The organism is Nocardioides sp. zg-DK7169 (genome assembly GCF_013155365.1).
Classification (GTDB): Bacteria; Actinomycetota; Actinomycetes; order Propionibacteriales; family Nocardioidaceae; genus Nocardioides.
Map to the genome: position 1 here is coordinate 111,023 of NZ_JABJRA010000007.1, position 113,809 is coordinate 224,831.

Annotated in this window: 102 protein-coding genes and 2 tRNA genes (2 of these 104 cut by a window edge); 49 read left to right on the forward strand and 55 right to left on the reverse strand. The window is 72.7% G+C overall.

Annotated features, from left to right (window positions below):
* The 3 genes in view from HOQ23_RS12885 to HOQ23_RS12895 are tightly spaced (each overlapping or abutting the next) and all read left to right on the forward strand, a layout consistent with a single transcriptional unit that may run on beyond the window.
* On the forward strand, window positions 1–388 hold the final stretch of the coding sequence (locus HOQ23_RS12885; RefSeq protein WP_172215013.1) for an SDR family oxidoreductase. It extends 419 nt beyond the left edge of the window; 388 of the gene's 807 nt are visible here — the last part of the coding sequence; its start codon lies beyond the left edge, outside the window; the stop codon is at window positions 386–388.
* Window positions 388–1,098 carry a hypothetical protein gene (locus tag HOQ23_RS12890; protein ID WP_172215014.1) on the forward strand — a complete coding sequence of 237 codons (711 nt, stop codon included), beginning with the start codon at window positions 388–390 and terminating at the stop codon, window positions 1,096–1,098. The genes HOQ23_RS12885 and HOQ23_RS12890 overlap by 1 nt, the downstream gene beginning before the upstream one ends.
* Window positions 1,095–1,844 carry a hypothetical protein gene (locus HOQ23_RS12895; RefSeq protein WP_216654190.1) on the forward strand — a complete coding sequence of 250 codons (750 nt, stop codon included), beginning with the start codon at window positions 1,095–1,097 and terminating at the stop codon, window positions 1,842–1,844. The genes HOQ23_RS12890 and HOQ23_RS12895 overlap by 4 nt, the downstream gene beginning before the upstream one ends.
* A 109-nt stretch (window positions 1,845–1,953) precedes the next feature.
* Here the strand turns inward: HOQ23_RS12895 and HOQ23_RS12900 are convergent, their stop codons facing one another.
* Both HOQ23_RS12900 and HOQ23_RS12905 read right to left on the reverse strand, forming a co-directional pair.
* The gene (locus HOQ23_RS12900) at window positions 1,954–2,112 is read right to left on the reverse strand and encodes a hypothetical protein (RefSeq protein ID WP_172215015.1); all 159 of its coding nucleotides are present in this window, start codon (window positions 2,110–2,112) and stop codon (window positions 1,954–1,956) included.
* A 55-nt stretch (window positions 2,113–2,167) separates the two neighbouring features.
* A complete protein-coding gene (locus HOQ23_RS12905) occupies window positions 2,168–2,830 on the reverse strand; it encodes a class E sortase (protein ID WP_172215016.1) in 663 nt (220 codons plus the stop codon).
* A gap of 81 nt (window positions 2,831–2,911) precedes the next feature.
* On the opposite strand from HOQ23_RS12905, the gene HOQ23_RS12910 reads away from it, so the two are divergent.
* The 6 genes from HOQ23_RS12910 to HOQ23_RS12935 all read left to right on the forward strand — a co-directional run bounded on the left by HOQ23_RS12910 (window position 2,912) and on the right by HOQ23_RS12935 (window position 12,373).
* Entirely contained in the window at window positions 2,912–5,326 is a 2,415-nt protein-coding gene (locus tag HOQ23_RS12910) for a hypothetical protein (protein WP_172215017.1), read from the forward strand.
* Window positions 5,327–5,375: 49 nt separating this feature from the next.
* Window positions 5,376–6,746, forward strand: a complete 1,371-nt coding sequence (locus tag HOQ23_RS12915) for an ABC transporter substrate-binding protein (protein ID WP_172215018.1) — start codon at window positions 5,376–5,378, stop codon at window positions 6,744–6,746.
* On the forward strand, window positions 6,743–7,480 hold the full coding sequence (locus tag HOQ23_RS12920; RefSeq protein WP_153322377.1) for an ABC transporter ATP-binding protein: 738 nt from the start codon (window positions 6,743–6,745) through the stop codon (window positions 7,478–7,480). Before HOQ23_RS12915 ends, HOQ23_RS12920 begins: the two co-directional genes overlap by 4 nt.
* Window positions 7,477–10,389: a branched-chain amino acid ABC transporter permease/ATP-binding protein gene (locus tag HOQ23_RS12925; RefSeq protein ID WP_172215019.1), complete on the forward strand. Its 2,913-nt coding sequence runs from the start codon at window positions 7,477–7,479 to the stop codon at window positions 10,387–10,389. The genes HOQ23_RS12920 and HOQ23_RS12925 overlap by 4 nt, the downstream gene beginning before the upstream one ends.
* Window positions 10,390–10,469: 80 nt before the next feature.
* A complete protein-coding gene (locus HOQ23_RS12930) occupies window positions 10,470–11,102 on the forward strand; it encodes a neocarzinostatin apoprotein domain-containing protein (protein WP_253945508.1) in 633 nt (210 codons plus the stop codon).
* Window positions 11,099–12,373 carry a hypothetical protein gene (locus HOQ23_RS12935; protein ID WP_172214909.1) on the forward strand — a complete coding sequence of 425 codons (1,275 nt, stop codon included), beginning with the start codon at window positions 11,099–11,101 and terminating at the stop codon, window positions 12,371–12,373. Before HOQ23_RS12930 ends, HOQ23_RS12935 begins: the two co-directional genes overlap by 4 nt.
* Window positions 12,374–12,863: 490 nt before the next feature.
* Here HOQ23_RS12935 and HOQ23_RS12940 read toward each other — a convergent pair whose 3' ends face one another.
* Together HOQ23_RS12940 and HOQ23_RS12945 are read right to left on the reverse strand one after the other, a co-directional pair.
* Complete coding sequence (locus HOQ23_RS12940; protein WP_172215021.1) at window positions 12,864–13,736, reverse strand: NAD(P)-dependent oxidoreductase; 873 nt, start codon at window positions 13,734–13,736, stop codon at window positions 12,864–12,866.
* Entirely contained in the window at window positions 13,733–14,560 is an 828-nt protein-coding gene (locus HOQ23_RS12945) for a hypothetical protein (RefSeq protein WP_172215022.1), read from the reverse strand. The genes HOQ23_RS12940 and HOQ23_RS12945 overlap by 4 nt, the downstream gene beginning before the upstream one ends.
* Before the next feature lie 48 nt (window positions 14,561–14,608).
* On the opposite strand from HOQ23_RS12945, the gene HOQ23_RS12950 reads away from it, so the two are divergent.
* From HOQ23_RS12950 to HOQ23_RS13035, 18 genes are all read left to right on the forward strand, one after another.
* Entirely contained in the window at window positions 14,609–14,929 is a 321-nt protein-coding gene (locus tag HOQ23_RS12950) for an antibiotic biosynthesis monooxygenase (RefSeq protein ID WP_172215023.1), read from the forward strand.
* Window positions 14,926–15,648, forward strand: a complete 723-nt coding sequence (locus tag HOQ23_RS12955; protein WP_172215024.1) for an alpha/beta fold hydrolase — start codon at window positions 14,926–14,928, stop codon at window positions 15,646–15,648. Before HOQ23_RS12950 ends, HOQ23_RS12955 begins: the two co-directional genes overlap by 4 nt.
* 10 nt (window positions 15,649–15,658) lie before the next feature.
* On the forward strand, window positions 15,659–16,399 hold the full coding sequence (locus HOQ23_RS12960) for a FadR/GntR family transcriptional regulator (protein WP_172215025.1): 741 nt from the start codon (window positions 15,659–15,661) through the stop codon (window positions 16,397–16,399).
* 93 nt (window positions 16,400–16,492) lie between these two features.
* Window positions 16,493–17,029 (forward strand): MaoC family dehydratase, encoded by a 537-nt coding sequence (locus HOQ23_RS12965; protein WP_153322387.1) that lies wholly within the window; start codon window positions 16,493–16,495, stop codon window positions 17,027–17,029.
* 2 nt (window positions 17,030–17,031) lie between these two features.
* Complete coding sequence (locus HOQ23_RS12970) at window positions 17,032–18,066, forward strand: LLM class flavin-dependent oxidoreductase (RefSeq protein ID WP_172215026.1); 1,035 nt, start codon at window positions 17,032–17,034, stop codon at window positions 18,064–18,066.
* Complete coding sequence (locus tag HOQ23_RS12975; RefSeq protein ID WP_172215027.1) at window positions 18,063–19,283, forward strand: CoA transferase; 1,221 nt, start codon at window positions 18,063–18,065, stop codon at window positions 19,281–19,283. The genes HOQ23_RS12970 and HOQ23_RS12975 overlap by 4 nt, the downstream gene beginning before the upstream one ends.
* Window positions 19,283–20,710 (forward strand): MmgE/PrpD family protein, encoded by a 1,428-nt coding sequence (locus tag HOQ23_RS12980; protein WP_172215028.1) that lies wholly within the window; start codon window positions 19,283–19,285, stop codon window positions 20,708–20,710. The genes HOQ23_RS12975 and HOQ23_RS12980 overlap by 1 nt, the downstream gene beginning before the upstream one ends.
* A complete protein-coding gene (locus HOQ23_RS12985) occupies window positions 20,707–21,936 on the forward strand; it encodes a RidA family protein (RefSeq protein WP_172215029.1) in 1,230 nt (409 codons plus the stop codon). Before HOQ23_RS12980 ends, HOQ23_RS12985 begins: the two co-directional genes overlap by 4 nt.
* On the forward strand, window positions 21,933–22,454 hold the full coding sequence (locus tag HOQ23_RS12990) for a MaoC family dehydratase N-terminal domain-containing protein (RefSeq protein WP_172215030.1): 522 nt from the start codon (window positions 21,933–21,935) through the stop codon (window positions 22,452–22,454). Before HOQ23_RS12985 ends, HOQ23_RS12990 begins: the two co-directional genes overlap by 4 nt.
* A complete protein-coding gene (locus HOQ23_RS12995; RefSeq protein WP_172215031.1) occupies window positions 22,451–22,933 on the forward strand; it encodes a MaoC/PaaZ C-terminal domain-containing protein in 483 nt (160 codons plus the stop codon). The genes HOQ23_RS12990 and HOQ23_RS12995 overlap by 4 nt, the downstream gene beginning before the upstream one ends.
* Complete coding sequence (locus HOQ23_RS13000) at window positions 22,930–24,090, forward strand: acetyl-CoA acetyltransferase (RefSeq protein ID WP_172215032.1); 1,161 nt, start codon at window positions 22,930–22,932, stop codon at window positions 24,088–24,090. Before HOQ23_RS12995 ends, HOQ23_RS13000 begins: the two co-directional genes overlap by 4 nt.
* A complete protein-coding gene (locus HOQ23_RS13005; protein WP_253945476.1) occupies window positions 24,087–24,554 on the forward strand; it encodes a Zn-ribbon domain-containing OB-fold protein in 468 nt (155 codons plus the stop codon). The genes HOQ23_RS13000 and HOQ23_RS13005 overlap by 4 nt, the downstream gene beginning before the upstream one ends.
* Window positions 24,554–25,714, forward strand: a complete 1,161-nt coding sequence (locus HOQ23_RS13010) for an acyl-CoA dehydrogenase family protein (protein WP_172215033.1) — start codon at window positions 24,554–24,556, stop codon at window positions 25,712–25,714. The genes HOQ23_RS13005 and HOQ23_RS13010 overlap by 1 nt, the downstream gene beginning before the upstream one ends.
* Window positions 25,707–26,546, forward strand: a complete 840-nt coding sequence (locus tag HOQ23_RS13015; RefSeq protein ID WP_172215034.1) for a CoA ester lyase — start codon at window positions 25,707–25,709, stop codon at window positions 26,544–26,546. Before HOQ23_RS13010 ends, HOQ23_RS13015 begins: the two co-directional genes overlap by 8 nt.
* Before the next feature lie 41 nt (window positions 26,547–26,587).
* Entirely contained in the window at window positions 26,588–27,514 is a 927-nt protein-coding gene (locus HOQ23_RS13020) for a hypothetical protein (RefSeq protein ID WP_172215035.1), read from the forward strand.
* Between the two features lie 309 nt (window positions 27,515–27,823).
* Entirely contained in the window at window positions 27,824–29,062 is a 1,239-nt protein-coding gene (locus HOQ23_RS13025; protein ID WP_216654191.1) for a glycine betaine/L-proline ABC transporter ATP-binding protein, read from the forward strand.
* Window positions 29,059–29,976, forward strand: coding sequence for a proline/glycine betaine ABC transporter permease (locus HOQ23_RS13030; RefSeq protein WP_172215037.1), 918 nt, complete (start codon window positions 29,059–29,061; stop codon window positions 29,974–29,976). Before HOQ23_RS13025 ends, HOQ23_RS13030 begins: the two co-directional genes overlap by 4 nt.
* A gap of 104 nt (window positions 29,977–30,080) precedes the next feature.
* Entirely contained in the window at window positions 30,081–30,956 is an 876-nt protein-coding gene (locus tag HOQ23_RS13035) for a glycine betaine ABC transporter substrate-binding protein (RefSeq protein ID WP_253945477.1), read from the forward strand.
* Between the two features lie 105 nt (window positions 30,957–31,061).
* On the opposite strand, the gene HOQ23_RS13040 is transcribed toward HOQ23_RS13035, so the two are convergent.
* Window positions 31,062–32,336, reverse strand: a complete 1,275-nt coding sequence (locus tag HOQ23_RS13040) for a uracil-xanthine permease family protein (protein WP_172215039.1) — start codon at window positions 32,334–32,336, stop codon at window positions 31,062–31,064.
* A 225-nt stretch (window positions 32,337–32,561) separates the two neighbouring features.
* On the opposite strand from HOQ23_RS13040, the gene HOQ23_RS13045 reads away from it, so the two are divergent.
* The 4 genes from HOQ23_RS13045 (at window position 32,562) to HOQ23_RS13060 (ending at window position 37,613) form a co-directional block, all read left to right on the forward strand.
* Window positions 32,562–33,830 carry an HNH endonuclease signature motif containing protein gene (locus HOQ23_RS13045; RefSeq protein WP_172215040.1) on the forward strand — a complete coding sequence of 423 codons (1,269 nt, stop codon included), beginning with the start codon at window positions 32,562–32,564 and terminating at the stop codon, window positions 33,828–33,830.
* Window positions 33,831–33,967: 137 nt separating this feature from the next.
* Complete coding sequence (locus tag HOQ23_RS13050; RefSeq protein WP_172215041.1) at window positions 33,968–35,677, forward strand: MFS transporter; 1,710 nt, start codon at window positions 33,968–33,970, stop codon at window positions 35,675–35,677.
* A gap of 126 nt (window positions 35,678–35,803) precedes the next feature.
* Window positions 35,804–37,108 carry an HNH endonuclease signature motif containing protein gene (locus tag HOQ23_RS13055; RefSeq protein WP_172215042.1) on the forward strand — a complete coding sequence of 435 codons (1,305 nt, stop codon included), beginning with the start codon at window positions 35,804–35,806 and terminating at the stop codon, window positions 37,106–37,108.
* Between the two features lie 334 nt (window positions 37,109–37,442).
* Entirely contained in the window at window positions 37,443–37,613 is a 171-nt protein-coding gene (locus HOQ23_RS13060; RefSeq protein WP_172215043.1) for a hypothetical protein, read from the forward strand.
* A gap of 790 nt (window positions 37,614–38,403) precedes the next feature.
* Here HOQ23_RS13060 and HOQ23_RS20565 read toward each other — a convergent pair.
* The 11 genes from HOQ23_RS20565 to HOQ23_RS13115 form a co-directional block, all read right to left on the reverse strand.
* Complete coding sequence (locus tag HOQ23_RS20565) at window positions 38,404–38,526, reverse strand: PIG-L family deacetylase (protein WP_216654192.1); 123 nt, start codon at window positions 38,524–38,526, stop codon at window positions 38,404–38,406.
* A gap of 10 nt (window positions 38,527–38,536) precedes the next feature.
* Window positions 38,537–39,532, reverse strand: a complete 996-nt coding sequence (locus HOQ23_RS13070; RefSeq protein WP_172215044.1) for a methionine synthase — start codon at window positions 39,530–39,532, stop codon at window positions 38,537–38,539.
* Entirely contained in the window at window positions 39,529–40,641 is a 1,113-nt protein-coding gene (mnmA, locus tag HOQ23_RS13075) for a tRNA 2-thiouridine(34) synthase MnmA (RefSeq protein ID WP_172215045.1), read from the reverse strand. Before mnmA ends, HOQ23_RS13070 begins: the two co-directional genes overlap by 4 nt.
* Window positions 40,642–40,660: 19 nt before the next feature.
* A complete protein-coding gene (locus HOQ23_RS13080; protein ID WP_172215046.1) occupies window positions 40,661–41,830 on the reverse strand; it encodes a cysteine desulfurase family protein in 1,170 nt (389 codons plus the stop codon).
* A gap of 64 nt (window positions 41,831–41,894) precedes the next feature.
* Window positions 41,895–42,362, reverse strand: coding sequence for a hypothetical protein (locus HOQ23_RS13085; RefSeq protein WP_172215047.1), 468 nt, complete (start codon window positions 42,360–42,362; stop codon window positions 41,895–41,897).
* Between the two features lie 40 nt (window positions 42,363–42,402).
* Window positions 42,403–43,542 (reverse strand): glutamate 5-kinase, encoded by a 1,140-nt coding sequence (proB, locus tag HOQ23_RS13090; RefSeq protein ID WP_367650487.1) that lies wholly within the window; start codon window positions 43,540–43,542, stop codon window positions 42,403–42,405.
* A gap of 2 nt (window positions 43,543–43,544) precedes the next feature.
* Window positions 43,545–45,089, reverse strand: a complete 1,545-nt coding sequence (gene obgE, locus HOQ23_RS13095) for a GTPase ObgE (protein WP_172215049.1) — start codon at window positions 45,087–45,089, stop codon at window positions 43,545–43,547.
* Between the two features lie 198 nt (window positions 45,090–45,287).
* The gene (gene rpmA / locus HOQ23_RS13100) at window positions 45,288–45,542 is read right to left on the reverse strand and encodes a 50S ribosomal protein L27 (protein ID WP_172215050.1); all 255 of its coding nucleotides are present in this window, start codon (window positions 45,540–45,542) and stop codon (window positions 45,288–45,290) included.
* 45 nt (window positions 45,543–45,587) lie between these two features.
* Entirely contained in the window at window positions 45,588–45,896 is a 309-nt protein-coding gene (gene rplU / locus HOQ23_RS13105; RefSeq protein ID WP_153322528.1) for a 50S ribosomal protein L21, read from the reverse strand.
* A gap of 306 nt (window positions 45,897–46,202) precedes the next feature.
* Entirely contained in the window at window positions 46,203–49,598 is a 3,396-nt protein-coding gene (locus tag HOQ23_RS13110; protein WP_172215051.1) for an Rne/Rng family ribonuclease, read from the reverse strand.
* A 382-nt stretch (window positions 49,599–49,980) separates the two neighbouring features.
* Window positions 49,981–50,697, reverse strand: coding sequence for a TIGR03936 family radical SAM-associated protein (locus HOQ23_RS13115; RefSeq protein WP_367650488.1), 717 nt, complete (start codon window positions 50,695–50,697; stop codon window positions 49,981–49,983).
* 198 nt (window positions 50,698–50,895) lie between these two features.
* Here HOQ23_RS13115 and HOQ23_RS13120 point away from each other — a divergent pair, with 198 nt between their 5' ends.
* Both HOQ23_RS13120 and HOQ23_RS13125 read left to right on the forward strand, forming a co-directional pair.
* Entirely contained in the window at window positions 50,896–52,092 is a 1,197-nt protein-coding gene (locus HOQ23_RS13120) for an MFS transporter (protein WP_367650489.1), read from the forward strand.
* Window positions 52,093–52,101: 9 nt separating this feature from the next.
* Window positions 52,102–52,923 carry a DUF4190 domain-containing protein gene (locus tag HOQ23_RS13125; RefSeq protein ID WP_172215053.1) on the forward strand — a complete coding sequence of 274 codons (822 nt, stop codon included), beginning with the start codon at window positions 52,102–52,104 and terminating at the stop codon, window positions 52,921–52,923.
* 94 nt (window positions 52,924–53,017) lie between these two features.
* Here the strand turns inward: HOQ23_RS13125 and HOQ23_RS13130 are convergent, their stop codons facing one another.
* A complete protein-coding gene (locus HOQ23_RS13130; protein ID WP_172215054.1) occupies window positions 53,018–54,991 on the reverse strand; it encodes a TIGR03960 family B12-binding radical SAM protein in 1,974 nt (657 codons plus the stop codon).
* 117 nt (window positions 54,992–55,108) lie between these two features.
* On the opposite strand from HOQ23_RS13130, the gene HOQ23_RS13135 reads away from it, so the two are divergent.
* Window positions 55,109–56,230 (forward strand): calcium:proton antiporter, encoded by a 1,122-nt coding sequence (locus HOQ23_RS13135; protein ID WP_172215055.1) that lies wholly within the window; start codon window positions 55,109–55,111, stop codon window positions 56,228–56,230.
* A gap of 63 nt (window positions 56,231–56,293) precedes the next feature.
* Here HOQ23_RS13135 and rodA read toward each other — a convergent pair whose 3' ends face one another.
* The 7 genes from rodA to HOQ23_RS13170 all read right to left on the reverse strand — a co-directional run bounded on the left by rodA (window position 56,294) and on the right by HOQ23_RS13170 (window position 63,326).
* Window positions 56,294–57,526 (reverse strand): rod shape-determining protein RodA, encoded by a 1,233-nt coding sequence (gene rodA / locus HOQ23_RS13140; RefSeq protein ID WP_367650490.1) that lies wholly within the window; start codon window positions 57,524–57,526, stop codon window positions 56,294–56,296.
* The gene (gene mrdA / locus HOQ23_RS13145; RefSeq protein WP_172215056.1) at window positions 57,523–59,664 is read right to left on the reverse strand and encodes a penicillin-binding protein 2; all 2,142 of its coding nucleotides are present in this window, start codon (window positions 59,662–59,664) and stop codon (window positions 57,523–57,525) included. The genes rodA and mrdA overlap by 4 nt, the downstream gene beginning before the upstream one ends.
* 31 nt (window positions 59,665–59,695) lie before the next feature.
* Complete coding sequence (gene mreD, locus HOQ23_RS13150) at window positions 59,696–60,208, reverse strand: rod shape-determining protein MreD (RefSeq protein WP_172215057.1); 513 nt, start codon at window positions 60,206–60,208, stop codon at window positions 59,696–59,698.
* Complete coding sequence (gene mreC, locus HOQ23_RS13155) at window positions 60,205–61,146, reverse strand: rod shape-determining protein MreC (RefSeq protein ID WP_172215058.1); 942 nt, start codon at window positions 61,144–61,146, stop codon at window positions 60,205–60,207. The genes mreD and mreC overlap by 4 nt, the downstream gene beginning before the upstream one ends.
* The gene (locus HOQ23_RS13160; protein ID WP_172215059.1) at window positions 61,146–62,174 is read right to left on the reverse strand and encodes a rod shape-determining protein; all 1,029 of its coding nucleotides are present in this window, start codon (window positions 62,172–62,174) and stop codon (window positions 61,146–61,148) included. The genes mreC and HOQ23_RS13160 overlap by 1 nt, the downstream gene beginning before the upstream one ends.
* A 194-nt stretch (window positions 62,175–62,368) precedes the next feature.
* Window positions 62,369–62,776: a nucleoside-diphosphate kinase gene (gene ndk, locus HOQ23_RS13165; RefSeq protein ID WP_172215060.1), complete on the reverse strand. Its 408-nt coding sequence runs from the start codon at window positions 62,774–62,776 to the stop codon at window positions 62,369–62,371.
* A gap of 40 nt (window positions 62,777–62,816) precedes the next feature.
* Window positions 62,817–63,326, reverse strand: coding sequence for a pyridoxamine 5'-phosphate oxidase family protein (locus tag HOQ23_RS13170; RefSeq protein WP_172215061.1), 510 nt, complete (start codon window positions 63,324–63,326; stop codon window positions 62,817–62,819).
* Window positions 63,327–63,438: 112 nt separating this feature from the next.
* Between HOQ23_RS13170 and HOQ23_RS13175 the strand changes: the two genes are divergently transcribed.
* Window positions 63,439–64,788, forward strand: a complete 1,350-nt coding sequence (locus HOQ23_RS13175) for a PLP-dependent aminotransferase family protein (RefSeq protein ID WP_172215062.1) — start codon at window positions 63,439–63,441, stop codon at window positions 64,786–64,788.
* Between the two features lie 39 nt (window positions 64,789–64,827).
* Here the strand turns inward: HOQ23_RS13175 and HOQ23_RS13180 are convergent, their stop codons facing one another.
* Both HOQ23_RS13180 and HOQ23_RS13185 read right to left on the reverse strand, forming a co-directional pair.
* A complete protein-coding gene (locus HOQ23_RS13180) occupies window positions 64,828–65,262 on the reverse strand; it encodes a DUF4233 domain-containing protein (protein ID WP_367650491.1) in 435 nt (144 codons plus the stop codon).
* Window positions 65,259–66,629 (reverse strand): folylpolyglutamate synthase/dihydrofolate synthase family protein, encoded by a 1,371-nt coding sequence (locus HOQ23_RS13185; RefSeq protein WP_172215063.1) that lies wholly within the window; start codon window positions 66,627–66,629, stop codon window positions 65,259–65,261. Before HOQ23_RS13185 ends, HOQ23_RS13180 begins: the two co-directional genes overlap by 4 nt.
* A 141-nt stretch (window positions 66,630–66,770) precedes the next feature.
* On the opposite strand from HOQ23_RS13185, the gene HOQ23_RS13190 reads away from it, so the two are divergent.
* Both HOQ23_RS13190 and HOQ23_RS13195 read left to right on the forward strand, forming a co-directional pair.
* A complete protein-coding gene (locus HOQ23_RS13190; RefSeq protein WP_172215064.1) occupies window positions 66,771–67,868 on the forward strand; it encodes an NAD(P)-dependent alcohol dehydrogenase in 1,098 nt (365 codons plus the stop codon).
* 76 nt (window positions 67,869–67,944) lie between these two features.
* The gene (locus tag HOQ23_RS13195; RefSeq protein ID WP_172215065.1) at window positions 67,945–68,742 is read left to right on the forward strand and encodes a flavodoxin family protein; all 798 of its coding nucleotides are present in this window, start codon (window positions 67,945–67,947) and stop codon (window positions 68,740–68,742) included.
* On the opposite strand, the gene HOQ23_RS13200 is transcribed toward HOQ23_RS13195, so the two are convergent.
* Window positions 68,730–69,641 carry a GNAT family N-acetyltransferase gene (locus HOQ23_RS13200; RefSeq protein ID WP_216654194.1) on the reverse strand — a complete coding sequence of 304 codons (912 nt, stop codon included), beginning with the start codon at window positions 69,639–69,641 and terminating at the stop codon, window positions 68,730–68,732. The genes HOQ23_RS13195 and HOQ23_RS13200 overlap by 13 nt on opposite strands.
* 77 nt (window positions 69,642–69,718) lie before the next feature.
* On the opposite strand from HOQ23_RS13200, the gene valS reads away from it, so the two are divergent.
* Entirely contained in the window at window positions 69,719–72,340 is a 2,622-nt protein-coding gene (valS, locus tag HOQ23_RS13205) for a valine--tRNA ligase (protein ID WP_172215066.1), read from the forward strand.
* 56 nt (window positions 72,341–72,396) lie between these two features.
* On the opposite strand, the gene HOQ23_RS13210 is transcribed toward valS, so the two are convergent.
* The 9 genes from HOQ23_RS13210 to HOQ23_RS13250 all read right to left on the reverse strand — a co-directional run bounded on the left by HOQ23_RS13210 (window position 72,397) and on the right by HOQ23_RS13250 (window position 79,787).
* The gene (locus HOQ23_RS13210; protein ID WP_172215067.1) at window positions 72,397–73,023 is read right to left on the reverse strand and encodes a hypothetical protein; all 627 of its coding nucleotides are present in this window, start codon (window positions 73,021–73,023) and stop codon (window positions 72,397–72,399) included.
* Between the two features lie 115 nt (window positions 73,024–73,138).
* Complete coding sequence (gene clpX, locus HOQ23_RS13215; protein WP_172215068.1) at window positions 73,139–74,419, reverse strand: ATP-dependent Clp protease ATP-binding subunit ClpX; 1,281 nt, start codon at window positions 74,417–74,419, stop codon at window positions 73,139–73,141.
* A 101-nt stretch (window positions 74,420–74,520) separates the two neighbouring features.
* Complete coding sequence (locus HOQ23_RS13220; protein ID WP_301539785.1) at window positions 74,521–75,177, reverse strand: ATP-dependent Clp protease proteolytic subunit; 657 nt, start codon at window positions 75,175–75,177, stop codon at window positions 74,521–74,523.
* Between the two features lie 4 nt (window positions 75,178–75,181).
* Window positions 75,182–75,787, reverse strand: a complete 606-nt coding sequence (locus HOQ23_RS13225) for an ATP-dependent Clp protease proteolytic subunit (protein ID WP_172215139.1) — start codon at window positions 75,785–75,787, stop codon at window positions 75,182–75,184.
* Between the two features lie 232 nt (window positions 75,788–76,019).
* Entirely contained in the window at window positions 76,020–77,432 is a 1,413-nt protein-coding gene (gene tig / locus HOQ23_RS13230; protein WP_172215069.1) for a trigger factor, read from the reverse strand.
* A 69-nt stretch (window positions 77,433–77,501) separates the two neighbouring features.
* Window positions 77,502–77,574 (reverse strand) — tRNA-Pro (locus HOQ23_RS13235).
* Window positions 77,575–77,619: 45 nt separating this feature from the next.
* Window positions 77,620–77,693 (reverse strand) — tRNA-Gly (locus HOQ23_RS13240).
* A 112-nt stretch (window positions 77,694–77,805) separates the two neighbouring features.
* Window positions 77,806–78,903, reverse strand: a complete 1,098-nt coding sequence (locus HOQ23_RS13245) for a PP2C family protein-serine/threonine phosphatase (RefSeq protein WP_172215070.1) — start codon at window positions 78,901–78,903, stop codon at window positions 77,806–77,808.
* Between the two features lie 29 nt (window positions 78,904–78,932).
* A complete protein-coding gene (locus tag HOQ23_RS13250; protein WP_172215071.1) occupies window positions 78,933–79,787 on the reverse strand; it encodes an Fpg/Nei family DNA glycosylase in 855 nt (284 codons plus the stop codon).
* Window positions 79,788–79,847: 60 nt separating this feature from the next.
* Between HOQ23_RS13250 and HOQ23_RS13255 the strand changes: the two genes are divergently transcribed.
* A complete protein-coding gene (locus HOQ23_RS13255; RefSeq protein WP_172215072.1) occupies window positions 79,848–81,002 on the forward strand; it encodes a hypothetical protein in 1,155 nt (384 codons plus the stop codon).
* A gap of 9 nt (window positions 81,003–81,011) precedes the next feature.
* Here the strand turns inward: HOQ23_RS13255 and HOQ23_RS13260 are convergent, their stop codons facing one another.
* The 6 genes from HOQ23_RS13260 to metG all read right to left on the reverse strand — a co-directional run bounded on the left by HOQ23_RS13260 (window position 81,012) and on the right by metG (window position 86,658).
* The gene (locus HOQ23_RS13260) at window positions 81,012–81,527 is read right to left on the reverse strand and encodes a ribose-5-phosphate isomerase (protein WP_172215073.1); all 516 of its coding nucleotides are present in this window, start codon (window positions 81,525–81,527) and stop codon (window positions 81,012–81,014) included.
* A gap of 17 nt (window positions 81,528–81,544) precedes the next feature.
* Window positions 81,545–82,432 (reverse strand): alpha/beta hydrolase, encoded by an 888-nt coding sequence (locus HOQ23_RS13265; protein WP_172215074.1) that lies wholly within the window; start codon window positions 82,430–82,432, stop codon window positions 81,545–81,547.
* 4 nt (window positions 82,433–82,436) lie between these two features.
* A complete protein-coding gene (locus tag HOQ23_RS13270) occupies window positions 82,437–83,006 on the reverse strand; it encodes a hypothetical protein (RefSeq protein WP_172215075.1) in 570 nt (189 codons plus the stop codon).
* Window positions 83,007–83,042: 36 nt separating this feature from the next.
* Window positions 83,043–84,197, reverse strand: coding sequence for a hypothetical protein (locus HOQ23_RS13275; RefSeq protein ID WP_172215076.1), 1,155 nt, complete (start codon window positions 84,195–84,197; stop codon window positions 83,043–83,045).
* On the reverse strand, window positions 84,190–84,726 hold the full coding sequence (locus tag HOQ23_RS13280; protein WP_172215077.1) for a SigE family RNA polymerase sigma factor: 537 nt from the start codon (window positions 84,724–84,726) through the stop codon (window positions 84,190–84,192). Before HOQ23_RS13280 ends, HOQ23_RS13275 begins: the two co-directional genes overlap by 8 nt.
* Window positions 84,727–84,861: 135 nt before the next feature.
* The gene (gene metG / locus HOQ23_RS13285; RefSeq protein WP_172215078.1) at window positions 84,862–86,658 is read right to left on the reverse strand and encodes a methionine--tRNA ligase; all 1,797 of its coding nucleotides are present in this window, start codon (window positions 86,656–86,658) and stop codon (window positions 84,862–84,864) included.
* A 60-nt stretch (window positions 86,659–86,718) separates the two neighbouring features.
* Between metG and HOQ23_RS13290 the strand changes: the two genes are divergently transcribed.
* The gene (locus HOQ23_RS13290; protein ID WP_172215079.1) at window positions 86,719–87,393 is read left to right on the forward strand and encodes a GPP34 family phosphoprotein; all 675 of its coding nucleotides are present in this window, start codon (window positions 86,719–86,721) and stop codon (window positions 87,391–87,393) included.
* Between the two features lie 54 nt (window positions 87,394–87,447).
* Here HOQ23_RS13290 and HOQ23_RS13295 read toward each other — a convergent pair whose 3' ends face one another.
* The 3 genes from HOQ23_RS13295 to HOQ23_RS13305 form a co-directional block, all read right to left on the reverse strand.
* Window positions 87,448–88,641, reverse strand: a complete 1,194-nt coding sequence (locus HOQ23_RS13295) for an N-acetylmuramoyl-L-alanine amidase (RefSeq protein WP_172215080.1) — start codon at window positions 88,639–88,641, stop codon at window positions 87,448–87,450.
* A 61-nt stretch (window positions 88,642–88,702) separates the two neighbouring features.
* The gene (locus HOQ23_RS13300; protein ID WP_172215081.1) at window positions 88,703–89,332 is read right to left on the reverse strand and encodes a DsbA family protein; all 630 of its coding nucleotides are present in this window, start codon (window positions 89,330–89,332) and stop codon (window positions 88,703–88,705) included.
* Window positions 89,333–89,407: 75 nt separating this feature from the next.
* Entirely contained in the window at window positions 89,408–91,078 is a 1,671-nt protein-coding gene (locus tag HOQ23_RS13305) for a CHAP domain-containing protein (protein ID WP_172215082.1), read from the reverse strand.
* Window positions 91,079–91,234: 156 nt separating this feature from the next.
* Here HOQ23_RS13305 and pepN point away from each other — a divergent pair, with 156 nt between their 5' ends.
* A complete protein-coding gene (gene pepN / locus HOQ23_RS13310; RefSeq protein ID WP_172215083.1) occupies window positions 91,235–93,796 on the forward strand; it encodes an aminopeptidase N in 2,562 nt (853 codons plus the stop codon).
* 106 nt (window positions 93,797–93,902) lie between these two features.
* Here pepN and HOQ23_RS13315 read toward each other — a convergent pair whose 3' ends face one another.
* Window positions 93,903–94,289 carry a DUF5130 family protein gene (locus HOQ23_RS13315; protein WP_172215084.1) on the reverse strand — a complete coding sequence of 129 codons (387 nt, stop codon included), beginning with the start codon at window positions 94,287–94,289 and terminating at the stop codon, window positions 93,903–93,905.
* Window positions 94,276–94,644 carry a hypothetical protein gene (locus HOQ23_RS13320; protein ID WP_172215085.1) on the reverse strand — a complete coding sequence of 123 codons (369 nt, stop codon included), beginning with the start codon at window positions 94,642–94,644 and terminating at the stop codon, window positions 94,276–94,278. The genes HOQ23_RS13315 and HOQ23_RS13320 overlap by 14 nt, the downstream gene beginning before the upstream one ends.
* 179 nt (window positions 94,645–94,823) lie before the next feature.
* Between HOQ23_RS13320 and HOQ23_RS13325 the strand changes: the two genes are divergently transcribed.
* Window positions 94,824–95,939 (forward strand): mechanosensitive ion channel family protein, encoded by a 1,116-nt coding sequence (locus HOQ23_RS13325; protein ID WP_253945478.1) that lies wholly within the window; start codon window positions 94,824–94,826, stop codon window positions 95,937–95,939.
* A gap of 90 nt (window positions 95,940–96,029) precedes the next feature.
* Here the strand turns inward: HOQ23_RS13325 and HOQ23_RS13330 are convergent, their stop codons facing one another.
* Window positions 96,030–96,455, reverse strand: a complete 426-nt coding sequence (locus HOQ23_RS13330) for an OsmC family peroxiredoxin (RefSeq protein ID WP_172215086.1) — start codon at window positions 96,453–96,455, stop codon at window positions 96,030–96,032.
* 89 nt (window positions 96,456–96,544) lie between these two features.
* Here HOQ23_RS13330 and HOQ23_RS13335 point away from each other — a divergent pair, with 89 nt between their 5' ends.
* A complete protein-coding gene (locus HOQ23_RS13335) occupies window positions 96,545–96,928 on the forward strand; it encodes a globin (protein ID WP_172215087.1) in 384 nt (127 codons plus the stop codon).
* Window positions 96,929–96,947: 19 nt separating this feature from the next.
* Here the strand turns inward: HOQ23_RS13335 and HOQ23_RS13340 are convergent, their stop codons facing one another.
* The gene (locus HOQ23_RS13340) at window positions 96,948–97,826 is read right to left on the reverse strand and encodes an acyl-CoA thioesterase (RefSeq protein ID WP_367650492.1); all 879 of its coding nucleotides are present in this window, start codon (window positions 97,824–97,826) and stop codon (window positions 96,948–96,950) included.
* A 160-nt stretch (window positions 97,827–97,986) separates the two neighbouring features.
* Here HOQ23_RS13340 and HOQ23_RS13345 point away from each other — a divergent pair, with 160 nt between their 5' ends.
* Together HOQ23_RS13345 and HOQ23_RS13350 are read left to right on the forward strand one after the other, a co-directional pair.
* A complete protein-coding gene (locus tag HOQ23_RS13345) occupies window positions 97,987–99,201 on the forward strand; it encodes an acetyl-CoA C-acetyltransferase (protein WP_172215088.1) in 1,215 nt (404 codons plus the stop codon).
* A gap of 77 nt (window positions 99,202–99,278) precedes the next feature.
* A complete protein-coding gene (locus HOQ23_RS13350; protein WP_367650493.1) occupies window positions 99,279–99,767 on the forward strand; it encodes a MarR family winged helix-turn-helix transcriptional regulator in 489 nt (162 codons plus the stop codon).
* A gap of 110 nt (window positions 99,768–99,877) precedes the next feature.
* Here the strand turns inward: HOQ23_RS13350 and ettA are convergent, their stop codons facing one another.
* From ettA to HOQ23_RS13375, 5 genes are all read right to left on the reverse strand, one after another.
* Complete coding sequence (gene ettA / locus HOQ23_RS13355) at window positions 99,878–101,560, reverse strand: energy-dependent translational throttle protein EttA (protein ID WP_172215089.1); 1,683 nt, start codon at window positions 101,558–101,560, stop codon at window positions 99,878–99,880.
* Window positions 101,561–101,636: 76 nt separating this feature from the next.
* Window positions 101,637–102,092, reverse strand: coding sequence for a single-stranded DNA-binding protein (locus HOQ23_RS13360; RefSeq protein ID WP_172215090.1), 456 nt, complete (start codon window positions 102,090–102,092; stop codon window positions 101,637–101,639).
* 135 nt (window positions 102,093–102,227) lie between these two features.
* Window positions 102,228–103,895 carry a YfjP family GTPase gene (locus tag HOQ23_RS13365; RefSeq protein ID WP_172215091.1) on the reverse strand — a complete coding sequence of 556 codons (1,668 nt, stop codon included), beginning with the start codon at window positions 103,893–103,895 and terminating at the stop codon, window positions 102,228–102,230.
* Window positions 103,896–103,999: 104 nt separating this feature from the next.
* Entirely contained in the window at window positions 104,000–105,739 is a 1,740-nt protein-coding gene (locus tag HOQ23_RS13370; protein WP_253945479.1) for a dynamin family protein, read from the reverse strand.
* The gene (locus tag HOQ23_RS13375) at window positions 105,736–106,857 is read right to left on the reverse strand and encodes a PrsW family intramembrane metalloprotease (RefSeq protein WP_172215092.1); all 1,122 of its coding nucleotides are present in this window, start codon (window positions 106,855–106,857) and stop codon (window positions 105,736–105,738) included. Before HOQ23_RS13375 ends, HOQ23_RS13370 begins: the two co-directional genes overlap by 4 nt.
* A 59-nt stretch (window positions 106,858–106,916) precedes the next feature.
* Here HOQ23_RS13375 and HOQ23_RS13380 point away from each other — a divergent pair, with 59 nt between their 5' ends.
* Entirely contained in the window at window positions 106,917–108,341 is a 1,425-nt protein-coding gene (locus HOQ23_RS13380) for an aminopeptidase P family protein (RefSeq protein WP_367650494.1), read from the forward strand.
* A 92-nt stretch (window positions 108,342–108,433) separates the two neighbouring features.
* Entirely contained in the window at window positions 108,434–109,726 is a 1,293-nt protein-coding gene (locus tag HOQ23_RS13385; RefSeq protein ID WP_172215093.1) for an HNH endonuclease signature motif containing protein, read from the forward strand.
* A 139-nt stretch (window positions 109,727–109,865) separates the two neighbouring features.
* On the opposite strand, the gene HOQ23_RS13390 is transcribed toward HOQ23_RS13385, so the two are convergent.
* Window positions 109,866–111,707, reverse strand: a complete 1,842-nt coding sequence (locus tag HOQ23_RS13390) for a glycoside hydrolase family 2 TIM barrel-domain containing protein (RefSeq protein ID WP_216654196.1) — start codon at window positions 111,705–111,707, stop codon at window positions 109,866–109,868.
* A gap of 535 nt (window positions 111,708–112,242) precedes the next feature.
* On the opposite strand from HOQ23_RS13390, the gene HOQ23_RS13395 reads away from it, so the two are divergent.
* Window positions 112,243–113,790 (forward strand): ABC transporter substrate-binding protein, encoded by a 1,548-nt coding sequence (locus HOQ23_RS13395; protein WP_172215094.1) that lies wholly within the window; start codon window positions 112,243–112,245, stop codon window positions 113,788–113,790.
* Window positions 113,787–113,809: the beginning of an ABC transporter permease gene (locus HOQ23_RS13400; protein WP_172215095.1), read on the forward strand. It continues 958 nt past the right edge of the window; only the first 23 of its 981 coding nucleotides appear in the window; its start codon is at window positions 113,787–113,789; its stop codon lies beyond the right edge, outside the window. The genes HOQ23_RS13395 and HOQ23_RS13400 overlap by 4 nt, the downstream gene beginning before the upstream one ends.

A 113,809-nucleotide genomic window follows, 5' to 3' on the forward strand; every position in this document is an offset into this window, starting at 1 on the left:
CATGGAGGGCTTCGGCTCCGACGGGCGCATCCAGGCCGGCATCGGCATCTACGGCGCCTCCAAGCGCGCAGTGCGCTACCTGACCGAGGCGCTGGTCAAGGAGCACAAGGAGAGCCCGGTCAAGATCGGCTTCCTCTCCCCGGGGATCGTCGTGACCGACCTGCTCATCGGCGACTACGAGGGCAAGCCCGAGGCGTTCGCGAAGGCCAAGAAGGTCTTCAACATCCTCGGCGACACCGTCGAGACGGTCACGCCCTACCTGGCCGAGAAGGTGCTCGCCGCGCAGAAGAACGGCGCGCGCGTGGAGTGGCTGACCAACGCCAAGGCGGCGCGGCGGTTCATGACCGCCGGCTTCCGCAAGCGCGACCTCTTCGCCGAGGCCGGCTGATGGACCTGGCGCGCGGCGTCGACGTCTGCGCCGAGTACGGCGTGGCGCTGGCCGTGGAGGACTTCGTCCCCTGCGTGCTCGCGCTCTCGGCGCTCGTGATCCTGGCCCAGGCCGTGCGTCGCCGGGTCCCGGCGGCCTATCCGGTCGCCCTCATCGGCGGCCTGGTGGTCTCGGCCGGCGGCTTCGGCAAGGCCACCTGGAAGCTGCTGGTGGCCACCGGCTGCTGGGAGCACCCGTGGCTGGAGGCGCTGCTCTTCCCGTGCCTGGCCTTCGGCTTCTCGGCCGTCGCCTGGGCCGTGCTCAGCGCGGTCAAGGGACGCGAGGTCGCCCCGCTGTGGTTCGTGCTCTTCCCGCTGGCCGCCGGCGTCGGCGCCGCGTGGATGAGCATCTCGGCGGGGGAGTACACGAACTGGCCGCTGCTGATCGCGGCCGCCGTGGGCGCCACGTTCCTGGGCGTCACGCTCGCCGCGACGGCGTTCCGCGCGGGCAAGGCGTCGGTCGGCGTCCTCTTCGTGGTCTACACCCTCGGCACCAACATCCTGCCGCCCCTGGCGGCGCAGCCCGAGCAGTCCGCCGAGCTGCAGTGGGCCGAGCAGCTGACCAACTCCGCGGTCCAGCTCTGCTTCCTGCTCGGGGCGCTGTGGCTGCGCGAACACATGACGAGCAAGGCGGCCGCCGAGGCCGCCGCGAAGACAGGAGTGCCCGCGTGAGCGTGGACCGACTCGGATGGCGCCGCAAGTTCGGCGTCATCGCCCCGAGCACCAACACGATCGTCCAGCCCGAGTTCGACATGATGCGGGTCCCCGGCGTGACCTCGCACTACGGGCGGATCTTCATCCCCGACGGCCGCATCGCGACCGACGAGGGCATGGAGAACCTCTTGGTGCAGATCCGCGCCAACATGGACGCCTGCGTCGAGAGCCTGATGACCATGCAGCCCGACTACATGGTCATGGGCATGAGCGCGGAGACGTTCTGGGACGGCGTCGAGGGCAACCGCGCCTTCGTCAAGCAGATCCAGGACCTCACCGGCGGCCTCGGGGTGGCCACCGGCGCCGAGGGCTGCGAGCGCGCGCTGAAGCTCTTCGGCGCCCGCAAGATCGCCGTCGTCACGCCGTACACCCCGATCGGCGACGCCAACGTGCGCAAGTTCTTCACCGAGCTCGGCTTCGAGGTCGGCCAGATCAAGGGCCTGTGCGTCAACAGCGCCGTCGAGATCGCCCACGTCACCGAGAAGACGCTGCGCGAGTCGCTGATCGAGATCAACGACTCCGACGTCGACGCGATCGTGCAGTGCGGCACCAACCTGTGCATGACCGAGCTCGCCGACGAGGCCGAGCGCTGGCTGGACAAGCCGGTGATCGCGATCAACGCCGCCACCTGGTGGATGGCGCTGCGCGACAACGGCATCGAGGACCAGCTGCACGGCTACGGCACGCTGCTGCGCGAGCACTGAGCCGTTCGACGCCGAAGGGCCCGCCCCGACCAGCCGGTCGGTGCGGGCCCTTCGTCGTGTCGCTCGTCGTGGTCGTGTCCGGGGGCGCGTCCCGGGCCGGGGGCCCCGCTCAGCCGCCGACGGTGACGTCGTCGAAGGGCAGCAGCGGCTCGACGGCGGGGAAGACGAGGGTCATCAGGACGATCAGCACGAGCGCCACGAGGACCAGCGCCTCGAGCAGCTTGAGCCAGGTCGGGCCGGGCAGGAGGCGCCACAGCGCTGCGTACATCGGTTCTCCTCGGAGGTGGGGCGGAGGGCGGGGAGGTGCGGGGGAGGCGGGACGCTCAGGCCAGGTCCGGCGGCGGGCCGGCCTCGGCGGCGTATCGCTCGACGAGCTCGGCGCCCAGGACCAGCCGCTCGCTGGAGCCCCAGCGCGGGTGGCAGGTCACCAGGGTCATGGTGCGTGCGGTCGGCTTGGCGCCCGGGAAGCCCGCGACCGGCTCGACGACCTCCACGGCGCTCGGGCTGACGATCCGGCTCCAGGTGACCTCGTAGACCAGCCACTTCCCGACCGTCTCCACGACGATCCGGTCGCCCTCGCCCACGCGGTCGAGGTTCGCGAACGGCTCGCCGTGCGTGGCGCGGTGCCCGGCGACGGCGAAGTTGCCGATCTGGCCGGGCAGCGCCGTACCGGGGAAGTGGCCCGGGCCGCGGGCCAGGTCGGAGTCGGTGACGCCCTCGACGACCACCCACTCCCAGTCGTCGCCCAGGGCGGGGATGTGCAGCACGCCGAAGCCCTCGCCGGCCCGTGGCTTCGCCGCCGGGTCCTGCTGGGCGCTCTCCTTGTCCAGCGACCGGAAGTCGTCCATCAGGCCGCGCTGGGCGGCCTGGGTCTGCTGATTGGTCCAGACCAACAGGTAGAAGGCGAAGGCCAGGAGGACGAGCCCCGCGGTCACCGCGAGCTCGGCAACGGCACGAATTCCTGTGGAGATCACGGTTCGTAGCATCGCTGACACCTCAAATAATATATCATCGCCAAATCGCGGAATCCGTCGCAGGGACCGTCGAACCGAGGAGACGCTACGGCTATGAGGACGAGTGCACGAGCACTGGGGGCGGTCCTCGCCTCCGGCCTGGTCGCATCGATGGCACTCGTGGGTGCCGGCAGCTCCGGAGCGGCCGACATCGCAGCCCCGGCAGCCGCGGCGGAGCCGGCCGCGTTGGTGGGCGGGTGCTGGACCTACACCCCGCGTCCCCTGAGCGACCCTGCCGCCCCGTCCGGTACGCCGCTCGAGGGCGAGCCCCTCGACCTGGCCGACCCGCCGCTCCTGGACCTCTCCACCGCGCTCGAGGCCTGGTCGCTCCCGGCGCCGGACCCGGAGGCGGAGCCGCTGGTCCACACGCTCAGCACCGCCGGCGACACGGCGGTCGGCGGGACCCGCACCTTCACCCTCGACCTCGCCGGGGGACCGGTCCTCAGTGACGTGCCGACCTCGGGCACCGCGACCTTCCACTTCGCCGTCGACGGCGCCGACGTCACGCCCGTCCAGGTCCCCTTCGAGATCGGTGCCGGCGAGGCGCTCCCGCAGACCCTCGTGGAGGGCAGCTTCGAGATCGCCGAGCCCGGCGCCCACCAGGTGGCGCTGCGCGGGGCGTTCTTCGACATGCCCCTGATCGCGCGCCGCGTCGCGTGCAACGGCCAGGTCGAGGGCGTCCCGGGCGGCACCAACCCGGCCACGGTCCCGCTCGACACCAACCTGGTCACCGACTTCGCCGCACTGGCCGCCCCCGCGGCGGCCGTCGCGGGCATCGAGGGCCAGCGGGTCCTGGACGCCGCGCGCTCCGGCGACACCGTCCGGGTCGCGGTCACCGGCCTGGCCTCCAGCGCCGACGCCACCCTCGCGCTGTGCGACGCCGCGGCGCTCTGCCTGCCACCCGCCACCTTCCGCACCGAGGCCGACGGCTCCGGGCTCGGGCAGGTGCGGGTACCGCGGGAGATCGCGGCGGGGGACTGGACCGTGCGCGTCTCCGACGCCGTCCGGGCCGTCGACCTGCCGCTCGCCGTGCTGCCCGCCCCCGCGATCACGCTGGCCGAGGACCGGGGCGAGAAGGAGGTCGAGGTCACCGTCGAGGGCGCGGGCTGGAACCCCGGCGCCCCCGTCGAGGTGCGCGGCTACGCCGGGCCCCGGCTGCTCGACGCCGCGGCCACCTCGGACCGCCGTACCGTCGTGCGCGCCGACGAGACCGGGGCCTTCACCGCGACCTTCGCCGCGACCGACCGGAGCACGAAGCGGATCGGCGCGGTGCAGCAGCGCCGCGACCGGCCGGCGCTGCGTGCCGGAGCCGTCTTCGGCGGCTTCGCGACCGTCGGCCCGCCGCCGCCCGTGGACCCGCCCGGGACCTCGCCCCCGTCGGTCCCCGCGGACCCGCCCGCCTCGGTCACGCCGGTCACGCCGGTCACCCCGGTCGCGCCCGCGCTGCCGACGGTCCCGTCGCTCGAGGACCCGCCCCTGAACATCCCGGCTCCCTTCGGCGGCAAGGTGCAGGACTTCGACCCGCCGGCGGTGACCCCCGACCCGGAGCCCGTCGAGACCACCCTGGCCATCGGGCAGGTCCGCCTCGAGGGGTCCGCCAGCTTCGGCGAGCTCTTCGGCGCCGCGCCCGAGCGCACCCTCACCTTCGTGGTGCAGAACCTCGGCGACGTCGCGGTGGAGGACCCCGAGGTGCGCCTCGTGGTCAGCAAGACCGACGACGTCGAGCCCGCGCCGGTCCAGGCCGGCATCGGCACCCTCGGGCCCGGCGACCAGGCGACCGTGGAGATCCCGATCGCGCTTCCGACCGCGGCCTTCGGCACCTACCACGTGCGCGGCGGCGTCGGGGACGCCGAGCTGACCAGCTTCGACCTGGAGTGGAGCAGCTATCCCTGGGGGCTGTTCGTGCTCAACGCCCTCGGCCTCGTGCTGCTCGGCTGGGGCGTACGCCGTCGCCTCGCCGCCCGCGGGATCGCGCTCTCCGCCCTGCTGCCGGCCGCGGCGCTGTCGCTGCCGGTGATGGCGCGTCGTCCCGCTCCGGCCGACGGCCCGCTCGGAGACGCCGTCGTCGACCTCGCGGCCCTGCAGAAGTGGTGGGACCTGCGTGACAACGGTCAGCGACCGCCCGCGCCCCGCCCCCGCATCCTGGGCGGCACGCCGGTGCCCCTGATGGCCACCGCCCCGGCCGCTGCAGGTGGCGGGCCGGACAGCGGGCCCGACGGGCCGGCCAACGACTCGATCGTCGACCTCGCGGCGGCTGCGGCGTGGTGGGAGCACCGCAGCAACGGCGAGCCGCAGCCGCGCCGGCGTCTGCTCGCCGTGGTCGGGGAGCCCGCGCCCCGCGCGGTCGGGCCGGTCGCCGTCCTGGACCCCGAGGCGGAGGCGGCGGACGCCGCGATCGTCGACCTCAAGGCCGCGGACGAGTGGTGGTCGCGGCAGGAACAGCGCCGGAAGGGTTACGGCCGTGGTTAATATCCTATATTCTTTGCGCATGACCCGCCGCCCGGATGAAGGAGCCCGCGTGACGCGCTCGAGAGCCAAGACCCCCTGGTGGCGCGACCGCTCGGCGGTGATCCGCACGACTGCCGTCGCGGCCTCCGCGTGCCTCGCGCTCGCCGGCTGCGGCGCGCTCATGCCCGGCGGCAACACGGGAGGTGGCGGCCTCGCAGTGGCCGCCGGACCCGGCCCCGGCGTCAGCGACGACTCGGTCAAGGTGGTCTTCGTGGCCGTCGACCTCGACGCGATCCAGAAGCTGACCGGCTTCGTCACCGCTCCGGTGGGCGACCAGGAGGCGCAGATCCAGGCCCTGGAGGACTGGGTCAACGACAACGGCGGCCTCGGCGGCAAGAAGCTCGACGCGGTGTTCCGCCTCTACGACGGACAGAACGACTCCCCGGCGACGGAGGAGCAGCTCTGCAACCAGGTCACCCAGGACGACAAGGCCTTCGCCGTCGTGCTGACCGGCCAGTTCCAGTCCAACGCCCGCCCCTGCTACGCCCAGCGCGAGACGCTGATGCTGGACGCGACGCTCTACGCCAGCGACACGGCGTACTACGAGGAGCTGGCGCCGTACCTGTGGTCGCCCAGCTTCCCCGAGTACGACTCCTTCATCCGCGCCTACGTCGCGGCCACGGAGAAGCAGGGCTTCTTCGAGGGCCAGAAGTCCGTCGGCGTGGTCGCGGCGGACTCCCCGGTCAACCGCCGCGCGGTGGAGGAGGTCGGGGTGCCCCTGCTGAAGGAGGCCGGCCTCGACGTGCAGGTCGGCTGGGTCGACCCCACCGACATGGGCACCCTCTACGCCGGCCAGGAGCAGGCGGCCGACACGTTCCGCAGCAAGGGCGTCCAGCGGGTCATGTTCTTCGGCGGCTCGCGCCTGGCCTCGATCTTCGCCAGCATCGCGGCCGGTCGCCAGTTCACGCCGAGGTACTCGATCTCCAGCTTCGACAACCCCTCGTTCTTCATCAACAACCCCGACCTGATCCCCGACGGCACGATGGACGGGATGATCGGCATCGGGTTCCACCCGCCGCAGGACGTCTCTGATGAGCTGGTGCCGTTCCCGGACCCGGACAACGCCGCCGAGGTGGAGTGCTTCGAGGTCTACAAGAACGCCGGCATCACCTTCGAGTCGCGCGAGAGCGCCCGCGTGGCGCTGCCGTACTGCGACGCCGCGCGCATGCTCAAGATCGGCGCCGACAACGCCAGCGGTGACCTCAACGCCCAGACCTGGTCCGATGCGATGGCGGCGAACGGCGAAGGCGTCGAGACCGCAGCCGGCTTCGGCGGTGCGCTCGACCGCGGCCGCGCGGGCGCCGGCGGCTACCGGGCCATGCGCTTCGACGATGAGTGCCAGTGCTTCGTCTACGACGGCGACGTGGAGCTCTTCGAATGACCGACGCCCCCGCGCTCTCCTGTGCCGGCATCCGCGCCTCCTACGGCCAGATGCAGGTGCTCTTCGACGCCGGCCTGGTGGTCGAGCAGGGCGAGATGGTCGCCCTGATGGGCCCCAACGGCGTCGGCAAGAGCACCTTGCTGAAGGTGATCGGCGGGCTGCTGAAGCCCGACGCCGGCACCGTGACCATCGGCGGGGTGGACGTCACCAACGCCGCGACCCGCAAGCGGATCGACCTGGGGCTCTCCCAGGTCGTCGGCCAGTCGGCGTTCGGGTCGCTGACGGTCGTCGAGAACCTCACCATGCACGGCTTCGCCGCGACCGACCGGCGCTGGAACGCCGAGGCCGTCGAGGCCGCGCTGGCTGTGTTCCCGCGTCTCAACGCCCGGCGCAACCAGACCGCCTCGACGCTCTCCGGCGGTGAGCGCCAGATGCTGGCCCTCGCCAAGTCGATCGTCGTGGAGCCCAAGATCCTGGTGATCGACGAGTTCTCCCTCGGCCTCGCGCCGGTGGTGGTCGGCGGCCTGATGGACCTGCTGCGCCGGCTCAACGAGCGGGGGTCGGCCGTGCTGCTCGTCGAGCAGTCGGTCAACGTCGCCCTCTCGCTGGTCGACCGCGCCTACATGATGGAGAAGGGTGAGATCATCGCCGAGGAGCGCGCCGCCGACCTGGCGGCCAACCCCGACCGGATCCGTGAGCTGATGCTCGGTGGCCACGCGGCGGGTGCCCGATGAGCGCCCTCGCCCTGGTGAACGGCGTGAACGCCGCGATCACCCCGATGTTCTCGCTCACCGACTTCGACTTCGGCCTCGACCGGATCGTCCTCGGACTGTTCTCCGGACTGACTTACGGGCTGCTCGCGATCGGCCTGGTGCTGGTCTACCGCTCCAGCCGGTTCGTGAACTTCGCCCACGGCTCCGTCGGCGCGTTCGGTGCCTCGGTGCTGGCACTGTTCGTCGTCGACTGGGGCGCACCGTACTGGCTGTCGTTCCTGCTCGCGATCGGCGTCGCCGGCCTGCTCTCCGCGGGCATCGAGGTGCTCGTCGTACGCCGCCTGACCGGGCGCCCGGCCCTGATCGGCATGATCGCCACGCTCGGGCTCTCGCAGTTCATCTTGATCATGGCGCTGGTCATCAACACCGACGGCATCAGCGGCTTCACCTTCCCGAAGCCGCCGTACCTCCCGACCTGGGAGATCGACTCGCTGCCGGTCGGCCCGCCGTACATCGCGATGTTCATCCTCGGTCCGCTGCTGCTGTGGGGCCTGGCCGTGTTCCTGCGCCGCCACCGCCTCGGCATGGCGGTGCGCGCGGCCGCGGACGATCCCGACGCCGCCCAGCTCGAGGGCATCCCGGCGCGCCGGATGGCGACCCTCGTGTGGGGCCTGGCCGGCGGCATCGCCGCCTTCTCGGCCATCCTGGTCACCCCGACGACCTCGGGGCAGGGCCTCGACGGGCTCGGCGCTGACCTGCTCCTCAAGGGTCTCGCCGGCGCCGTGATCGGTCGGATGACCTCGATCCCGATCGCGGTCGCCGCCTCCCTCGGGATCGGCGTGTTCGAGCAGCTGCTGCTCTCCAACCCCGACACCCGGTCGCTGGTCAACGTCGCCATCGGCCTGGTGATCGTGATCGCCCTGCTGCGCCAGCCGATCCTCGGCCGGGCCAGCAAGGAGCGCGGCGGCTGGCGACGCGTCGTCGTACCCCCGCTGCCGGAGGCCTACCGCACGGTGCGCAGCATCGTGTGGCTGCCACGGGTGCTGATGTGCATGGTCGCGATGGCGGTCTTCGGTCTCGCCTACGTCGTGTCCAACGAGACCGCGTCGATCCTGACCAGTGTCGCCGGCTACACCCTGGTCGGCCTCAGCGTCGGCCTGGTCACCGGCGTCTCGGGCCAGCTCTCCCTCGGCCAGTTCGCCTACGCCGGCATCGCCGCCGCCGCCTCGGCCCACGTGGTCGACGCCACCGGCAGCTTCGTGTTCGGCATCGTGGCCGGCGTCGCCTCCGCCGCGATCGCGTCGGTGCTGATCGGCATCCCCGCGATGCGGCTCAAGGGGCTCGCCCTCGCGGTCTCGACGCTTGCGTTCGCGTTGGCGACCACCTCGTGGCTGCTGCGCACCGACCTCTTCCTGGGCGATGGGCTGTCCCCGGCCAGCCCGACGGTCTTCGGCTACCCGGTGACCTACGCGGTCGACTACTACCTCTTCGCGCTGCTGATGCTGGCCATCGGCATCTGGTTCACCAACAACCTGCGCCACAGCGGGTTCGGGCGCAGCCTGCAGGCACTGCGCGACAACGAGGAGGCCGGCCGCGCCTTCACGGTCCCGGCCCGGCTGCGCAAGTTCCAGCTGTACGCCGTCTCCGGCGTGGTCGCCGGCCTGGGCGGCGTGGTCATCGGGCACGGCCAGACCTCGCTGACGGTCAACTCCTTCCCGGCCAGCGCCAGCATCGACGTGGTCGCGCTGACGGTCATCGGTGGCCTCACCCTGACCATCGGTCCGCTCATCGGCGCGCTGATCATCGTGGGCCTGCCCGCGATCGTCACCTTGTCCACCGCCGGCCAGGCCGCGCTGGCGATCAGCTGGCTGCTCGTCGTCATCCTGCTGCCCGACGGCCTCGGCGGGGTGCTCATCAACGTCCGTGACCGCATCTACGACGTCCTCGCCCGGCGTGCCGGCATCGATGTCGAGGTGGCCCGTCACGGGCCCGGCGAGCCGTCCACCTCCCCGCTGCAGGGGACGATGCGGCTCGAGGGTCTTGTCGAGCGTCCCGGTCCCGCGTCCGACGGTCCGGTCGCCGGGCTGGCCCCGGTGCTCACCGTCGCGGGTCTGTCCAAGCGCTTCGGCGGCGTCGTCGCCGTCGACCACGCGGACTTCGAGGTCGCGCCCGGGGAGATCCTCGGCGTCATCGGGCCCAACGGCGCCGGCAAGACCACCTGCTTCGAGATGGTCGCCGGCTTCACCAGGCCCGACGCCGGGCGGGTGGTCTACGACGGTGTCGACGTCACCAAGGCGACTCCCGAGCAGCGCGCCATCCAGGGCCTGGTGCGGTCCTTCCAGGACGCCGCGCTCTTCCCGACCCTGACCGTGCGCGAGACGCTGATGATCGCCCAGGAGCGCACGGACCCGACCGGCCTGTGGACCGCCTCGATCGGCGTACGCACCGGCGAGCGCGCCAAGCGCGTCGCGGCCGAGGAGCTGATGGAGCGCACCGGCCTCACGCCGTACGCGAACCGGATGATCTCCGAGCTCTCGACCGGCACCCGCCGGGTGGTCGAGCTGACCGCGCTGCTGGCGCTCGAGCCGAAGGTGCTGCTGCTCGACGAGCCGTCCGCCGGCATCGCGCAGAGCGAGAGCGACGCGCTGGGTGACCTGCTGCTCAGCATCCGCCGCGAGCTCGGCACCACGATGGTCGTCATCGAGCACGACCTTCCCCTCCTCTCGCGACTGTGCGACCGCATGATCGCGATGAACCTCGGCCGGGTGGTGGCCACCGGCACCCCCGACGAGGTCCGCAACGACCCGGCGGTCGTTCGCTCCTACCTGGGCAGCGAGCAGGCCGCGATCCACCGTTCCGGCGCCCACACGGCACCGGCCGCGGTGGTCACCGATCCGGCCCTCACTCGGGCCCAGCCGGTGGCCCCATGACCTCCGAACCTCCCCGCGCACGAACCCGTTCAGCCGCACTCGCTGTCCGCACCACGATCGAGGAGCCTTACGTGAAGAGAATGCCGACGATGCTGGCCAAGCTGGCCGCAGGCGCCGCGGCGATGATGCTCGTCACCATCGTCAACGCACCCCCGAGCTTCGCCGCACCGACACTGGAGGTCAGCCAGCTCGAGGGGCTGACCGACGGCCAGGTGCTGACCGTCAGCGGGGAGGGCTACGAGCCAGGCCTGTCCGGGATCGCGGTCGGGCAGTGCGTCGAGGGCTACGCCGGCCCCGCCGACTGCAACCTCCCCAACGGCTCGACGTTCCGCACCGCGGACGAGAACGGCTCGATCGGTGAGTTCACCGTGACCGTCAACGAGAAGTTCGGCGACCACGACTGCACGGTCGTGCAGTGCTACTTCGCCTCCGGCCCGATCCCGAACGCGGTGGACGAGGCGACCTACAAGGCCAACGTCGTCGAGCACAAGATCAGCTTCGGCGCGCCCGCGGCGCCCGCGGAGCCGGCCCCCGCCGAGCCGACGACGGCCCCCGCGGCCACCACGCCCACGACCGGCGGGACGGCGCTGCCGAAGACCGGTGGCGGCGACTCGATGCCCGTCGTGCTGCTCTCCGGCTCCGCGCTGCTGCTCCTCGGCCTCGGCGTGATCGTGGCCTTCCCGGGCCGCGGCCGGACCGGGGTCGCGCAGTGATCGCCGCGTCGTGGCACCGCCCGGTGGCGGCGTTCTTCGCGGCCACGGGCCTGGCGCTCGTCTCGCTGCCCGCGCTGGCCGCGCCTGCGACGGCAGCGGGACCTGCCTCGGCAGAGGTCACGTTCAGCAGCTGCCAGTTCCTCGGCTTCCCGTTTGACTACGACCCCCAGATCACTGTGGCCGCTCTCCATGCGGATGCGGCCAGCACCGACATCACCCTGGTGGCGGAAGTCGAGGATCTGCCCGGCGTCGCTCCGGTCCCGATGAAGGGCTACACCATGGACGCGACCTTGACCGTGTCCGTGGACGGCGCCGAGGTGGAGCTGAAGGGCGGTCACGCTCTCGCCGACTTGAAGCCCAAGGAGGTGATCCCCATCGCTGACCTGATCGGGAACGTCACCACCAGCAACCCGGCACTCGAGATCAGCGTCAGCAAGATCGCGTTCTCGACCTACGCGGGCGACCCGTCGAAGGCGATGACCGGAGAATGCGCGGTGACGTCACCCGTTGCGCTAGGGACGGCGACGGTAGAGATCGGAACCCCGCCGACGCCGACGCCCACCCCGACCCCGACGCCGACCCCCACCCCGACGCCGACTCCGACGCCCACGGATCCGCCGAAGGGCGGGGGCGGTGACAAGGGCGAGCCGGCCTCCGGCACTGTCGACTTCGAGTGCCTGCTGCAGGAGTTCAACTCCGACTTCAAGTACCCGGCGAAGATCACCGTCGCCGGTGCACGCGCCGCCGAGGATGACACCGAGGTCAAGCTGGCTGCCTCGATGAGCAAGATGCCCGGTATCGCGCCGGTGCCGATCGACGGGGTCGGCATGCGGGTCGAGCTCGACCTCGAGGTCGCCGGCGAGGCGACCACGCTCACCGGCGAGAACAGCCTGACGCTGGACACCTACGAGGAGATCCCGATGCCCTCGATGGCCGGCATGGTCGAGACCGATGCGGTGGAGGCGGAAGTCAAGGTCGTCGGCGCGGCCATCGAGACCGACGAGGTCGGCGGCACGTCGATCACCATCGGCTGTGAGGCGGAGAAGGTCCTGGGCAAGATGACCATCGGCGTCGGCGAGCTCGACGAGCCGGACGACGGCGACGACGGCAGCGGCGGCGGCACCACCACGCCCACGTCGGGTTCCACGCTGCCGCAGACCGGCGGCGGCGACTCGCTTCCCGTCATGGCGCTGTGGGCGACCGGTCTCACCCTGCTGGGCGCGGCCGCGCTCGTGCTGGTGCCGGGTGCGCGACGCAAGGTCGAGGCCTGAGGCCTCAGGCCTCGCTGAAGACGGCCGGCGCGAGCCTGCGGGGGCATGCGCCGGCAGGGCGGCACTGACGTTCCAGGCGTCGGCGTCGCCAGGGGCCGGGGTGGGGTCGGAGGACCCCCACCCCGGCCCTCCCTTTATTCCCGGGCCTTCGCCGAGTCGGCCCGAATGGCGCGCCGAGTCGGCCCGTGTGGTGCGCCGAGTCGGCCCGTGTGGTGCGCCGAGTCGGCCCGTGTGGTGCGCCGAGTCGGCCCGTGTGGTGCGGTGACTCGGCGCCATGGCGCCGCGGTCGCCGTACGCCATCGTGAGCCCGCCATTGGCGCCGACTCGGGCAACCATTGGCGCCGACTCGGGCAACCAGTGGCCCCGACTCGGGCAACCAGTGGCGCCGACTCGGGCAACCATTGGCGCCGACTCGGGGAGTACGCCGAACGGCCCCGGGCGGCGTTGTGTGCGCCGGCCGGGGCCGTTCGGGTGTGCGGGTGGTGCGGTGTCAGCTGCCGGCGGGGGCGACGAGGTCGCGGTACGCCGGGTCGAAGGAGCGGCTCGGGGTGAAGCCCGAGTCGATCAGCTTCTGCACCGAGATGGGCTTGGTGGGGCCCTCGATCTCGTTGCGGTACTCCAGCGCGGGGAGGCCCTGCTGCGCGGAGAGGGTGTCGAACAGCGTCGCGTTGGTCGGGCCGACCTCGGCGTGGGTGAGGTTGTAGACCCCCACCAGGCGCTCCTCGAGGGCGTGGACGACCGCGTCGGCGCAGTCCTCGACGTAGAGGCGGTAGAGCAGCGCGTCGCCGGAGAACGGCACCGAGCCGCCGAGGTAGTCGTGCGCCATCTTCACCTTGTCGGCGATCGGCGGGTCGCCCGCGCCGAAGATGTCGCCGCAGCGGAAGACCGAGACCCGGTCGCCCGCGGAGAGGTAGGCCTTCTCCATGAGCAGGAAGTTCGCCGGGCTCGGGTCGCCGGACTCGGTGGTCGGCGCGGTCTCGTCGACCACGTCGAGGTGGTTGGCGGCCGAGCCGTAGACCGAGAGCGAGGAGAGCGCGACGAGGTACGGCGTACCGGGCGCCGACACGACGTTCTCCGCGGTGTCGACCAGGATCTCCTTGTAGGTCTTCGCGCGCCCCTCGGGCGTCATCGACTGCGCGGCCGACGGGCCGGCGCTCACGACGACGGCGTCGGCCTCGGCGACGGCGGCGTGCACCGCATCGCGGTCGTTGCCGCGCAGGATGATCGCGTTGCCGAAGCGCTCGGTGAGCCCCTCGATCTTCGCCTCGGTCGTCGTGGTGACCGTGACCTCGTGGCCCAGGGCCTTGAGTCGGTCGGCGACTGCCGAGCCGACGAAGCCCGCCCCGATGATCAGGACCTTCATGCGGTTTCCTCCATCTGCTTGAAGCCGGCGCGGACCGCGACCAGCTCTTCGACCCGCTCGGCCCCGAGGAACTTCTTCGACAGCTCGTTCATGGGGTCGAGGGTGTATCCGTAGGTGCGCACCTGGTGGTCGCGGGCGCGCAGCGCGGCGCGCTCCTCGACCGGCGTCGCGACGGCGTCGCGCACCCAGCCGAGCCAGGTGTCGACGCGCTCGTTGACCGTCGCGCGCAGCGTCTCCACGACGTCGGCGGTGCGCTCGGCGACGTAGGAGTGGGCGACGGGGGAGAGGAAGGCGCGCATGTAGGTGCCGTGGCTGACCGACCAGGTGAACCGGTCGTCGCCGCGCAGCGCCAGGAACTTCTCGTTCTCCGGCTCGTAGTACGTCGCGAGGTAGTCGGGGTCGACCATCAGGTCGCGGCGGGCCACGAACTCGCTGTAGAAGAAGATCTGCGGGATCGTCCCGAACACGATGATCAGGTGCGGGACGTCGATCTGCGGACCGAGCCACACCTGCAGGTTCATGTCGAGGATCGAGTTCTTGCGGTTGCCGATCCAGGAGTGGACCAGCCACTCCGCGGTCGGGCCGTCGTTCGACAGGTCGCCGGCGAAGGTGTGCATCGCCCCCTCGTAGCCACCGTCGTCGGTGGACCAGTAGTCCAGTCCGGCGCTGGAGGGGTGGGCCTCCACCGGGAGCTCGGCGACGATGCGTTCCTTGGCCTCGCTCAGGATCTGCCAGAACTGCGCCCACAGCTCGGAGCTGTCGACGTCGGGTGACTCGGCGAGGAACTCGTGGATGGTCTTGGTCTGCGCACTGCTTCCGCTCACCCGCCGAACTCTATCTATATATGATCTATCTGACGAGAGGAACGCCGAATGATCGTGGTGGTGAGCCAGGCCTGGACCAAGCCCGGCGAGGAGCACGCGCAGGGCTACATCGCGTGCAACGAGGAGTTCGGCCGGTTCTTCCGCGACCACCCCGGCTTCCGGGGGCGCCGTCTCGTGCGCGGGGTCGAGGACCCCACCCACTTCACCCACCTGCGCTGGTTCGACTCGGTGGAGAGCTATGAGGAGTGCACGCGCGCCGAGGGATACGTCGAGCACACCCAGTTGATGTACGACCACCTGCGCCCCTACGACTCCTACCCCCGGGAGTACCTCGAGGTGGTCATCGACGAGGCGGGGCCGCTCGCGTGAGCGTCTTCGTCCTCGTCCACGGCGCGTTCCGCGGCGGCTGGGCCTGGCGGCGGGTCCGCCCGCTCCTCGTCGCGGCGGGGTACGACGTGCACGCGCCGAGCCTCCTCGGGGCCGGCGAGCGCGCGGCGTACGTCGGGGACGTCCGCGGCCTGGACAGCTGGGTCGACGACCTCGAGGCGCTGGTGGTGGTCGAGGACCTCCGGGACGTGGTGCTGGTCGGCCACAGCCAGGGCGGCCTGGTCACGACCGCGCTGGCGGCGCGGATCCCGCACCGGCTGCGCTGCGTGGTGCACCTCGACGCCGCCGTGCCGCGACCCGGCGAGCGCGCGATCGACCTGCTCGGCGCCGGCGGTCCCGTGCCCGAGCGCGGGGCGGTGGTCGCGCCCCGCCCGCTCGAGGCCGGCGGGGACCTCGACGAGGAGAGCGTCGCCTGGATGAACGCGCGCCTGTGCGCCACGCCGGTCGCTCCCTCCCTCGACCCGGTCCCGGCGGTGCCGGCGCAGGTGCCGCAGGTCTTCGCCTTCTGCGCCCGCACGCCCGACGGCTACCCCTCGCGGGTGACCCAGGCCCGGCGGGCGGCGGCGGGGGAGTGCGACGTCGTCCTCGACTGCGGCCACGACGCGCCGATGAGCGCCCCGGGGCTGGTGGCGCAGCTGCTGCTGGCGGCGGCACACGCGCCGGACGCCATACATCAGACATTTGAGGTCTCGCCCGGTTAGGCTGCGGGGCATGGCAGCACGATCCGAGCGCGGCACCGCGGGCGACGGCCCGGCGTACCGCACCCTCGCCGACACCCTGCGTGCGCAGATCCTCTCCGGGAAGCTGAAGTCCGGCGACCGGCTGCCGGCCGAGCCCGAGCTGTGCGAGATGTACGGCGTGTCGCGCAGCACCGTGCGCGAGGCGCTGCGCGCGCTCGCGACCGAGCAGCTGCTGGTCACCCGGCGCGGGGTCGCCGGCGGCTCCTTCGTGGCCGCGCCCCAGCCCGGCGACATCGCAGGGCTGGTGCAGTCCAGCCTCGCGCTGCTGACCGACGCCGACTCCGTCTCGGTCGAGTCGCTGCTGGAGGTCCGCGAGATGCTCGAGGTCCCAGCGGCCGGCCTCGCCGCCGCGCGCCACGCCGAGGAGCACCTCGCGCTGCTCGACGAGACCCTGTTCGATCCGCGCGGCGCCGACCCGGACGTGATGTTCGGGGCCAACCGCGACTTCCACGTCGGGCTGCTGCGCGCGGCGCGCAACCCGGTGCTGGAGGCGGTCACCGCCCCGATCTTCGGGGTCGTCTACGAGCGCTTCGTGCGCCGCCAGGCCCCCGAGCAGTTCTGGACCCGGGTCGACCACGACCACCGCGACATCCTCGACCGGGTGCGCGCCGGCGACGTCGCGGGCGCCGAGGAGGCCCAGCGTGCGCACCTCGGCGGCCTGCGCCCGACGTACGAGCGCATCGACCGCGAGCGGCGCGCCACCCGCGACTGACCGACCCTCGGACGGTCCGCCCCGGCCCTTGACGACGTAAACGTCAGACATTTAGGCTCGGCGCTGACATCGGATCGAGTGGAGGAGTACGTCGTGGGCGTGCAGGCAGGCTGGCAGGGACGGTTCTTCGAGGACTTCGAGATCGGGGACATCTACCAGCACCCGCTGGGGCGCACCGTCACCGAGGCCGACAACATCTCGTTCTCGCTGCTGACGATGAACACCAACCAGATGCACTTCAACAGCGAGTACGCCGCGAAGTCGGAGTTCGGCAAGCCGCTGGTCGTCTCCACCCTCACCGTCGCGATCGCGGTCGGGCAGAGCGTCACCGACCTGACCCAGAACGCGTTCGCCAACCTGGGCTGGGACGACATCAAGATGACCCACCCGGTCTTCGCCGGCGACACGCTCTACAGCGAGTCGGTCGTGCTGGAGAAGCGCGAGTCCTCGAGCCGTCCGCACGCCGGGATCGTGACCGTCAAGACCCGCACCCTGAACCAGACCGGCGACGAGGTCTGCTCGTTCAAGCGGATGTTCTACGTCTACAAGCGCGGCGCCGAGCAGCTGCAGGGGATCTTCCCGGAGGGCAAGAAGGCCCTCGTCGACGGCACCCCGCTGGCCGAGGGCTGAGCATGCGGATCACCTACGCCCCCTGGGGCGAGACGCTGGCCGAGCTGGCCGACGCCGCCCGGCGCGCCGAGGCGGCCGGCGCCGAGGTCGTCTGGGTGCCCGAGCTGCACCGCTCGGCGACCCTGAGCGCCGCGGCCATCGCCCAGGCCACCAGCACCGCCCAGGTCGGCACCGCGATCGCGCTGGCCTTCACCCGCAGCCCGATGGTGACCGCCCTCGAGGCGCTCGACCTCGACGAGATCTCCGGGGGCCGGTTCATCCTCGGCCTCGGCACCGGCGTGCAGCGCCTCAACGAGGACTGGCACAACGCCCGCTGGGGCAAGCCGGTCGGCCACCTGCGCGAGACCGTGCGCAACGTGCGGCACTTCTGGGAGACCTGCACGACGGGCGAGCAGATCAGCCTCGAGGGCGAGTACGAGCCGATGCGGATCCGCGGCTACGAGCGCCCCTTCCCGGTGCTGCGCACCGACATCCCGATCTACCTGGCCGCGATGGGCCCGGCGATGACCCGTCTCGCCGGTCGGATCGCGGACGGCTGGATCAGCCACGAGCTGTGCTCCCCGTCCTACCTCGAGCAGCGGATCCTGCCCGAGATCGACGCCGGCCTCGCCGCGGTCGAGGGGCGCCAGCGCTCCGACATCGAGCTCGTCGTCTCCGCCTGCTGCTCGGTGGACCCGGACACGGCGGCGGCCAAGCGCCGCGTCGCCGGCCTGGTCGGCTTCTACGCCAGTGTGCGGACCTACGCGGACTTCTTCGAGTTCCACGGGCTCGGCGAGCAGCAGCAGGGCGTCATCGAGGCGTTCCGCTCCGGCCAGGGCGCCGACTACCTCGCGGAGTCGGTCAGCGACGAGATGGTCGACGCGCTCACCCTCAACGGCGACCCGGACCAGGTCGCCGAGCAGATCGCGGCGTACGAGGGCAAGGCGGACGCCGTCAAGCTCAGCCCGCCGACCCACGGCATCGCGGCGGCGGAGACCCGCACCGCCCAGGACCGCATCATCGACCTGATCAGCATGATCACAGGAGGCCGTCAGTGAAGCCGCTCCAGGACGTCCGCATCATCTCCCTCGAGCAGTACGGCGCCGGCCCGTTCGGCAGCGTGCACCTCGCCGACCTCGGCGCCGAGGTCATCAAGATCGAGGACCCGAGCGTCGGCGGCGACGTCGGGCGCTACGTGCCGCCGTACTTCGAGGAGGAGGACTCGCTCTTCTTCGAGACCTTCAACCGGAACAAGAAGTCGATCTCGCTCGACATCAAGACGCCTGCGGGTCGGGCGGTCTTCGAGGACCTGGTCCGCAACGCCGACGCCGTCTACTCCAACCTGCGCGGCGACGTGCCGGAGAAGATCGGCATCACCTACGACCAGCTCAAGCACCTCAACCCCGCGATCGTGTGCTGCTCGCTGACCGGGTTCGGCATGACCGGCCCGCGCAAGAAGGAGCCCGGCTACGACTACGTGCTCCAGGGCCTGGCCGGCTGGATGGAGCTGACCGGCGAGCCGGACGGCCCGCCGACCAAGTCCGGCCTCTCGCTCGTCGACTTCTCCGGCGGGTACGTCGCCGCGCTGTCGCTGCTCTCCGGCCTGCACGCCGCGCGCCGCGACGGCGTCGGCATGGACTGCGACGTGAGCCTCTACGACACCGCCATGTCGATGCTGACCTACCCGGCCACCTGGCACATGAACGCGGGCTACACCCCGCAGCGCATCAGCCACTCCGCGCACCCCTCGCTGGTGCCGTTCCAGGCCTTCGAGGCCTCCGACGGCTGGTTCATCGTGGGCTGCGCCAAGGAGAAGTTCTGGGTGCGTCTGGCTGAGGTCATCGGCCACCCCGAGTGGGCGACGCCCGACTCGAAGTTCGCGACCTTCTCGCTGCGCCAGCAGCACCAGGCCGAGCTGACCGGGCTGCTCGAGGACATCTTCAAGACCGAGACCGTGGACCACTGGCTGTCGCTGTGCTACCCGGCCTCGATCCCGTGCGGGCCGATCAACGACGTGGAGGCGGCGCTGAAGGAGCCGCACACGATCGCGCGCAACCTGATCGTCGAGACCGAGCACCCCCGCTACGGCACGGTGCGCCAGGTCGCCTCCCCGGTGCGGGTCGGCGCAGAGCTCCCGACGTACGTCCGGGCGCCGCAGCGCAACGAGCACTTCGACCAGGTCCTCACCGAGGTCGCCGGCTACGACCAGGAGAAGATCGTCGAGCTCAAGGCGGCCGGCGCGTTCGGCCCGGTCGCCCCCGAGGGCACGGCCTGATGATCGCGCCGCAGCTCGCGGCCTGGGCGGTGGGGCCGCTCAGCATCCCCGACGAGGTCACCCACGCCGCGCTGCGGCACCTGCTCGACGGTCTCGGCAACGCGGTGGCCGGCGCTCGCGCCGGCGCCGCGCTGCCGGCGCTCACCGTGGCCACCGGCCTCGGCGGCCCGGCCGAGGCCACCATCCTCGGTACGACGACCCGCGTCTCCGCGCCCGCGGCCGGCCTGGCCAACGGCACCCTGGTCCACGCCCTCGACTTCGACGACACCCACGCCGGCGGACTGGTGCACTCCACCGCCGTCGTGCTGCCCGCCGCGCTCGCGGTGGGGGAGCAGGTGGGCGCCAGCGGGCGCGAGGTCCTCGAGGCCGCGGTCGTGGGCTACGAGATCGCCTGCCGGGTCGCGGCCGCAGCCCCCAACGGCTTCCACGCCGGCGGCCTGCACGCCACGATGGTGGCCGGGGTGTTCTCCTCGGCCGCGGTCGCCGCGCGGCTGATGGGCCTCGACGCCGCCACCACCACCCACGCGCTCGGCATCGCCGGCAGCCAGGCCGGCGGCCTGCTCGCCTTCCTCGCGACCGGCGCCAGCACCAAGCAGCTGCACCCCGGCTTCGCCTCGCAGTCCGGCATCCTCGCGGCCCGCCTCGCGGCCGCCGGGGCGACCGGCCCGGAGACGGTCTTCGACGGCCCGCACGGCGTGTACGACGCGCTGGCCCCGGCCTCCGTCGTCGCGGGCCGGGTGGACCGCGACGTGCTGCTGCGCGACCTGGGCAGCAGCGACCCCGCAGGGTGGGAGACCACCCGGATCGGGATCAAGCCGTGGCCGACCTGCCAGCTGGCGCACGTGAGCATGGCGGCCGCGCAGCTCGCGCTCGCCGACTCCGGCGCCGGGGCCGCCGACATCCTCGCGCTGCGGGCCCGGGTCCACCCGGACTCGGCGTCGGTCGTCTGCGCCGCCGACCGCGACCTGACCCGGCCCGCCAGCGGGTACGCCGCGAAGTTCTCGCTGCCCTGGAGCGTGGCCGCGATCCTGATCGACGGCACCGTCGGCGTCGACACCTACGCCGAGACCAACCTGGCCCGCACCGACATCGCCGAGCTCGCCGCGCGGGTCACCTGGGAGACCACCGCCGGGACCGGCGTCGCCGCCGATGCCGCCGGCGACGTGGAGATCACCCTCCGCGACGACCGCACGGTCGTCGGCCGCCTCGAGCGCAGCCCCGGCGGCGGGTCCAACCCGCTGTCCGAGGAGGAGCTGGCCACCAAGTTCGCCGGCAACGTCGGCGAGCTCGCCGAGGACCTGGCGAGCGCCGTGCGCGCCCTGCCGGACGCCGCCGACCTGACCCTGCTCCTGACCCTGGCCGCCCGGGCGGTCACGGACCCCGACTCCTCGTCCTCTTCCTCATCCAGCCTGGAGGCACCCGCATGACCCTGTCCGCCATCAAGCCCGCCGAGTTCCCCTGGTTCCCCTACGAGGGCTTCACCTTCTGCCTCGGCCTGTCCGAGGGCGACGCGGCCTGGACGTCCGGGCACACCTCGGCGCGCCACGACCCCGCGGTCGGCAAGATGACCGTCTCGGGGACCATGGAGGAGCAGTCGCGGATCGCCTACGAGAAGTGCCTGACCATCCTCGCCGGCGCCGGGTTCGGCCCCGAGGACGTCACCCGGGTCACCGAGAACGTCACCCTGGCCGGCCTGCACGAGTACGAGACCACCGCGGCCGTGCGCCGCGAGGTCTTCGGCTCCCACGAGCCGACCGTGCGCACCGTGGTCGTGGAGCGCCTGGTGCGCCGGGCCGCCTGGCTCGAGGTCGAGCTGCACGCGGTCAAGGGCGGCGGCGAGCAGCTGCGCGTGGCCAGCGAGGCCCGCGACGCCGGCACCTGGGTCGCCTCGCCGATCACCGAGGGCCACGACGGCACCGTCTACCTGCCCACGATGATCCCGGTGGACGCCGCCGGCGAGGTGGTGCACCCCGGCGACTTCGCCGCCCAGTACCGCTACTGCCTCGAGCAGGCCGGCGTGCTGCTGGAGCAGGTCGGGCTGAGCCTCGACCACGCGGTCACCACCTACGACTACTCCACCCCCGACACCCGGGCGGAGTACCGCAAGACCCACCGGGTCCGCAAGGAGCTGCTCGGCAACAACGAGGGCGGCGTCTACCCCGGCGCCGGCGGCATCCTGATGAGCCGCCTGCACAAGCCCGGCCAGCTGGTCGCCATCGACGTGACCGCCTCGCGCCACCCGCTCGAGCTGGTCAACCCCGGCTGGAGCCGCTACGACACCCTCACCTACGCCCCCGGCGTGAAGGCGGGCCGCACCCTGTTCATGTCCGGCTTCGCAGCCCTCGACATGGAGACCCAGGAGGCGCTGCACCCCGGCGACATCGGCGCCCAGGCCGAGGTCACCTTCGAGGCGATCCTGCACCTGCTCAAGCACGCCGGGCTGGACGCCAGCCACCTGCTGGAGACCACCGAGTACTGCGTGGAGTCGGCGATCCCGGACTACCGCGCCGTGGCCGGGGTGCGCGAGCGCCTGCTCCAGTCGCCGTGGCCGGCCTCCACCGGTGCCATCTGCCAGGGCCTGCTGCGCCCGGAGTTCCTGCTCGAGGTCTTCCCGCTGGCGCTGTACCCGGAGAACCACGAGGCGGGCCGATGACCGTCTCGCTGCTCACCGACGAGGTCCGCGCCCTCGAGGGCCGCACCAAGGTCTACACCGCACCGGAGCCGTTCGGCGCCGCGTCGGGCCGCTACTTCGGCCTCGCGATCGGCGACGACAACCCGCTGTACTCCGACCCCGAGTACGCCCGCGCGCAGGGTCTCGAGGGCGTCACCGCGCCGCTGACCCTGGTCTGCGAGACCAACCAGTACGCCGGCCTGCCGATGGACCACGAGGGGTACGCCGGGCACACCTGGGACCTCGACATCCCGAACAGCCGGCAGGTCCGCGGCGGCAACAAGTACACCTTCCACCGCCGCATCCGCCCCGAGGACGTGGTCACCGCGACCTGGCGGATCGCCTCGGTGAACGAGAAGGTGACCGGCTCGGGCAACGCGATGCTGATCATCGCCTCGACCGCGACCTACACCAACCAGGACGGCGAGCTGCTGGCCGAGAACGCGGAGACGATCATCTTCGTCTCCCTCGCGAGCGGCGGAGCGGAGCGACGAGCATGAGCGACACCTTCCCGACCACCTTCGTCGACCACGCGAGCCTCGCCGTCGGCGACGTCGTCGCCCCGCTGGAGCGCACCATCGGCCTGACCGACATGGTCGCCTACGCCGGGGCCACCTGGGACTGGCACAAGCTGCACTACGACACGGCGTACGTCGCGGAGAAGGGGCTGCCCGGCCCCATCGTCGACGGCCAGGTGTACGGCGCGCTGCTGGTCGAGATGCTCCAGGACTGGCTCGGCCCGCAGTCGTTCGTGCACGAGCTGGAGTTCACCTTCCGCAACCTGGTCTTCGTCGGCGAGCGGCTGCGGTGCACCGGCACGGTCACCGAGGTCTCCGGCGAGGAGCAGGACCGCCGGGTCACCGTGGAGATGAAGGTCGTCGTGGTGGCCGAGGACGGCACCGACGGACGGGCCGCGGCCGCGCCGGCGAAGGCCGTCGTGCTCCTCGGCACGCCCGACGGACCCGGGGCGTCGCAGTGAGCGCCGCCCGGGGGAGCGGCGTCGCGATCGTCGGCGCCGCGGAGTGCGACCTCGGCGTCACCGACTCCTCCATCCTCACCCTCCAGAGCCAGGCGGTCACCCGCGCGCTCGCCGACGCCGGGCTGACCCTGGCCGACGTCGACGGCATCGCGACCACCGGGGTCTCCCGGTTCTCCGCGACCCAGCTGGCCGACTACTTCGGGATCGTGCCGACCTGGACCGACTCCACCTTCGCCGGCGGCAGCGCGTTCGAGATGTTCGTCGCCCGCGCGGCGCAGGCGATCGAGGCCGGCCAGGCCAGCGTCGTGGTGATCTCCTTCGCCTCCAACCAGCGCTCGGCACGCTCGCGCAAGCTGGGCGGCGTCCACGAGCCGTGGATCCCCGAGGCGCAGTTCGAGGAGCCCTACGACATGCTCTACCCGCTGTCGTACTACGCGATGGCGGCGCAGAGCTACCTGCACCGCTACGGCGGCACCCGCGAGCAGCTCGCCGAGGTCGCGATCGCCGCGCGGGAGTGGGCGCTGCTCAACCCGAAGGCGTTCCGCCACGGCAAGGGCTCGCTGAGCGTCTCCGACGTCCTCGGCTCCACGATGATCTCCTCCCCGCTCACCGCGGCCGACTGCTGCCTGGTCACCGACGGCGGCGGCGCGATCGTGCTGACCTCATTGGAGCGGGCCCGCGACCTCAAGCAGGCGCCGGTCCAGGTGCTCGGCTACGGCGAGCGCACCACGAACACCTCCTTCACCGCGGTCGCCGACCTGTCGGTCCCCGGCGCCCGGGGCGCGGTGCAGGACGCCTACGCCCGCGCCGGCATCACGGCGGCCGACGTCGACGTCGCCGAGGTCTACGACTCCTTCACCATCACCGCGGCCCTCAGCGTCGAGGCGCTCGGGCTCTGCGGGGAGGGCGAGGCGCTCGACTTCATCGCCGACGGCCGGATCCGTCCCGGTGGCTCGCACCCGCTGAACACCAACGGCGGGGGGCTGTCCTACTGCCACCCCGGCCAGTACGGCGTGCTCCTGCTCGTCGAGGCCGTCCGCCAGCTGCGCGGCGAGTGCGGCGCGCGGCAGGTGCCGGGTGCCGAGATCGCCGTCGCCCACGGCACCGGCGGGATCCTGTCGACCCACGCGACCGTCGTCCTGGGAGGTTCGCGATGAGCGACATGACCGTGAGCACCGACTGGACCCCCGGCGAGGTCCCGCCTGCCGACGAGAACAGCGCGGCGTACTGGGACGCCACCCGCGCGCACCGGCTCACCGTGCAGTCCTGCACCGCCTGCGGCGCCGTCCAGCATCCGCCGCGCGCGCTGTGCACCGGGTGCGGCTCGATGGAGCACCTCACCCAGGTCGACGCGGCCGGCACCGGCACCGTCGACACCTTCACCGTCGTGCACCGGGCCCCGCGCCCGGAGCTGAACGCGCCGTACACCGTCGCGCGGGTGCGCCTGGCCGAGGGGCCGGTCGTGCTGACCCGCCTCGAGCCGGCCGAGCCCGGCGAGACCGGCTGGCGCATCGGCGACCCGGTCGCCGTCGCGTGGGCCGACCTGCCCGACGGCCGCGCCCTGCCGTACTACACCGCACCCACCCCGGACCCGTCCGGCACCACCAGCAAGGAGCACTGATGGACTTCCAGCTCGACGAGGACCAGCGCGAGTTCAAGGCGCTGCTGCGCCAGTTCGTCGACAACGAGATCGTCCCGGTCGCCCGCGAGTGGGAGCAGGCCGGGCGCTACCCGACCGAGATCGTCGAGGGCATGAAGGACATGGGCCTGTTCGGCATCACGGTGCCCGAGGAGTACGGCGGCCTCGACCTCGACCCGGTCGCCTTCGCCCTGGTCTTCGAGGAGATCGCGCGCGGCTGGATGGGCATCGCCGGCATCCTCGGCAGCCACTCGCTGGCCTGCCGTCTGATCTCGATGCACGGCACCGAGGAGCAGAAGCAGAAGTACCTCCCCGACCTCGCCACCGGCAAGCGCCGCACCGGCATCGGCCTCACCGAGCCCGACGCCGGCACCGACCTCCAGGGCATCCGCACCACCGCCCGCCTCGAGGGCGACCACTACGTCGTCAACGGCGCCAAGATGTGGATCACCAACGCCCGCTACGCCGACCCGCTGCCGGTCCTGGTCAAGACCGACCCGACCGCCTCGCCGGCCCACAAGGGCATGAGCGTGCTGCTCATCGAGGCCGGCACCCCCGGCTTCGAGGTCACCAAGGACATCCCGAAGCTCGGCTACAAGGGCACCGAGTCCTGCGAGATCCTGCTCGACAACGTCAAGGTGCCGGTCAGCCAGCTCGTCGGCGGCGTCGAGGGCCGCGGCATGCAGCAGGTCCTCTCCGCCCTGGAGTGGGGCCGGGTCAACATCGCGGCCCGCTCGGTCGGCATCGCCCAGCGCGCCCACGACGAGGCGCTCGCCTACGCCCAGGAGCGCAAGGCGTTCGGCCAGCCGATCTCCGACTTCCAGGCCATCCAGCTCAAGCTTGGCGAGCTCGGCACCCAGGTCCAGGCCGCGCGCCTGATGGCCTACTGGGCCGCCGACGCCGTGCGCAGCGGCCGCGCCGACGGCGCCACCGGCATGGCGAAGATCTTCTGCTCCGAGGTCGCGCTCCAGGCCGCCATCGACTCGATGAAGGTGCACGGCGGCTACGGCTACTCCACCGAGTTCGAGGTCGAGCGGCTCTACCGCGACTCGATCCTGATGAGCATCGGCGAGGGCACCAACGACATCCTGCGCACCGTCGTGGCGAAGTCGCTGATCAAGAAGGAGACGATCGTTGGCTGAGTCGACTGCCCCGCTTGCCCGCTCGGCGCTCTACGTCCCGGGCGATGCGCCCGACAAGCTGCGCAAGGCGCTCGACCGCGGCGCCGACGAGCTGATCGTCGACCTCGAGGACGCCGTGCTGCCGGCCAACAAGCCGCTGGCCCGCGACATCGTCGCGACCTGGCTCGAGGGCCTGCCCGAGACCGACACCCGGGTCTGGGTGCGGATCAACCCGGGCGCCGAGCGCGAGCTCGACGTCCGCGCCGTGGCCGGCTGCGCCGGCCTGGCCGGGCTCGCGGTCGCCAAGACGGAGTCGGCCCAGGAGCTGGTCGAGCTCGACGCGCTGCTCACCGAGCTGGGCTCGGAGGTCCGCGTCGTACCGCTGCTGGAGAGCGCCCACGCGATCCTCGCGGCCCGCGAGATCGCGGCCGCGCCGCGCGTGCAGCGCATCCAGATCGGCGAGGCCGACCTCTCCGCCGACGTCGGCATCACCGCCGGCCCGGACGAGCGCGAGCTGCTCTTCGCCCGCAGCCAGGTCGTGTTCGCCTCGGCGGCGGCCGGGATCGCCCCGCCGATCGCCCCGGTCTCGGTGGAGTTCCGCGACCTCGACGCCTTCCGCGCCTCGACCGAGGCCGCGGCCCGGCTCGGGTTCGTCGGTCGCGCGTGCATCCACCCCGCGCAGGTGGCGGTGGCCAACGAGGTCTTCACGCCCAGCCCGGAGCAGGTCGAGAAGGCCACGGCACTGCTGGCCCGCTTCGACGGGGCGGACGCCGTCGGCGTCGACGCGGACGGGCGGTTCGTGGACGAGGCGGTGCTGCGCCAGGCGCGCCTGGTGCTCGCGCGCGTGCGCTGACCCGCCGCTCGCGCCATCGTCGGGGGCCTAGCCTCGGGAGCATGCGCTCCCCCCTGCGAGTCCTCAGCGCCCCGGCCGTGGTGCTGACCTGCCTGCTCCTCCCGCTCACCCTCGCCGCCGTCTGGACGGCGGGGGTGATCGGGGACACCGATCGCTACGTCGACACGGTGGCGCCGTTGTCCAAGGACGAGGCGGTGCGCGACGCCGTCGAGGAGCGGGTGGTCAAGGAGACCGTCGGCAAGGTCGACCTGACCGGCGCCGCAGACCGGCTCGACTCGGGCCTCGCCGACTTCGGCGTCAGCGACGAGCTGCGCTCCTGGCTCGGCCCGGCCGCCTCCGACCTGGAGGAGAAGGGCGCCGCGCTGGTGGCGGGCGTCGTACGCCGGGTGCTCGAGCAGCCGTCGTTCGCGACCGCCTGGGACAGCGCCAACCGGGCCGCCCACGAGGAGCTGTTGCGCTCCCTGGAGTCCGGGCGGGCAGACGACGACGGCGTGGTGATCAGCCTCGCGCCGATCGTCGACGCCGTGATCTCCGACCTCACCGACCAGGGGGTCACGGTCTCCGGCACGCCGCTGGGCGCGGTGTCCTTCACGGTCATCGAGCCGCAGGACGTCGAGCGCGCCTCGCGCGCCTACCGCCTGCTCGACGCCTCCGCCACGGTGCTGCCGATCGCCTGGCTCGTCTGCCTGGTGCTGGCGCTGCTGACCGCCGCGAACCGCGCCGCCGCGCTGCGCCGCCTCGGCCTGGGCAGCGCCCTCGGGGTGCTGGTGCTTCTCGGGGCGCTCTGGGCCGGCCAGCGCCACCTGGTGGCCTCGGTGCCGGACGTCGACTCGGCGGTCGCCGAGGCGGTCAGCCAGGTGCTCCTCCACGACCTGCGCTGGGCCGCCTGGGTCTCGGTCGCGGTGTCGCTCGGCGTCTTCGTGCTCGGGGTGCTGCTGGGCGGCGTGCGCTCCCTGCGGCGCCCCTGACACCCCCTCTGACCTGCGCCGATGTCGGCGCGGGTGGTGCGGGCGGGCGTCGTCGCGACGCGCCGAGGGGCCCACGCCTCCGCGCCCCGAGCCGATCTCTCCCGTACGGTCGACGGGCGGCTGGCGCGTCGGAGACTCGGCTCCCTGTGTCCAGTCCGTGTCGATCCCTCACCTTCACGGGGCACCTGCGGCGCGCGTCCGGACACCCGGACCACTCGCTGCAAGGGCACGGACCGGACGAGCGCCAGGCGCAAGGACGTCGGAACTCGCCGACGCCGAATGCTGAGGAGCTCCCCAGACGTGCCAGTCATGCAAGCGCACGAGGTCTACAAGGTCTTCGGGCGCCGGCCCGAGCGCGCCGTGGAGCGGCTGCGCGCCGGCGCGACCCGCGAGGAGCTGCGCGAGGAGGGGTTGACCGCCGCGGTCATCGACGCCTCGTTCGACGTGGCCGAGGGTGAGATCTTCGTGGTCATGGGGCTGTCCGGGTCCGGCAAGTCCACGCTGATCCGCATGGCCAACGGGCTGGTCCTGCCGACGGCGGGCTCCTTCGAGATCGCGGGGGAGGACCTCACCCGGCTCGACGCGCGCCGGTTGCGCGCCGTACGCCGCGAGAAGGTGAGCATGGTCTTCCAGCACTTCGCGCTCCTGCCGCACCGCACGGTCGGCGAGAACGCGGCGTACGGGCTGCGGATCAAGGGGGTCAACCGCGCCGACCGCGAGCGCCGGGCCGAGGAGGCCCTGGAGCTGGTCGGCCTCGGCGGCTGGGGCGGCCACCTGCCCGGTGAGCTCTCCGGCGGCATGCGCCAGCGCGTCGGCCTGGCCCGGGCACTGGCCGCCGGCACCGACGTGATGCTGATGGACGAGGCGTTCAGCGCCCTCGACCCGCTGATCCGCCGCGAGATGCAGGACCAGCTCATCGAGCTGCAGCACCGGCTGGGAAAGACGATCCTGTTCATCACCCACGACCTCAACGAGGCCATGCGCCTGGGCAACCGGATCGCGATGATGCGCGACGGGCGCATCGTCCAGGTCGGCACCGCGGAGGAGATCCTCCACGACCCGGCCAACGACTACGTCGCCGCGTTCGTCCAGGACGTCGACCGCACCCGGGTGCTGACCGCCGCGTCGGTGATGGAGCAGCCGGTCGCGGTCGTCGGCGCCGACAGCGGGCCGCGTGCCGCCCACCGGCTGATGCGCGAGCACCAGACGGCCGCCCTGATGGTGGTCGACCGGGACCGCGGCCTGCGCGGCATCGTCACCGAGGACGACGTGGCCGCTGCGCTGGAGCGCGGCGAGACCGCACTGCTGCCGCTGCTGAAGGCGGCCGTGACCGTGGGTCCCGACGTGGCGGTCGCGGACCTGTTCGCGGCGTCCGCGGGGAGCGCCACGGCGCTCGCCGTGATCGACCGCGACGCCCGCCTGCTCGGCGTGATCCCCCGGGTCACCCTGCTGAGCGCGCTGGGAGCGATGAGCAACGACGACGCCGTCGGCAGCACCGGGGAGATCCCGGTCGTGGCTGCGGCGCCCACGACGGAGGGAGTCCGATGAGCTGGGAGCAGACCGACACCGGGGTGCCGCGGATCCCCTTCGGCGAGTGGGTCGACGAGGGCTTCGACTGGGTCACGAACACCCTCGGCGGGTTCTTCGACACCGTCGCCGACGTGACGGACACGCTGACGAACGGCCTCGCGGACCTGCTCAACACCCCGCCCGCGCTGGCCCTGGCGGTCGTGCTGGCGCTGCTGGCCTGGCTGGTGCGCGACTGGAAGCTCGCGCTGACCTCGCTGCTCGGCCTGCTCTTCGTGGCCGGCGTCGACCAGTGGGAGAACGCGATGGACACGCTGGCCCTCGTGACGGTTGCGACGCTGGTCGCGCTGCTCGTGGCCATCCCCACCGGGATCCTGGCGGCGGGGTCGCCCCGGGTCAGCCGGGTGGTGCGCCCGGTGATGGACCTGATGCAGACGATGCCCGCCTTCGTGTGGCTGGTGCCCGTCGTGTCGCTGTTCGGCATCGGCGTCTCGGGTGCCGTCGTCGCGACCGTGATCTTCGCGCTGCCGCCGGGCGTGCGCCTGACCGAGCTCGGCATCCGCCAGGTCGACCCCGAGGTGGTTGAGGCGGGCCACGCCTTCGGTGCCACGCCGGGCGAGATCCTGCGCGGGATCCAGCTCCCGCTCGCGCTGCCGACCGTCATGGCCGGTGTCAACCAGGTGATCATGCTCGCCCTGTCGATGGCGGTGATCGCCGGTCTCGTCGGCGGTGGTGGCCTGGGCGGCGTGGTGACCAGCTCGATCGCCAGCCTCAACATCGGGCTCGGCTTCGAGGCCGGCCTGTCGGTGGTCGTGCTCGCGGTCCTCCTGGACCGCGTGACCTCCGCGTTCAGCGACAACACCCCGCGCCCGCAGCGCCTGGGCGCGTCGTTCCTGCGGCGCTCGCCGAAGACCCCCGAACCCGCCGTCGCCTGACGCGGCGGCCGTCCCCGGCGCGGCTCGGGCGCCCGGGCACACCTGATGGACGAACGAGAGAGAGACGACGAATGAAGCGCACGAAGGTGACACGAGCAGTCGGAATGATCGCGGGCCTGCTGGCCCTCTCCACCACGGCGGTGGCCTGCGGCTCCGAGGACGGAGACGCCGGGAACGGCGGGGACTCCGCCGACAAGAGCATCACCCTGGGCATCATCCCGTCGTGGACCGACGGACTCTCCACGGCGTACCTGTGGAAGAACGTCCTGGAGGGCGAGGGCTACGAGGTCGAGATCAAGGAGATCGCCGAGGCGGCGCCGCTGTACACCGGTGTGGCCAAGGGTGACATCGACGTCTACCCCTCGGCGTGGCCGCAGGTCACGCACGCCTCCTACATGGAGGAGTACGGCGACGACCTGGAGGACCTCGGCGCCTACTACGACTCCGCCAAGCTCACGCTGGCCGTGCCGGAGTACACCGACATCGACTCCATCGCGGACCTGACCGGTGCGGCCGACCGCTTCGGTGGCCGGATCGTCGGCATCGAGCCCGGTGCGGGTCTCACGAAGGTGACCCAGGAGAGCGTGATGCCGGGCTACGGCCTCGACGACTACGAGCTGGTCACCTCCTCCACCACCGCGATGCTGGCCGAGCTGAAGTCGGCGACGAAGGCGGAGGAGGACATCGTGGTGACGCTGTGGAAGCCGTTCTGGGCCAACTCCGAGTTCCCGGTCAAGGAGCTCGAGGACCCCGAGGGCGCGCTCGGCGAGGCGGAGACGCTCAATGCGATCGCGACCGAGGGCTTCGCCGAGGAGCACCCGGAGCTGGCGGAGATGTTCGGCAACTTCAAGCTCGACGACGCGGCGTACGGCGCGCTGGAGAACCTCGTGGTCAACGAGTACGGCTCCGGCAAGGAGGAGGAGGCGATCGAGGCCTGGCTCGAGGAGAACCCGGACTTCGTGGACTCCCTCAAGGGCTGAGCACGACCGCCTCGGATGAAATCCTGAGCACGACGCACTGAGACACCGAACGGCCCCCGACCCGGATCATCCGGGTCGGGGGCCGTTCGTCGTGGCGGGACCGGATCAGGCCGGGGCGAGCGGCTCCGGCTCGTCGCCGCGCAGGCGGCCGAGCAGCACCATGCCGTGGTAGAGCACGATCGCGGCCAGGGTGCCCAGGGTGATGCCGGTGAAGGTCATGTCGCCGGCGTTGAGGGTGAGGTCGCCGATGCCGATGATCAGGGCGGCGGCGGCCGGGAACTGGTTGACCGGCTTGGAGAAGTCCACGCCGTTGTCCACCCACATCTTCACGCCGATCAGGCCGATCAGGCCGTAGAGCGCCACCGTCACGCCGCCGAGCACGCCGGCGGGGATGGTGTTGAGCACGGCGCCGACCTTGGGGGAGAGGCTGAGCAGCACCGCGACCACGCCGGCCACCCAGTAGGCGGCGGTGGAGAAGACCCGGGTCGCGGTCATGACGCCGATGTTCTCGCCGTACGTCGTGGTGGCCGAGCCGCCGCCGAGCCCGGCCAGGCCGGTGGCGACGCCGTCGGCGAGCAGCGCGGTGCCGGTGCGGTCGTTGATCGAGGGGTCTCCGACCAGGTGGGCGACGCTGCGCACGTGGCCGACGTTCTCGGCGATCAGCACGAAGACGACGGGCAGGAACATCGGGATGACCGACCAGGTGACGCTGGGGCTGGTGAACTCCGGCAGGCCGAACCAGTCGGCGTCCTTCACGGCGGTGAAGTCCAGGTCGCCGGCCAGGGCGGTCGCGACGTAGCCGACGACGACGCCGACCAGGATCGACAGGCGCGCGATCATGCCGCGGAAGGCCGCGGCGACCACGCAGATGGTGCCCAGCGTGAGGGTCGCGATCCAGGGCGCCTGCGCGAAGTTGCTCGTCGCCGTGCCGCCCAGGTTGAAGCCGATGAGGGCCACGATCGCGCCGGTGACCACCGGCGGCATCAGCGCGTCGATCCAGCGGGTGCCGGTCGCGGTGACGACGGCGCCGACGACGGCGAGCAGCCCGCCGGTGACCAGGATGCCGAACAGTGCGGCGCCCATGCCGTGGTCGCCCATCGCCGCACCGATCGGCGCGATGAAGGCGAAGGAGCTGCCGAGGTAGCTGGGCAGCCGGTTGCGGTTCAGCACGAGGAACAGCAGCGTGCCGAGACCCGAGAAGAACAGGGTGGTGGTGGGCGGGAACCCGGTGATGACCGGCACCAGGAACGTCGCGCCGAACATCGCGACGACGTGCTGGGCGCCGAAGCCGAGGGTGCGCGGCCACGAGAGCCGCTCCTCGGGGCGGACGATGGCGTCCGTGGCGACGGTGCGGCCGTCGCCGTGCAGGGTCCAGGGCATCGTGAAGGTCTCCTCCTGGGCCACCGTACGCGCGAGCGGTGTGCCCGCGGGACTGTAGCCGGGCCGGGGATCGATCGGAACACGCTGGTCTGGCCCGCGTGGTCCCGCACACACCAAGCGGGCACGCGGTGACCTGGTTGCCGGGCTGACGGGGTTGTCCACAGGTGCTCTGACCTGCGAGAACGACTGTCCGGGACTGTCGGTGGTCGATGGTTGAGTAGGTCCATGGAAGCACCTCGCCAGCCCCGATCCGGCCACCCGGTGGCCGCGGCGGTGGCCTGCGTCCACGAGGCCCTGGACGCGGTCGCGGAGGCGCCGGTGTGGTCACTGACCGAGGCCGAAGCCGGCGCGATGCTGCTGGAGCTGGGTGCCGAGATCGCCCGGCTGCAGGAGCTCCGTCTGCGGGTCGCCGCCCACGCCCACAGCGTCGAGGTAGGAGACGCGGTCGGTGCGACGAGCACCGCGAACTGGTGGGCGCACCAGTCGCGGCTGACCCGCCCGGAGGTCCACCGGTTGATGCGGGTTGCTCGGGCCCTCGACACCGGCCACCACGACGGTGTCCGGGGCGCGTTGGCGGCTGGTCGGATCCACCTGGACCAGGCCCAGGTGATCATCGACGCCGTCGACGACCTGCCCGCCGACCTGGTCGACGAGGAGATCCGGGCCAAGGCGGAGGAGTTCCTCCTCGAGCAGGCGAGCGAGCACGACGCGATCACCCTGCGTCGTCTGGCCAAGCGGCTGGTCGAGGTCGCCGCTCCCGAGCAGGCCGATGCCGCCGAGGCCGCCCGGTTGGAGCGTGACGAGGCCGCGGCGCGTGCCGCGGCCCGGCTGACGATGTCCGACGACGGGCACGGCAAGACCCACGGCCGGTTCACCATCCCCACCCACCACGCAGCGATGCTGCGCGCTGCGCTCCTCGCCATCGCTGCTCCCAAGCACCAGCAGGCCGTCAACGGCGCCGGGGCCGTCGGCGCTGAGCGGCGGCCTGGGCCGGAGCGGCTCGGGCAGGCGTTCTGCGACTATCTCGAGCGCTACCCCGCCGACAAGCTCCCCGACGCCGGGGGCGTGGCCGCCACCATCGTCATCACCATGCCCCTGGAGTCGCTGCTCGGCGGGCTGCGCGCGGCGCACCTGCACACCGGGGAGACCATCTCTGCTTCGGAGGCCCGCCGCCTGGCGTGCCAGGCGGGAATCGTGCCGGCAGTCCTCGACGGCCAGGGCCGCCCCCTCGACGTCGGGCGCAAGCGGCGGCTGCACACCAAGACCCACCGCGTCGCCCTCGCGCTGCGCGACGGCGGCTGCACGGCTGAGGGCTGCGACTGGCCACCGGGCCTGTGCCACGCCCACCACGACGTCCCCTGGTCGCGCGGCGGAGGCACCAGCGTGGCCAGCGGCCGGCTCCTCTGCCCCCGCCACCACGCCCGCGCCCACGACCCCGCCTACGAGACCAAGCACCTCCCCGGCGGCAAGCTCACCTTCCACCGACGCTGCTAGACCGACCGGCCGTGCCTGACCGCGTGCGGCAGTAGGGCAGCGAGACGCGCGGCGGCCCGACGCCGAGCGAGAAGCCACCGAGCACTCGACATATATGATCTACGCTGCCCTTCGACCCCACGTCGTCGAGGAGACCAGTGACCGACACCCGCTCCACCGCACCCGCCGCGGACCAGCCGCCCGGCACCCCCGAGGCGTCGAGCCTCTCGCCCAACCTGGGCCGCGCGCTCGTGCTGATCTCGGTGGCCCAGCTGATGCTGGTCCTCGACGGCACCATCACCAACATCGCGCTGCCGAGCATCTCCCGCGACCTCGGCATGACCGCGGCCGGGCTGACCTGGGTCGTCACGATCTACGCGCTCACCTTCGGCGGCCTGCTGCTGCTCGGCGGGCGCCTGGGCGACCTGCTCGGGCGGCGGCGCACCTTCACGATCGGCCTGGGGGTCTTCGCCCTGGCCTCGCTGCTCGGCGGCTGCGCCACCGAGGGCTGGATGCTGCTGGGCGCCCGCGCGCTCCAGGGCGCCGGCGCCGCGCTCGCCTCCCCGGCCGCGCTGTCGCTGATCACCACCAACTTCCCGGCCGGTCCGGCGCGCAACAAGGCGATGGGCGTCTTCGCCGGGATGTCCGGCATCGGTGCCGCCGTCGGTCTGCTGCTGGGCGGGTTCCTGACCGGGATCGACTCGGTCTTCGGCTTCGAGGTCACCGGCTGGCGCCTCACCCTGTGGATCAACGCGCCCATCGGCCTGGTCGCCGCCCTGCTCGCGCCGCGCTGGCTCAGCGAGTCCGAGCGCAACCGCGCCCGTCTCGACGTGCCCGGCGCGCTCACCGCCACCCTCGGCCTGCTCGGGCTGGTCTACGGCCTCTCGCGCGCCGGCGAGGCCGAGCACGGCTGGGGCGACCCGTGGACGCTGGCCTCGCTCGCCGCCGGCGTCGCGCTGCTGGTCGCGTTCGTCGTCATCGAGCGCCGCGTCGCCGGCCCGCTGCTGCCGCTGCGGATCATCCTGGACCGCACCCGCGGCACCAGCTTCGCGGCCATGTTCTTCGCCGCCGGCGCGATGTTCGCGATGTTCTACTTCAACGGCCAGTTCGTGCAGCGCATCCTCGGCTACGAGCCCCTGCACACCGGCGTCGCGTTCCTGCCGTTCTCCGTCGGCGTGATGGTCGGCGCGGTGATCTCCTCCAAGCTCGTGGTCCGGTACGGCGTCCGCTACATCACCGGCACCGGCACCCTGATGGCCTCCGCGGCGCTCTACGGGTTCTCCCGCTACGAGGTCGACGACTCCCCCGCCGCGGTGCTGCGCAGCCTGGCGCCGGGTGCGGACCCGCTGGGCGCGGACGTGTCCTACTGGGCCTCGATCTTCCCGTTCCTCGTCCTCATGGGCGTCGGCATGGGCATGACCTTCGTGCCGATGACGCTCACCGCCGTCCACGCCGTACGCCGTGAGGACGCCGGCGTCGGCTCCGGCGTGCTCAACACCGTGCAGCAGGTCGCCGGGGCGCTCGGCCTCGCGGTCCTGGGCACCGTGTCGCTGCACTTCGTCAACCGCACCACCGAGGACGTCGAGGGCCCGCTCCGCGAGGGCCTCACCGCGGCCGGCCTCGACCCGGACGCCTCGGTGCCGGGCGGCAGCCTGAGCAACCTGGACGCCGCCCTCTACACCGCGACCTACACCGAGGGCGCCACGAACGCCCTCCAAGTCGCCGCGCTGTTGATGCTCCTCGCCTCGCTGATCATCTGGACCTTCCTGCGGATCAGCCCCGAGGACCTCGGTGGGCGGACGGCTCCGGAGGTGCCGGGGGTCCCGGAGGTGCCGGAGTCGCCGGAGGTCAAGCGCGCGGACGCCTGAGGTCGGGCGGGGCTACAGCGGGGGACGAGCGCGCCCTGTGAGGCGGACGGGTTCCCCAGTCCGAGCCGCGGCTGATTACCCCATTCTGCAGATGTCTCTCGAACGTCCGTTCGACTAAACTGAGGCATGGCCTCCCCCGAACTCCCCGACTGCGGCTCCCCCGCCGCCGTGCTGGCGTTCGCCCAGCAGCGACGGGCGGACGCCCACGCAGCCGAGGTCGACGTCCTCAGGGCCGCTCTCGCGTGGGCCGACCTCCACCCGGCCGAGTCGATCGAGCCCGGCCCCGTCTTCGGGTGGGAGCTCGTCGTCCCCTTCGCCGGCGAGGGCGCCCCGGAGGTTGCGGAGTTCGCCCCGATGGAGCTGGGCGCAGCCCTCGGCATCTCCACCGACTCCGCCCGCGGACTGATGACGGACGCGCTCGAGCTGGCCCACCGCCTGAAGCGGACCTGGGCGTTGGTGCAGGCCGGCAAGGTCCCGCTGTGGAAGGCCCGCCGCCTCGCCCAGCTCACCCACAACCTCTCCCTCGACGGCGCCGCCTACGTCGACGGGCAGCTCGCCGCCGTCGCCGGCAAGGTCGGGCTGGTCACCCTCGCCCGGCTCGTCGACGAGGCCCAGGCGATGTTCGACCCCGACGCCGCAGAGAAAGCCAGGTTGGTTGCCGCGGAGTCCCGGCGCTTCAACGTGCACACCGCGGGCGCCAACCACGACGGCACCATCCACGTCGAAGGCGACCTCGACCTGGCCGACGCCCTCGACCTCGAGGCCGCCATCGCCCAACGCGCCGAGGAGCTGCGCCAGCTCGGGTCCATCGAGTCGTTGGACGTCCGGCGCTCCATCGCCGCCGGCGAGATCGCCCGACGTTGCCTCGGGCTCGACCTCACCACCGAAGCCGGTACATCCCCCGGCACCGCGTCCGCCGTGAAGCCGCGCCGCGTGGTCATCCACGTCCACCTCTCCGACGCCGCGATCTCCCGCGACGAGGCCGGCATCGCCCACATCGACGACACCCGGTCCGTCGTCTCGACCGAGCAGGTCCGCGAGTGGGCCGGCAACCCCGACACCGACGTGATCATCAAGCCGGTCATCGACCTCGAGCAGCACCACCACACCGACGCCTACGTCGTCCCCGACCGGACGGCCGAGGACGTGCGTCTCACCCAGCCAACCTGCGCGTTCCCGTGGTGCGACCGCCCCGCCAAGCGCTGCGACACCGACCACGTCACCGCTCACGACCAGACCGGGACAGGCGGTCCCACCTGCAGCTGCAACCTCGCCCCACTCTGTCGCCGACACCACCGGGCCAAGACCCACACCGCCTGGACCTACGACAAGACCGACACCGCGTCGTACCTCTGGCGATCACCACACGGACTCCACCTCGTGAAGCACCGAGGCGAGACCCGCCTGGTCACCGCCCATCCGCCCGGTTAGACGATCCCAGGCACCCCGACCCCGCACGGCTCTACATGCCGCCCTTGCTGTCGGCCTCTCCTGCCGCTGAGCCGCACCGACCCTGCCCATGCGGCGTGTGACGACTCAGCAGCGGGAACTGCGGGACCTGCTGGACCGCCGCGACCTGGGACGGACTGTTCTCACCCTGAGGCAGAGAATGGAGAAGACACCACGAACTCGATGCTGGACAAGGCCGGCAGGTCCCCCCCTCTGCGATTGAGGTGTGATAGCGCAGCGATACGCACGCTCTTGCCGATGAGCGCATGTGTCGAAGAGGGGGCTCGGAACCGCATCGCAGGACTAGGGTCGAAGGATGGAAGCAGACGACAACCGACCGAGCGGTGCCGAGGCCACGAAGGACTACAGCAGCCTTCCACCCAACGTGCGGCTTGACGCGACCATCGCCAGTGTCGATGCCGAGCCGGTGCCCGACCCCCAAGCGGGGCGGAACGTGGACCAGCGCCGAGCCCTGCACGACGACTGACCAGACTCGGTCCACGGGTGACGGCTCGCGAGTGATGACGGATCGACGCAACGAGCACCCCGACGAACGTCCGGATCTGCCGCGATCCGCGCGGATAGGACAGGCCAGTCGGCCCGGAGTGGTGCGGCTCGGCTGCCGCTATCACACCTCAATCGCAGAGGGGGGCAGGTCCTTCTGCGTCAATGCGCGAAGAAGTACGGCAGTCCCTTCAGAACGGGCCAGAGGGTCAGGGCGCGAATCAGTCATCCCCTCAATCGTGTCAGGCCGAATAGCGGCACTCTCACTCGGTCGACGCCTTGGTAGCAGGATTCCTTTTAACTTTCTAGGCCGACCTTGTTAGCCCGCCCGCGGGCCGGTCTCCTCACGCGACAACCAGGGTTTGACGTGCCGCTATGCCGGAGTGCAGCCGAAGCCAGAACTCAGGCGTGCTGGGCTACGTCGAACTCGTTGCCCTGGGGGTCAGCGAGCGTGACCCACCGAAACTCTCGTCGCCCCGGCGCTCGATGAGGGTCGCCCCGGCAGCGAGCAACGAAACCCTTGGGATGCGAGACGTCTCGCAGGCCCCTCGCCGAGGCCGCGATGACGGCGCCAGGATTCTGCCAATTGCCGGGAAAGTTCGACGCCCGCGATTCTCATAACTACCTCTCGAAACCATTTGGTTGAATCGATGTATTGACCGTTGGTTATGAGACCGGACTCGGGCGTCGGCGTACCCGAGCAACCGCGGCTCGCCCGCGCCCAGGACCTCCAGCGCGTCGGCCAGCTCGGCCGCTCGTTGCTCGTGCGGGGCCTACGCCGCGGTGACGACGGCGGTCCGCGTGCCCGACGCGGCGTGCTGGGCCAGGAGGCCACCCGCGGCCAGTGACTCGTCGTCGGGGTGAGCGAACACGGCCAGCAGGCTCGAGAACCTCACCCGTTCACCCTCAGAGGTTCGCGGCGGTGGTGCGCGCGAGCGCCAGCGCCCGGCGCGCCCAGGACGGCGAGGCGCCGGCCAGGCCGCAGGCCGGGCTGATCACCAGCCGGTCGCCGACCGTGGCCGGGTCGAGGCCGAGCATGTCCAGCCAGCGCAGCGTCGCCTCGGTGAGCGCGACGTCGCCGGGTGCGGAGGCCTCCTCGGCGATGCTCGGCACCATCCCGAGGACGACCTCGTCGCCTGCCTCGAGCGCCTCGGCGAGGTGGTCGTGGTCGGCGGCGGAGAGCCGGGCGTGGTCGACGGCGAGCCCTCGGGCCCCGGCGCCGCGCAGCAGGTCCAGCGGGGTGCCGGCCGCACACGAGTGCACCCACGGGACGCCGCCCTCGGCGGTGATCGCCGCCAGCACCCACTCCAGGTGCGCGGAGGCCTCGGGGAGGTCCACCGAGCGGTGCCGTCCGAAGCCGGACGCCGTGGGGATCCGGGCGCCGAGCACGGCCGACAGCGCGGGCTCGTCGACCTGCACGACCAGGCGCTGCATCCCCGGCACCCGACGGCGTACGTCGCGCAGGTGCTCGCGCAGCCCCTCGGCCAGTGCCTGGGCGAGGTCGGCCCGGGCGCCGTGGTCGGCCAGGATCTTGTCGCCGCGCGGCTTCTCCACCGTGGCGGCGAGCGTCCAGGGGCCGGCGACCTGCACCTTGAAGGTGCCGTCGAGGCCCTGCGCCTGCTCCTCGAGGGCGTCGAGGTCCTGGGCCAGGAGGCTGCGGGCGCGACGGTGGTCCACGCCGGACCCCCCGCCGGTGAGCCGCCAGCCGGCCGGCTGCAGGTCCACCCCGAGCTCGGCGACCACGGCGAGGGAACGCCCGGTCATCGAGGCGGTCGCGCCCCGTCCGGGGAGCTCGGGCAGGTGCGGCAGGTCGGGCAGCTCGCCGAGCACGAGGCGCACGGCCTCGTCGAAGTCGCGCTGCGAGGTGCCGGGCAGGGAGCCGATGGCGGTGGCGGTGGTCATGTGGTGGCCCGTCGGGTGCTGGAGATGGTGGCCGACCCGACCACCCGGGTGTGCTCGTAGATGACGACCGCCTGCCCCGGCGCGATGCCGTACGCCGGGTCGTGCAGCTCGACCTCGACGCCGGTGCCGTCCGGGCTCACGGTCACGCTCGCGCGGTGCTCGTCGCCGTGGGCGCGCAGCTGGACCGTGACGCCGTCGCCGGACAGGCGGGTGGGCACGGTGCCGCACCAGCGCGGCCGGATGCCGCTGAGGCCGTCCACGGCCAGCCCCTCGCGGGGCCCGACCCGGACGGTGCCGGAGACCGGCTCGATGTCGAGGACGAAGCGCGGGCGACCGTCGGGCGCCGGGCGCCCGATCCGCAGGCCCTTGCGCTGCCCGATCGTGTAGGCCCAGGACCCCTCGTGGCGCCCGAGCACCTCCCCGGTCGCGTCGTCGACGATGTCGCCGCTGGTGTTCGGCGCGCGGTCGCCGAGCTTCTCGCGCAGCCAGCCGGCGTTGTCGCCGTCGGCGACGAAGCAGATGTCGTGGCTGTCGGGCTTGTCGGCCACCAGCAGCCCGCGGCGGGCGGCCTCCTCCCGCACCTGCGCCTTCGGGGTGTCCCCGAGGGGGAAGTAGGAGTGCGCGAGCTGCTGCTGGTCCAGCACGCCGAGGACGTAGGACTGGTCCTTGCCGTCGTCGACCGCGCGGTGCATCTCGATCAGGCCGTCGGCGCCGGTGCGCAGCTGCGCGTAGTGCCCGGTGGCGACCGCGTCGAAGCCGAGCGCCAGGGCGCGGTCCAGGACCGCGGCGAACTTGATCTTCTCGTTGCAGCGCAGGCACGGGTTGGGAGTGCGCCCGGCGGCGTACTCGTCCATGAAGTCCTCGACCACGTCGGCGTGGAAGCGCTCGGAGAGGTCCCAGACGTAGAAGGGGATGCCGATGACGTCGGCGGCGCGACGCGCGTCGTTGCTGTCCTCGATCGTGCAACAGCCCCGCGCACCGCTGCGGTACGACGCGGGGTTGCGCGACAGCGCCAGGTGGATGCCGGTGACGTCGTGACCGGCCTCGTGGGCGCGCGCGGCGGCGACCGCGGAGTCGACGCCGCCGGACATGGCGGCCAGGACCTTCATCGGCGCCCCTCGCCCGCGGTCACAGCCGGGCCGCGCGGGCCCGCTCGACGCAGGGGGCGATCGCGGCGACCAGGGCGTCGACGTCGGCCTCGGTGCTGGTGTGGCCCAGCGAGAAGCGCAGGGAGCTGCGGGCCGCGGCGTCGCTGCGGCCCATCGCGAGGAGCACGTGCGAGGCCTGCGGGACGCCGGCCGAGCAGGCGGAGCCGGTGGAGCACTCGATGCCGCGCGCGTCGAGCAGCATCAGCAGCGAGTCGCCCTCGCAGCCGGGGAAGGAGAAGTGGGCGTTGCCCGGGAGCCGCCCGTCGGGGTGCCCGGTGAGCACGGCGTCCGGGACGGCCTCCCGCACGCCCGCGACCAGGCGGTCGCGCAGCGCGGAGACCCGGCTCGCGTGCTCGGGCTGGCCCTTCACCGCGAGCTCGACGGCCGCGGCGAGGCCCGCGATGGCGGGGGTGTCGATGGTCCCGCTGCGGATGTCGCGCTCCTGGCCGCCGCCGTGCAGCAGCGCGGTCACCGACAGCTCGCGGCGCACGATGAGTGCGCCCACGCCGTACGGCCCGCCGACCTTGTGGCCGGTCAGGGTCAGCGCGTCGACGCCGCTCGCGGCGAAGTCGACCGGCACCGCGCCGAGTGCCTGCACCGCGTCGGTGTGCACCGGGATCGCGTGCGGCGCGCAGATCTCGGCGACCTGCGACACGGGCTGGAGCGTGCCGACCTCGTTGTTGGCCCACATCATCGAGACCAGGGCGACCGAGTCGGGGTCTCGCTCGACCGAGGCACGCAGCGCCTCCAGGTCGACGACGCCGTCGGAGTCGACGGGCAGCAGCTCGACCTCGGCACCCTCGTGGGTGGCCAGCCAGTGCAGCGGATCCAGCACGGCGTGGTGCTCCACCGCCGAGGCCAGCACCCGCACCCGGCGCGGGTCGGCGTCGCGGCGTGACCAGAAGACGCCCTTGACCGCGAGGTTGTCGGCCTCGGTGCCGCCGGAGGTGAAGACGACCTCCCCGGGCCGGCACCCGACGACGCGCGCGATCGTCTCGCGCGACTCCTCGACCACCCGGCGGGCGCGGCGCCCGGAGGCGTGCAGCGAGCTCGGGTTGCCGACCTCGACGAGGTGGCGGTTCATGGCCTCGATCGCCGCGGGAACCATCGGAGTGGTCGCGGCGTGGTCGAGGTAGACGGTCTCGGGCATGTCGGGGTCAAGAGTACGGCGCGGGGCGGCGCGTCCCGAACCCGCACGCTCCTCGGAGACGCGCTCAGCGCGGCGCCGGGTCCGTGCACCGCTCGACGCCGCTCGCCAGCCAGCCGGTGCCGCTCGCGTCGCGCAGCACCTCGACCGCGGCGATGCCGGTGCCCGCGGCGTCCACGACGTACCAGGTGTGCTTGTCGGCGCCGCCCGGCTCGCTGCCCCGGATCGCGCGTACGCCGTCCTGCACCGCCGCCAGGGCGGCCGCCTCCGGGCTCGCCTCGCCGCGCGCGTCCTCGGCGTACCCGCTCGCCGCGCCCGACACCTCTCGGCAGCCCGGCGGCGGCCAGACCGGCGCCATGGCGGTGCCGTCGGACGGTTTGCCGGTGTCGGGTGTCGCGGTGGGTGTCCCCGTGGGCGTCGAACTCAGCGAGGCGGACGGCGAGTCGGCCCCGCGGGTCGACGTGTCGTCGCCGCAGCCGGCGAGCAGCAGCGCGGCGACCGCGAGGGCCGACAGCGGGCGGAGGAGGCGGCGCATGCCGGTGGGACGTGCGCGGGTCGTGGGCGGTTCCCCGCGCTCAGCGGCGCGGACGCTCCAGCACGACCAGGTCGTCGCGGTGCACGAGCGCGCGGTCGTAGCCCGTGCCGTGGTCGCGGCGCAGCTCCTCGCTGGAGCGGCCCAGCAGGCTCGGGACCTCGTCGGCGTCGAAGTTGACCAGGCCGCGGGCGACCCGGAGGCCGGCGGGGTCGAGCAGGTCGACCGGGTCCCCGGCGAGGAAGCGGCCGGTGACACCGGTGACGCCGGCGGCCAGCAGCGACGCGCCGCGCTCGCGGACCGCGCGCACCGCGCCGTCGTCGAGGGTGAGCGTGCCCTTGCCCTCGGCTGCGTGGCGCAGCCACAGCTGCCGGATCGAGCGGCGCCGGCCGGTCGGGTGGAACAGCGTGCCGACCGGGTCCCCGGCCAGGGCGGCGCCGGCGTTGTCGGCGCTGGTCAGCACGACCGGGATGGCGGCACCGGTGGCGATCCGGGCGGCCTCGACCTTGGTGACCATGCCGCCGGTCCCGACCGCGGAGCCGACGCTGCCGATCTCGACGCCGTCGAGGTCGGCGGAGGAGCGGACCTCCTCGATCAGCCGCGCACCGGGCTCCCCCGGCTTGGCGGTGTAGAGCCCGTCCACGTCGGAGAGCAGCACCAGCAGGTCGGCCTGCACCAGGTGGGCGACCAGGGCCGCGAGGCGGTCGTTGTCGCCGAAGCGGATCTCGCTGGTCGCGACCGTGTCGTTCTCGTTGACGATCGGCAGCACGCCGAGCTCGAGCAGCTTGGAGAGGGTCTGGTAGGCGTTGCGGTACTGCGCGCGGCGCACCACGTCGTCGACGGTCAGCAGCACCTGCCCGGCGGTGAGGCCGTGGCGGCGCAGGCCCTCGGTGTAGCGGTGCACCAGCAGTCCCTGGCCCACCGAGGCCGCGGCCTGCTGCAGCGCCAGCGCGCGCGGGCGCTTGGTCAGCCCGAGCGGCTCCAGGCCGGCGGCGATCGCGCCGGAGGAGACCAGCACGACCTCGGTGCCGCGGGCGCGGGCAGCGGCCAGCACGTCGACGAGCCCGCGCACGCGCGCCTCGTCGATGCCGCCGCCGTGGCGGGTGAGCGAGGAGGAGCCCACCTTGACCACGACCCGCCGCGCCTGGGTGACCGGCGTACGGCGGCCCCCCTCCGCCGCCACGCTCACTCCCCGGGGTCCTTCTCGGCCCAGTCGGGGTCGTCGGCCGAGCCGATCTCGTACGACATCGGGCCGATCCCGCTGCTGTTGCGCTCGGCGTCGAGACGGCGCGCCACGTCGGCGCGGGTCTCGTTCTCGCCGCGCTCGGGCATGAGCTCCTGGATGTCGCGGCGCCGGCCGGCGGCCGGGCGCGACTCGTCGAAGCGCTGGTCCTCGCCACGGCGGCCGAGCATCTCGGCGCCGGTCTCGATGCCGGGCCGGAAGTCGAAGACGACCGAGTTGTCCTCGGCGCCGATGATGACGGCGTCGCCGTCCTGGGCGCCCATCTTGGCCAGCCGGGCCTCGATGCCGAGACGGTTGAGCCGGTCGCCGAGGAAGCCGACGGCCTCGTCGTTGCTGAAGTCGGTCTGGCGCACCCAGCGCTCCGGCTTGGTGCCGCGCACCCGCCAGCCGTCCGGCGTGGAGGTGATCGTGAAGTCGTCGCCGCCGTCCACGCTGCGCGGGCGCAGCACGATCCGCTCGGCCTCCACCGTCGGCTGCGCGGCACGGGTCGCGGCCACGATCTCGGCCATCGCGAAGGTGAGCTCCTTGAGCCCCTCCCCCGACGCGGCGGAGACCGGGAAGACCCGCAGGCCGCGCTCGCGCAGCTCCTCGATGGTGATGTCGGCGAGGTCGCGGCCGTCGGGGACGTCGATCTTGTTCATCGCGACCAGGCGCGGGCGGTCCTCGAGGCCGCCGTAGCGGCTCAGCTCGTTCTCGATCACGTCGAGGTCGTCGACCGGGTTGCGGCCGGGCTCGATGCTCGCGGTGTCGATCACGTGCACCAGCGCGGCGCAGCGCTCGACGTGGCGCAGGAACTCGTGGCCCAGGCCGCGGCCCTCGCTGGCGCCCTCGATCAGGCCGGGGACGTCGGCGACGGTGAAGATCGTGTCGCCGGCGCGGACGACGCCGAGGTTCGGCACCAGGGTCGTGAACGGGTAGTCCGCGATCTTGGGACGCGCCCGGGAGATCGCGGCGATCAGGCTGGACTTGCCGGCGCTGGGGAAGCCGACCAGGCCGATGTCGGCGACGACCTTGAGCTCGAGGGCGATCTCGACCTCCTCGCCGGGCTCGCCGAGGAGCGCGAAGCCGGGAGCCTTGCGCTTCGCCGAGGCCAGCGCGGCGTTGCCGAGGCCGCCGCGGCCGCCCTGGGCGATGACCAGCTCGGTGCCGGCGCCGACCATGTCGGCGAGCACCTCGCCGCCGCGGATGCTCACCACGGTGCCGTCCGGCACCGGGAGCACCAGGTCGCTGCCGTGCGCGCCGTTGCGGAAGTCGCCCGCACCGTGCCCGCCGTTCTCGGCACGCCGGCGGGGGCTGTGGTGGTAGTCGATGAGGGTGGTGACCGAGGGGTCGACGCGCAGGATCACCGAGCCGCCGGGGCCGCCGTTGCCGCCGTCGGGGCCGCCGAGGGGCTTGAACTTCTCGCGGTGGACCGAGGCCACACCGTGCCCGCCACGACCGGCGCTGACGTGCAGCGTCACCCGGTCGACGAAGGTCGGAACTGCCATGGGTCTTACCGCCTACTCAAGAGGTCTGGGGTGGAGCTGTGGCGCGGGGCGCGTGGTCGCGGCCCTCCGTGCCGGGTCGGCGCCTGCTCGGCGCCGGGGCCGCGCCGGACGTGCCGGCGCTGGCCGTGGAACGGGGAAAGGGCGCCCCGGGGACCGGGACGCCCTTTCACCAAGGTCAAGCTGCGCGCGAGAGCGTGGTCACTCGCCCGCGACGATGTTGACGACCCGGCGACCGCGACGGGTGCCGAACTCGACCGCACCGGGAACCAGCGCGAACAGCGTGTCGTCGCCGCCACGGCCCACACCGGCGCCGGGGTGGAAGTGGGTGCCACGCTGGCGCACGATGATCTCACCGGCGTTGACCAGCTGGCCGCCGTACCGCTTCACACCGAGGCGCTGGGAGTTGGAGTCGCGGCCGTTCTTGGTGGACGCCGCGCCCTTCTTGTGTGCCATGTCGTGATCCTTGTGTTCGTGTCGGGCCTGCTCGGAGCGTGGGGCTCAGAGAGAGATGTCGGTGACCTTGACCTGGGTGTACTTCTGGCGGTGACCCTGGCGCTTCTTGTAGCCGGTCTTGTTCTTGTACTTCTGGATGATGATCTTCGGGCCCTTGGTGGCGCCGAGGACCTCGGCGGTCACGGACGCCTTGTCCAGCGCGGCGGCGTCGGACGTGACCGTCTCGCCGTCGACCGCGAGGACGACGGGCAGGGTCACGGTCTGGCCCACCTCGGTCGAGATCTTGTCGATCTCGATGACGTCGCCCACGGCAACCTTCTGCTGCTTGGCGCCTGCGCGCACGATCGCGTACACCGCGGTCTCCTTCGTCGTTACTGCTTCGGTTGGTGCGTACTGTCTACGTCGGCCGGCTGGGGCTTCCTGCGCACCCCGCCACTGGCCTCGGGCCAGGTCGCGGTGGGGCTGCCACACAGGGCCGCGGCACGTGTGAACGCACCGAGGGTCAATACTACGGACGCTCGGCACCCACCGCAAAACGGGGGGACGCCCAGCCCGGATCTGGCCGCTCGGACCCGTACCCGGCGCTCGTAGCGTACCCCGCGACGCGCGCTGCCCCCGCTCCGGGACCGGAGCGGGGGCAGTACGAGGGTGCAGCGGGGGTCAGCGCTTGCGCGTGCCCTTCTTCTTCACCGGGACGTGCTCGACCGACGGGCCGTCGCCGTCCTCGCCGCCATCGCCGTCGGTGGACCCGGCCGGCGCCTCGCTGGGCGGCCCGGCGGGGCGGGTCGCCGTACGAGTGCGGGTGCGAGTGACCACCTTGGGCGGCTCCGGCGTGCCGGCGGCCGCAGCCGTCGGCAGCGGGGCCGGGTCGGCGGCGATGATCGGCGCCACCGGCGTCGTGACCGTCACCGGCGAGCCGGCGGGCCGGGTGGCGCTGCGCCGACGGGTGCGGGTCACGACCTTGGGCGCGGCCGGCTCGACCGGAGCCGGTGCCTCGGCCGGGGCCTGCTGCTCGGGGGCCGCCGGGGCGACCGACTCCACCACGGGCTCGGCGGCCCGCTCGGTGGACTCGGCCGGCTGCTCGGTGTGCTGCGTGGACGCTGCGGTCTCGCGGCGCTCGCGCGGACGACGCTCACGGCGGGTGCGCTGGGTGACCTGCGGGGCCTCCTGCGCGGCCGTGGCGGCCTCCGAGGGCGCCTCCGGGGAGCTGGTCTGCTCCTCGGCGACAGGTGCGACGTCGGCAGGCGTCTCGGTGCCCTCGGCGGTCTCGGGGCGCGCCATCGCGGCGACGTCCTTCGGGGTGGGCGCCGGGGCGGACTGGCGCGAGCCCTGGGCGCCGCTGTCCGAGCCGCCGTCCTCGCCGCCGCGACCCTTGCCGCCGCGCTTGCGGCCGGTGCGGCCACGGCCGTCGTCGTCGCTGCGGCGAGGCTCGACCGGCTGGTCCTGGATCACGACGCCACGACCGTGGCAGTGCTCGCAGTTCTCGCTGAAGGCCTCGACCAGGCCGGTGCCGATCCGCTTGCGCGTCATCTGCACCAGGCCGAGGGAGGTGACCTCGGCGACCTGGTGGCGGGTCCGGTCGCGGCCCAGGCACTCGACGAGGCGACGCAGCACCAGGTCGCGGTTGGACTCCAGCACCATGTCGATGAAGTCGACGACGATGATGCCGCCGATGTCACGCAGGCGCAGCTGGCGCACGACCTCCTCGGCCGCCTCCAGGTTGTTCTTGGTGACCGTCTCCTCGAGGTTGCCCCCGGAGCCGGTGAACTTGCCGGTGTTGACGTCGACGACGGTCATCGCCTCGGTGCGGTCGATGACCAGCGAGCCGCCGGAGGGCAGCCAGACCTTGCGGTCCAGGGCCTTCGCGATCTGCTCCTCGACGCGGTACTCGGCGAAGATGTCCTTGCCGCCGTGCGCCTCGGGGAAGTAGCGCTCCAGGCGCGGCGCCAGGTCCGGCGCGACGTCCGCGACGTAGGACTGCACGGTCTCCCAGGCCTCGCCGCCCTGGATGACCAGGCTGGAGAAGTCCTCGGTGAACAGGTCGCGGACCACCTTGAGGGTGAGGTCCGGCTCGCCGTACAGCAGCTGCGGGGCGCTGCTCTTGTTGGCGGCCTTGGCCTCGATCGCCTCCCAGCGGGCCTTGAGGCGCTCGACGTCGTGGGTCAGCTCCTCCTCGCTGGCGCCCTCGGCGGCGGTGCGCACGATGACGCCGGCCGACTCGGGGACGATCTCCTTGAGCAGCGACTTCAGGCGGGCGCGCTCGGTGTCGGGGAGCTTGCGGGAGATGCCGCTGGTGGTGCCGTCCGGCACGTAGACCAGGAACCGGCCGGCCAGGCTGACCTGGCTGGTGAGGCGGGCGCCCTTGTGGCCGATCGGGTCCTTGGTGACCTGCACCAGGACGCTCTGGCCCGAGGACAGCACCGACTCGATCTTGCGGGGCTGACCGTCGCGGTGACCGAGCGCCGACCAGTTGACCTCGCCGGCGTACAGCACCGCGTTGCGGCCCTTGCCGATGTCGATGAAGGCGGCCTCCATCGAGGGCAGGACGTTCTGCACCCGACCGAGGTAGACGTTGCCGATGATCGAGGTCTGCGACTCGCGGGCGACGTAGTGCTCGACGAGCACCTTGTCCTCGAGCACGCCGATCTGGGTCAGGTCCTCGCGCTGGCGGATGACCATGACCCGGTCCACCGCCTCGCGGCGGGCCAGGAACTCGGCCTCGCTGACGATCGGGGCACGACGGCGGCCGGCCTCGCGGCCGTCGCGACGCCGCTGCTTCTTGGCCTCGAGGCGGGTCGAGCCGGAGATCGCGGTGATCTCGTCCTCGGCCGAGCGCGGCTTGCGCACCCGGGTGACGGTGTTCTCCGGGTCGTCGCCGGAGTCCGGACCGTCGTCGCTGGAACGACGACGGCGACGGCGGCGGCGCGAGCTGCTGCCCCCGCCCTGCTCGTCGGGGCCGGTGTCGGTGGAGGCGTCGGCGTCCTCGCCCTCCGCCTGCTCGGCGGAGCGGTCGGTGCTCTCGCCCTGGTCGCCGGACTCGGCGTCGCCCGCGGCGGAGTCGCCGTCCTGGGCGGAGCCGTCGCCGGACTTGCGGCGGCGTCGGCCACCGCGACGACGGCGGCGACGACCGCCGCCCTCGGAGTCACCATCGGAGTCGCTCTCGCGCTGGTCCTCGGCCTGCTCGTCGGAGGCGTCCTCGCCCTCGGTGGCCTGCTCGGCGCCCTCGGCGGTCTCGGTCGCCTCCGCAGCCTCGGTGGCGGCGGGGGTCTCGGTCGGCTCGGTGGCCGTCTCGGCGCCGGTCACCTCGAGGGCGGTCTCGCCCTCGGCGGTCTCCTCGGCGTCCTCGAGCTCGGCGGCGGCAGCCGCGGCTGCGGCCTCCGCCTCGGCGCGCTTCTGCGCGGCGGTCTTGCGGGTACGACGGGCCGGGGCCTTCTTCGCGACCGGCGGCTGGAACAGCGGCGCGACGGCACCGGCGGGAGCGTCGGCGGCCTCGGCAGCAGGGGCCTCGGTCGCAGCGGCGGTCTCGACGACGGCCTCGGGGGCCGCGGTCTCGGCGTTCACCGGGGCGGCGTCGGCGGCCGGCTCCTCGGCGCCGGCCTTCTTGCGCGCCGGGGCCTTCTTCGTGGTGCGCTTCGCAGCCGTCTTGCGCGTGGCCGTCTTCTTCGCGGGCGCCGCGGTCTCCTCGGCGGCGGGCGCCGCGGTGGCACCGGCGTCGGGGGCCGGTGTCTCGGTCGGCGGCTGGGCGGGAGCCTCGGCGGCCTCGGCGGTCCCGGCGGCCTCGGCAGCGGCGGCGGCCTTCTTCGTCGTCCGCTTGGCGGTCGTCTTCTTCGCGGTGGTCGCCTTGGCCGTGGCCTTCTTGGCGGTCGCGGTCTTCGCGGTGGCCTTCTTGGCCGCCGTCTTCGTCGCCGTCTTGCGCGCGGCGCGCTTCGCCGGGGCGGGCGCGTCCTCGCCGCTCGAGGTGGCGGGCTCCGAGGCGGTGGCCTCGGAGGGCGCGGAAGGCCCGGCGTCACCTGCCGCTGCGGGCGTGGTGGTGGGGTCGATCTGGTCGTCGGGCATGTGCTGCTCCTCGGCCCGGCGCGCAGCGCGGCCGGACGTGTCAGACGCCGGCGGCCCGCGTGCTCAGAGCCGACGGCGCAAAGCCTTCGGTGGCGGCGACACCCTCCGCGGTGCGTCACTGGCGGCAGGGCTGTCGCCTTCCGCGGTCGCCGGGCCCAGTCCGAGAACTGTTCGCGGACTCCCTGTCACGGAGCCCAACCTGGCCGCGTCGCGGTCTGGCGACGACTGCCTCCACTGTGCCGACCCCTGGCGGGGACCGGCGAGAACGTCGTCGAGTCGACTCGGGCGCTGCTCCTTGCCGGGCGGCCTGTAGGCCGCTCAGCGAGGACCGTCGCCGGTCATCAACCGTGGCGAGTATCGCACACGCTCGATCCTTTTGGTGTCACGCCGAGCTGTGGAGCGGGTCGCCGACCTCGCCGGAGGCCTCGTCCAGCGGGCCCTGGGCCACGCGAGTGAGGAGCGGCGCCTCACCCAGGTCCAGGCCGGCGACGGCCTTCAGACCGGAGAGCACGTCGTCGGGTCGCACCGACGGGGTGCCGTGGCGCAGCACCAGGTCGAGGCGGCTGCCGCGCTCCCGCTCGGCGACCGACAGGGAGACCACGGCGCCCCGGCAGTCGAAGGTGCGCAGCCCCTTCTTGGTCATCCGCTCCACCTCGACGCTCGGGGCGGCGAGGAACGCGGCGACCGCCGGCTCCACGACCGACGCCGGGGTGGCGAGGTCGAGGTGCCAGTGGCTGGCCTCGAGCAGGTCCGAGAGCGAACCGCCCGGGGAGACCACCACGTCGACGACGTCGAGCCCGTCGGGCAGCGCCTCCTCGAGCGAGGCGCGTACGACGGCCGGGTCGAGGACCTCCGCGAGGCCGATCTCGACGAACTCGGCCTCGCTGGCCGACCCGGTCGGCGCTGCGCCGGCGTAGGAGATGCGCGGGTGCGGGTTGAAGCCCGAGGAGTACGCCATCGGCACCCGGGCGCGGAAGATCGCCCGCTCGAAGGCGCGCGAGAAGTCACGGTGGCTGGTGAACCGCAGCCGTCCGCGCTTGGCGTAGCGGATCCGCAGGCGCTGGACGGGTGGGGCTTGCTGCTCGGGCTGCTCTCGCACCCCCACAGGGTACGAGAGGTCCTCCGCTTCCCCGCTTTCCTCCCTTCCCCGAGTCGGCCCTTGTGGTTGCCCGAGTCGGCCCTTGTGGCGAAGTTCTCCACAGCTGCTGGGGACAGTCCCGCCAATGGCGCCGACTCTGCGCACCATTGGCGCCGACTCGGCGGGAGAGGGGTGTGGGGCGGCTGGCAGCATGGCGCCGTGACCCGCCGCACGTCTGCCCTCCTCCTGCTCGGCCTGGTGCTCCTCTCCCTCAACCTGCGGCCCGCGGCGGTGAGCGTGGGCCCGGTCCTCGACGAGGTCCGGGACGGCTTGGGGATGTCGGCGGCGGCGGCCGGGCTGCTGACCTCGCTGCCGGTGCTGGCCTTCGCCGGGTTCGGCGCCGTCGCGCCCGCCCTGGCGCGCCGCGCGGGGATCCACCGGGTCACGCTCGGGGCGCTCGTCGCCGTCGTCGCGGGGCTGGCCGGACGGGTCCTGGTCGACCAGAGCGCGCCGTTCCTGCTCCTCTCGATGCTCGCGCTGGCAGGGATGGCGGCCGCCAACGTGCTGCTCCCCTCCCTGGTCAAGCTGCACTTCCCGCACCGCGTGGGCGCGGTCACCGCGATGTACACCACCGCGCTCGCGATCGGGCTCACCGCCTCGCTCGTGCTGACCGTCCCGATCTCGGAGGCGGCGGACAGCTGGCGGGTCGGGCTCGGGACCTGGGCCGTGCTCGCGCTCCTCGCCGCCCTGCCCTGGCTGGGCCTGATCGCGCACGACCGCACCCCCGAGGCCGCACCGCAGACCATCCGGTTCCTCGACGTCGCGCGCACGCCGATCGGCTGGGCGATGGCCCTGTTCTTCGGCCTGCAGTCGATCCAGGCGTACGTCGTGTTCGGCTGGTTCCCCACCCTGTGGCGCGACGCCGGCTACTCCGCGACCGCTGCCGGGCTCCTGGTGGGCGTCGTCGCGGCCGTCTCGATCCCGCTCTCGCTGTGGCTGCCGCGGCTGGTCGCCCGCACGTCGCGCACCGCCCTGCTGGTCCTGAGCGTGATCGCCTGCTACCCGCTCGGCTACCTGGCGCTGCTGGTCGCGCCGTACCACCTCGCGGTCCCCGCCGCGCTGCTCGTCGGCACCGGCGCCTCGATCTTCCCGGTCGTGCTGACCCTCATCGGCCTGCGCTCGCGCACCCCCGCCGGGACCGCGGCGCTCTCGGGGTTCACCCAGTCCGCGGGCTACCTGCTCGCCGGCATCGGCCCGTTCGGCTTCGGCCTGATCCACGACCTGAGCGGCGGCTGGACCGTGCCGCTCCTGGTGCTGCTGGCCATGCTGGTCCCGCTGGCCCTCGTCGCCGCGTACGCCGCGCGTCCCGCGCATGTCGAGGACCAGCTCCCCGGGGTCCACGCCGCTGCTCAGTAGGTTGGCCCGGTGACCCAGCCTCCGCAGTATCCCGACCCCTACGAGCCGGGCGATCCCTCCCCGTCCGCGCCGCCTCCGGGACCGCCGACCTCGCCCTGGGCCCAGCCGTCGGGCCAGTCCCACGACCAGCAGCCGTCCCCGCCCCCGTACGGCGAGAACCCCTACGCCCAGGCTCCCCCGCCGTACGGCCAGCCGCCGTTCGGGCAGGGCCCGGGCTCGCCGTACGGCAGCGCCTACCCCGGTGGCCCGCCGCAGCAGTCGGCGCCGCAGGGCATGGCGATCACCTCGCTGGTCCTGGCCTTCCTCGGCTGCCTGGTCGTGCCCGCGATCGTGTCGATCGTGCTCGCCGTGATCGTCCTGCGCCGCGGGCGCGACGGCCGCAACCACGGCAAGGGCCTGGCCATCGGCGCGATCGTCGTGAGCGGGCTGACCCTGCTCGCCACCATCGCCGTCGGCGCCCTGCTCGCGATCGGGATCGCGCTGAGCGAGGACGTCAACGACCTCGAGACCGGCGACTGCATCGACGCCCCCTCGCTGGCCGACGACGACGAGGAGTTCACCTCGATCGAGACCGTGTCGTGCGAGGAGCCCCACGACGGCGAGGTGCTCGGCACCGTCGTCCTGGACGCCGAGCAGGCCGAGCTCTACGCGAGCTCCCCGTTCGCCGGCGCGCGGTGGTGTGCCGAGGCGACCGGGTTCTCCCGCCCCGTCGACGGCACCGGGCTGTCGCTGATGCGCCTCACCAACTCCGCGGAGCCCGAGGCCGGCGACACCCTCGCGTGCGTCGTGTACGACGCGGACGGCGACAAGCTCGACGCGCCGATCCGCTGACCGGCTGACCCGCAGCAACGACAGGGGCCCGGGCCCCTCGCCTGGGCGAGGACCCGGGCCCCTGTTCGCAGCCCTTTTCGCCAGCCGGTGCGGCTCAGACCACCGACAGCGGCAGCAGCTGCCGCCCGGTGGGACCGATCTGGATCTCCGTGCCCATCTCCGGGCACACACCGCAGTCGTAGCAGGGGGTCCAGCGGCAGTCCTCGACCTCGACGTCGGCGCCGTCGGCGACCGCGAGGGCGTCCTCCCAGTCGGCCCACAGCCAGTCCTTGTCGAGACCCGAGTCGAGGTGGTCCCACGGGAGCACCTCGTCGTAGCCGCGCTCACGGGTGGTGTACCAGTCCAGGTCCACCCCGGCGCCGGCCAGCGCGCGCTCGGAGGCGGCGACCCAGCGGTCGTAGGAGAAGTGCTCGCTCCAGCCGTCGAAGCGGCCGCCGTCGCGCCAGACCTCCTCGATGACCCTGCCGACCCGGCGGTCGCCGCGCGAGAGCAGTCCCTCGATCGCGCCGGGCTTGCCGTCGTGGTAGCGGAAGCCGATCGCGCGGCCGAACTTCTTGTCCTCGCGCACCGTGTCGCGCAGCTTCTTCAGCCGCTCGTCGGTGGTCTCGTGGTCCAGCTGCGCGGCCCACTGGAACGGCGTGTGCGGCTTCGGCACGAAGCCGCCGATCGAGACCGTGCAGCGGATGTCGTTGCGCCCGGAGACCTCGCGGCCCTTGGCGATCACCTTCTTGGCGAGCTCGGCGACCTGGAGGACGTCCTCGTCGGTCTCGGTCGGCAGGCCGACCATGAAGTAGAGCTTCACCTGGCGCCAGCCGTGGGAGTACGCCGTGGCGACCGTGCGGATCAGGTCCTCCTCGGTCACCATCTTGTTGATGACCTTGCGCATCCGCTCGGAGCCGCCCTCGGGGGCGAAGGTGAGCCCGGAGCGGCGCCCGTTGCGGGAGAACTCGTTGGCCAGGGTGATGTTGAAGGCGTCGACGCGCGTGGACGGCAGCGACAGCGAGACGTTGGAGCCCTCGTAGCGGTCCGCGAGGCCCTTGGCGACCTCGCCGATCTCGGTGTGGTCGGCACTGGAGAGCGAGAGCAGGCCGACCTCCTCGAAGCCGGACTTGCGGATGCCGTTCTCCACCATCTCGCCGATGGTCTCGATCGAGCGCTCGCGCACCGGGCGGGTGATCATGCCGGCCTGGCAGAAGCGGCACCCGCGGGTGCAGCCGCGGAAGATCTCCACGCTGAACCGCTCGTGGACGGTCTCGGCGAGCGGCACCAGCGGCTTGCGCGGGTAGGGCCAGGCGTCGAGGTCCATCAGGGTGTGCTTGGCGACCCGGAACGGGATGCCGGGGCGGTTCGGCACGACCGCCTCGATCGAGCCGTCCTCGGCGTAGGCGACGTCGTAGAAGCGCGGCACGTAGACGCCACCACTGACCGCGAGGCGGCGCAGCAGCTCGTCGCGACCGCCGGGACGGCCCTCACCCTTCCACTCGCGCACGACCTCCGAGATCGCGAGCACGACCTCCTCGCCGTCGCCGAGGACGGCGGCATCGATGAAGTCGGCGATCGGCTCGGGGTTGAAGGCCGCGTGCCCCCCGGCGAGCACGATCGGGTCCTCGTCGCCGCGGTCGGCGGCGTGCAGCGGGATCTGCGCGAGGTCGAGGGCGTTGAGCATGTTGGTGTAGCCGAGCTCGGTGGAGAAGCTCACGCCGAACAGGTCGAAGGCCCGCACCGGGCGGTGCGCGTCGACGGTGAACTGCGGGATCGGGCCCTGCTCGTCGCCGGTGCGCAGCACCTGCTCCATGTCCGGCCAGACGGCGTAGGTGCGCTCGGCGAGGATCCAGTCGCGCTCGTTGAGCACCTCGTAGAGGATCTGGACGCCCTGGTTGGGCAGGCCGACCTCGTAGGCGTCGGGGTACATCAGCGCCCAGCGGACGGTCTCGCCCTCACTGGTGGCGGCGCCGCAGTCCCACTCCTTGACGGTGGAGTTGAGCTCGCCGCCGACGTACTGGATCGGCTTGGACACCGAGCCGAGCCGCGGCTCGAGGCGCGGGAAGACGGACGCGGGGGTGGGCATGCAGAGCACCTCACAGATCGGGGACCCACCTACTCTACGGAACCCCCGCCGAGGCCCCACATTCCTCGCGGACCGGCGTGCGGAGGGCCGCCACCGCTCCCCCTAGAATGAGCCGCGATGCCAACCAATGACGTCCGTGGTCCCTTCCAATGGGCGCTGGTCGTCCCCGTCGCAGCGGTGCTCCTGCTCATCGCCACGTGGTCCCGCCACGAACACTGGCTGGTGCTGGTCCTGATCGCCGGCGCCCTGGTGAGCTCGGTGATCGCCGCGGTGCACCACGCGGAGGTGGTCGCCCACAAGGTCGGTGAACCGTTCGGCTCGCTGATCCTCGCCGTCGCCGTCACGGTGATCGAGGTCGGCCTGATCGTGATGCTGATGATCGGCGGCGGCAGCGGCGCGAGCACCTACGCGCGCGACACGGTGTTCGCGGCGCTGATGATCACCCTCAACGGCATCGTCGGCATCTCGCTGCTGGTCGGCGCCCTCAAGCACCACCTGGTCAGCTTCAACCCCTCCGGCACCGGCTCCGCGCTGAGCACGGTGATCACGCTGGCCAGCCTGACCATGGTGCTCCCCGCGTTCACCACCTCCGGTCGCGGCCTGGAGTTCTCGGCCTCGCAGCTGACCTTCGCCGCCATCGCCTCGCTGGTGCTCTACGCCGGCTTCGTGTTCACCCAGACCGTGCGGCACCGCGACTTCTTCATCCCGGTGAGCTCCGACGAGCACGGCGTCATCACCGGCCTGCTCGACGAGGACGGCGACGGGCACGCCGACCCGCCGACCACCCGGGAGGCCTGGCGGAGCGTGGCGCTGCTGGTGGCCTCGCTGGTCGCGGTGGTCGGCCTGGCCAAGATGCTCTCCCCCACCATCGAGGACGCCGTCGAGGCGCTCGGCTTCCCGTACGCCGTGGTGGGCGTCGTGATCGCGCTGCTCGTGCTGGCCCCGGAGTCGATCTCCGCGGTGCGCAACGCGGCGCGCGACCGCGTGCAGATCAGCCTCAACCTGGGCTACGGCTCCGCGATGGCCTCGATCGGCCTGACCGTCCCGACGATCGCGATCGCCACGATCTGGCTGGAGGGCCCGCTGGTCCTGGGCCTGGAGCCGGTGCAGATGGTGCTGCTCGCGATCACCGTCGTGGTCTCGGTGCTCACCGTCGCCCAGGGCCGGGCGAAGGCGCAGCAGGGCGTGGTCCACCTGGCGCTGCTGGCGGCGTTCCTGTTCCTGTCCGTGCAGCCCTGACCCGGCCGCCCCTGAGCGGGCTGTGCCGGGGCGGGCCGTGCCTGGGCGGGCTGCGGCCCGGGCTCAGCGCCCGGCGAGCACCCGCACCGGGCGCGACGGCATCACGTAGCGCGTCGGCGCCGGGGTCGCGGTGCGCAGGTGGATGTTCTGCAGCAGGCCCACGGCGAGCAGGCCGGCGAACATCGAGCTGCCGCCGTAGGACACGAACGGCAGCGGGACGCCGGTGACCGGCATGATCCCCAGGCACATTCCGATGTTCTGGAAGGCCTGGAACCCGAACCAGCACGCGATGCCCGCCGCCGCGACGCGACCGAAGAGGTCCTCGCTGCGGTAGGCGATGACCAGCGCGCGCCACAGCACCACGCCCAGCAGGCAGACGAGCAGCCCGGCGCCGACCAGGCCCAGCTCCTCGCCGGCGACGGTGAAGATGAAGTCGGTGTGCTGCTCGGGGACGAAGCCCGAGCGGGTCTGGGAGCCGTCGAAGAGTCCCTGGCCGAACAGCCCGCCGTTGCCGACCGCGATCCGAGCCTGCTCGACGTTGTAGCCGGCCCCGCGCGGGTCGAGGCCGGGGTTGGTGAAGGCCATGAACCGGTCGATCTGGTAGTCCTTCAACAGCCCGGCCAGCACGGCGCCGGTCGCGACCGCCACGCCGGTGCCGGCCAGCAGGGCCAGCCAGCGCCGCGGGGCGCCGGAGGTGGCCAGGATGCCGAAGACCGTCGCGGTCAGCACCAGCATCGTGCCGAGGTCGGGCTGGAGCATGATCAGCGCCGCCGGGACCGCGGCGACCAGGAGCATCAGGCCCACCTCGACCGCGCCGACGCGTGCCTGCCAGCGACCGGCGGCGCGCTCGGCGAGCACGAGCGCCATGCCGATGATCACCGCCAGCTTGGCGAACTCCGAGGGCTGGATCGACATGCCCCCGATCACCAGCCACGAGCGCGAGCCGTTGATCGTGGAGCCCATCACGAGCACCAGCACCAGCCCCACCACGGAGGCGAGGTAGACCAGCGGCGCGAGCATCCGCACCCAGCGGTGCTCGACCGCCGTCACCAGCAGCATCAGCACCAGGCCGATCGCGACGTTGACCAGGTGCCGGCGCAGGTACGCCGTGGAGTCGCCGCCGGTGAGGACGTCGCGCGAGGAGGTCGCCGACCAGACCAGCAGGGTGCCCATCGTGACCAGGGCGAGGACGGCCACCATCAGCAGCCAGTCGATGCGGGGCGCGCGGAACCCGCCGGCGCCGGAGACCGGGCCTGCGTGTGCGGAGAACGGGCCGGAGAGATGCGGGATGCTCACCGCTGGTCCTTCCTCGAGGCGGCCGGCGCGGGCGGCAGGATCGAGCCGTCCTTGGTGAACGTCGGCAGGCTGCTGGGCGGGACGCTGCCCGGGATCGCGGCCTTGCCGGGCTTCACGACGCTGCCCTCCACGCCGTACAACGCCTCGTAGATGCGCCGCACGGAGTCGCCGTTGCGCCCCGAGCCGGTGCCACCCTGGCTGACCATCATCACCACGACGTAGTCGTCGGTGTAGGTCGCCAGCCACGAGGTCGACTGCTTGCCGTAGACCTCGGCCGAGCCGGTCTTGGCGCGGATCCGCACCTCGTCGAGGGGGAAGCCGATCAGCTTCCAGCTCATCGTGCCGCGGGTGCTGACGCCGGTCAGCGCGTTGTCGATGTAGTCGAAGACGCTCTTCGGGAGGTCCACGGTGCCGTTCTTGCGCGGCTTGATCTCGCGGATGACCTCGCCGGACGGGTCGACGATCGCCCGGCCGATGCGCGGCGCCCACAGGGTGCCGCCGTTGGCCAGGGCGGCGTACGCGCGCGCCAGCTGGAGCGGGGTGACGATGGTGTCGCCCTGGCCGATGGCGAAGTTGACGGCGTCGCCGGCGCGGTAGGCGAAGCCCTCGATGCAGAACTCGCGGGCGAACTTGTAGACGAAGTCGGAGGTGTCGGCGTCCTGCGGCGCGTCCGCGATGCCGCAGTAGTAGTCCTTCATCGACTCGTAGTAGGAGCGCTTCCACTCCCGGTCCGCGATCCGCCCGGGAGCCTCGCCCGGCAGGTCGATGCCGGTCGAGGAGCCGAAGCCGAAGTGCTGGGCCTCCTCCACGAGCGGGTCCTTGGCGTCGACGTCGTCGACGTCGGAGCCGTAGCGCTGCCAGTAGTCGAAGCCGATGCGGTAGAAGAAGGTGTTGCAGGAGACCTCGAGGGCGCGGTCGAAGCCGACGTAGCCGTGCGCGCCGGACTCGTAGTTCTTGAAGTCGCGGTTGCCGACCCGGAAGGTCGGCGAGCAGTTCAGCCGGGTGTCGGTGGTGTAGCCGTTGGTGAGCGCACCGGCGGTCATGAACGGCTTCCAGGTCGACCCCGGCGCGAACTGGCCCTGCGTGGCGCGCCCCAGCAGCGGGGTGCCGGCGGCCTCGGAGTAGAGCCGGGCCAGCTGCTTCTTGGTGATGCCGCCGACCCAGACCTCGGGGTCGTACGTCGGCTGGCTGGCCATCGACACGATCCGACCGGTCTTGGCCTCCATCACCACGACCGCGCCGGAGTCGGCCTCGTAGAGGCGCCCGGTGACCGGGTCGACCTCGGTGCGTGCCCGGGCGAGGGTCTGGGCCAGCTCGCGCTCGACCACGCCCTGCACCTTGGCGTCGATGGTGGTGACCAGGGTCTTGCCGGGCTCGGCGTTGACCTCGCCGCTGTCGCCCAGCACCCGGCCCATCGAGTCGACGGCCACGCTGCGGTAGCCGGGCATGCCGCGCAGCCAGGTGTCGTACTGCTTCTCCACACCGGCGCGGCCGACGACCGAGGCGCCGTTGAGCGACTCGTCGCCGTCGGCGGTGGCGAGGTCGAACTCCTCCTCGGTGATCGGGCTGAGGTAGCCGAGCACGTGGGCGAGGTTGGTGCCGTGCGGGCGCGGGTAGTTGCGCACGCTCTGCTGCTCGGCGAGCACCGCCGGGAAGTCCTCCGGCTGCTCGAGCACCCGCAGCGCGATCTCCTGGGGGACGTCGGTGGCCACCGGGACCGGCTGGTACGGCGAGCCGTTCCAGCACACGCCCGGGATGCTGCCGCTCTCGCCGCAGGTGACGAGCTTCTTGCGCACCTGCGGCACCCGCAGGTCGCTGATCTCCGCGACCCGGCCGAGCAGCACGTCCTGCTGGCGCTCGGTGAGCTTGCCCAGCACGGTGCGGTCGATCGAGAGCACCCAGGTGGTGCGGTTGGTGACCAGCGGGCGGCCCTGCGCGTCCACGATCAGCCCGCGCTGGGGCTGCACCACGATCTCGCGCACCGACTGCGAGGCGGCCTGCGCGGTGTACTGCTCGCCGCTGACCACCTGGATGTAGTAGAGCCGGGCCAGCAGGGTCGCGAACAGCGACAGCACCAGCACCTGGATCACGATCAGGCGCATCCGGCTGCGCCGCGAGCCCTCGGCGGAGGCGGCCATCAGCGCACCGCCCCGTCGCCCACCGCGGGCCTCATGCCGGCACCCGGTTCGGCTGGAGGCGGCGGAAGGCGCCCATCACCAGGGGCAGCACGAACGGCGTGAGCAGCACGTCCCACACCAGCGCGATCCCGATCACCTGGAGCAGCTCCCCGACGCCGAGCACCGGGTCGCGCAGCACCAGGCCGGTGAGCGCGAACACCGAGGTCCCGACGAAGGAGCAGGCCGCGACGGTGGCCACGACCGACACCGCGGTGGGCCGGACGTCCTGGCGCACCCGGCCGGCGACGTACCCGACGACGACGAGGGCCAAGGCCCAGCGCCCGGCGAGGTGGTCGGCCGGCGGGGCCAGGTCGAGCATCAGCCCGGCCACGAAGCCCAGCACCATCGCGAACTCGGCGCCGCGCACCAGACCGGCGCCGACGACCAGCAACAGGCACAGGTTGGGCACCACGCCGGCCCAGGACAGGTGGGAGAAGAACGTCATCTGGAGCACCAGGGCGAGGACCGCCCCGACGAACGCGACCAGCGCGCGGACGAGGGTCATCGCATGCTCCCGTCGGCCTCGATCACCGCGCGGTCGCTCTCGCTGCCCGAGGGCACCACTACGCCGACGACGTCGAGGCTGGCGAAGTCGACGTAGGGACGCACCACGGCGCGCTGGGAGGAGTCGCGGACGTTGGAGAACACCGCGGTCACCTCCCCCACCGGGATGCCGGAGACGTACGGCGCGCCGTTGCGGCTGCCCCAGGTGACCACGGCGTCGCCGCTGCCGGGGACGACCGCCTCGTCGAGGAGCTCGAGGTCGAGACGGGCCTCGTCGCCGAGCGCGCCGCGCCCGTGCAGGAAGCCGATCTCCATGCTGGAGCCGATCCGCCCGCCGACGACCGACTCGGGGTCGATCGCGAGCAGCACGGTCGCGGTCGTGCGGGTGACCCGCAGGACCCGACCGACCAGGCCGTCGTTGTTGACCACGGTCATGTCGGCGCGCAGCCCGGCCTCGGAACCGGCGTCGATGGTCACGGTGGCGGAGAAGGACTGGGAGGGACCGAGACCGACCACGCGGGCCGGCACCAGGGCGTAGCCGAGGTCGGAGGCGGCGCGGGTCAGCCCGTCGTACTCGGCCAGGCGGTTGCGGTCGTAGTCGGCGGTGCTGACCTGCGAGCGCAGGCGCGCGTTCTCCGCCTCGAGGGCGTCGATCTCACCGCGCAGGTCGCCGTGGCTGCGGAACCAGTCCGGGATCGAGACGAAGGGGCGCAGCAGCGCGGACGCGCCGACCTCGACCGGGCCGATCACCTCGCCGAGGGCGCGGCGCGCGGGCTCGACGACGGGGTCGGTCTGCTGGTCGAGGGTCATCAACGTGACGCAGGCCAGGACGAGGGCCACCGCCACCGAGCGGCGCGGACCCCGGGGACGCTCGAGGTCGCTGGCGCTGCGCCAGCGGCGCTCGCGGGACCGGCGCTGGTCGAGCCCGTCGAGCGCCATCAGAAGCGCCTCGGCTCCGAGACGAGCACCTGCTGGAGCGCCTCGAACTCCTCGACGCACTTGCCCGCGCCGAGGGCGACCGAGCTGAGCGGGTCCTCCGCGACGTGGACCGGCATCCCGGTCTCGTGGCGCAGCCGCTCGTCGAGGCCGCGCAGCAGCGCGCCGCCGCCGGTGAGCACGATGCCGCGGTCCATGATGTCGCCGGCGAGCTCCGGCGGGGTCTGGTCGAGGGTCGCGCGGACTGCATCGACGATGGCGTGCAGCGGCTCCTCGAGGGCCTGGCGGACCTCGGCGCTGGAGACCACGACGGTGCGCGGCAGGCCGGAGATCATGTCGCGGCCGCGGATCTCGGCCTCGGGCTCGTCGGGCAGCGGGAAGGCCGAGCCGAGGGTCATCTTGACCTCCTCGGCGGTGCGCTCCCCGAGCATCAGGGAGTACTCCTTCTTCATCCACGCCACGATGGCGGCGTCGAGGTCGTCGCCGGCGGTGCGCACGCTCAGGCTGGTCACGATGCCGCCCAGGGAGATGACCGCGACCTCGGTGGTGCCGCCGCCGACGTCGACGACCATGTTGCCGGTGGCCTGGTGCACGGGCAGCCCGGCACCGATCGCCGCGGCCATCGGCTCCTCGACGATGTAGACCTTGCGGGCGCCGGCCTGGTAGCCGGCCTCCTTCACCGCGCGCTGCTCGACGGCGGTGATGCCGCTGGGCACGCACACCACCATCCGGGGCTTGGCGAAGTAGCGCCGCTTGTGGACCTGCTGGATGAAGAAGCGCAGCATCTGCTCGGTCGCCTCGAAGTCGGCGATGACGCCGTCCTTCAGCGGGCGGATGGCCGCGATGTTGTCGGGGGTGCGTCCGATCATGCGCTTGGCCTCGTGGCCGACCGCGAGGATCTCGCCGGTGCTGGCGTTGAGGGCGACCACGCTGGGTTCGTCGAGGAGGACGCCCTTGCCGCGGACGTAGACCAAGGTGTTGGCGGTGCCGAGGTCGACTGCCATGTCCCGGCCGAAGAAGCTGTTCGCCATGGGGTGCCGCCGCTTTCGGATGGTGCTGGTGGGGAAGAGTCTTCAGGCTACGAAGCCGCGACCCACCGAAACGGGAGGACACGCGGCCCGCCCCCGCCAATTGCGCGAGTCGGCGCTCGTGGCGTGCCGCGTCGGCACGCGTCGACGACGTCGGGCCGGCACGCAGCGCGTGCCGGCCCGACGTACGGCGGGGCTCAGAGCTCGGGGAACCAGATGCCGATCTCGCGCGCGGCCGACTCCGGGGAGTCCGAGCCGTGCACGAGGTTCTCGCGGTTCGACAGCGAGTAGTCGCCGCGGATGGTGCCGGGGGCGGCCTTGCGCCCGTCGGTGGCGCCGTTGATGGCGCGGACGACCTCGATCGCCTCGTCGCCCTCGAGCACGAGCGCGACGAGGGGTCCGCTGGTCACGAACTCGCGCAGCGGCGGGTAGAAGTCCCGCTCCACGTGCTCGGCGTAGTGCTGGTCGGAGATCTCCGCGCCGATGTGGCGCAGCTCCATGGCGACGATCGAGAGACCCTTCGCCTCGTAGCGGCCGAGCACCTCGCCGACCAGGCCACGGCTGACGGTGTCGGGCTTGAGGAGGACCAGTGTGCGCTGCGTCATGCGCCAAGCCTATCCCCCGCATCGCGCCCCGCCCGTCCGCTCACGCGGACGTGGGCGCCACCCGGGCCAGGAGGTCGTCCGGCACCTCCCCGCGGGCGTCGGCGTCGGGCACCGGCGTCTCCCACACCCGGCGTACCGGCAGGTGCCCGCCCCAGGTCCCCGCGGCGACGTCCTCGGGGTCGTCGACCGGTCCGCCGGACCGCACCTTCATCGACGCCTCCGCGAGGGGTACGGCGAGCACGGCGGTCGCCGCCAGCTCCTTGCGGCTGCTGGGGCGCAGGGTCGCCGCCCGGCCGGGCACCAGGTGGTCGACGATGCCGTCGAGGGCACGCGCCCGCTCAGCCTCCGCCACGACCTCGCGGGCGATGCCGATCACCACCGCGGAGCGGTAGTTCATCGAGTGGTGGAACGCCGAGCGCGCGGTCACCACCCCGTCGACCTCGGTGACCGTGACACAGAGCGTGGCGCCGACCGCGGCGCGCAGCCAGCGGGCGGCGACCGAGCCGTGCAGGTAGAGCGTGCCGCCCGCGTCGGGGCCGTCGGGGTCCACGGCGTACGCGCGGTGCGGGCGGTGGGCGAGAGCGGGAGCGTCATGGGTCTATCGTCGACGCCCAGTGGCCCGTCGTCATGGGCCAATCCGAACCCAGAACGACAGGACACTGATGACCCGGACACCTGGCGCTCCCGCTCTCCCGGTGGCCCTCGACCGCGGGGCGGGGACGCCGCTCGGCACCCAGCTCGCCGACCAGGTGCGCACCCGGATCACCTCCGCGACCCTCGCGGCCGGCACCCGGCTGCCCAGCAGCCGCGCCCTGGCCGCCGAGCTCGGGGTGGCCCGGTCGGTCACCGAGCAGGCCTACGCCCAGCTGGTCGCCGAGGGCTGGCTGGAGGGCCGCCACGGGTCGGGGACCTTCGTGTCCGCCACTCCCCCGCTCGCCGCGCCGCGACCGGCGTCGCGCCCGGCCCGCGACGAACCGCCGCTGCTGCGGCTCAGCACCGGGACGCCGTGGATCGATCCCGCGCACGCCGCGCTGTGGCGCCGGGCCTGGCGCGAGGTCTCCGCCGCGCGCCCGCCGGCCGGGTACGACGACCCGCGCGGCCTGCGCGAGCTCCGGGTGGCGCTGGCCGAGCGGCTCGCCCACGTGCGCGGCGTGGTCTGCGACCCCGACGAGGTCCTGCTCACCGCCGGCACCACCGAGGGGCTGCGGCACGCGCTGGGCGCCCTGCCACCCGGGCCGGTCGCCGTGGAGGACCCGGGCTACCGGGCCGCGGCGGCCACCGTGGCCGCGACCGGGCGCGCCCTCCACGACGTACCGGCCCTGGAGGTGCCCGACCTGACCGGCACGGTGGCCGTCTACGTCACCCCGGCCCACCAGCACCCGCTCGGGCGCACCATGCCGGGTGCGCACCGGGCCGCGCTGCTCCGCGAGGCGCGCCGCGCGGACGCGCTCGTGATCGAGGACGACTACGACTCCGAGCTGCGCTACGACGTCGCGCCGGTGCCGGCGCTCGCGGGGCTCGACCGCGAGCGGGTCGTCTACCTCGGCACCGCCAGCAAGTCCGTCGCGCCGAGCATGCGGCTCGGCTGGCTGGTGGCCCCCGACGGGGTCCGCGAGCACGTCGAGCGCGAGCGCGCGATCACCCACGACTCACCGCCGTGGCCGGTGCAGCGCGCGCTGCTCGCCCTGCTGCGCGACGGCTACGTCGACAAGGTGGTCCGCTCCGCGCGCCGGGTGTACGCCGAGCGCGCGGCGCGGGTGGTGGGCGCGCTCGCGCCGTACGGCGAGCTGACCGGGCCGGTCGCGGGGATGTACGCGACGTTCGTGATGCCCGAGGAGCAGGCCCGTGCGGCGCACGCCGCCGGGCGCGCCGCGGGGTACGACGTACCGCTGCTGGCCGACCAGTGCCGCACCCACGTCCAGCACGGCCTGGTCGTCGGGTTCGGCGGCTCGCTCACCGACCGCCAGCTCGACCACGCGCTGGCGGTGACGACCCGGGCGCTGCGCGGCTGAGGCAGCGCCACGAGCGCCGACTCGGCGAGGAGGGACGGGTCAGGCGGTGGAGGCGGGGCCAGTGGGGCCGGCGTCCTCGCCGGACTCCTCGCGGGCGTCCCAGGCGGCCCAGGCGGCGGCGCGCTCGGACTCGATGCGGCGGCCGAGGAAGTAGGCGGTGCCCCACAGCACCGCGAAGATCGCGCCGAGGAAGAACATCATCGGGACGACGAAGCCCAGCCCGATCGCGGCGACCTGCACGACCCAGCCCGCACCGTAGGCCCACTCGCGGCGCAGCATCCCGGCCAGCAGCAGGCAGACGACGGTGAGGCCGACCCCGACCGCGATGGCGACCGAGGCGTCGACGTCGGAGACCATCACCATCACCGGCGTCGTCAGGCCGAGGACGACCGCCTCGAGGCCGAGGATCGCCGCGCACATGCCGCGGCGCGGGGAACGGGTCCGCTCGGGGTTCACGGACGTCTCGTCGCTCACTTGGGTCCTCCCAGCAGGGTGCGGGCCTCGCCCACGGTGATGACCGACCCGGTGACCAGCACCGCGCCGGTGCCGACGGAGGAGCGTCCCTCGCCGGACTCGGCCAGCCCGGCGGCGACGTCGAGCGCGTCGGCCAGCCTCGGCACGACGCTGACCCGGTCCTCGCCGAAGATCTCGCGGGCGATCTCGCCCAGCGCCTCGGGGTCGGTGGCGCGGTCGGTGCTCGCCCGGGTGCACACGACGTGGGCCAGGCGCGGCTCCAGCGCGGCGAGCAGCCCCTCGGCGTCCTTGTCCCCCATCACCCCGACGACCCCGATCAGCGGGTCGAAGGCGAAGGAGTCCTCCAGCGCCGCGCCGAGCGCCTCGGCGCCGTGCGGGTTGTGCGCGGCGTCGAGCACGATCGTGGGCGAGCGGCGCACGACCTCGAGGCGGCCCGGCGAGGTCACCTCGGCGAACGCCCGGCGTACGACGTCGTCGGCCAGCGGCTCCTCGCCGCCGATGAAGGCCTCGACCGCGGCGAGCGCGACGGCGGCGTTCTGCGCCTGGTGGGCGCCGTGCAGCGGGAGGAACAGCTCCTCATAGCGCCCGCGCAGGCCCTGGAGCGTCACCAGCTGGCCGCCGACGGCCGGGACCCGGTGCAGCACACCGAACTCCATGCCCTCGCGGGCGACCTTGGCGCCGACCGCGGTGGCCCGCTCGAGCAGCACGACGGCGACGTCGGGCTGCTGCTCGGCGATGACGACGGTGGAGCCAGGCTTGATGATCCCGGCCTTCTCGACGGCGATCTCGGCCGGCGTCCCGCCCAGGTAGCGGGCGTGGTCGAGCGCGATCGGGGTCACGACCGCGACCGCGCCGTCGGCGACGTTGGTGGCGTCCCACGAGCCGCCCATCCCGACCTCGACGACGGCGGCCTCGACCGGGGCGTCGGAGAACGCGGCGAAGGCCATCGCGACCACGACCTCGAAGAACGACAGGGGGTGCTCGGAGGCGGCGTCGACGAGGTGGGTGTAGGCCGCGACGTCGTTGAACGCGCGCACGAAGTCCTCGTCGCTGAGCGGCTCGCCGTCGATGCTGATCCGCTCGCTCATCCGCTCGACGTGCGGGCTGGTGAACCGACCCGTGCGCAGGTCGAGGGCACGCAGCAGGGTGTCGATCATCCGCGAGGTGGAGGTCTTGCCGTTGGTGCCGGTCAGGTGGATGACGGGGTAGCTGTGCTGCGGGTCGCCGAGCAGGTCGACGAAGGCGCGGATCCGGTCGAGCGAGGGCTCGAGGCGGGTCTCGGGCCACCGGGACAGCAGGGCGTCCTCGACCTCGTCGAAGGTCCGGGCGAAACGTGGCCCGTCGGGGGCATCGGGGGTCTGGCTCATCGCGGCACGAGTCTAGGCGCCCCGACCGCGTGGCCCCGCGGCGCGGCCCGGGTCGGCGCCGGCGCCCGCCATCGACAGCCGTCCGCAACCCGTCCGCGCGGACGCGAGACAAAAAGGAGAACACGTTCTAGGTTGACCGCCATGCAGACCACCGTCGCGCTCGTCGAGTCTCCCGGCCAGGACTTCGCCCTCACCGAGGTCGACCTCGACGAGCCCCGGCCCGACGAGGTGCTGGTGCGCATCGTCGCCACCGGGCTGTGCCACACCGACCTCACGATGCGCACGATGCTGCCGGCCGAGATGTTCCCGAACGTCTTCGGTCACGAGGGCGCCGGCGTCGTCGAGCAGGTCGGCGCCGAGGTCAGCGGCATCGCGGTCGGCGACCACGTGGTCCTCAGCCTGCGCTCGTGCCGCACCTGCGCGGCGTGCCGGGCCGGCCACGTCGGGCACTGCGAGCAGACGCTGGTGCTCAACTACCTGGGCTACCGCCCCGACGGCTCCACCACCCACCACCGCGACGGCCAGCCGGTGCTCGGGTCCTTCTTCGGCCAGTCCTCGTTCGCCCGGCACGCGATCGCCCACCAGGACAACTGCGTGGTCGTGGACCCCGCGCTCGACCTGACCCTGCTCGCGCCGTACGGCTGCGGGTTCCAGACCGGCGCGGGCACGGTCCTCAACGTGCTGCGGCCCGAGCCGGAGGACAGCCTCGTCGTGCACGGCGTCGGCGCGGTCGGCCTGGCCGCGGTGGCCGCCGCCCTCGCCGAGGGCGTGCGCACCGTGGTCGCCGTCGACCTGGTCCCCGCCCGCCTCGAGGCCGCCGCCGCGATGGGCGCGATCCCGCTCGACCCGGCCTCCCTCGAGGGCACGACACTCGTGGAGCGGCTGCGCGAGCTGACCGGCGGCGGCGCGCGCCACGCCATCGACACCACGGCCGTCCCGGCGGTGGTCCGCGAGGCGATGCAGGCCCTCGGCCCGCGCGGCACCCTCGTCGCGCTCGGCCTGGGCGCCGAGGAGTACGCCGTGGACGCCGTCGACCTGCTCCAGGGCGGCAAGACCCTCACCTCCTCGATCGAGGGCGACTCCGACCCGCTGGAGATGGTGCCGCGGCTCATCGACCTGCACCGGGCCGGCCGCTTCGACCTCGACCACCTGGTGACGACCTACCCGTTCGCCGACATCAACAAGGCCGTCAACGACCTCCACGAGGGCCGGGTGATCAAGGCGGTGCTGGTCTGGTGAGCCTCGCCGCAGCGGATCGGACCAGTCCCGGCACGGCTCGATAGGATATACACCTCCTCGACGAGAGGAGTCCGGCATGCGTCTGGGCGTGGTGATGGGGACGGGGCACGGCACCGCCGGCGCCACCGGACGGCTGGTCGAGGACCTGGTCGAGCGGATGCGCCGCGAGGGCCCGGTCGAGGTGGGGAGCGTCGCCACCGACGACCTCGGGCTCGGGCCGAGCTGCCCGGCCTGCCTGTCGTGCATGACCGAGGGCGAGCAGGCCTGCCCCTCCTACGACCGCGCGGCACCGGCCCGCACGGTGATGGACGAGGCCGACCTGGTGCTCTTCGCGACCCCGGTGCACTCCTTCCACGTCTCGGCGACGATGAAGCGCTTCGTCGACCACTTCGCCTACCTCATCCACCGCCCGGCGTACGTCGGCAAGCCCGCCGCCCTGCTCTCCACGGCCGCGGGCGCCGGCCACGACGCCGCGCTGGGCTACCTGCAGACCGCGGTACGCCGCTGGGGCTTCCACACCGTCGGTCAGCTCGGGGTCAACGGGCCGGGCCTGGCCAAGGCGCCGTACCGCGCCAAGGTGGACGCCGCCCTCGACGAGCTGGCCTCCTCCCTGCGCGCCGCCGCGACCGACCCGGTCGAGCCACGCCCCACCACCGCGGACCTGATCGGCTTCCGGGTGGCCCGGCTGCTGGTGGAGGGCGGTCGCGAGGAGGGCCCGGTCGACGCGGCGTACTGGCACGAGCGCGGCTGGTTCGACGCCGACTGGTTCAGCGACGCCCCGGTCCCCCGCGTGCCCAACCGCATCGCGGCGATGGTCGAGAAGAAGATCCGCAAGGGCATCGCGGAGGGCTCCGCCAAGCCCTACCGCGGCTGAGCCGCACCGGCGACCGGGCCGACCACCAGCTCGACCACCTCGGCGACCTGGCGGTAGCCGATCGCCGGGTACAGCGCGTTGGCGACCGGGTTGGCCCGGTCGGTGAACAGGCAGCAGCGCTCGCCGCGGCCCTGGAGGTCCGCAGAGACCTCCGCGACCGCGCGGCGGGCGTAGCCGTGCCCGCGGTGCTCCTTCGGGGTGTAGACGGGCCCGATCCGGGTGACGCCGTGGGCCGGCAGCGTGGTCGCGGTGAGGTGGACCGGCACCCCGTCCTCGTCCTCCCACAGCCACACGACGCCGTCCTCGATGCGGGCGCGGAGCTCCTCGCGCGTCAGCGCAGCCGCACCGCCGGGCACCGGCGCGCGCCCGGCCTGCTCGTCGGCGTCGGAGTCGAAGGCGACGAACCACGCCCGGACCAGGTCGGTCTCGCCCGCCTCGGCGCGGCGCAGCCGTCCGGGCGGGGCCGGCGGCAGCACCACCTCGCCGAGCTCGAAGAGCCGCTGGTGCTCGTGCACCCGCGCCACTCCACCGGCCAGCCGCGCGGTCTCCTCGGCCACCACGCGCGCCGCCGGCAGCGTGCCGTTGACCTGCTCGACCACCTCGCCGCGCGCGTGCAACGTGCGGGCCAGCGCGAGCGCCGCCTCCTCGGGCATCGCCAGCACGAACGGCGGGTACGGCGCGAAGGGCGCGGTCCGCATCGCCGCTCCGACCACCACCCCCTCCGCGTCGCGGGCAACCGCCCACCAGCGGAAGGGCAGGTCGCGCCCGCCGATCCCGCGCGCCATCCGCTCCGCCACGGTCGCCACGACCGTCGACACGACGGGGTCCGCGGCAAGGTGGGGGCCCGCCGCGGCGAGGAAGGCGGCGGGGTCCTCGGTGAGCTCCAAGGTGGTCGGCACCACCGCAGTGAGCCACCACGGTGCCCACGATCACAACCGGTTTTCGCAGGTGAGGTCGCTCGATCTAGGATTTCGCCATGACCGAGACCCAGCAGGACCAGGCCCCAGACACGACCAGCGCCCCCCGCGCGGTCGTCGTACCGGAGAAGCCTGCGCTCGAGGGCCTCGAGGGCCGGTGGTCGCAGCGCTGGAAGGAGCAGGACACCTACGCCTTCGACCGCACCCAGCCCCGCGCCAACGTGTACTCCATCGACACCCCGCCGCCCACGGTCAGCGGCAGCCTGCACGTGGGCCACGTCTTCTCCTACACCCACACCGACCTGATCGCGCGCTACCAGCGCATGCAGGGCAAGTCGGTCTTCTACCCGATGGGCTGGGACGACAACGGCCTGCCCACCGAGCGCCGGGTGCAGAACTACTTTGGCGTGCGCTGCGACCCCTCGCTGCCCTACGACCCCGACTTCACCCCGCCGGCCAAGCCGGACCCGAAGCGCCAGGTCCCGATCAGCCGGCCGAACTTCGTCGAGCTGTGCGAGCGCCTGGTCGTCGAGGACGAGCAGGTCTTCGAGTCGCTGTGGCGCACCCTGGGCCTCTCGGTGGACTGGAAGCAGCACTACACGACCATCGGCCCGAAGGCGCAGACCGCCAGCCAGCGCGCGTTCCTGCGCAACTTCGCCCGCGGCGAGGCCTACCTGCAGGAGGCGCCGACCCTGTGGGACGTCACCTTCCAGACCGCCGTCGCCCAGGCCGAGCTGGAGGCCCGTGAGTACGCCGGCGCCTACCACCGCGTGGCCTTCCATCGCCCCGACGGCACCCCGATCCACATCGAGACCACCCGCCCCGAGCTGATCCCGGCCGTGGTCGCGCTGATCGCGCACCCCGACGACGAGCGGTACGCCGACCTGTTCGGCACCACCGTCACCAGCCCGGTCTTCGGCGTGGAGGTCCCGGTCCTGGCGCACCCGGCCGCGGAGATGGACAAGGGTGCCGGCATCGCCATGTGCTGCACCTTCGGCGACCTCACCGATGTGCAGTGGTGGCGCGAGCTGCAGCTCCCGGTGCGCACCGTGATGGGCCGCGACGGCCGGCTGCTGCGCGAGACCCCCGAGTGGCTCGCCCACGAGCCCGCCGCCTCGGCGTACGCCGACCTGGCCGGCAAGACCGCCTTCAGCGCCCGCGAGGCGATGGTGGCCAAGCTGCGCGAGTCCGGTGACCTGGACGGCGAGCCGAAGCCGACCCAGCGGATGACGAACTTCTACGAGAAGGGCGACAAGCCGCTCGAGATCGTCGCCACCCGCCAGTGGTACATCCGCAACGGCGGCCGCGACGCGGCGCTGCGCACCGAGATGGTCGAGCGCGGCGAGGACATCACCTGGATCCCCAGCCACATGAAGCACCGCTACGACAACTGGGTCGGCGGGCTCAACGGCGACTGGCTGATCTCGCGCCAGCGCTTCTTCGGCATCCCGTTCCCCGTCTGGTACCCCCTCGACGCCGACGGCGAGCCGGACTACGCCCACCCGCTGCTCCCGACCGAGGCGGAGCTCCCGGTGGACCCCTCCACCGACGCCCCCCGCGGCTACGAGCCCGAGCAGCGCGGCAAGCCCGGCGGCTTCGTCGGCGACCCCGATGTGATGGACACCTGGGCGACCTCGTCGCTGACCCCGCAGATCGCCGGCGGCTGGGAGTCCGACAACGACCTGTTCGAGCGGGTCTTCCCGATGGACCTGGCCACCCAGGCCCACGACATCATCCGCACCTGGCTGTTCGCGCGGGTCGTGCGCTCGCACTTCGAGCACGGCACCACCCCGTGGACCCACGCCCTGATCTCCGGCTTCGTGGTCGACCCCGACCGCAAGAAGATGTCGAAGTCCAAGGGCAACGTCGTCGTCCCGACCCAGATCCTCGACAAGTTCGGCGCCGACGCGGTGCGCTGGCGTGCCGCGATGTCGCGCCCCGGCCTGGACTCGCCGTTCGACGAGAGCCAGATGAAGGTCGGTCGTCGCCTGGCGATGAAGGTCCTCAACGCCTCGAAGTTCGTCATCGGCGGCGTCGGCGCGACCGAGCTCAACGCCTTCCAGGTCTCCGAGCCGCTCGACTGCGCCCTCCTGGGCCGTCTCGCGCTGGTGATCCGCAAGGCGACCGAGGCCTTCGACGCCTACGACTACACCTCCGCGCTGGAGACGGTCGAGAAGTTCTTCTGGGAGTTCTGCGACGACTACCTCGAGCTGGTCAAGGAGCGCGCGTACGCCGAGGACGGCGGCGCCGCCACCGCGTCGGCCAAGGCCACCCTGGCGATCGCGCTCGAGGTCCAGCTGCGGCTGCTCGCGCCGTTCCTGCCCTACGTGACCGAGGAGGTCTGGTCGTGGTGGCGTGAGGGCTCGGTCCACCTCGCCTCGTGGCCGACCGAGCTCGACCTGGGCGCCGCGGCCGCGGCCGACCCGGCCACCGTCGACGCCGTCGCCTCGGTGCTCGCGGGCATCCGCGGCGCGAAGTCGCAGGCCAAGGTCTCGATGCGTGCCGAGCTCTCCCGCGTGGAGGTCTCCGGTCCCGCCGCGCTGGTCCGTGCGGCCGCGCTGGCCACCGAGGACCTGCGCAAGACCGGCAAGATCACCGGCGAGCTGGTGTTCACCGAGTCCGCGGACGCCGGCGAGATCAGCGTCTCCGCCGAGCTCGCACCCGTGGTCGAGCAGGGCTGAGCCCGCTCCCCCGCCGCACCCGATGAGGGCCGCGGCCGGCCGGGACGCCTCGCGTCCTAGTGCCGGCCGTGGCCCTTGCCGTGGGTGGCGTGGCCCTTCGAGTGGCCCTTCCCGTGGCCCTTCGAGTGGCCCTTCCCGTGGCCGCCCTTGGCGTGGCCCGGGTGGCCGCTCGTGGAGTGGCCCTTGCCGTGACGCTTGTCGTCGTGGCCCTTGCCGTGGCGGTGACCGTGGCCATGGGCGTGTCCCCTGCCGCGGTCCTTCTCGTGACCGTGGGCGTGGTCAGGGCGCCCGGGTGCCGGGTCGCGCGGACCGCGGTCCGGCTTCGGGTCGCGCACGACGGCGACCGCCGGCGCGGGGGCCTGGGTCTGCATCTGCGCGCCGTCGCGCGAGCGGTCGCCGGAGCGGTCGGTGTCCCCGCCCCGCGGGCGGGTGCGGGCCTCCTGGGCCGGAGCGGAGCCGGGCCCGGAGGCCACCTCGCGCTCGGGAGCCGGTTCGGCGGCACGGCGCGGGGTCACGTCGTCCCGGCTCGCCTCGGCGAGCTCGGCGCCCGCGATCACGACCGCGGGGGCGACCTCGAGGAGGCCGCGCAGGGCGTCGCTGCGGACGCCGTGGACGACCACGAGCGCGGAGGCCACCATCACGACCAGGAACGCGACCAAGGGACGCCTGTGCTCGTCGCTCAACGATCTCCTCCGCCGGCGTGGGTCCACGAGCTGCCCATCCTTCCGGAGGACCGGCGAGGCATCGAGCCCGGGCGCGGGTGGTCTGTACCGCGGCCCGCGCCCGGCTCGGATCCGCTCAGGCGGACTTCTTCTTCTTCTCCGCGGCGCGCGGCACCAGGGTGGGCGCCACGTCGTCGGAGACGACCTCGCCGGTCACGATGACCTTCGCGACGTCCTCGCGCGAGGGGACGTCGTACATCACGTGGAGGAGGACCTCCTCGATGATGGCGCGCAGGCCACGGGCGCCGGTGCCGCGCTCCATCGCCTTGTCGGCGATCGCGGCGATGGCGTCGTCGGTGAACTCCAGCTCGACGCCGTCGAGCTCGAAGAGCTTCTGGTACTGCTTCACCAGGGCGTTGCGGGGCTCGGTCAGGATCTGCACCAGCGCCTCCTGGTCGAGCTTGGTGACGCTCGCGATCAGGGGCAGGCGGCCGATGAACTCGGGGATCAGGCCGAACTTGGTGAGGTCCTCGGGACGCACCAGCGCCAGCAGGTCGTCGGCCTCGCGCTGGGTCTCGCCGCGGACCTCCGCGGTGAAGCCGAGAGTCTTCTTGCCGACCCGCTGCTCGATGATGTGCTCGAGCCCGGCGAAAGCGCCGCCCACGATGAACAGGATGTTCGTCGTGTCGATCTGGATGAACTCCTGGTGCGGGTGCTTGCGCCCGCCCTGCGGCGGCACCGAGGCGGTGGTGCCCTCGATGATCTTCAGCAGCGCCTGCTGGACGCCCTCACCGGAGACGTCGCGCGTGATCGAGGGGTTCTCCGCCTTGCGGGCCACCTTGTCGATCTCGTCGATGTAGATGATCCCGGTCTCGGCCTTCTTGACGTCGTAGTCGGCCGCCTGGATCAGCTTGAGCAGGATGTTCTCGACGTCCTCGCCGACGTAGCCGGCCTCCGTCAGCGCCGTGGCGTCGGCGATGGCGAACGGGACGTTGAGCATGCGGGCCAGCGTCTGGGCGAGGTAGGTCTTGCCGCAGCCGGTCGGTCCCACCACGAGGATGTTGGACTTCGCGACCTCGACGGCCTCTTCCTTGCTGTGCTTGCCCGAGGCGGGCTGGAGGCCGGCCTGGACGCGCTTGTAGTGGTTGTAGACCGCCACCGCGAGCGACTTCTTGGCCTGTTCCTGGCCGATCACGTAGGAGTTGAGGAACTCGAAGATCTCGCGGGGCTTGGGCAGCTCCTCGAGGCTGACCTCGGCGCCCTCGCTCAGCTCCTCCTCGATGATCTCGTTGCACAGGTCGATGCACTCGTCGCAGATGTAGACCCCGGGGCCTGCGATCAGCTTCTTGACCTGCTTCTGACTCTTCCCGCAGAAGGAACACTTCAACAGGTCGCCACCGTCACCGATTCGTGCCACGGACGGTCATCCTCCTCAACGCGAGCGAAACTTCGACGACGGTACCCCGTGCCGGCCCCGGACTGGGGACCGGACACGGAGCACCGACCTGGTGTGTGCGATCAGGCGGTGAGGACGGGGGTCTTCAGCGACTCGAGCACCGAGTCGATCAGGCCGTACTCGACCGCGGCGTCGGCGGTGAGGATCTTGTCGCGCTCGATGTCGCGGCTGACCTCCTCGATCGGCCGGCCGCTGTGCTTGGCGAGCATGGCCTCGAGCAGCTCGCGCATCCGCAGGATCTCGTTGGCCTGGATCTCGATGTCCGAGGTCTGGCCGAAGGTGCCCTCGGTGTAGGGCTGGTGGATCAGGATCCGGCTGTTCGGCAGCGCCAGGCGCTTGCCGGGCGCACCCGCGGCGAGCAGGACCGCGGCGGCCGAGGCCGCCTGGCCGATGCACACCGTCTGCACGTCGGGCTTGATGAAGCCGATCGTGTCGTAGATGGCCGTCAGCGCGGTGAAGGAGCCGCCGGGGCTGTTGATGTAGATGCTGATGTCCTGGTCGGGGTTCATCGACTGCAGGCACAGCAGCTGGGCGATCACCGCGTTGGCGACGTCGTCGGAGATCGGGGTGCCGAGGTAGATGATGCGGTCCTCGAACAGCTTGGCGTAGGGGTCGATGCGGCGGACGCCGTACGACGTGCGCTCCTCCCACTGCGGGATGTAGTAGTTCATCGACGGGCTCAGCTCGGGGCTGTGGGTGCCCTGGGGGGTCTGCGACATGGTGTCAGTCCTTCGTGTGGGCCGGGCGGCCGTCGTCGGCGGCTTCGCGGGCGCTCTTGACGACCTTGTCGACCAGGCCGTACTCCAGCGCCTCCTGGGCGGTGAACCAGCGGTCGCGGTCGGCGTCCGCCTCGACCTGCTCGACGCTCTGGCCGGTGTGCTCGGAGATCAGCTCCAGCAGCACCTTCTTGATGTGCAGCGACTGCTGGGCCTGGATCTTGATGTCCGAGGCGGAGCCGCCCATGCCCGAGGAGGGCTGGTGCATCATGATCCGCGCGTGCGGCAGGGCGTAGCGCTTGCCCTTGGTGCCGGCGCAGAGCAGGAACTGCCCCATCGAGGCGGCCAGGCCCATCCCGACGGTCGCCACGTCGTTGGGGATGTAGTTCATCGTGTCGTAGATGGCCATGCCGGCGTCGACCGAGCCGCCGGGGCTGTTGATGTGCAGGAAGATGTCGGCCTCGGGGTCCTCCGCCGAGAGCAGCAGCAGCTGGGCGCAGATCGCGTTCGCGTTCTGGTCGCGGACCTCGGAACCGAGGAACACGATGCGCTCGCGGAGCAGACGCTGGTAGATGTGGTCGTCGAGGACGTTGATGCCGCCGCCACCGCCCATCTGGTGGTCGTACGAGGGGCTCGAGTTCTGGGTCACGCTGCGACCCTAGCCCGTGGGACAGACAGTTCCACGGACTATCCCCCGCTGTTCGCCGACAGCGGATTTCGCGCCGGCCCGAGGTGGGGGGCGAGGCGGGTCGTTCCCTGTCACGCGGCAGCCCCGGCCCGCCCCGGACGCGCCAGCGCCCTCCCGGTTGGACCGGGAGGGCGCTGGCGGGGTGGTACGGGGAGGCTCAGGCCTCGGCGGGCTTCTCGGCCTCGTCGGCGGAGTCGGCCTCGTCGGCGTCCGCTGCCTCGGCAGCCTCGTCGGCGGGCTCACCGATCGAGCCGTCGGGGCGCAGGTTCTTCATGTCCACCACGTTGCCGGAGGCGTCCTTGACCACGGCGGCCTCGACCAGGGTCGCGAGCGCCTTGCCACGCAGGATCTCCTGCACGAGGTCGGGGATGTGGTTGTGCTCCACCATGTGGTTGACGAACTCCTGCGGGTCCTGGCCGGACTGCTGGGCGCGTCGGATCATGTGCTGGGTGAGCTCGTTCTGATCGATCCCGAGCTCCTCCTTCTTCGCGATCTCGTCCAGGATGAACTGGGCGGCGACCGCGTCGCGGACCCGGCGCTCGAGGTCGGCCTCGAACTCGTCGATGGTCTGGCCCTCGTCCTCGAGGTACTTCTCCATCGTGATGCCGGCGTAGGCGAGCTGCTGCTCGATGTTCTGGCGGCGCGCGTTGAGCTCGTCGGTCACGATGCCCTCGGGCAGCGGGATCTCGACCTTCTCCAGCAGCGACTCGAGGACGGCGTCGCGGGCGGCGGCGGCCTGCTCGAGGCGCTTGCCGCGACCGAGGCGCTCGCGCACGTCGACGGTGAGCTCCTCGGCGGTGTCGAACTCCGAGGCGAGCTGGGCGAACTCGTCGTCGTACTCGGGGAGCTCCTGCTCCTGCACCTGGGAGACCTTGACCGCGACCTCGACGGACTGGCCGACCAGGTCACCGCCCACGAGCTCGGAGGTGAAGACCTTCTCCTCGCCGGCCGCGAGGCCCACCAGGGCCTCGTCGAGGCCGTCGATCATGCCGCCGCGGCCGACCTGGTAGGACATGCCGCTGACCTCGGCGCCGTCGACGGTCTCGCCGTCCTTGGTCGCGACCAGGTCCAGCACCACGAAGTCGCCGTCGGCGGCGGGGCGCTCGACGTCGCGCAGGGTGGCGAAGCGCTCACGCAGCGCCTTGACCTGCTCCTCGACGTCCTCGTCGCTGACCTCGATGTCGTCGACCTCGGCCTCGAGGCCGAGGTAGGCCGGCAGCTCGATCTCGGGCTTGACGTCGACCTCGGCGGTGAACTCGAGGGTCTCGTTGTCCTCGAAGCGGGTGACCTCGATCTCCGGCTGCGCGAGCGGCTGGAGGGAGTTGGCCTCGAGCGCCTCCACGTACTTCTTCGGGAGCACCTCGTTGACGGCCTCGTCGAGCACCGCACCGCGGCCCACCTGACGGTCGATGACCATCGGGGGCACCTTCCCGCGGCGGAAGCCGGGGACGTTGATCTGCTGGGCGATCCGCTTGTACGCCGCGTCGAGGCTCGGCTTGAGCTCCTCGAAGGGCACCTCGACGGTCAGCTTGGCCCTGGTCGGGCTCAAGGTCTCGACGGCGCTCTTCACAGGCTGTCTCCTGTCAATCTGGGTCGTGGCGGCCCGATGGGCCGCCATGTGATGGTGGTGGTCAGTGCGTCGGGGCGACAGGACTCGAACCTGCGATCTCCTGCTCCCAAAGCAGGCGCGCTAGCCACTACGCTACGCCCCGCACAAGTCGCCGTCCGGGGCCGTCAGGACGGTCCGGATGACTCCCTGGAGCGGATGACGGGAATCGAACCCGCGTAGCCAGTTTGGAAGACTGGGGCTCTACCATTGAGCTACATCCGCGCTGGTCGTGACGCGCGTGAGCGCACCGAGACCGGAAGTCATGGTGCCACACCGCGGGGCCCGCTCCCCAAACGGCCCCGCCGCAGCCCGTCCGCTCGGCCGCCCGCCGGCCTCAGTCGCGGTGCAGGACGAGCATCGCGCGGTCGTCCGAGCGTGAGCCGAGGGTGTCGACGAGCCGGTCGGCCGCGCCGGTGAAGTCGTCGGCGAGCAGCCGCTCGGCCTCCCCCAGCAGCCGGTCGATGCCCAGCTCGATGTCGCGCTGCGGCTCCTCCACCATGCCGTCGGTGTAGAGCAGCACCGCGTCGCCGTGGTCGAGCACGCCGCCCACCCCCACGAACTCCGCGTCCGGGATCAGCCCGAGCACGGGGCCGGAGCTCTCCAGGATGCTCCAGCGCCCGGAGCCGGAGACGCGGTGCAGCGCCGGCGGGTGCCCGGCGCTGCGGACCTCGTAGGCGCCCGAGCGCAGGTCCACGGTGAGGTGGACGGCCGTCGCGAAGCCCTCGCCCCACCCCTGGCGCAGCAGGTAGTCGTTGGCACAGGGCAGGAACTGCTCGGGCGGCAGCGCCCCGAGCAGGCCGCCGAACGCGCCGGACAGCATCAGCGCCCGGGTGCCGGCCTGCTCGCCCTTGCCGGAGACGTCGACGACGACCATCTCGATGCGGTGCGGCTCGGGCATGGTGGCCACCAAGAAGTCGCCGGCGAACGGCGTACCGCCGGCCGAGCGCAGTGCCGACTCGATGCGCCACCCCGGCGGCAGGGTCGGGACGCCGCCCTGGTTGATGATCCGGTCGCGCAGGTCGACCAGCATCGCCTCGCCCATCGCCCCGGCCACGCCGAGCCGGGAGCGGCGGAACGACGACAGCAGCACGATGAAGGCCATCAGGAACTGGATGCCGACCGAGGCCGCGCCGCGGGAGTCGATCTCGGGCTGCATCGTCAGCGCGATCAGCAGCATCACCAGCACCCAGATCACGAACCAGTGCAGCTGGCGCGGGCCGAGCACCAGGCTGCCCACGAGCAGCGGCACCATGAACGCCGACATCGGCACGCCGCTCGGCGAGATCGCGACCGCGAGCGGCAGCAGCGCGGTCACGAGCGCGAGCGCGCCGACGAGGCGGTACTCGCGCAGCAGGCCGCGGCGCCACGAGGTCTGCACGCGCTTGACCAGCGTGAGGCGCGGGCGGCCGGCAGCGGGGAGCGACGCGTCCATGGGGTGGGGGTCCTTCGTCGGGGTGAAGGTCACTGTACGGCTCGCGAGCGGAAGCGGGGCTGGCATCGCGGGCACCAGAACAGGTTGCGTCCCTGGAGCACCTCGGTGCGGATCGTCGCCCCGCACACCAGGCACGGCTGGCCCTGGCGACGGTAGACGTAGACCTCCCCGCCATGGTCGTCGCGGCGCGGCGCGCGGCCCATCGCCTCGGGCGTGTGCTCCGGCCGCACGGTGTCGATGCGTCCGGTGCGGACCCCCTCCGTCATCAGCTCGACCAGGTCGTCCCAGATCGCGCGGAACTGGCCCTGGCGCAGGGTGTTGCCGGGACGCATCGGGTCGATGCGGTGCCGGAACAGCACCTCCGCGCGGTAGACGTTGCCGACGCCTGCGAGCACGGACTGGTCCATCAGCAGGCCCCCGATCGGGGCCCGGCTGCGCCGGATCCGCTCCCAGGCGCGACCGGGGTCGGCGTCGGGGCGCAGCGGGTCCGGGCCCGACCTCGCGAGGATCGCGTCGCGCTGCTCGGCGGTGAGCAGCTCGCAGGCGGTCGCGCCGCGCAGGTCGGCGTACGCCGTGGCGTCGGCGCGCACCAGCCGCAGCCGGACCTGGCCGACCGGGGCGGGGACCTCCTCGGTGGCGGGGTCGAGGCCGTCGTGGACGTCGAAGCGGCCGTAGAGACCGAGGTGGACGTGCACGTAGCGCTCGGCGCCGAAGTCGACGAACAGGTGCTTGCCCCAGGCCTCGGCGTCCTCCAGCACGCTGCCGTCGAGCAGGGCGGCGGCCTCGGCGAAGCGGCCCTGCGGGCTGCCGACGCGGACGACGGAGCCGCCGAAGACCCGGCGCAGCTGACCGGCGAGGCGGTGCAGGGTGTGTCCCTCGGGCAATCGAGCTCCTTTGACGGGGCAACCTCGGTCGGGTGCCGAGCCCACACTAGAATCCGCCGCATGGTGGAGCCGGTGCGGGATCTCTTCGTCCACGTCGGGCTGCCGAAGACCGGCACGACCTACCTCCAGGAGACCCTCTTCGGGTCGACCGACGCGCTCGCGCGCCACGGCCTGGACATGGTCCCCCGCAGCCGCCGCGACAACTACTGGCTGATGCTCGCGCTGCGCGACCAGGTCGACCCGCAGCGGGACCCGGCCGCGATCGTGAGCGCCGTCGAGGACTTCGAGCGCGAGCTCGCCGCCTCGACCCTGCCGCGCGCGCTCGTCACCGACGAGCGGCTCGCGCCGATGAGCGTCGAGCAGGTGCAACGCTTCGTCGACGCCGCGGGCCCCTCGCGGCTGCACCTGGTGATCACGCTGCGCTCGTTCTCGCGGATCGTGCCCTCGGCGTGGCAGCAGCGGGTCAAGTCCGGCATCACCCAGGACCTCGATGCCTTCATCGACGCCCTGCGGGCGCGCCGCGGCGCCCCCGCCACGGTCTTCTGGGCGGGCCGGGACCTGCCCGACCTGCTCGAGCGCTGGTCGGCCCACGTGCCTCCCGAGCGGGTCCACGTCGTACCCATGCCGGCGAGCCGCACGGCGACCCCGACGCTGCTGGAGCGCTTCTGCGCGGTCATCGACGTCCCGGCCAAGGAGCTGACCGAGCCGGACGAGCCGGTGAACGCCGCCATCGGGCGCGCCCAGACCGACCTGCTGCGCCTGGTCAACGAGGTCGCGCCGCCCGAGCAGCGCCGCCGCGGGGGCCACGGGGCCCGCTCGCCCTGGCACGTCCGGCTGTCCTGGCTCGGCCTGCACCACCTCGGCTCCCAGGACGGCGACTCGTTGAAGATGCCCGCCCAGTGGCGCGAGTGGTGCGAGGAGGTCGCCGCGGCCGACATCGGCTTCCTGAGCACCAGCGGCGTCCAGGTGCACGGCGACCTGGAGGACCTGCGTCCTCGCGACTCCGACTTCTCCGACGCCCCGGCGCCGAGCAGCGAGGAGCTGCTCCGGGTGGCGACCCAGGCGCTGTCCGACATCGTCGCCGAGCGCGCCATCGAGCGGCTGCCCCCGGCAGCCGCGGCCCGGGCCGCGGCCGCGCAGCAGCCGGCGGTCCCCGCACCGGTCCTCCAGGGGCTCCGGGTCCTGCGGGGCGTGCGCCGGCGGCTGCGCCGCTGAGCGGGTCGCTCAGGCCTGCGGGTCGACCGGCGGGTTGATGGCCGACTCCGGCAGCGGCGGGAGCTCGCGGGTCTGCTCGTAGGAGCCGAGCTGGCCGATGCGGCGCACATGGCGCTCGTCGCCGGTGAAGGGCGTGGCGAGGAAGGTGCTCACGAAGGTGGTCATCTCCTCGAGGGTGTGCATGCGCCCACCGACCGACACCACGTTCGCGTCGTTGTGCTCGCGGGCGAGCACGGCGGTCTCCTCGGACCACACCAGCGCGGCGCGGATGCCGAGCACCTTGTTGGCGGCCATCTGCTCGCCGTTGCCGGAGCCGCCGATGACGACGCCGAGGCTGTCGAGGCCCTCGGCGCGCTCCGCCGCCACCGCCTCGGCGGCGCGCAGGCAGAAGACGGGGTAGTCGTCGAGGGCGTCGTAGACGAAGGGGCCGTGGTCGACCGGCTCGTAGCCGTTGTCGACCAACCAGTTCATCAGGTGGTCCTTGAGGTCGAGGCCGGCATGGTCGGAGCCGAGGTGCACGCGCATGGCGCCGATTCTTCCAGTCACCCGTGCAGGCGCAGGAACCCGGCCACCTGCACGGTCAGCGGCTCTGCGGCGGGGAACACATCGGGGAAGCGCCAGAACCCGTGCACCTGGCCCAGGTAGCGGGTCGCGACGACCTCCACACCCTCGCCCGCGAGGCGGCGGGCGAGCTCCTCGCCCTCGTCGCGCAGCGGGTCGTGCTCCGCGGTCACCACCAGGGTCGGCGGCAGCGTGGCGAGCCGGTCCGAGCGCAGCGGGGCGAGGTCGGGGTCTCGCAGGTCGGCCGGCGACGCGGCGTACTGCTCCCAGTACCAGGCGGCCTCGGCGGGGTCGAAGCCGTCGGCGGCGGTGCGGTAGGACTCCCCGGCCTGGTCGGGGTCGAGGAAGGGGTAGACCAGCGCGAGCGCCGCGAGCCGCCCCGGGTTGCGCAGCGCTGCGACCAGGGCGAGGTTGGCGCCCGCGCTGTCGCCGTGGGCGTACGTCGGGCCGCGGCCGAGGTCGGCTCCCCCGCCGTCGGGGCCGAGCCAGGCCATGACGGTGTCGACGTCGTCGGGCGCGGCCGGGAACCGGTGCTCGGGCGGGCGCCGGTAGTCCACGCTCAGCACCGCCAGCCCGGTGCGGTTGGCCAGCCGGCGCGCCGCGGCGTCGTGGACCTCGACGTCGTGGAAGACGAAGCCGCCGCCGTGCAGGTGCACCACCAGGCCGGGGTCGGCGCCCTCGGGAACGTACAGGCGGCAGGGCACGCCGTCGGCGTCGAGGTCGCGCACCTCGGCGACCTCCTCGCGCGGCTCGGCGAGCGCGGCCTCGCGGGCCTCCCGGCGCGCGGCCTCGATGTCGTAGCCCGGGGTGTGGACCGGCGTCTCCTCGGCGGCCGCCGCGACGGCGCGCACCGACTCGGGGAACAGCACGGGATCAGCGCTGCATCAGCGCGTCGAGGCCGACCGCGACCGCCGCGGCCACCCGGAAGTCCACCTCGGGGTGGGGCACGTGCACGGTGTAGCGGTCCCGGATGGAGCCCTGGCGCTCGACGCTCATGATCGGCCGCCCCGCGGCGTCGACGAAGTCGAAGTGGATCGGCAGGAACGGGATGTCGGCGAAGCGCCGGATCAGCGCGATCGCCTGGCTGCGCTCCTGGCCGGTGCCGGCGTACCCCGGGCCCTCGAGGGCGAACGTCGAGCGCAGCAGGCTGGCGCCGAACTCCTTCTTGAAGAACCCCAGCGGCTGGCCGCCCTCGTCGAGCACGTCGTAGCCGGCGTTGAGGTCGATCTTCTTGCGCGCCTTGAAGCTGAAGACCGGGCGGGACTTCGACTCATCCGAGTAGAAGGTGACCTGCTCCTTGAAGGCCATCCGCTTCTGCTGGGCCAGTCCCATCAGCTGCCCCTCGGAGCCGTCCGGATTCGCGGCGACGAGGCGGTAGACGTTGGTCGTCATCGCGAACTTCTGGTGGACGTAGAAGAGGGGCAGGTGCATCGCAGCAGGCATGGCGCGCAGCCTAGCGGCGCCGGATGCCGTTCCTGGTCAGTCCCGGCAGACCGCGAACAGCCTCCCAGGCACGACGTTGAGCGACACCGCGCCGTCGAGCAGGCCGTGACAGACCTCGCGGGTCATGTCGTAGACGCGGGTCCCGTCGCTCAGCGCGCCCCGCACGCATGACAGCGCCGCGTGGAGCTCCGCGACGCCGTCGGCATGGCGGATGCGCACCAGCACGAGGTCGTCAGCGGCACACGACGAGCGCTGGCCAGCCTCGGCCCCCGGCGCGTCGAGGAGCGCCGCGACGAGGTCCTCGGCCTCGTTGCGATCGAGCGAACGCGAGGCGAGCAGGCCAGGAGTTGCGGGCCGGGAAGGCAGGTAACGACAGACCGCGGCGGAGTCCACGTCGCGCAGCGCCGCCAGGTCCACGGGATCCGGCGAGGACCAGCCGCGGTACTGCACGACGCTCTCGGTCGGGCAGCCGTTCTGGTCGGTCGCGACCCGGCGCGCCGACCCGGCGACCCGCGCGGCCAGATCAGCGTCGTCGTCGGGGGTCCAGACCCGGACCTGCACGTCGCCCAGGGTGCGGGTCACGATCGTCCACCCGGCGTACGACGCGGTGCCATCCACCACCTCGCGCGACGCAGTCTCGAAGCTGACGTGCGGAGCCCACCGTTCGGTGGGAGCGGCGCCGAACGTCGCCGGACGCCCCTCCTCGGGTGGTTGGCACCCGATGGCGAAGACCACCCTGTCCAGCCCTTCCCGCGCGACGTGCGGGCGGGCACCACCCGCCGCGGCGTCGGCGTCATGAGCACCGCACCAATCGGGGCCGAGCTCGCTGCGGCCGTCGTTGTCCGCCCACTCCTGCGGCACCTGCACCGCCACGTCGCGCCAGGTGACCCAGGCGTGGCCCGGCTCCGCGGCGCCGGGCTCCCCCGCGTCGTCGGCGGCTCCCGCCGGGTCCACCGCCGCCGGGGGCGCGACCGTCCCGTCGCCGCGGCCGAGGAGCAGCGCACCCGAGACGACGAGCACCAGCACGGCCGCGACGGCCGGCCACCACCACGTCGTACGCCGTGTGGCGCGCGGCTGCGGCGCGGAGAGGTCGAGAGGGAGCGGGTCGTAGGCGTCCGCGCGGCGCGCGAACGCCTCGCGGAAGGCGGCCTCGGCGCGCCGGTCGGACTGGTGCTCACTCTGCTCAGGCACGGTCGGTCTCCTCCTCGAGGCGTAGGCGAAGCGCGGCGACCGCGCGGTGCACGTGGGAGCGGGCGGTGCTCTCGGGGCAGCCCAGCGCCTCGGCGACCTGGCGGAACGGCAGGTCCTCGTAGAAGCGCAGCACCACCGCGGCGCGCTGCTGCGGCGGGAGCCCCTCGCACAGGCGCCACGCGTGGTCGGCGTCGCCCAGCGGGCCCGCGTGGTCGGCCACCCGCTCGCGGCGCGGCAGCGTCTCGGGGTGCGCCACCGACACCTGGCGCCGGGTCTTGCGCCAGGCGCTGACCGAGGCGTTGACGATGCTGCGGCGCACGTAGGCCTCGATGGTCTCGCTCTGCGCGAGCCGCGACCACCGGGGCCAGGCGCTCGCGAGTGCCTCCTGCACGAGGTCGGCGGCGTCGTGCGCGGAGCCGGTGAGCAGGAAGGCGAAGCGCTGGAGCGCCGGGCCGCGGGCGCTCACGAAGGCCGCGAACCCCTCCGCGTCGGGGGCCACCTCGGCACGGTCCCGCTGCTCCACCGTCATGCCCCCTCTACGCACGGCGAGGCCGCAGTGTTGCAGTCCGCTCGGCGGTCTGGACCGCCCCGGGACGACACGACGCCCCGCAGCCGTGACGGCTGCGGGGCGTGCGTGGCGGGCTCGGGCCGATCGGCCTCGGCGTCAGGACCGCTCGGCGAGCACCTCGTCGAGGTCGAGCTTGGTGAAGACCGGCGTCGGCTTGGCGACCTTCGCGCCCACGGTGACCGGGTGGGACTCCCAGGTCGGCGTGGCCGAGTAGTCGCCGGTGATGACCGGGTAGGTCTCGTCGTTCGGGCCCACGCCGGGGTCGAGGTCGCTGACCTCGTCGACGCGCGGCATCGGCATCAACTCGCCCTCGCCGCCGAAGACCGCGTGCACCCGGTTGGCGGCGTGCGGGAGGAACGGCGCCAGGATCGTGTTGCAGTCGAGCACGCACTGGGCCGCGACGTGCAGGACCGTGGCGAGGCGCTCGGCCTGGCTCGGGTCCTTCATCTTGTAGGGCTCGGTGACGGTGAGGTACTTGTTCACCTCGCCGACCACCCGCATCGCCTCGGCGATGCCCGCGCGCAGCTTGTGGTGGCGCAGCAGCTCGCCGACGGTGTCGAAGCCGGTGCGCACCGCCGCGAGGACCTCCTCGTCGACCGGCTCCAGCGGGCCCGCGGCCGGGATCTCGCCGAAGTTCTTGGCGACCATCGCCGCGGTGCGGTTGACGAGGTTGCCCCAGCCGGCCACCAGCTCGGAATTGTTGCGGGTGACGAAGTCGTTCCAGGTGAACGCCGCGTCGGAGGTCTCCGGGCCCGCGGCGCAGATGAAGTAGCGCAGCGCGTCGGGGCCGAACTCGGCGAGGAAGTCGCGGACGTAGAGCACGTGGCCGCGGCTGGAGGAGAACTGCTGGTCGCCCATCGTGAGGTACTCCGAGGAGACGACCTCGGTGGGCAGGTTGAGCACGCCGTACTGGCCGGGCTCGCCGCCGCGCTCGCCCTGGCCGGCGTAGGCCAGCAGCTCGGCGGGCCAGATCTGGGAGTGGAAGGTGATGTTGTCCTTGCCCATGAAGTAGTACGACAGGGCCTCGGGGTCGTTCCACCAGCGGCGCCAGGCGTCGGGGTCGCCGCTGCGCCGCGCCCACTCGATCGAGGCCGACAGGTAGCCGATCACCGCGTCGAACCAGACGTAGAGCCGCTTGGTCGGCTGCTCGCGCCAGCCCTCCAGCGGGATCGGGATGCCCCAGTCGATGTCGCGCGTCATGGCGCGCGGACGGATCTCCTTGAGGATGTTGAGGGAGAAGCGGATGACGTTGGGCCGCCAGGTGCCGGACGCCTCGCGCCCGGCCAGCCACTCCCCGAGCGCGTCGGCGAGCGCCGGCAGGTCGAGGAAGAAGTGCTGGGTCTCCACGAACTCCGGCGTCTCGCCGTTGATCTTCGAGCGCGGGTCGATCAGGTCGGTCGGGTCGAGCTGGTTGCCGCAGTTGTCGCACTGGTCGCCGCGGGCCTCGGGGTACTTGCAGATCGGGCAGGTGCCCTCGATGTAGCGGTCCGGCAGCGTGCGCCCGGTCGAGGGGCTGATCGCCGACTGGGTGGTCTGCTCGACCATGTAGCCGTTGCGGTAGACGGTCGTGAACATCTCCTGCACCACGGCGTAGTGGTTGCCGGTGGTGGTGCGGGTGAACAGGTCGTAGGACAGCCCCAGGCCGACCAGGTCCTCGACGATGACCCGGTTGTTCTCGTTGGTCAGCTGGACCGGGGTGACGCCGGCCTTGTCGGCGGCGACCAGGATCGGCGTGCCGTGCTCGTCGGTGCCCGACACCATCAGGACGTCGTGGCCCGCCATGCGCATGTAGCGGCTGAAGACGTCGGAGGGCACGCCGAAGCCGGCGACGTGACCGATGTGGCGGGGCCCGTTGGCGTAGGGCCAGGCGACGGCAGACAGCACAGTGCTCATGGGCGAATCCTAGGAGGAGTGCGGCGAATCACTCGCGTCGGGAGCGCTACGGTCGGGGCCATGGTGACGCTGATCGCAGAGGACCTCCTCCTGCTGCTCCTCAACGACGAGACGGGGCGTGGGCCCACGGGCCTCGACCTGCGGCCGCTGCTGGGCGGCGCGGTGCTGCTCGAGCTGGCGCTCGCCGGGGCGGTGGAGCCGGGACCGCGTTCGGCATGGGGCACCTCGCGCGTGCGGACGATCGCCGGCGGTGTCCCGGTCGAGGACCCGGTGCTGCGCGAGGCCATGACCGAGATCGCGACGAAGGAGCGCTCGGCGCCAGACCTCGTCGGCCGACTCGGCAAGGGCCTGCAGGAGCGGCTCTCGGTGCGACTGGTCGAGCGCGGCATCCTCGAGCGCCGGGAGGGACGCGTGCTGGGACTGTTCCCGACCACCACCTGGCCGGCCGCGGACTCCCGTCACGAGGCCGACGTACGACGGGCGCTCGAGGCGGTCCTCGTCGAGGGCCGCGAACCGGACCCCCGCACCGGCGCGATCGTCGCGCTGCTCGCGGCCGTCGACCGCGCCCACAAGGTCGTCGACCGCGCCGGGCTGCCGGCGAGCCAGGTCCGCAAGCGGGCCAAGCAGGTCGCCGAGGGTGCCTGGGCGGCCAAGGCGGTCCGCGACGCGATCACGGCCGCGACCACGGCGGTCACGATGACCGTCGTCGCGGCGGGGGTCGCCACCGGGAGCTGACGCTCGCCATTGGCGCCGACTCGGCGCACCACTGGCGCCGACTCGGCGGGTGGGTCAGAAGCGGTCGAGGCGCTTCTGGGTGCGCCCGCGCAGGTTCGGCAGCCGGTCGTAGAGCAGCTGCCCGGGGCAGGCGGTCTGGTTGGTGTCGCGGTGCCCGTCGATGATCGGCAGCCGCACCCGGGTGCGCGCCGGGTAGCGGTCGCTGCCCTCCGAGCGGCCCCAGACCCGGCCGACCGCGCGGCTGTCGGCCTTGTCGAGCTTCCAGGAGGCGAGGGCGACGAGGGCGTTCATGGTGCGCCGCGTCGGCGGGGTGGTCTCGTGGTTGCCGATCACCGCGATCCCCACCGAGGTGTGGTTGAAGCCCAGGGTGTGGGCGCCGCGGACCCGGTTGGCGGGCCCGCCGGCGCGGCCCACCCAGGTGCGGCCGAAGCGGTCGACGAGGAAGTTGTAGCCGATGTCGGACCAGCCCAGGCTCTTGGTGTGGTAGCGGTACATGCCGCGCAGGATCCCCGGCACGTCACGGCGCGCGTAGCCGTTGGCGCTCGCGGTGTGGTGGATGTGGACCTGCTTGATCTGGCGGTTGAAGCTGGGCCGCCCGCTGCGCCAGCGCTCGTTGGCGCCCCAGTCCGAGCGGGTGCGCAGCTCCGGCCGGGGCACGCGGGAGGGCTTGGCGGCGCGCGCGAGGCCGGTGGTCGCGGCGCGTGCGGCGGGCGCCGAGGCCGCGCTGGTGGCGTCGGCGGCGCGGGTGCCGGGGTCGATCAGCACGAGCGAGAGGGCGCGCGGCGTCGCGGCGGTGACCTCGACCTGCACGCCGTCGGACTCCCCCATCCACATCGGCTCGGTGCCGTGGGCGCTGCTGGCCTCGGGCCCGCCCGCGGGGCCGGGACCGTCGTCGAGGGTCTCGAGGTGGCGCCACGCGCCCCAGGTGCCGTCGGCGCGGTTGCGGACCCGGACCTCGGGCTCGGCGTCGCCGCGCCAGGTCACGCCGACCATGGCGTACGACGCGGTCGGGACCTGCTTGGTGCGCGCGCCGCCGGCGACGGGGAGCACCAGCCGCTCGGCGAGCGGGACCTCGGCGCTGCGCACCCCGGAGCCGTCCGTGGCCGCCAGCGCGATCGGCCCGGTGCTCGCGTCGGCGGGGGTCGCCGCCGCTCCCGGCGGGGCGAGCAGCCCCGTCATTGCGACGACGGCGACCAGCCAGGCGCTGCCGCGCGAGGCCGGTCCGGAGGTGTGTCCCGAGTGACGCATGTGATCCATGATGCGCGAGGAGGCCGCCAGGGTCGAGCCCGGCGGCCTCCGGCGCGGGTGCTCAGCTGAAGTCGAGCGGGGCGGTGCGCGAGCGCTTCAGCTCGAAGAAGTAGGGGTAGGACGCCAGCGCGACGGCGCCGTCCCACACCTTCCCGGCCTCCTCGCCGCGCGGGATCGAGCTCAGGACCGGTCCGAAGAACGCGGTGCCCTCGATGGCGATCGTCGGCGTGCCGACCTCGTCGCCGACCTGGTCCATGCCCAGGTGGTGCGAGGCCCGGATCGCTTCGTCGTAGGAGGAGTCGTCCATCGCGTCGGCCAGGTCGGTCGGCAGGCCGGCCTCGGCGAGCGCGGCCTCGATGGTCTCGCGGGTGAAGTCCTGGCCCTCGTTGTGACGACGGGTGCCCAGCGCGGTGTAGAGCGGGAGGAGCACCTCCTTGCCGTGCTTCTGCTCGGCGGCCATGCAGACCCGCACCGGCTGCCACGCGGTCTTGAGGAACTCGCGGTACTCCTCCGGGATGTCCTTGTCCTGGTTGAGGTAGGCGAGGCTCATGATGTGCCAGGTCACGGAGATGTCCCGGACCTTCTCCACCTCGAGGATCCAGCGCGAGGTCACCCACGCGAACGGGCAGGCCGGGTCGAACCAGAAGTCGGCGTTGGTCGCGTTTGTCGCGTCGGTCGTGTTGGTCGTCATGACCCGATCCAACACCCCGCCCGCCCCCACGATTCCGCGACGCGGAGATCGTGAACGCGCGGGCTCGGTTTCGCGCTACTTCTTCTTGTTCTTGGCCTTGTTCTTCTTCGGCGGCTTCTGGACGACGACCTGGACCGCGCCCTGGGTGCCGAGGACGGGCTCGATGCCGGCGTAGCGCACGACGATGCGGCGGCGGCCGGCCTTGAGGTCGCCGAGGACCACGCGCGCGGTGCCGCCGGTGAGCGTCGCCTCCTGGGTGCGGCCCTGGACGGTCAGGGTGACCGTGCCCGACGGTGTCGCGCCCGCGGCCAGCAGCTTGATGCGTACGACGGCGCGGCGCGGCTTGCCGACGGCCTTGAGCCTCAGCTCGGCGGGCGTGGTGACGCGCGGCCCCGCGGCCACGATGGCCGCCAGCGGGCTGTAGCGGGCGCGGGTGTGGTCGACGCGCACGCTGATCGCGCGGCCGACGTCCTGCGTCCCCACGTCGTACGACGGGCCGGTGGCGCCGGGGATCGGCGCGCCGTCGCGCAGCCACGTGTAGGCGACCTTGGCGTCGGCGGGCACGACCGTGCCGGGCACGACCTCGAGGCGGCGTCCCACCTGCACCTGGTCACGCACCAGCCCGGCGACGGCGTACGGCGAGGTGATCTCGATCGTGCCGGCCAGGACCGGGGCGGTCGGCGCGGAGAACTGCTGGGCCGCCAGGTAGCCGGCCGCCCGCGCGGTCACCCGGGAGGTGATGCTGCGCCCGACGTGCTCCTCGGTCAGCGTGAGCTCGGGGCCGGTCTGTCCCGCGATGAGCTTCCCGTCGGCGAGCCAGCGGTGGACCAGCGACTCCGCGGCCGGCGCCCAGGCGGCTCCGGACGCGCGCAGCACCTCTCCGACGTACGGCTCCCCCGTCACGACGGGAGGCGTGGCGGCCGCGAGCGTGCCGGCCGCGACCGGGGCCGGTGCCGGTGCGACGACCGAGGCGGCGGTGTAGCCGGCCTTCTGGGCGGTGACCTCGAGGGCGAGGCGCGCACCGCGCAGCGCCGGCGGCGGGGCGAACGAGGGGGTGGTGGCGCCGCTCACGGCCTTGCCGTCGGCGAGCCACTGGTAGCGCAGGTTGGCCGCCGGCTGCCAGCGCCCGGCCGTGGCGCTCACCGTCGACCCGACCGCGGGGGTCCCGGTGACCCGCGGAGGCTCGACGTTGACGATCTCGGTGTCGATGAAGTGGATGAAGCCACTCGGCCAGCCGGTGCCGGTCTTGGTGATCCGGCGCCAGTGGAAGTCGCCGCCCCAGCTGTCCTCGGAGACCACGATCTCGGTGGGGCTCACGACCTGCTCGACGTAGGCGACGTGCCCACTGGAGCCGGCGCCGGGGACGTTGGCGCGCCACCACGCGACGGCGCCGACGCGCGGCGTGGTGTTGGTGATCGAGGACATCGCGGCGCCCCAGTTGCTGGCGTTGCCGCTGCCCGACCACGGGCGCACGTTGGGCATCCCGGCCTTGACGAGGCGGTAGGCGACGTAGTTGGTGCAGTTGTGCCCGGCGTACATCCGCCAGTACATCGTCTTGTTGCTGCCGGCGTAGCCGTGGTGCTTGTAGCCCGCCTTCTGGCACGCGGAGTAGCCCGTGCACAGGTAGGTCGAGGCGGCACCGGCCTGGCTCGAGGGGACGACGAGCAGACCGGCGACGAACAGGACCCAGCACCCGGTCGAGGCGAGGAGACGCCGGCCGCGAGGCCGCTGTGACTGCTGATGCACAGGGGAACTCTAGTGAAAGTTGTCAAGCGTGACACGCCGAGGGTCGAATTACTTGAGTGTAATTTTACCCGCGCGCTCGGGCGTGTCCCGGTGCGTCGTCGGTCCGGGGACCCGGCCGGTTCCCCGCGTCGGGAGCACGGTGGCAGGATCGACCTCATGCCTGGAACCAACCTCACCAGGGACGAGGCCGCCACCCGCGCCGCCCTCCTGGACATCACGTCGTACACCGTCGACCTGGACCTCACCACGGGCACCGTCGATCGCTACGACGGCACCTTCGGGTCGACCACCACCATCCGGTTCACCTGTGCCGAGCCCGGTGCCGAGACCTTCGCCGACCTGGTCGACGCCACCGTCGAGTCGATCACGCTCAACGGCCGCGACCTCGACCCCGCCACGGCGTACGCCGACAGCCGGATCGCGCTGAGCGACCTCGCCGCGGACAACGAGCTGGTCGTGCGCGCCCGGTGCACCTACTCCCACACCGGCGAGGGCCTGCACCGCTTCGTCGACCCCGTCGACGACCGGGTCTACCTCTACAGCCAGTTCGAGGTGCCCGACGCCCGCCGGGTGTTCACCACCTTCGAGCAGCCGGACCTGAAGTCGGTCTTCACCTTCAACGTCACCGCGCCGGAGGGCTGGGTGGTCGTCTCCAACGCGCCGACCCCCGAGCCCGAGGCGGCCGGCGAGGGCGTCGCGGTGTGGCGCTTCCCCGAGACCAAGCGGATGTCGACCTACATCACCGCGATCGTCGCCGGCGAGTACCACGCCGAGTTCGACGTCTACGAGGGCAGGTTCGGCCAGATCCCGCTGGGCCACTACTGCCGCCAGTCGCTGGTCGAGCACATGGACACCGACGAGCTGGTGAAGATCACCAAGCAGAGCTTCGCGTTCTTCGAGGAGCAGTTCGACTACCCCTACCCCTTCGGCAAGTACGACCAGCTCTACGTGCCGGAGTACAACATGGGCGCGATGGAGAACGCCGGCTGCGTCACGCTGCGCGACGAGTACCTCCCCCGCAGCCGCCAGCCGCGCTCGTTCTACGAGTTCCGCTGCTCGGTGATCACCCACGAGATGGCGCACATGTGGTTCGGCGACCTCGTGACCATGAAGTGGTGGGACGACCTCTGGCTCAACGAGTCCTTCGCGGAGTGGGCCTGCTACTTCTGCGAGGCGGAGGCCACCGACTTCACCGACGCCTGGACCGGCTTCGCCAACGCCCGCAAGCAGACCGGCTACCGCGCCGACCAGCTGCCCAGCACCCACCCGATCGCGGCCGACAACGTCGACCTGCACGCGGTCGAGGTCAACTTCGACATGATCACCTACGCCAAGGGCGCCTCGGTGCTCAAGCAGCTGGTGGCCTGGGTCGGCCTCGAGCCCTTCCTCGCCGGCCTGCGCCAGTACTTCCGCGACCACGAGTTCGGCAACGCCACCTTCGACGACCTGCTCGCCGCGCTCGAGGCCTCCTCGGGCCGCGAGCTGTCCGGCTGGGCGCAGGAGTGGCTGCAGACCGCGGGCGTGAACACCCTCTCCCCCGTCTTCGAGCTCGCCGAGGACGGCACCTACCGCTCGTTCTCCGTCGCCCAGAGCGCCGACCCGGATTGGCCGACCCTGCGCCGCCACCGCCTCGGCATCGGCCTGTACGACGACGTCGACGGCCGCCTGGTGCGCCGCGAGTACGTCGAGGTCGACGTGGAGGGCGCCAGCACCGCCGTCGAGCAGCTCGTCGGCGCGCGCCAGCCGGCACTGCTGCTGCTCAACGACGAGGACCACGCCTACGCCAAGATCCGCCTCGACGAGCGCTCGCTGGCCACCGTCGTGGACGGCGGGCTGTCGCGTCTCGACGACTCCCTGGCCCGCGCCCTGGTCTGGGGCTCGGCGTGGGACATGACCCGCGACGCCGAGATGGCCGCCACGGACTTCGTGCGCCTGGTGCTGGCCAACATCGCCACCGAGACCGACTCGTGGGGCGTCACCCGCATCCCGACGTACGCCGCCCTGGCGGTCAACGCCTACAGCGCCCCCGAGCACCGCGACGCGCTGCGCGCGGAGTGGGAGGCCGGCCTGCGTGAGCTGGCCCGCACCGCCGAGCCGGGCAGCGACCACCAGCTCACCTTCGTGCGGGCCTGGGCGAACGCCGCGCACAGCGACGCCGCCCTCGACGAGCTCGTCGCGCTGCTCGACGGCAGCGTCACCATCGAGGGCCTCGCGGTCGACCAGGACCTGCGCTGGTGGATCATCACCTCGCTGGCCGCGGCCGGGCGCTTCGGCGAGACCGAGATCCAGGCCGAGCTGGGCCGCGACAACACCATCTCGGGCAAGGAGAAGGCCGCCGCCGCCCGGGTGGCCCAGCCGACCGCCGAGGCCAAGGCCGCCGGCTGGAGCGCGATCCTCGACCCGTCGACGCCCAACGAGACGTCGCGCGAGATGGTGCTCTCGATCTTCCGCCACGGCCAGGACGAGGTCACCGCGCCGTACCTGGAGAAGTACCTCGAGGCCGCCGAGACCGTCATCGACACCCTCGGCTTCCACAAGGCGTCGGTGATGCTGGAGTACGGCTTCCCCAAGCCGCTGGCCTCCCCCGCGCTGCTCGAGCGCGTGGACGCCTGGGTCGCCGGTACGACGGCCCCTCCCGGCGCCGTGCGCTACGCCCGCGAGGGTCGCGCCGACGCGGCCCGGGCGCTCGCGGCCCAGGCCCGGGACGCCCAGGCCTGAGCGGCGCCTGACGCCCCCGCACGCCAACAGGGCGGCGACCACCTCGGTGGTCGCCGCCCTGTGGCGTTGCGGGGGAGCGGGAGCGCGTGACGCGTCGTGCAGCGGCTCAGCGCGAGTGCAGCATCCGCGGGGAGCGGGCGTGCTCGGCGAGCAGGGCGATCCCCGCCCGCAGGCCGTCGGCCAGCTCGTCCGCGGCGAACGCGCGCTGCATGGACAGCGCCGCCAGCTCGACCTCCGCGTCGCTGAGGGTGCGGCGCACCCACCCGCCGGTGACGATCTCCAGCACGCGGCGCTGCGGGTCGACCATGATCAGGATGCTGCGCGCGGGCGCGACGAGGGTGTTGTGCAGGCTCGTGGCGAACTCCCGGGGGTCTCCCTGGGAGTTGCCGACGAAGACCGAGAACTCGACCCGTGAGTCGACCTCCGCCTGGCGGATCGTCGACTCGAGGGCGAGCAGCTCGCCCCGGGTGAAGACAGGGTCACCAGCGGGCACTGGCTCCACCGGCTTCGGAGCTCTCGCCGTCGGGGGCCGCGAGCTCGGCGGTGCCCTCGCGGGGGCCACCGATCCACTGGTTCTCGATGTGCGGGGCGCCCGGCGTCAGCCGCTCGCCGCGGATGATCGCGGGCAGGTAGCACAGCAGCGTGATCACCAGCGCCATGCCGACCGGGAGCAGCACGAAGAGGAGCACGGCGGTCCAGGTGTCGACCGCTTCGGGGTTCGACCAGCCCTCGGGCACGTCGGCACGCGCCGGGCCGGCGATCGCGAGGAGCGCCGTGGTGGTCAACAGCACGACGGAGCTCCGGCGCACGAGGGTCGAACGACGGGAGGGCACGGTCTGGGTGGTCACGAGGTCGAGGATATCGGCTCCGGTTCCGCGGGTCGCCACGCCCTCCGCCCAAGCGCTCCCCCACCCACTTCCGCACCCGGCCGGACCGGCCCGGGAGGCGGCCGCACGGGCGCCCGCCGACCCGCAGGACCATCTCGACGACTCGGAGAATCCGCCGTCCGGTCTGGATACTGAGGCCCATGGCCCTCCTCCAGACGACCGACACCTGCGCCGAGGACCAGACGGTCTGCAACACCGTGCTGGACATGACCCACAACGACACCGTGGCGGAGGTCTCCGACCTCATCATCGGCAAGCCGCTCGCGATCACCGCACTGGTCGTCCTCGCGGTGATCATCCGCTGGATGCTGCACAAGGTGGTGAACCGCCTCGTCGCCGGCGCCGAGGACGGGGTGATCCCCCAGCACGTCGGCCGCGCGCTGCGCCGCGGCGCCCCCGCACAGCCCAGCGCCAGCGAGCTGATCGCCTCCACACGGCGCGTGCAGCGCGCGAAGACGATCGGCGACCTGTTCAAGAGCATCATCACCGGCGTCATCGTGGCCGTCTTCGGCACGATGATCCTCAGCGAGCTGGGCGTGAACATCGCGCCGATCATCGCCAGCGCCGGGATCATCGGCCTGGCGCTGGGCTTCGGAGCCCAGTCGCTGGTCAAGGACTTCCTGTCCGGCGTCTTCCTGATCGTCGAGGACCAGTTCGGCGTGGGCGACGTGGTGGACATCGGCGAGGCCAGCGGCACCGTCGAGGCGGTCAGCCTGCGCATCACCCGGCTGCGTGACCTCGACGGCACCGTCTGGTACGTGCCGAACGGCGAGATCATGCGCGTGGGCAACATGAGCCAGAACTGGTCGCGTGCCGTCGTCGACGTGAGCGTTGGGTACGGCGAGGACCTCGCCCGCGTCAAGGACGTGCTCCGCGACATCGCCCACGACCTGTGGCAGGACGAGGACTTCGGCTCGGTGATCATCGAGGAGCCCGAGGTGACGGGCGTGGAGATGCTGGCCCCCGACTCGGTCAACCTGCGTGTCCTCATCAAGACCTCACCGCTGGAGCAGTGGGCGGTCGCCCGCGAGATGCGCCAGCGCATCAAGTCGCGCTTCGACCACGAGGGCATCGAGATCCCCTTCGCCCAGCGCGTCGTGTGGCACCGCGAGGAGAAGACGGCCCGCGGCCGGGCGGACCTCGCCGACCCGCGCCCGGGGGACCCCGGGTTCGGCGGGGACCCGGCGCGGGACTCCCACGGGGCCGGGCCCGACGACGGCGCCGCGACCGGCGGGCAGCACCGCCGCGGCCACTGACGCCGAGGGCGACAGCCCCCGCACACGACGCAGGGCCCGGACCGAGTCGGTCCGGGCCCTGCGTGTGCGTGCTGCTGTGCCGGTGAGGGCTCAGGCGAGCGAGGCGTCCAGGGTGATCGTGGTCCCCGCGAGCGCCTGGCTGACCGGGCAGCCGGCCTTGGCGGCCTCGGCGAGCTCGACGAACTTCGCCTCGTCGATGCCCTCGACCTGGCCGACGACGGTCAGCTTGATGCCGGTGATGCCGGTGCCGGGGGTCAGCTCGACCTCGGCGGTCGTCTTGAGCGACGTGGCCGGGGTGTCGTTCTTGGCCAGGCCGTTGGAGAAGGCCATCGAGAAGCACGACGAGTGCGCCGCCGCGATGAGCTCCTCGGGGCTGGTCTTGCCGTTCGCGGCCTCGGCCCGCGAGGGCCAGGACACGTCGTAGGTGCCGATGCCGGACGAGTCCAGCGTGACCCTGCCGGAGCCCTCGAAGAGGGTCCCTTCCCAGTTGGTCGTCGCCTGACGGGTGGTAGCCATGTGCGGATCACTCCTCGTGGATCGCGTACGGGTCTTGGGTTGGCGAGTCTTGCACGCCGATGGCGAGCCGCCGACCGGGCGGCGGCAGAATGGACCGCGTGAGCACCTTCTACGACGACATCGGCGGCTACGACACGATCACGAGGATCGTGGCGAAGTTCTACGAGGGCGTTGCCGGGGACGAGGTGCTGCGCCCGATGTACCCCGAGGAGGACCTCGGCCCGGCCGAGGTGCGCTTCCGCGACTTCCTCGTGCAGTACTGGGGCGGCCCCTCCACCTACTCCGAGCAGCGTGGCCACCCGCGCCTGCGGATGCGCCACGCGCCGTTCCGCGTCGACCCGGTGGCCCGCGACCACTGGCTCCAGCACTTCCGCGCCGCCCTCGACGACGCCGACCTGACCCCCGAGCAGGACGCGCAGTTCTGGGACTACGTCACCCACGCGGCGCAGTTCATGGTGAACACGTTCGAGTGAGGTCCACCCGGGGGCCGGCTCAGACCGAGGCGACCCGGGTACGCGCGGCGTACTTCTCGACGACCTCGCGGTACTCCTCCGGCGGCGCCGCGGAGCGCTGGGTGGCGACGTCGAAGAACACCATCACCACGCGGGCGCGGGCCAGCACCTGCTCGCCGTCGCAGATCTCGGACTCGATGACCATCGACTTGGTGCCGAGGTGGGCGATCGTCGACCACACGTCGTAGGCCTCGGGACGGAACAGGATCGGGACCTTGTAGTCCACGTCGGTCTGGGCCACGACGACCGAGACACCGGCGGTGTCCACCCCGGCGTCGCGCACCATCTGGTCGACCAGCCAGATCCGCGCCTCCTGGAGGTACTCGAAGTACTTCACGTTGTTGACGTGGCCGTAGACGTCGACGTCGGAGAAGCGCACCCGCACCGGGTAGTGGCCGCCCTCGGTGTGCGGCACCGGGAGGATCTGCGGGGAGGCCGGCGGCGCGTCCTCGCGGAACCGCTCGAGCACCGCCTTCTCCTCCGCGGTGAGGCGACGCGGGCGCTCCTCGGCGAAGACGTAGGGCGAGAGCACCGTCGTCGCGCGCAGGTAGACCGTGCGCCCGCCGTCGTCGCGCGGGTGGAAGACCTCGTAGGCCATCGTGAAGCTGGCCGCGCGGATGTCGGTCACCCAGCACTCGATGCTGACCGGGCGGAACCCGAACATCAGCGGCGCCAGGTAGGTCACCTCGTGGCGCGCGACCACGATCCCCTCGACGAGCCCCTCGGTCGAGCGCAGGTCGTGGGTGCGCAGCATGTCGACGCGCGCCTCCTGCAGGTAGTCGACGTAGGTGACGTTGTTGACGTGTCCCAGCAGGTCCAGGTCGGCCCAGCGCATGGGGCACTCGTAGAGGTGGCGCACGCGGGCGATGGTGCCAGAGCGCCACGCGCCCGGAGCACCGTGCCGGGCCGGTCCCCGGCGTGACGTGGTCCTCGTCACGCCGGCCCCCTGGCGCGCTGGGCACATCTGCGTAGGGTGTTCAGCCAGACGCCGTCGTCACCCCCGACCGCAGGAGGCACCCATGCCCGAGGCCGTCATCGTCGCCACCGCCCGCAGCCCGATCGGCCGGGCCAACAAGGGCTCGCTCAAGGACCTGCGCCCCGACGACCTCGCCGCGACGATCATCAGCGCGACGCTCGACAAGGTCCCCGCCCTCGACCGCACCACGGTCGACGACGTCTATCTCGGCTGCGGCCTGCCCGGTGGCGAGATGGGCTTCAACATGGCCCGCGTGGTCAACGTCCTCAACGGGATGGACACCGTCCCGGGGGCGACCCTGACCCGCTACTGCGCCTCCTCGCTGCAGACCACCCGGATGGCCTTCCACGCGATCCGCGCCGGCGAGGGAGACGTGTTCGTCTCGGCCGGCGTCGAGACCGTGTCCCGGTTCCGCAACGGCACCTCCGACCACATCCCGCACACCCAGAACCCCGTCTTCTCCGACGCCGAGGCCCGCACCGAGCAGTACGCCGCGGGCGGGCACGACTGGCACGACCCGCGCGAGGAGGGCGACCTGCCCGACATCTACATCGCCATGGGACAGACGGCCGAGAACGTCGCGCGGATGCGCGGGCTCTCGCGCCGCGAGCTCGACGAGTTCGGGGTGCGCTCGCAGAACCTCGCCGAGAAGGCCATCGCCGACGGCTTCTGGGAGCGTGAGATCACCCCGGTGACCACCCCCGACGGCACGGTCGTCACCCAGGACGACGGGCCGCGCGCGGGCGTCACCTACGAGGCGGCCGCCCAGCTCCAGCCGGTGTTCCGCCCCGACGGGGTGGTCACGGCCGCGAACTGCTGCGCGCTCAACGACGGCGCCGCGGCCGTCGTGGTCATGTCCGACACGCGCGCCGCCGAGCTCGGCCTGACCCCGCTCGCGCGGATCGTGTCGACGGGCGTCTCGGCCCTCTCCCCCGAGATCATGGGCCTGGGCCCGGTCGAGGCGACGCAGCGCGCCCTGGCCAGCGCCGGCATGAGCATCGGCGACATCGACCTGGTCGAGCTCAACGAGGCCTTCGCCGCGCAGGTCGTGCCGTCCTACCAGGACCTCGGCATCGACCTGGACCGGCTCAACGTCAACGGCGGCGCCATCGCGGTCGGCCACCCGTTCGGCATGACCGGCGCCCGGCTCCAGGCGACCATGCTCAACAGCCTGGAGTGGCACGACAAGAGCACCGGCCTGATCACGATGTGCGTCGGCGGCGGACAGGGCATGGCGCTGGTCCTCGAGCGGCTCTAGGACCCGGGCGGCGCGGGCTCGTCGCCGCGACGCACGAACGGCGTCGTACGGGTCGGGCAGGGCATACACTTCCGCGCGTGGCTGACCAAGAGATGCGCTGGCTCGACGACTCCGAACAGCGCTCCTGGCGGGCGCTGCTGATGGGCGTCACGTTGCTGATGGACCGTCTCGACGACGACATGCGCGAGAGCTTCGACCTCTCGATGGTGGAGTACGAGATCCTCGTGCGCCTCTCCGAGAGCGACGGGCGGATGCGGATGGCGCGGCTCGCCGACGGCCTCGCGCACAGCCGCAGCCGGGTGACCCACACGATCAAGCGCATGGAGGACGCCGGGCTGGTACGCCGCGAGGCCTCCGCCGAGGACGGGCGCGGCATCGTCGCCGTGATGACCCCCGCCGGTCGCAACCTGCTGGAGCGCGCCGCGCCGGTGCACGTCCAGGGGGTGCGCGACCACCTGGTCGACCTGGTCAGCGCCGAGGACTTCGCCGCCGTGGGCCGGGTCATGAACACCGTGGCCGACCACCTGGTCGGCGCCCACCCCGAGCGGGAGATGCGCGAGCTCTGAGGCACCCGCCGCCCCGGCCACGGTGCGGATCCCGACCCGGACGAACCCAGACGGGCCCCCTCCACCTGGTGGAGGGGGCCCGTTCGGCGTTCAGCGGAGCGGCGGGCCGCTCAGTCGCGGGTCAGGCGACGATGGGTGACGCGGTGCGGGCGCGCGGCGTCGGGGCCGAGGCGCTCGACCTTGTTCTCCTCGTAGGAGGCGAAGTTGCCCTCGAACCAGAACCACTTGCCGCCGTCCTCCTCGTCGCCCTCCCAGGCGAGGATGTGGGTGGCCACGCGGTCGAGGAACCACCGGTCGTGGGAGGTGACCACGGCACAGCCCGGGAAGTCGAGCAGCGCGTCCTCGAGCGAGGACAGGGTCTCGACGTCGAGGTCGTTGGTCGGCTCGTCGAGGAGCAGCATGTTGCCGCCCATCTTCAGCGTCAGCGCCAGGTTGAGGCGGTTGCGCTCACCGCCGGACAGCACGCCGGCCTTCTTCTGCTGGTCCGGGCCCTTGAAGCCGAACGACGCGACGTAGGCGCGGCTGTTCATCTCGAAGTTGGCGACCTTGATGAAGTCCAGGCCGTCGGAGACGACCTCCCAGACGTTCTTGTTGGGGTCGATGCCGCCGCGGCTCTGGTCGACGTAGGAGATCTTCACGGTCTGGCCGACCACCAGCTCGCCGGCGTCCGGCTCGTCGTTGCCGGTGATCATCCGGAACAACGTGGTCTTGCCGACGCCGTTGGGGCCGACGACGCCGACGATGCCGGCGCGGGGCAGGGTGAAGGAGATGTCGTTCCACAGCACCCGGTCGCCGAAGCCCTTGGTGAGGTGCTTGGCCTCGAGCACCACGTCACCGAGGCGCGGGCCGGCCGGGATGTTGATCTCGGCGGTGTCGATCTTGCGGGCCTTCTCCGCCTCGGCGGCGAGCTCCTCGTAGCGGGCCAGGCGCGAGCGGCTCTTGGTCTGGCGGGCCTTGGCGTTGGAGCGGACCCACTCCAGCTCCTTCTCCAGCATCTTGGCGCGCTTGGCGTCCTTCTGGCCCTCGATCTTGAGCCGGTCCTTCTTGGTCTCCAGGTAGGTGGAGTAGTTGCCCTCGTAGCCGTGGATCGAGCCGCGGTCGACCTCGGCGATCCATTCGGCGACGTTGTCGAGGAAGTACCGGTCGTGGGTGATCGCCAGGACGGCGCCCGGGTAGCTCTTCAGGTGCCCCTCGAGCCACTGCACGGACTCGGCGTCGAGGTGGTTGGTGGGCTCGTCGAGGAGCAGCAGGTCGGGCTGCTGGAGCAGCAGCTTGCACAGCGCCACGCGGCGGCGCTCACCACCGGAGAGGTTGTCGACGAGGGTGTCCGGCGGCGGGCAGCGCAGGGCGTCCATCGCCTGGTCGAGCCGGCTGTCGAGGTCCCACGCGCTGGCGTGGTCGAGGTCGGTCTGCAGGTCGCCCATCTCGGCGAGCAGCGTGTCGAAGTCCGCGTCGGGGTTCGCCATCTCCTCGGAGATCGCGTTGTAGCGGTCGAGCTTCGCCTTGATCTCCCCGACGGCCTCCTCGACGTTCTCGAGGACCGTCTTGCCCTCGGTCAGCGGCGGCTCCTGCTGGAGCATGCCGACCGTGGCCTCGGGGTCCTTGATCGCGTCGCCGTTGTTGGGCTGGTCGAGGCCGGCCATGATCTTCAGCAGCGACGACTTGCCCGCGCCGTTGGGGCCGACGACGCCGATCTTGGCGCCGTGGAGGAACGAGAGGGTGACGTTGTCGAGGACGACCTTGTCGCCGTGTGCCTTGCGGACGTTGCGCAGGGTGAAGACATATTCGGCCATGGTCCCCGAGCCTAGATGCTCCGGCGCCCGATCGCATGACCGGGGTGGTCCCCGATCGGGGCCGGAGCGGCCCGTCCTAGGCGGCCGGCGAGCGGTCCTCGACGGCGGCCTGCTGGCCCCTCCCCACGAGGTCGTCCGGCTCCGCGCCCGCGGCGCCCTCGGGGTCGGCGGACCGCGGCGTGCGGGCGAACCGGGTGGTGCCGCGCGCGAGGTCGTGGCCGACCGAGGTCGCCTCGACCTCGAGGCTGGTCACCTCCTCACCGGCCTGGTTGGTCCAGGTGCGGATCTCCAGGCGCCCGTGGACGACGACCGGGTCCCCGCGGCGCAGCGAGCGGGCGCAGTTGTCGCCGAGCGCACGCCAGGCGTTGACGGAGTACCACTGGGTGTCCCCGTCGACCCAGGAGTCGCTGCGGCGCTGGTAGCGGCGCGGCGTGCAGGCCACCCGGAACGAGGCGACCTGGGCCTCGCCCGCGGCTCGGAGGGTCACGTCGCCGCCGAGCCGGCCGCGAAGGGTGATGACGGTGTCGTGCATGGGGTGGCTCCTTGCCTCGGTGGATGGCTTGCACCACCGAGGCTCGGGCGCACCGCGGACATCGAGGGTCCGCGACCCACGGCCCTGGGGACGAGGCGTTCGGCCGCCGGCCTGTGGACGGCCCGCGGCCCCGGGTCAGTCCCGACCGAGCGCCGTGAGGACCCCGCGGCGCACGCGCACGCAGGCCTGCTGCTCGGTCTCGATCGGGCCGACGACGAGCTCGCGGGCGACGCTCGAGACGGCCCCGCGCAGCCGGTCCTCGGCCTCGGCCGCGCGCTTGCGGGCGGCACCGGCCACCAGGCTGCGGCAGACCAGCCCCAGCAGCACGCCGAGCAGCAGCCCGGCCGCGAGCACCAGCCACGGCACCGGGATGCCGGCGAGGTCCGGCGCGTCCCCGGTGGCACCGGTCGCGGAGAGGATGCCCCACACCGCGCCGCCGACGGCGCCGAGCAGCAGCAACCACTGCAGCACCCGCACGGCGCCGACCCAGCCGGGCAGCCGGCCGGCGCCCAGGTCGGTGGCGGCGAGCGCGGCGTCGAGACGGTCCGCGAGCACCGGGATGTTGGCGACCGGCTGACGGCGTACGGCGCCGGCCCAGGCGTGCGACATGCCCTCGGAGGCGACGTCGACCAGGGCGCGGACCTCGGTGTCGACGCGGGTGCGCTGCACCGGCGCGGTCGCGGGCTGGCCGGGCTGCTCGCCGCTGAGCGCGGGGCCGGCCTCTCCCAGGTCGAGGCCGAGCTTCTTGAGCGGATCGGGGCGCAGCAGGCTGACCCAGGACACGACCGGCCAGCCGGTCGCCCGGGCGGCGCGCAGCCGGGTGGAGCGCTCGACGGCGTCCACGACCGTGGGCACGCCCGCGGCCTCGACCAGGGCGTCCTCGAAGGCCGCGACCCGGGCCGGCGGCAGCGCCGTGGGCTCGGTCGTGCCACTGGCCGCCTCGAGGCGCTGGGCCATCGCGGCGACGTCGGCCTCGATGCGGGCGCGGGTGGCCTGCTTGCCCTCGACGCGGCGGCGGATCTCGGCGCGCAGCTCGTCGATGCCGATGCCCTGGCGGGCGCTGACCGGCACGACCGGGACCCGCTGGAGGCCGTCGTCGTCGAGCAGGCGGCGCACGTCGGCGACCAGGGACTCGCGTCGCTCCTCGGGCACGGAGTCGATGTGGTTCAAGACGACGAGCATGACCTCGTCGTGGGTGCGCAGCGGCTCGAGGTAGCGGTCGTGGATCGCCGCGTCGGCGTACTTCTGCGGGTCCAGGACCCACACCAGCAGGTCGGCGTGCGAGACCAGCCGGTCCACCTCGAGGTGGTGGCTGACCTCGGTGGAGTCGTGGTCGGGCAGGTCGAGCAGCACGACCCCGTCGAGGCTGTGGTCCTCGCGGCGGGTGTCGAGCATGGAGTCGCGGGTGGTCTGGTGCCGCTCGGGGATGCCGAGCCAGGCCAGCAGCTCGCGCGCGCCGTCGCTGCCCCACACGCAGGCGGTGGCCCAGGAGGTGGTCGGGCGCCGGACGCCGACGGCGGAGAGCTCCAGGCCGGTCAGCGCGTTGAACGTCGAGGACTTGCCGGACCCGGTCGCCCCCGCGATCGCGACGACGGTGTGGTCCGCCGAGAGCCGGGTGCGCTCGACGGCGTGGTCGACCGCGGCGTGCGCCTCGGCCACCAGCGTCGGGTCGAGGCGACCCTCGGCGGCGGTGGCGGCGGACTCGAGGCCGGCGATCCTGGCAGCGGTGCCCGAGCCGGTCGCGAGTGCTGCGGCGACCCGCTCCTCAGCCCGGTCCTGGGGCTCGTCCAACGACGACGTCATCTTCTCCAACTCTGTCCTGCTGCTCGGGCGGGGCCCGGGGTGGAAGGACCGGCGTACGCACGGTCCCGGTGAAAGCCTAGGGGTTGACCAGGCGCGTCAACGGGTCAGTCCCCGGCGTCCGTGCCACGCGTGGCGGGGCCGAAGCGGACGTCGTCCACGCGCCGCGTGGCCTGGCGCAGCTGCTCGGCCGCGTCGGGGTCCACGCCGAGGGAGTCGAGGTGCTCCTGCCAGCGCAGTGCCTCGGCCTCCAGCAGCGCCCGCAGGCGCGGGGCCAGCGCCTCTCGCGAGCGGCGCTCGAGCTCCTCGACGGCGGGGGCGCCGAAGACCGCCTCCAGCAACCGGCGACCCAGGGTCGCGGACTCGGTGGAGCCGTTGTCCAGGCTGAGCACCATCAGGGCGACCGAGAGCCCCTGCACGCCGTAGACCAGGAACCGGGCGGAGGTGCGCTTGTCGGCGCCCTCGGCGCGGATCAGCTCGGTGACCTCCGCCTGCCAGTCGCGTACGGCGCGCTCGCACGCGCGCCGCAGCTCGGTCGACGGGCGCGCGAGTCGGGCGCCGTCCTCGCCGGCGAGCAGCCCCTCCCCCGCCGGGTGCGCGGCCCAGGCCTGCGCGGCCCGGCCGGCGGCGAGCTCGGCGTGGGCCAGCACGAGGCTCTCCAGCGCGGACTCGACGGCGACGGTGACCCGCTCGGCCTGCTGGGGCTTGCCCTTGACCGCCGAGACCAGCCGCTCGCGCAGCCAGCCGACCTTGTCCTCCAGGGTGCGCAGCAGCTCACCGGTGCCGACGAACTCCTCCCAGCGCGCGAGCAGGTCGCCGCGCAGCAGCGTCCCGTCGCCGGCGGCGGTGACGAGCTCGTCGGCGGAGGCGTCGAACGCCGCGGCCGCGCCCTCGCGCAGCTCCGCGACGGCGGCGACCTGCCGGTCGACCGCGTCGGCCACGGGGTGCAGCTGGCGGGTCAGCGCCCGCACGGTCCCCTCCATCGTCTGGCGCACCACGCCGCCGCGGGCGTCCGCGTCGCGGGCGAGGGAGTCCAGCCAGCCGCGGATGTCGGCGACGTCGGCGGCCGGCAGCAGCCCCTCGTCGCTGACCTCGCCCTCGTGGACGACGAACAGCGGGGAGTCCTTGAGGCCGCGGGAGGCGAGCATCCGGGCCAGGTGGGTCGAGACGGTGGGCACCGCGTCGGGGGCGGTGCGGTCGAGCACGATGGCGACGGCGATCGAGCGCGCGGCCGCCTGCTTGAGGTGCTCCCACGGCACCTGGTCGGCGTAGCGCGCCGCGGAGGTGACGAAGAGCCACATGTCCGCGGCGGCGAGCAGCTGGGCGGCCAGCGCGCGGTTGGTCTTCTCCACCGAGTCCACGTCGGGGGCGTCGATGATCGCGATGCCCGCGGGCACGCTGTCGTCGGCGACCAGCTGGAGCGCCCCGTGGTCGTTGGTGGGCGCGTCGACCCGGCGCAGGTCGGGCAGCAGCCGGTCCTGTCCGAACCACTCCGCGTCGTCGGGGTGGTGGACCAGCACCGCCGAGCGGGTGGTCGGGCGCAGCACGCCGGGCTCGGTGACCCGGCGCCCGACCAGGGAGTTGACCAGCGTCGACTTGCCGGCGCCGGTCGAGCCGCCCACGACGACGAGCATCGGCGCCTCGAGCGTCGTCATCCGGGGGATGACGTAGTCCTCGAGCTGGTCGACCAGCTCGCGCCGGACGCCGCGTGGACCCTCGACGCCGTCGAGGTCCAGGGGCAGGACGGCCGCCTGGAGCGCACCGCGCAGCCGCACGAGCGCGGTCACCATGCGGACGCCCTCGGAGGAGCTCTCGTCGAGCCAGAGGGAGGGCGAGGAGGGGGTCATCGGGTCGGTACCACCTGTCCGGGAAAGGCGATGAACGGGCGCACGGCGCCGATTCTCGCAACGTAGTGCTGACCTCGCGCGGCGAAGTCCGGCGGCGGTGTGCCGCGCAGGTAACGGTGGTGCAGGAAGCCGAGCTCGATCGCGGCCTGCTGGTAGTCGCGCATCGCCTGCTCGGCGCGGGCCCCGCCGTGCGCACGGGCGTACGCGCGGGCCCGGCGGCGGGCGCCGAGGTCGACGACCCAGCCGATGTCCGTGGCCGGGATCAGGCCGCGCCGCGCGGCGTCGCCCAGCGAGGCCGCGAGCATCCGGCGCTCGGAGCTGCGTGCCCAGATCGCCAGGGCGCCGAGGCCGAGCAGCGCCGGGACGCCGAGGACGACGTACACCAGCGCGAAGGAGCCGATCCCGAAGACCGTGGAGGCGTTCCACAGACCGTGGGCCAGCACCGCGAGCACGTAGCCGGCCACCGGGGCCGCCACCCGCAGGGCCCCGCTGCGGGCGCCGACGGCGATGCCCACCCCGATCCCGACGAACGTCGTGAACAGGGGGTGGGCGAACGGGCTGAACAGGCAGCGCACGACGAAGGTGGCGGTGAGCGCCTCGGTGCCGCCGGGGCCGAGCCCGTCGGTGCCGTTGTACGCCGCGGCGAGGTAGAGGATGTTCTCGGTGAAGGCGAAGCCGATGCCGACCATGCCGGCGTAGACGATGCCGTCGAGGATGCCGTCGAGCTCCGCGCGGCGCCACCACAGCAGCAGCACCAGGAAGAGCCCCTTGCAGGCCTCCTCGGTCACCGGCGCCAGGACGGCGAGGCTCTCGGCCTCGCTGAAGCCGACGACCAGGCCACCGACGCCGGAGAGCAGGATCGCCGCGGCGGTGGCGACGAAGCCGCCCCACAGCAGCGCGGCGACCAGGAGCCCGCGCGGCTCCGGCTCGTAGCGGTCCAGCCACAGGTAGCACATCACCAGCGGCACGACCGGAAGGGCCGCGAGGACCGTCGCCACGGCCAGCGTGCCGGGCGCACCCGACAGCGCGATGAGCAGGAGGATCGCGAGCGCGCCGACGGCCACGAGCACGGCCACGACGACCGTGAAGGCGACGCTGTCTCGACGGGCTCCCTGCACGGGCGCAGCCTATCGGCCAACCGCCGGAGAGCGCCGGTCGCGGGCGTACAGTCGATGTCGTGACCGAGCAGACGCCCCCTGAGACCGCTCCTGCAACTGAGTCCCACGACCCCGCCGTGCCGGCGGCCTACGCCGCCTTCATGCGCACCGGCTGGGGCGACCGTGAGCTGGACCTGCCGCCGCACCCGATCACCCCGTGGGCCGCGGCCCGGCGCGCGCGCCTGGCCGCGATGTTCCCCGGCGAGCGCCTGGTGCTGCCGGCCGGCACCTACAAGGTGCGCGCCAACGACACCGACTACCGCTTCCGCGCCGACACCGCGCACGCCTACCTCACCGGCAACCAGACCAGCGACGCCGTGCTGGTCCTGCACGACGACGAGGCGGTGCTCTACGCCCGTCCGCGCTCCTCGCGCGAGACCGACGAGTTCTTCCGCGACCGCCAGTACGGCGAGCTGTGGGCCGGGCGCCGCCCCTCGGTGCACGAGCTGTCCTCCTCCCTCGGCATCGAGGTGCGCCACGTCGACCGGCTGGCCGACGACCTGACCCGCGGCGGCGCCCCCAAGACGCGCGTGCACCGCGGCATCGACGCGAGCGTCGACCGGCTGGTGGCCGGTGACGCCAGCCTGGACGCCGACCTGGCGCGCGTGGTCTCCGAGCTGCGCCTGGTCAAGGACGCCTGGGAGGTCGAGGAGCTGCGCGCCGCCTGCGACGCGACCACGCTCGGCTTCGAGGACTGCGTGCGCGAGTGGCCGCAGGTCCTCACGTACGGCGAGCGCTGGATCGAGGGCACCTTCTTCCGCCGGGCCCGCACCATGGGCAACGACATCGGCTACGACTCGATCGTCGGCGGCGGGCGGCACGCCACCACGCTGCACTGGATCGACAACGACGGCCCGGTCGTCCCCGGCGACCTGCTGCTGCTGGACATGGGCGTGGAGGGCCACAACCTCTACACCGCCGACGTCACCCGGACCCTGCCGGTCTCCGGCCGCTTCACCCCGCTGCAGCGCGACCTCTACGAGCTCGTGCTCGCCGCGCAGGAGGCCGGCATCGAGGCGGTCCGCCCGGGCGCACCGTTCCAGGGCACCCACCAGGCCGCGATGTCGGTGCTGGCCCACGGACTGGAGGACCTCGGCCTGCTGCCGGTCAGCGCGGAGGAGGCGCTGTCGCCCGACAGCCGCGTCTACGCCCGTTGGACCCTGCACGGCACCAGCCACATGCTCGGCATGGACGTCCACGACTGCGGCGCCGCGAGCACCGACGTCTACCCCAAGGGCGACCTCGCCGAGGGCATGGTCCTCACCGTCGAGCCGGGGCTGTACTTCCAGGAGGACGACCTGCTCGTCCCCGAGGAGCTGCGGGGCATCGGCATCCGCATCGAGGACGACATCCTCGTCGGCGCCGACGGCCCGGTGAACCTCTCCGCCGCGCTCCCCCGCGCCGCCGACGACGTCGAGGCGTGGATGGGCGCCCACACCGGCTGACCGGGTCCCGCCTGACCAGGTCGTCGGTCGAGCCTGTCGAGATCCGGCGGAAAAGTCCTTGTCATCGAACGTACGTTCGAGTAGAATGAGGCATGGCCGACCACGAGCTCCCCGACTGCGACACCCCAGCCGCCGTGCTGGCGTTCGCGCAGGAGCAGCGGGCAGCCGTCCAGCGGGGCGAGGTACTGATCCTCCAGGCCGCTCTGGCGTGGGCGGCGATGCACCCGGAGGAGACGGTCGCCGACGCAACGCCGACGACCGGACTGGTGTTCGGTGAGCTCGCCGTGCCGCTGGCCGGCGAGGGCACGCCGCTGGTCGCGGAGTTCGCGCCGATGGAGCTCGGCGCAGCTCTCGGCATGTCCACCGACGGCGCCCGAGGCCTCGTCGGTGACGCCCTCGAGTTGGCCCACCGGCTGCCGCGGATCTGGAAGCGCGTCCGCGCCGGCGAGGTCCCCGCTTGGAAGGCCCGCCGCATCGCGCAGCTCACCACCACGCTGCCGCTGGCCGGCGCCGAGTTCGTGGACCGCCAGCTCGCAGGCGTCGTCGGGAAGGTCGGCTGGGCGGCGATCGGGCGGCTGGTCGAACACGCCCGGGGCACCTTCGACCCCGAGGGTGCGGAGAAGGATCGCCGCGAGGCCGCCGACGGCCGGCGGTTCGACGTCCACACCGACAAGGCCATCCACGCCGGCGTCGTGCACGTCGAGGGTGTCCTCGACCTCGCCGACGCCCTTGACCTCGACACCGCGATCTCCCACGGCGCCGAGGAGCTCTCCGCTCTTGGATCGACCGAGTCCCTTGACGTACGCCGCTCAATGGCCGCCGGTGAGCTCGCCCGGCGCCAGCTCGCCTTCGAACTCCGCACCGAGGCCGGCGAGGGCGCCGCGTCGGTGGTCAAGCCCCGCCAGGTCGTCATCCACGTCCACCTCTCCGACGCCGCCGTCGGCACCGTCGAGGAGTCGCGCTCAAGCGTGTCGGTCGAGCAGGTCCGCGAGTGGTGCACCAACCCCGACACCCAGGTCACCATCAAGCCGGTCATCGACCTCGGCGAGCACCACCACACCGACGCCTACGCGATCCCCGACCGGCTGGCCGAGCAGACCCGTCTGGCCCAGTCGACGTGCGCCTTCCCGTGGTGCGAGCGTCCCGCTCGCCGCTGCGACCTCGACCACGTCGTCCCGCACGGCGGCGGATCGACCGGCGGCCCCACGTGCAGCTGCAACCTCGCACCCTTGTGCCGGCGACATCACCGGGCCAAGACCCACACAAGCTGGACCTACGACAAGACCGACGCAGCGACGTACCTCTGGCGATCGCCCCACGGGCTGCACCTGCTGAAGGACCAGGGCACCACCCGGCTGGTCACCGCGCACCCACCCGACGACTGAGCACCGATCGAGCCCCGCCCGTTCGCCGAGCCCGGCGAGACCGGCCCCCGCCACCGGCGGGGGCCACCGGCATGCCCGGCCTGGGGGAACGAGCCCGTTGTCCTGCCAGGTGGCACCGCCACCCGGCCGGCGGGGGCGGCTACGGTCGCGCCGCGGCCGCAGCAGCGCGGAGCCGGTCGAGCACCGCACGCACCCGCTCGGCCGGCAGCTTGGTCACCTCGCGGTCGTAGGTCGTCAGCCCGTTGAGCTCGTCCTCGACGTCGCTGACCTGGGTGTAGACGATCGCGGCCAGCCCCTGGCGGACGGCCGGGAGCAGCTGCTCGTCGTGCAGCCGCTCGAAGGCCGCGAGCAGGTCGTCGGGGGTGCGCATCTTGCGGTAGCCGAAGCTTCCCTCGCCCCAGACGTGGCCGGGGACCGGGAGCGCGTACCCGCCGTACTCGGTGAGCGCCAGCACCCGCGGCTCGCGGCCCCGGCGCACCGAGCGCGGGGTGCGGAAGCGACGGAAGTAGACGTGCAGGCTGCGCAGGTCCCCGGCGCCCTGGTCGTGCCAGCCGCTGGCGTGGTCGACGACCCGCGTCGGGTCGAGCGCGCGGACCTCGGCGGCGACCCGGACGGCGTCGAACTGGCCCCAGCCCTCGTTGAACGGCACCCAGGCCACGATCGAGGGGACGCTGCGCAGGTGCTCGACCATCGCCCGCAGCTCCGCCTCGAACCCGGCCCGCCCGGCCGCGTCGCCGCGTGAGAACCGCTCGTGGGCGCGCTCGCCGGTGTCGCGGAAGTGCACGAACGGCGCCACGGCCGGGGCCGTGACGACGTGGCTGCGGTAGGAGCCTCCCCCGTTGACCGCGTCCTGCCACACCAGCATGCCGATCCGGTCGCAGTGGGCGTACCAGCGCATCGGCTCGATCTTGATGTGCTTGCGCAGCACCGTGAACCCGAGCCGCTTCATCTCGGTGATGTCGTGGAGCATCGCCGCGTCCGAGGGCGGCGTGCACAGCCCGTCGGGCCAGTAGCCCTGGTCCAGCACGCCCGCGTGGAAGTACGGCGCGCCGTTGAGCAGCAGCCGCGGCCGGCCGTCGGGACCGGGCCCGACCCCCACCGAGCGCATCCCGGCGTAGGAGGACACCTCGTCGGCGTCCGGGCCGGCGCCGAGGCGCACGCGCACGTCGTACAGGTGCGGGTCCTCCGGACTCCACAGCCGTACGCCGGGCACCGGCAGCGTCAGGGTCTCGCCGGCCCGCCCCGTGCCGCGCGCCACCCGCTCGCCGTCGTCGAGCAGGTCGACCTCGACCGGTGCCCGCGGTGTCGGCCCGGCGCCGTGCACCGTGACCGCGAGCCGGGCGCCGGCCGGGTCCAGGTGCGGCACCAGGTCCAGGCGCGCGACGTGGTCGGCGGGCACGGTCTCGAGCCAGACGGTCTGCCAGATGCCGGAGAACGGGGTGTACCAGATCCCGCCGCGACGGGTCCGCTGCTTGCCCCGCGTCAGCGGCACCGCCTCGGTGCGATCGCGCACCGCGACCAGCACCCGCAGCGAGCCGTCCTCGCCCACCGCGTCGGTGACGTCGCAGCTGAACGGCAGGTAGCCGCCGACGTGGGCGCCCACCTCGACCGGCCCGGCGCCCGGCGCTCCGGCGAGCACCCGGCACTCCTGGTCGACCGCACCGAGGTGGAGCAGCACCCGCTCCCCCGCCCCCGGGCGCAGCGGCTCCGGGACGCTGACCACGCGCTCGTACCAGAGCGTCTCCTCGAGCCTCGGGCCCCGGCGCGCCCCGGAGAGCGGCGCCTCGGGCGAGAACGGCACCACGATCTCGCCGTCCCACGCCTCCGGGACCGGCCCCGCGAGCGGGGTCGGCACGATCGCGTGCGACCAGCGGCCGTTGAGGTTGTGCCAGCGCGGGCGCACCAGCTGGGGGCGCGGATGCTCGGGCAACGGGTGCTCGCGGTCGAGCTCGCGGCCCCACCTGGTCAGCAGCGGGCTCACGCGCCCACCTCCTCGTCGGTGCTCGTCGTCGGGTTCGGGTTCGTGGTGCTGGTGCTCTCCCACCCCGGTGCCCGGAACCCGGGCCGAGCGCCGCACCGCGAGGTGCAGCGGCACCATCGGCACCAGCACCGCGAAGACCATCCGCAGGCCCTGCACCTGCCCGGCCCGGTCCGCCGGCGTGCGGTCGCGCCGACCAACAGCGTCGCGAGGGTCGCGGTGACCGCGCTGGCCGCCACCAGGACCGCGATCACCGTCGGGTCGTCGGTGATCGTCTCGTGCACGAAGACGTTGAGGTACATTCTCGACCGTCCACGCGAGCTGCCCGGCCAGGCCGAGCACGACGACGAGGGTCCAGCGGCGTGCGGTCGCGAGCGGACCCTAGGTGACGCAGGCCCCGCGACGGGGCCAGGCCGACGGGCGTCGGCTGCGGACAGCGGACCCGCCGGCGTGATCCATGTCCTACGATCCTATATGACATACGATCACGTTCCACTCTCCGGAACGCGTTCACAGGACCGTCGAGGGGACCCCCCACATGCCTGACTTCACTCCCACCCTGACGCGCCGGGGGCTCATGGGTCTCGGCCTCGGCGCCGTGGCCGCCTGGACCCTGGCCAGCTGTGGCACCGACGACGACGGCGGCTCGGGATCCGGTGGCGGGGCCGCCCTCTCGGCAGCCGCGATCACCCTGGGCTCGACGGCGATCACCAGCGCCATCGACCCCCACGCCGCGACCTCCAACGTCGGGCGCACCTACGCCATCAACGTCTTCGACTCCCTCGTCGACTTCGACGGGGACGGCCGGATCGTCGCCTCCCTGGCCACCGACTGGACGCGCGTCGACGAGACCACCTTGGAGCTCACGCTGCGCGAGGGCGTCACCTTCCACAGCGGCGCGGCGTTCGACGCCCAGGCGGTCAAGGCGAACGTCGAGCGGATCCTGTCCGGCGACCCGGCGTACTCGCTGCTCGTGGGCCGCCTCGGCCCGATCAGCAAGGTCGAGGTCGTCGACGCGCGGACGGTGCGGGTGATCACCTCCGCACCCGACCCGATCCTGCTCAACCGCCTCACGATGATCGACATCGTCGACCCCGCCACGATCGGCAAGGAGGTCACGGTCGAGACCATCTCCGGCACCGGGCCCTTCAAGGTGGTCGGCTACAAGCCGGACCAGGAGGTCAGGCTCGAGCGCTACGCCGACGCCTGGCAGCCCTCGGAGAGCATCGCGACCGCGACGCTGGTCGCCATCAGCGACCCCAGCTCCCTGGCCATCGCGGTCCGCGCCGGCGAGGTCGACACCGCCTTCGGCCTCGCCCCCGACCAGGTCGCCCAGCTCCAGGGGACCCTCGACCTGGAGACCCCCAGCGCCGGCTCCTGCGCGATCTGCTCGCTGATCCCCGACGCGGAGCCCGCCCTGGCCGACCCGCGGGTGCGCCGGGCGCTCAACATGGCGATCAACCACGAGGAGTTCGTGGAGGTCGGCCTCGGCGGCTACGGCGAGGTCAGCACCGGGCAGCTCCTCCAGCCTGGCTACCTCGGCTACGACGACAGCCTCGAGGGGTTCCCCTACGACCCCGACGGCGCCAAGGAGCTGCTGGCCGAGGCCGGGGTCACCGACCTGGAGCTGCCGATCGTCACCACCGCGTTCTTCAAGGCCCAGGCCGAGATCGTGGTCGGCTACCTCGAGGCGATCGGGGTGAAGAGCCGCGTGGAGCTGCAGGACCTCTCGGCGTTCCTCGGCACCCTGCTCAGCAAGAGCGAGTTCCCGCTCGTCTACTGGCAGACCGACTACTTCGACCTCCAGGACATCCTGAGCGTCACCCGCTTCGGGCCCCAGCAGCCCGGCACCCAGCTGCACTTCGAGAACCCGCGGTACGCCGAGCTCTACCAGGAGGCCACCGTCGAGCTCGACGACGACAAGCGTGCCGCGGCCATCAAGGAGATGGCGGGCCTGCTCAACGAGGAGGCGGGCGTCCTGTTCCTCGGCTGGCCCAAGCTCGCCTACGTCCACGCCCGCGACGTCGACCTGCTGCTCGGCGGGGAGTCCCTGATCAACCTGCAGAAGGTCGTCCGCTCCGCATGAGCGACCTCGCCACGCCGGA

Bases quoted from the DNA above. Each gene is read 5' to 3' on its own strand.
- HOQ23_RS12995 (WP_172215031.1), top strand. From the start codon at position 22,451: ATGAGCGACACCTTCCCGACCACCTTCGTCGACCACGCGAGCCTCGCC.
- HOQ23_RS13255 (WP_172215072.1), top strand. From the start codon at position 79,848: ATGGTGGAGCCGGTGCGGGATCTCTTCGTCCACGTCGGGCTGCCGAAG.
- HOQ23_RS13330 (WP_172215086.1), bottom strand. From the start codon at position 96,455: ATGGCTACCACCCGTCAGGCGACGACCAACTGGGAAGGGACCCTCTTC.
- HOQ23_RS13395 (WP_172215094.1), top strand. From the start codon at position 112,243: ATGCCTGACTTCACTCCCACCCTGACGCGCCGGGGGCTCATGGGTCTC.
- HOQ23_RS13220 (WP_301539785.1), bottom strand. From the start codon at position 75,177: ATGTCGCAGACCCCCCAGGGCACCCACAGCCCCGAGCTGAGCCCGTCG.
- HOQ23_RS13280 (WP_172215077.1), bottom strand. From the start codon at position 84,726: ATGACGGTGGAGCAGCGGGACCGTGCCGAGGTGGCCCCCGACGCGGAG.
- HOQ23_RS13295 (WP_172215080.1), bottom strand. From the start codon at position 88,641: ATGCGTCACTCGGGACACACCTCCGGACCGGCCTCGCGCGGCAGCGCC.
- rpmA (WP_172215050.1), bottom strand. From the start codon at position 45,542: ATGGCACACAAGAAGGGCGCGGCGTCCACCAAGAACGGCCGCGACTCC.
- HOQ23_RS12940 (WP_172215021.1), bottom strand. From the start codon at position 13,736: ATGAAGGTCCTGATCATCGGGGCGGGCTTCGTCGGCTCGGCAGTCGCC.
- obgE (WP_172215049.1), bottom strand. From the start codon at position 45,089: ATGGCAGTTCCGACCTTCGTCGACCGGGTGACGCTGCACGTCAGCGCC.
- HOQ23_RS12990 (WP_172215030.1), top strand. From the start codon at position 21,933: ATGACCGTCTCGCTGCTCACCGACGAGGTCCGCGCCCTCGAGGGCCGC.
- HOQ23_RS13130 (WP_172215054.1), bottom strand. From the start codon at position 54,991: ATGCCCACCCCCGCGTCCGTCTTCCCGCGCCTCGAGCCGCGGCTCGGC.
- HOQ23_RS13270 (WP_172215075.1), bottom strand. From the start codon at position 83,006: ATGCCTGCTGCGATGCACCTGCCCCTCTTCTACGTCCACCAGAAGTTC.
- HOQ23_RS12900 (WP_172215015.1), bottom strand. From the start codon at position 2,112: ATGTACGCAGCGCTGTGGCGCCTCCTGCCCGGCCCGACCTGGCTCAAG.
- HOQ23_RS12930 (WP_253945508.1), top strand. From the start codon at position 10,470: ATGCCGACGATGCTGGCCAAGCTGGCCGCAGGCGCCGCGGCGATGATG.
- HOQ23_RS13370 (WP_253945479.1), bottom strand. From the start codon at position 105,739: ATGACCCCCTCCTCGCCCTCCCTCTGGCTCGACGAGAGCTCCTCCGAG.
- HOQ23_RS13160 (WP_172215059.1), bottom strand. From the start codon at position 62,174: ATGGCGAACAGCTTCTTCGGCCGGGACATGGCAGTCGACCTCGGCACC.
- HOQ23_RS13225 (WP_172215139.1), bottom strand. From the start codon at position 75,787: ATGGGCGGTGGCGGCGGCATCAACGTCCTCGACGACCACATCTACCAG.
- mrdA (WP_172215056.1), bottom strand. From the start codon at position 59,664: ATGGCCGCCTCCGCCGAGGGCTCGCGGCGCAGCCGGATGCGCCTGATC.
- HOQ23_RS13110 (WP_172215051.1), bottom strand. From the start codon at position 49,598: ATGCCCGACGACCAGATCGACCCCACCACCACGCCCGCAGCGGCAGGT.
- HOQ23_RS12970 (WP_172215026.1), top strand. From the start codon at position 17,032: ATGCGGATCACCTACGCCCCCTGGGGCGAGACGCTGGCCGAGCTGGCC.
- HOQ23_RS13335 (WP_172215087.1), top strand. From the start codon at position 96,545: ATGGACCGCGTGAGCACCTTCTACGACGACATCGGCGGCTACGACACG.
- metG (WP_172215078.1), bottom strand. From the start codon at position 86,658: ATGAGCACTGTGCTGTCTGCCGTCGCCTGGCCCTACGCCAACGGGCCC.
- HOQ23_RS13040 (WP_172215039.1), bottom strand. From the start codon at position 32,336: ATGCCCTGGACCCTGCACGGCGACGGCCGCACCGTCGCCACGGACGCC.
- HOQ23_RS13135 (WP_172215055.1), top strand. From the start codon at position 55,109: ATGCCAACCAATGACGTCCGTGGTCCCTTCCAATGGGCGCTGGTCGTC.
- HOQ23_RS13025 (WP_216654191.1), top strand. From the start codon at position 27,824: ATGCAAGCGCACGAGGTCTACAAGGTCTTCGGGCGCCGGCCCGAGCGC.
- HOQ23_RS13010 (WP_172215033.1), top strand. From the start codon at position 24,554: ATGGACTTCCAGCTCGACGAGGACCAGCGCGAGTTCAAGGCGCTGCTG.
- HOQ23_RS13365 (WP_172215091.1), bottom strand. From the start codon at position 103,895: ATGACGTCGTCGTTGGACGAGCCCCAGGACCGGGCTGAGGAGCGGGTC.
- HOQ23_RS13035 (WP_253945477.1), top strand. From the start codon at position 30,081: ATGATCGCGGGCCTGCTGGCCCTCTCCACCACGGCGGTGGCCTGCGGC.
- HOQ23_RS12890 (WP_172215014.1), top strand. From the start codon at position 388: ATGGACCTGGCGCGCGGCGTCGACGTCTGCGCCGAGTACGGCGTGGCG.
- HOQ23_RS13060 (WP_172215043.1), top strand. From the start codon at position 37,443: ATGGAAGCAGACGACAACCGACCGAGCGGTGCCGAGGCCACGAAGGAC.
- ettA (WP_172215089.1), bottom strand. From the start codon at position 101,560: ATGGCCGAATATGTCTTCACCCTGCGCAACGTCCGCAAGGCACACGGC.
- mreD (WP_172215057.1), bottom strand. From the start codon at position 60,208: ATGACCCTCGTCCGCGCGCTGGTCGCGTTCGTCGGGGCGGTCCTCGCC.
- HOQ23_RS13195 (WP_172215065.1), top strand. From the start codon at position 67,945: ATGCGTCTGGGCGTGGTGATGGGGACGGGGCACGGCACCGCCGGCGCC.
- HOQ23_RS13245 (WP_172215070.1), bottom strand. From the start codon at position 78,903: ATGGACGCGTCGCTCCCCGCTGCCGGCCGCCCGCGCCTCACGCTGGTC.
- HOQ23_RS13055 (WP_172215042.1), top strand. From the start codon at position 35,804: ATGGCCTCCCCCGAACTCCCCGACTGCGGCTCCCCCGCCGCCGTGCTG.
- HOQ23_RS13260 (WP_172215073.1), bottom strand. From the start codon at position 81,527: ATGCGCGTGCACCTCGGCTCCGACCATGCCGGCCTCGACCTCAAGGAC.
- HOQ23_RS13080 (WP_172215046.1), bottom strand. From the start codon at position 41,830: ATGCCCGAGACCGTCTACCTCGACCACGCCGCGACCACTCCGATGGTT.
- ndk (WP_172215060.1), bottom strand. From the start codon at position 62,776: ATGACGCAGCGCACACTGGTCCTCCTCAAGCCCGACACCGTCAGCCGT.
- HOQ23_RS12910 (WP_172215017.1), top strand. From the start codon at position 2,912: ATGAGGACGAGTGCACGAGCACTGGGGGCGGTCCTCGCCTCCGGCCTG.
- HOQ23_RS12920 (WP_153322377.1), top strand. From the start codon at position 6,743: ATGACCGACGCCCCCGCGCTCTCCTGTGCCGGCATCCGCGCCTCCTAC.
- HOQ23_RS13290 (WP_172215079.1), top strand. From the start codon at position 86,719: ATGGTGACGCTGATCGCAGAGGACCTCCTCCTGCTGCTCCTCAACGAC.
- HOQ23_RS13070 (WP_172215044.1), bottom strand. From the start codon at position 39,532: ATGACCACCGCCACCGCCATCGGCTCCCTGCCCGGCACCTCGCAGCGC.
- HOQ23_RS13020 (WP_172215035.1), top strand. From the start codon at position 26,588: ATGCGCTCCCCCCTGCGAGTCCTCAGCGCCCCGGCCGTGGTGCTGACC.
- HOQ23_RS12985 (WP_172215029.1), top strand. From the start codon at position 20,707: ATGACCCTGTCCGCCATCAAGCCCGCCGAGTTCCCCTGGTTCCCCTAC.
- HOQ23_RS13190 (WP_172215064.1), top strand. From the start codon at position 66,771: ATGCAGACCACCGTCGCGCTCGTCGAGTCTCCCGGCCAGGACTTCGCC.
- HOQ23_RS13345 (WP_172215088.1), top strand. From the start codon at position 97,987: ATGCCCGAGGCCGTCATCGTCGCCACCGCCCGCAGCCCGATCGGCCGG.
- HOQ23_RS13005 (WP_253945476.1), top strand. From the start codon at position 24,087: ATGAGCGACATGACCGTGAGCACCGACTGGACCCCCGGCGAGGTCCCG.
- HOQ23_RS12925 (WP_172215019.1), top strand. From the start codon at position 7,477: ATGAGCGCCCTCGCCCTGGTGAACGGCGTGAACGCCGCGATCACCCCG.
- HOQ23_RS12980 (WP_172215028.1), top strand. From the start codon at position 19,283: ATGATCGCGCCGCAGCTCGCGGCCTGGGCGGTGGGGCCGCTCAGCATC.
- HOQ23_RS13360 (WP_172215090.1), bottom strand. From the start codon at position 102,092: ATGCACGACACCGTCATCACCCTTCGCGGCCGGCTCGGCGGCGACGTG.
- valS (WP_172215066.1), top strand. From the start codon at position 69,719: ATGACCGAGACCCAGCAGGACCAGGCCCCAGACACGACCAGCGCCCCC.
- HOQ23_RS13300 (WP_172215081.1), bottom strand. From the start codon at position 89,332: ATGACGACCAACACGACCGACGCGACAAACGCGACCAACGCCGACTTC.
- HOQ23_RS13045 (WP_172215040.1), top strand. From the start codon at position 32,562: ATGGAAGCACCTCGCCAGCCCCGATCCGGCCACCCGGTGGCCGCGGCG.
- mnmA (WP_172215045.1), bottom strand. From the start codon at position 40,641: ATGAAGGTCCTGGCCGCCATGTCCGGCGGCGTCGACTCCGCGGTCGCC.
- pepN (WP_172215083.1), top strand. From the start codon at position 91,235: ATGCCTGGAACCAACCTCACCAGGGACGAGGCCGCCACCCGCGCCGCC.
- mreC (WP_172215058.1), bottom strand. From the start codon at position 61,146: ATGGCGCTCGACGGGCTCGACCAGCGCCGGTCCCGCGAGCGCCGCTGG.
- HOQ23_RS12960 (WP_172215025.1), top strand. From the start codon at position 15,659: ATGGCAGCACGATCCGAGCGCGGCACCGCGGGCGACGGCCCGGCGTAC.
- HOQ23_RS12950 (WP_172215023.1), top strand. From the start codon at position 14,609: ATGATCGTGGTGGTGAGCCAGGCCTGGACCAAGCCCGGCGAGGAGCAC.
- HOQ23_RS13030 (WP_172215037.1), top strand. From the start codon at position 29,059: ATGAGCTGGGAGCAGACCGACACCGGGGTGCCGCGGATCCCCTTCGGC.
- HOQ23_RS13085 (WP_172215047.1), bottom strand. From the start codon at position 42,362: ATGCGCCGCCTCCTCCGCCCGCTGTCGGCCCTCGCGGTCGCCGCGCTG.
- HOQ23_RS13325 (WP_253945478.1), top strand. From the start codon at position 94,824: ATGGCCCTCCTCCAGACGACCGACACCTGCGCCGAGGACCAGACGGTC.
- HOQ23_RS13175 (WP_172215062.1), top strand. From the start codon at position 63,439: ATGACCCGGACACCTGGCGCTCCCGCTCTCCCGGTGGCCCTCGACCGC.
- HOQ23_RS12905 (WP_172215016.1), bottom strand. From the start codon at position 2,830: ATGCTACGAACCGTGATCTCCACAGGAATTCGTGCCGTTGCCGAGCTC.
- HOQ23_RS13385 (WP_172215093.1), top strand. From the start codon at position 108,434: ATGGCCGACCACGAGCTCCCCGACTGCGACACCCCAGCCGCCGTGCTG.
- HOQ23_RS13185 (WP_172215063.1), bottom strand. From the start codon at position 66,629: ATGAGCCAGACCCCCGATGCCCCCGACGGGCCACGTTTCGCCCGGACC.